The organism is Coriobacteriia bacterium (assembly GCA_034370385.1).
In the GTDB taxonomy this organism is placed as follows: domain Bacteria; phylum Actinomycetota; class Coriobacteriia; order Anaerosomatales; family PHET01; genus JAXMKZ01.
On record JAXMKZ010000019.1, the window covers coordinates 1 to 113,002 of the forward strand.

The following is a 113,002-nucleotide window of genomic DNA, read 5'->3' on the forward strand; positions in this document are numbered from 1 at the left end:
GGCCCGGCTAGCGCTTGCGCTCACGCAGTCGGATCTCGCACGCTTGCTGGGAGTCACCACGAAGGCCGTCGGCCGCTGGGAGTCGGGGCTCGTGCGCCAGAACCGCACCGCCGACACGCTGCTCCGGCTCCTCGCCGCGCACCCCGAACTCGTCGCCGAGACCGGCTTCATCGCCGCCGAGGGCCGCGGGCCGTATGGGCGCAAGGTAGGCGAGGAGTAGAGCGCCTCGCGACCTGCGCTTGACACCGAAAAGGTACGTGCAATACCATTTCGTTGCGGGCCCCCTCTCGCAATCAGCGTGAGGGGGTCGGTATGTCCGAGGCAGAACAACAAGAGAAGTCAGTACCGCACTATGACCTTGGGGTCGTGAGGGACGCCTTCCGCCGTCGATGGGCAAGCCCATTAGGAGGCGATTGCCGTGGCCCTATCCATAGAGACCAACTGCCCCGTGTGTGGGAGGGCGGCAGTCGTGAGAACGGATGCGGCGGTAGAAGTTGAGACGCCTGAACATGCGGTGACGGTGACCGGGTTTATGCACGATCGGTGTGAGGCGTGCGGCGAGGAGTTCTTTGCCGCAGCTCAACTCGACCAGATGCTGCAGACTGCTGCGGACACGGTTCGGCTGGATCAGCAGCTGCTGACGGGTGCGGAAGTCCGCGAGATCAGGCTCGCGCTCGGCCTGACACAGCGTGATTTGGAGCGGCTTCTTGGCGTGGGGCCCAAGAGCGTGGGGCGCTGGGAACGTGGAATGTACGCACAGGGCAAGCCCTGCGATGTCCTCCTCCGGCTCCTCGCCGCGCATCCCGAGCTCGTCGCCGAGACCGGCTTCATCGCCGCCGAGGGCCGCGGGCCGTACGGGCGCGCTCGCGGGGCAGAGTGACTCAGCCCTGACCCGCCCATCGCGTTGGCGCGGCGTGTGAAGTCTTGGTGGAGTGCCGTCAGCGTTGCCGGGTTCACCGAGTACACTGGTAGCTAACCTCCACGCCCCGTGGCATGAGACTCTCGGAAGGGTCCGTATGATCGCCAGAAAGCACGTCCGGGCCATCGCTCTTGTGCTGGCGTTTCTGTTGATCGCATCGCTGCTGATTGCCTGTGAGCCGCGCAGCGCCGACCCGGGCACGGATTCCGCGGCGCGCAGCGAGGAGCTCACGCCCGGCGAGTTCCCGGACAAAGAACCGCCGGCACCGGTCGAGCCCCCACCACCTATGCTGCGCAACCCCGAGACGGCCGTCTTCTCGTACCTGCTGTGGATCACCTTCGCGTACCGCGTTCTCAACTCCGACGTCGCCACGCACGCGTTCGACGAGTGGGAAGAGGTGCGGGTCAATTCGTACGTCGAACTGAACCGCCAGGAAAGCCGCGCCATCGACCAGCGCTTGCTGAAGTTCGAGCCCCGCGCCGTCGAGACCAAGGGTGACACCGCCACGGTGTCGGCACGCGAAGAGTGGGTGTACCGCTACATCAGCACCGGCGACGGAACCTACTCGACGCCGCGCCACGAGGCCACCTACGACACCACGTATACCGTGGTCAACGTCCAAGACAAGGGGTGGCTTGTGCACAAGGTCGAAGCCACGCCCATCGGCGACACGCCGAAGTAGCCCCTCGCCCGTCCCTGCAGGGGAGCCGCCGTCCCCGCGGCGCAATCGACCGTACCATCGCGCCTTCGGCTGGCCCTCGGATACCCCGGGGGCCATTTCTTAACCATAAAGAAAACTTGCGCCATTCTGAATGACAGTTAGTAAGGTTTAATGAGGCTTCTTTATACTCACCTGTCAAGTACGGACCCCCTTCAGCCGATGATATAGTTAGATTCAGCTCACGGTGCGACTGCTGCCGGGCGGTCGTCATGAGGGGCTGGAAAAGGTGGGGTTTGTTATGCGGAAGAGAGTCTGCACTGCGGGGGCGGTGCTCGCGCTCGCGTCAATCCTGATTGTCGCAGTACCGATGGCAGCGTCCGCTGCGCGCTCTAACGCTGAGTGCGCGGTCTGTCACGGTGCCGGGTCGATCATGGACAACGCGGTATTCGACGTGGGTGCTGTCGACAAAGACACCGCGTGCCGCAAGTGCCACCTCGACAGCCTCGTGAACACGCACCCTAACCACTACGCGGGCGGCAACTGCAGCTCCGTGTGTCACCGCGGGTGGGGCAGCTCGCTTGCGGCCCGGGTGCCGTCGGTCCTGACTCCGGCCGGCGCGTTTGCGTCGTGGGAATCGCCCAACATGTCCTCCGACGCCCTTCATCAGATCCACGCCACCCCGCGGTGGGCCTCTGACATCAGGTACGAGTTCAGCAAGTGCGGCAGCTGCCACGCCACGGCGGCGTGCACCGCTTGCCACAACGGCACCCCGGTCATCGACAACTCGCACGGCGTGCACGGCACGGAGCCCACGACCACACCCATCACGCCGTGGGTCGGCGACGTCTCCCCGGGCGTCATCTCCGGGCAGGCAGACGACACGCTGGTCACGGACAGCGAGGTGCGGTGCGGCGCTGGAGGATGCCACGACATCGAGGGCCGCTCGCAGAGCGCGCCGCTCCAGATAGACTGCTATGACCACCCGGCCTATCCCGACAAGAACTACGTCTCGAGCATCGGTGCGCTCACCAAGGTCGGCTCGTGGAGCTACCTGTCGCAGACCACGCTCTCGCTCATGCGTGAGATCCACTCAAATTCGACCGCTGCCTCGGTGACGATTCGCTTCACCGGCCAGCGAGTGACCGTCGTGGGAACGGCTGACTCGTATCGCGGCATCGGTGAGGTTCTCATCAACGGTGTCTCCCAGGGAACCTTCGACCAGTTCCGCGCGATCACGAAGCGCCAGGTCCCCGTCTGGACGAGCGCGACGCTTCCCCTGGGTGAGCACACGATAACCATCCGGCCCACCGGCACGAAGAACCCGCTCTCGCGCGGCACGTGGATATCCTTCGACCACATCGCCTTCGACCCGGTCGTCGGTGGCACCGCGGTGCCGCAATGCGTCTCGTGTCACGCCGCTCAAGGCGAGGATTCACACTATGGCTCAGGGGGCCCCGGCTTCTCGCATGAGGTCAGCCAGACCATCAGCGCCACTAACCTGTGGAACACCGGCTATGGCTCCTACTCGTGCGACAAGTGTCACGTCGCGCCGCTCATCACCGAGCACCGGCGCCCGACGTCATCGGGCGTGACGGCCTCGTCATCGTGCGTCATCTGCCACACCGACTACGCCGGCACTTCGTGGACGGGCACGTACCCGCTCGCGTCCAGCTGCGATTTCGGCGAATGCCACTCGCTTGCCTCGGGCCGCCAGCGCCACCTGTACACCGTCTCCAAGCACGAGATCGCGCCGGTGGGCGAGAGCCGTGCATGCACGGGCTGCCACGGTGTCGACATGCGTGCGGCGCACGCGAACTCGGTGCCCGGCAACGGCTTCGTCGAGACGAACGGCTGTCTCGCATGCCACAGCACGACGTCGCACGCGTCCGCAACCGCGTGCACCGCCTCCGGCTGCCACCCGAGCACCTTCAACGCGATGGCCGACCACTCCATCGCCAGCGCGTCTTCGCACGTCGCCTCTGAGGCCGGCAAGCCGTTCACCCGCGCGTATCAGACGGTGGCCGGGCTCGATGACGGTGGCCGCGAGTGCGCCGAGTGCCACAGCAGCCACCTGTTCTTCGCCCACTCAGATGCGCCGGCCGTGAGTTGCGCGACCGGTGGCGCGGGCGGGGTCGGCTGCCACCTTGACACGCGGCTGGGATCCGTCGGCACGGCATCGAGCGGCTGGGCGTCGCGCAAGTGCGCCGACTGCCACGAGTACGGTCCAGCCAGGACGCACGACTCGACCGCCACGGCACATCTGTCCGCACCAAACGGGTGCGCGGGGTCGGGGACGTACTGTCACTCGTCAAGCGACCTGTGGCAGATCCACCTGCGCGCCCAGAACGGCGGACCGGCTGAGGGCGAGAGCTGTGCCAACATCGGATGCCACGACACGCTCGATTCGCGCCCGTCCGTGAACCCGGCCAACCCGTGCGGCTCCACGTCCACCGGATGCCACACGTCGTACACGATGACGCACGCGACCAACTTCCAGCACGCATTCTCCACGGCGAGCTACTACAGCACCGCCACCAACTCGGGCTGCACCAACCGCACGGGCTGCCACAATGCCGGCGTCGGCTCCACCGCTGACTTCGGCGTCGTCCACCATCCGGACGCAGGCTGCTTCCAGAGCGCGTGCCACCAGAGTGCGAGCAAGCCCGGCTTCTCGGGTCTGCTTCCCACCGACTGCCAGGAATGCCACACGGCCTCGGCGTTCGCCGGGGCGCCCGCACGCGCCAATCTGGCCGCGTCCCCTGCGGCGGGCGGCCACTACTCCGAGACCACACACACCGCCGGTGGGATGACGGCGGCGGTGACCGCGGGAGGCACGGCCAGCGCGACGTGCTCGCAGTGCCACAGCGCCACGATCGGCGGCACCGGCAACGGGCTTGCGAACCAGCACACGAACCTGACCATCGCTGGCAGCCCGTACGGCAGCGCGCTTGCCTGTGGCGAGTGCCATGCCGATACGCGCACCTTCGGCTACGCCCAGGTGGATACGGACTGGCCCGCGCGCACGTGCGCGGCCTGTCACCTGCCGGGCGGTTCCTCGCCGCTGGATCATGCAACGACGGCTCCGGCGGTGGCCGAAGTCACCACGACGTGCGGGTCGACGGGCATCAACTGCCACAACTCCACGGACCTGCACGTGCTTCACAATGACGCCGCCGGCTGCGACCTCACCGGTTGCCACGTCTACACGCTGCAGGCGGCCAAGCCGACTGCCAAGTCGTGCGGCACCGGCGGCGCATGCCACACCGCGTACACGAAGAACTCGCACCTCCACAACGGAGACGCGGCGAAGCATCAGCCGACCGCGCTGACGCAGGCCAACGTCACCACCTTCTACGGAACCCCGTGCGGCTCATGCCACGACATCCGCAACAGCAACTCTTCGCTCACGCTCGAGCACTCGCTCAGCACCTCTGCGAAGAGCACGAACGGCACGAACGTGTGCCTGAACTGCCACAACAACGCCGCGTCGACGACCGCGGTCGGCAACAGCTGGAGCGCGAAGGACTCGACGTCCGCCTGCTCCGCGTGCCACACCGGCTCTCTTGCGATCCACGCCGACGCGAACTCGGCGGCCCATACCACGGCAAACGCCGGGTGCGCCTCGACGGGTATCGGCTGTCACAACAGCGCCGATCTGAGCTCGGTCGGCACGACCGCGACCGCAGCCAACACCGTCATCCACAACAGCTGCCTGCGGTGCCACTCGCGCACCGGCTCGGCCAGCTGGTCTTCCGCGATGATCGGTACCGCGACCAACCTTCGCTACAACCCGACCGTGAAGACCTGCGGCGGGGCGACCGGATGCCACACCTCGGCGTCGTACAGCACGGCGAGCGGCTTCCACCGCATCGGCCGCGGCGACGTGGTCAACGGTAACGACGCGAAGCACACCGACACGGTGATGACCGGGACGATCACGTCCGGTGTCGCGAGCGCCACCTGCGCCAGCTGCCACAGCGGCCAGCTCAACACCGCGCATGCCACGGCGCTCACGGGCTGGGCCAACACCTGCACGGGCTGCCACAACTCGACCATCTCGGGCAGCGTGGCCGCCAACCAGGTCAAGGCGAACTGGACCAACGACGATTGCGGCGACTGCCACACCGCGGGAGCCTCCGCCGTCAAGATCCCGAACATGCACTCGAAGTACGGCACGGCCAGCCACTCCGGCACCTCGCCGCTCGGGTGCGGCGCCAGCGGCACCAACTGCCATACCACCTACGATCTCGCCGTGCTCCACGGCAAGACGCTCACCAACGGCTGCCAGGTAGCCGGCTGCCATGACGCGGTGAACAAGGTCATGACGTCGGCGCCGAAGTCGTGTGGTGTGGGCGGCACCTGCCACAGCACCTACACGATGGACACGCACACGCACCTGATTGGTGGCGGTGACGCGGCGAAGCACCAGCCGACCACGCTCACGCAGGCCAATACGACACAGTTCGGCGTCGCGTGCGGTTCGTGCCACGACATCCGCAACAGCGGCTCCAGCCTCACGCTCGAGCACACGCTCGCGACCTCGGCGAAGAGCACGAACGGCACGAACGTGTGCCTGAACTGCCACAACAACGCCGCGTCGACGACCGCGGTCGGCAACAGCTGGAGCGCGAAGGACACGACATCCGCATGCGCGGCCTGCCACACCGGCGGGCTGGCAATCCACGCCAACGAGAACGTCGCAGCTCACAGCACCCAGGCGAACACCGGATGTGCCAGCACCGGCGTAGGCTGCCACAACGGCGTCGACCTCAGTCGTGTGGGCCCGACCAACGTCGTCAACACCAACATCCACACCAGCTGCCTGCGTTGCCACGACCGCACCGGTTCCGCAACGTGGACCAGCGCGATGATCGGCACCGCGACCAACCTTCGCTACAACCCGACCGAGAAGCGCTGCGGCCAGGCGAGCGGCTGCCACACCTCGGATCTGTACAGCCCGGTCAGCGGGTTCCACCGCATCGGTCGTGGCGACGTGGTGAACGGTAACGACGCGAAGCACACCGGGACCAGCATGACCACCACGGTGGGTTCGGGCGCCAACAACACGTGCGCTGCCTGCCACTCACCGGGTCTCGCCAACGCGCACCCGACGACGATGACCGGCTGGGCGAACATCTGCACCAGCTGCCACAACTCGACCCTCGCGACGAACGTCTCGCCGGCGCAGGTCAAGGCCGGCTGGACGAACAACCTGTGCACCGACTGCCACACGACCGGTGCCTCGGCCAGCAAGATCCCCAACATGCACTCGAAGTACGGCACGGCCAGCCACAACGGTGTCCCGGCGGCCGGCAACACCTGCGACCCCGCCTGTCACCCCAGCTACACGACACTGGATCTGGGCGACATCCACGACGCGCGACCCGCGGGTTGCGCAATCACCGGCTGCCATGCCATTGACAAGCAGATGCCCACCGCCGTCACCGCGCGTTCTTGCGGTGGCACCAACAGCTGCCACAACGGCTACCTCGACGGTAACCACGGCTTCAACGCGGCGTCTCATACGACGACCGACGAGAACAGCTGGAAGAACTGCGGCCGCTGCCACCTCGGCTACCGCGCCGATTACACACGCACCGGTACCTTCAACGGCAATCTGAGCATCGACGCCGAGACACCGTCCGGTCCTGACCGTGCGCACCGCAACGCCGCCAACGGTGGCACGGGCTGCAGCACCTGTCACGATCCCGCCTCGCGCGTCTACGACCCGAAGGGCGTGAAGACCGCTAACTGCTCGCAGTGCCACGTGGACCACTACAGCCACGATGTCAACGTAACGCCGTACACGACGACGTCGACGTCGAACACCAACCTGGCCAAGACGATCACGCTCGACTTCACCGGCATGGCGACGGCGGATGTCTTCTTCGACCTCGCCACGACCGACAACGCAGTCACCGCGAACGCGCGCCTCGAGATCGGTCCGGTGGGCACGCCGTTCTACACGCAGACGGTGAACACCACGTCGATGGATCCGAACCGCAAGAAGTTCTCGTTCCGTGGGATCAACGCGGCCGGCCGCACCGGCAACCAGCAGATCCGCCTGTACGTGTGGAAGGGCGCGGGTACCGCGACCATCATCAACGACGTCTTCGATGCATCGGTCAGCCGCAGTACCCACGAAGCGATCCATACCGCCGACGTCAGCGGGTTCTCCTGCAGCTTCGGTGACTGCCACTCGGCCAACATCATCGCCGAGCACGACAAGTACGAGATCCCGGGAGCGTGGACCGGTGGCTATGTCTGGCCGGCCAACCCGACCCGCGAGAACCTCTCGGCGGTACAAGCGGTCTCGACCGCGCCCCGCAAGGTGAAGAGCCTGACGCTGGATCTGGACGAGATCGACAAGATCGGCGTGCGTCTCAACCTGTACCACGGAGACAGGTGGAGCCGGACCATATCCTTCGAGGTGCGTATCGGTGCCAATGTGCTCGCCAGCGGCAGCTACTTCGGGAACCAGACTCAGCGCTGGTGGGACTACCGCCAGGGGGGCACCAATCCTAGCGGCGGCGCGCTGGACTACATCGATACAACCGGCTACTCGGGCTTCCAGGCGATCGAGCTGTGGATCGCGACCGACTCCGCCACGACCAGGGGCGCTGCACAAAACAGCACCTTCCAGGTCTGGAGCGGCGAGCGTGAGTACCTGCCCAGCACGCCTACTGACCCCTGTGACGTGTGCCACCTCAACACGGGTCGCATCGACAATCACGGTGCTCCCCAGCCGGGTGATCTGAACCTGACGCCCTCTACGCCGAAGCTCACCGGTATCGGTCCGCAGTGCGACACCTGCCACCCGGACTGGGCGGTCGGGCATCCTGAGTTCGGCCACAGGGCCTCCAAGGCCAGCGACACCTGCATACTGGGCTGCCACCAGTACAAGCCCGCGATCGACGGCGCTGCGCTCGCCGACCCGTACGATCTGACACAGAAGCACGACTGGGGCGACAACACGGGCGCAGGCATGACCTACACCCCGGGTACCGTCCTTGGGACCGAGAACTTCGGCACCACCACGACGTGGCCCGGCACGTGGACGCGCTCTGACGCGACCTACGTCACCAACCAAACGGGCAGCGCACGTAGCGGTGCGGCACCGCAGATCGGCGTGAACACGACGCGTACCGAGTACAACTTCTATCGGAACGCGGCGTTCAACACCCAGAACTACAGCGGCGGCGGACTGCTCCGCTTCTGGTACCAGGTAAACGTCGGCACCATAGAGGACTTCTTGGTCGCCGAGTACTCCACGGTATCCGCCGCCGGTCCCTACACCGAGCTGTGGAGACGGGACACCGACGCCCTCACATGGACTCAGACCCCGTGGCTCCACGTGCCCAGGTCCAGCAACGTGTGGATCCGCTTCCGCGGTACGTTCAACACCGCCGGCGAGTACGGTCGTGTCGACGACCTCGAGATGACCGGTTCGAACCGTTCGTTCTCAGGCACCATGGAAGGCGGCTGCGCCACCGGTTCGACGGGGGCCTGTCACAACCAGGGTTACCCGGCGCGCGGCGAGTGCCAGGACTGCCACACCGCCGTCAACCACCACGACACCATCCACGACCTGTCGGTGGGAGGCACCCGCACACAAGCGCTGGCTACCGGCTTCTCGTTCGACTCCTGCGTGGGCACCTGCCACACGAAGAACCTGCACTGGAACCACGGTGTGGGACTTGCCGAGACCGACCCGCGTCCGTATCGCGCTCCCGGCATGGGCTCCGACGGCATCATGACGTGCGCCACCTGCCATGCATCAGCCAACGCGACCATCAGGAACCTCTCCAACGATGCCAGCACGCCCATCGCGAGCGGGACGCTCATGTGCGCTCAGTGCCACACGGGCTCCGCCGGCATGGCGAGCCTTGGGCATGCTGGTGTCTCGACCTCGTGGAGGCCGGTGCAGCCGCTGAAGGGTGCGAACCTAGCGACGGAGTTCAGCAACGCCACGAGCGTCTCGGGTCACCGCGTGGCGCCGTTCACGACGGCGATGCCTTCCACGAACCAGTATCGTTGGGATACTAATCGCTGGTACATCGGTGGCACCATCGGCACGGTGTTCACCTTTGACAACTTCACCGCTGCTCCCGGTCAGACAAACGCGAAGGCGCTCCTGCGGGCCACAGTCGTCGGTCCCGACGGTACTGCCGGCACTGCGGTTCCGCTCAAGGCCGGAGGCACGGCTCTGTCAACGACCATGAGCGTCCACTGTTCTGACTGCCACGGGGAGTCGACCGGCAACATGCAAGGTCCGCAGGGTGCCGCGACCAGCATAGCGATGCTTGACGACTTCACGTTCCCCTGGGTCACTCAGCCCAACAACCTGATCGTGGAGAACACCCTCATCTGCAACAGGTGCCACGACATCAACCTTGGTACCAATACGAGGTCCGCGCACCGCAGCAACAACGGTCACGTCGGGAGCGGACGACCGCACAGGTGTATCGCATGTCACGTCGCTATCCCGCATGCGTGGAAGCGACCGAAGCTGCTTGTGAACTACAACCGTGATGCTGGCACGCCCTACGTCATCAACCCGGGCACTGCAACCGGATCGTCTCTCCGCGGCTGGAGTCCGGAGAGCCCTGGCCTCGCGTCGACAACGTTTGACAACTCCGCCAACTGCGCTTCGACGGGTTGCAGAAGCCACAGTGGCGCGGACACGGTGCCCTAGGTCCGCACGGTAGTCCTGACAAGGCAAGAGGGGGCCCGGTCACCGTGAGGCGGCCGGGTCCCGCTATCGCATCTACCTGCACCTCCGGCGCTCGTGGGGCCTGAAGGGACGTGCGGCTGCCGCGTTGCTCATCGCGAGCTTCGTCATCGCCGTCGTCGCGCTGTTCTTCACGTCGTTGGTGGGCGGCTCGCTCCACTCGGAGTACTTCAGCTGATCTGTGGACGTGCGTTCTCGCTCCGGTGACGTGCGCGTGCGCGGGCACGTTGACGCAGCAGCTGTAGCGCCTTCAAGGGATGCCGAATACCCCTACCGGTAGTACCGTGTGACCTTCGTCACCAAGTAGGCCGCCGTTCGTCACATAATCATCGTTCAGCGGCTTACAATTCCTAAAAATTCATCTTGAACAATCCCGGCAACCTGCCGATACTGCAATTGGAGGCCTCCATCCGGGGGTCGCCTCGCGCATAGGTGCGCGGGTATCGCACGGCGCTGGGCAGCGCTTGGCGACACCGAACGAAGTCCTGTACGTGCGTGTGACTATCGGTTGCCGGACCGAGGTGGGGTTGGTAGGTATGTCTCGACGGACGTGGGTCCTGGTGGCGGTACTGGCCGCTGCGATGGCGTGGGCGTTGGTGGTGCCGCTTGGTGCCTCAGCAATCCATACCAACGCGGAGTGCGCGTTGTGCCACGGTGAGGACTCCCTGGTTAACGATGCCCGGTTCAGGGTCGGGCCCGTGAACCGAGAGACCGCATGCCAGAAGTGCCACCTCGATTCGTTGGTAGGCACACACCCGAATCACTACGCCACCGGCAACTGCTCAGCGATGTGCCACCCCGGTTGGGGCGCATCGCTTGCAGCGCACATTCCCACCTACCTCGATTCGGCTGGCGCGTTCGCCTCCGCCGACTCCAAGCTCTTGCCCTCGTTCGTCCTGCATGCCATCCACTCCAACCCCCGATGGCCAGCAGGTGTCTCAACAGAGAACAGCAAGTGCGGCAGCTGCCACGCCACGGCGGCGTGTACCGCGTGTCACAACGGGACCCCCGCTCCCGACGCCACTCATGCCAACCATGGCGACGTACCCACCAGCACGCCGATCGTCCCGTGGGTGGGCGACGTCTCGATCGGCGTCACGGCGGCGCAGGGCGAGGACACGATGCTTTCCGACTACCCCGTGACCTGCGGTGCGGTGGGCTGCCACGACACGAATGCCGTGCGCACGTCGAGCCCGGACTATATGGATGTCTACTCGGTCGCCAATGCTGAACTCCGCTTCATCACGCCGGCGCTCTCCGCATCGGGCACGTGGAGCTTCCTCACCGGCACCGTCCACACGATGCAGCGCGAGCGCAACTCCAACGCTCCCGGTGCCCAGCTCACGTGGACATTCAGCGGGGAGCGCGTGAGCATCTACGGCACGAAGGACCAGTACCGTGGTGTCGGCGAAGTCCTCATCAACGGCTCGTCGGTAGCGACCTTCACCGCGTACAACGGCACCACGCAGCGCCAGCGTCCTCTGTGGACGAGCGCTGACCTCGGACCGGGAACGCATACCGTCACCGTGCGCGTGACCGGAACGAAGGAGCCCTTGTCGCGCGGCACGTTCGTGTCGGTCGACCATATCGCCATCTACGGCGATGTGACCGATACAGCAGTCCCCGACTGCGCCTCGTGCCACCCGCCCCAGGGCGACGACGGCCATGGCGGCGAGCATCCGGTCGATCTCACCTTCTCGCATGACCTCACCCAGACCATCAGCGCCAGCAACACGTGGAACACTGGCTACGGCACCTACTCGTGTAACCAGTGCCACCAGTCCTCCATGCGCCTCGAGCACCGCCGCCCGACCAATGCGAATGTCGGGACCTTCCCGGACTCCTGCAGCGTGTGCCACCCGCACTCCAACCCCGGCACCGAGGCCACGCTCATTACCCTTCGCACGCCGTATCCGACGGTTTGGACGGGCACCTATGACGTTGCGAACGGGTGTAGCGACCCTGAGTTCAACACCTACTGCCACTCGGTTTCGTCGTCTCCGGTGGCCCGCCCTGTGCACAACCTCGTCGTGCCGTCACACGCGGCCAACGCCAGTGGCCAGAGCCCGGCGTGCTCCGGTTGCCACGGCACCGACCTGCGCGCCGTGCACAACAACTCGATCCCGGGCAACGGCAAGGTGGACACCAACGGGTGTCTGGTCTGCCACACCCCCGCCAAGCTCGAGACGAACCGCACGTGTTCGCAGGGTCCGACCTCATGTCACTCCGGCGGCTACGCAGCCATTGACACCCACGCGATCAAGGATGCCGGTTCGCATCTCGCCTCCGACACCGGCAAGCCGTTCACGCGCGCATACCAAGCTTCTGCCGGTACCGATGACGGCGGCGTCGAGTGCGCCCTGTGCCACAGTAGCCAGCTGATTCCGGCCCACGCCGACTCGCCCGCTGTGGGGTGCGCTACCGGCGGTGCCGGCGGTCTCGGCTGCCACATGGACACGGCGTACAACTCGATCGCCGTAGCCAGCAGCGGTTGGACCAGCCGCAAGTGCGCCGACTGCCATGACTACAGCGCCCAGCAGAGCCACGACAGCACCATGACGCCGCACCTCGTCGCCAACAACGGGTGTGCCGGAACGGGCTCGGGTTGCCACAACTCGAACGACCTGTGGCAGCTTCACCTTGCGAGCCAGGGCGGCACGCCGCGGCCAGACAAGGGCTGCAACGTCATCGGATGCCACGACACACTCGACAGGCGTCCTACCAAGAACTACGCGAACTCGTGCGGCTCGACGTCACCGAGCGGTTGTCACGCCAGTTACACGTCGTCTCATACGTCTACCTTCAGCCACTCGTTCTCATCCGTCAGCTACTACAACGGCGCCACCGAGACCGGCTGCACGAACCAGACCGGTTGCCACAACGCCGGCGCGAACTCTACCGCCGACTTCGGTGACGACCACCATCCGGTGACCGGTGCCTCGTGCTTCGGGGGGACGTGCCACAACAGCCCGAGCAAGGCCGCGTTCACCGGGATCCTGCCCACCGACTGCCAAGAGTGCCACCGCTCGTCCGGAGGCTTCACCGGCGCGGCCGCTCGGACGAACCTCACCGCCGCGCCTGCATCCGGCGGGCACTACTCTGAAACCACACACACCGCTGTCGGCATGACCACCCCCATCAACGCGGGCGGTAGCGCGAGCGCTACCTGCACCAACTGCCACGCTCCGACCGTCGGCGGATCCTCGAACGGCCTGAAGAATCAGCACTCGAGCATCACGATCGCGGGTAGCCCGTACGGCTCTGCGTTGGCGTGCGGTGAGTGCCACGGGGATACGCGCTCGTTCGGCTACGCACAGGTCGTCGCGAACTGGACGAACAACACCTGCGCCGACTGCCACAGCGCACTCAGCTCCTCGCCCCATGATCACGCGGCGACGCCTGTCGCCGTGGCCGAAGTCGGCTCGACCTGCGGGTCGACCGGTTCTGGGTGCCACAACTCAACCGACCTTCACGCGCTGCATAAGGATGCCGCCGGCTGCAACCTGACCGGCTGCCACAACTACGCCATCCAGGCTCATCGCCCGACCGCGAAGGGCTGTGGCGGCGCGACAAGCTGCCACACCGGCTACACGAACACGAGTCACGGCGCTGGCATCACCGGTAACGAGGCCACGCACACGGCCGCTGCGATGACGACGGTGCTCGACGCCACCTACAACGCGGGCGGCGCCAACACCTGCGCCGACTGCCACAGCGCGGGCCTCGAAGCTGCCCACGCGCCGGCGATCACCGGCAATCTGGGCTGGACGGCACCGACTTGTCTTTCCTGCCACAACTCCACGACGCCGGTGAACTCGGTCAACGTCGTCAAGACGACCGGTTGGCCGGCCAAGAGCTGTGAGGAGTGCCACGGCGCACCAAACGGCCCGGCGAAGCATACGGAGTACACCACGGGCCACACGGGCGCAGAGGCGTCTGGCTGCACATGGAGTGCTGCGTGTCACGGCAACACGCGCGACCTGCGTGCCCTGCACAACAACTCCGTGACGAGCAACGGTTCGACAGCCGGCTGCGACGCTGCGGGTTGCCACGACGCCGTCAACAAGGAGATGCAGTCTGCATCTAAGACCTGCGGTAGCGGGGGAACAGGCTGTCACCAGGACAAGACCCACGACAACCACGGGGCGGCATCTGCCCACGGCTACACCGCGGTGAGCGACTACACGCAGACTACGAGCGAGACCGTCGGCGGCGAGTCCGGTTGTGCCGGTTCCGGCGCCGGCTGCCACGGCACCATCGGCACGCGTAACGGCGTGGACGAGTTCCATTCGACCAGGACCGCAGGCTGCACCGCGACGGACATCTGCCACGGAAACGCAGCGTTCAACCAGTCGTTCCGTGACGCGGGTTCGGGCACGGACTGTGTCCGCTGCCACGATTCGACCGCCTTCGGGCCGACAGTCGACGACATGCCCCTATCCGGCCTGACGCCCGCGGGGCACTACCCCGGCGCGCTGCATACGGCCACATCGGGACTGACCACCGTCACCGCCGGCGGCACCGCCGGGGCCCCGTGCTCCTCTTGCCACAGCCTGAGCCTGAAGGACGCTCACGGCGCCGCCCGTACGGGCTTCTCATCGACCACCAAGGGCACCTACGTCACCTGCCAGGAGTGCCACGAGTACAACATCAACGTGATCTCCCAGGTCAAGACGGCCAACTGGTCGACCAATGCGTGCGCGGACTGCCACGCCGTCGGCGTGCTGGGCGCCTCAAGGGTCCAGCATGGCAACGCGCCTGTCGTCGCGGAGGTCACCACGACCTGCGGGTCGACGGGCATCAACTGCCACAACTCCACGGACCTGCACGCGCTTCACAAGGACGCCGCGGGCGGCTGCAACCTGACTGGTTGCCACGTCTACACGACGCAGGCGGCTCTGCCGACGCTCAAGTCGTGCGGCACCGGTGGCGCATGCCACACCGCGTACACGAAGAACTCGCACCTCCACAACGGAGACGCTGCGAAGCATCAGCCGACCGCGCTGACGCAGGCCAACGCCACCACCTACTACGGAACCGCGTGCGGCTCCTGCCACGACATCCGCAACAGCAACTCTTCGCTCACGCTCGAGCACTCGCTCAGCACCTCTGCGAAGAGCACGAACCCCACGAACGTCTGCATGAACTGCCACAACAACGCGGCCGCTACCACGGCCGTCGGCAACAGCTGGAGCGCGAAGGACACGACGTCCGCTTGCTCCGCGTGTCATACCGGCGGGCTTGCAATCCACGCCGACGCGAACTCGGCGGCCCACACCACGGCAAACGCCGGCTGCGCCTCAACCGGTATCGGCTGCCATAACAGCGCCGATCTGAGCTCGGTCGGCACGACCGCGACCGCGGCCAACACCGTCATCCACAACAGCTGCCTGCGGTGCCACTCGCGCACCGGTTCGGCCAGCTGGTCGACCGCGATGATCGGTACCGCTGGCAACATGGCGTACAACCCGACCGTGAAGACCTGCGGTGGGGCGACCGGCTGCCACACCTCGGCGTCCTACAGCCCGGCGAGCGGCTTCCACCGCATCGGCCGCGGTGACGTGGTCAACGGTAACGACGCCAAGCACACCGACACGGTGATGACCGGGACGATGACGTCCGGTGTCGCGAGCGCCACCTGCGCCAACTGCCACAGCGGTCAGCTCAACACCGCGCACGCCACGGCGCTCACGGGCTGGGCCAATACCTGCACGGGCTGCCACAACTCGACCATCTCGGGCAGCGTGGCCGCCAACCAGGTCAAGGGCAACTGGACCACCGACGATTGCGGCGACTGCCACACCACGGGAGCCTCAGCCGTCAAGATCCCGAACATGCACTCACGCTACGCTGCGGGCACCCACGACGGCACCTCGCCGCTCGGGTGCGGCGCCAGCGGCACGAACTGCCACACCACCTACGATCTCGCCGTGCTCCACGGCAAGACGCTCACCAACGGCTGCCAGGTCACCGGCTGCCATGACGCGGTGAACAAGGTCATGACGTCAGCGCCGAAGTCGTGCGGCGTGGGCGGCACCTGCCACAACACCTACACGATGGATACGCACACGCACCTGCTTGGTGGCGGTGACGCGGCGAAGCACCAGCCGACCACGCTCACGCAGGCCAACGCAACGCAGTTCAGCGTCGCGTGCGGCTCGTGCCACGACATCCGTACCAGCGGCTCCAGCCTCACGCTCGAGCACAGCCTGAGCACCTCGGCGAAGAGCACGAACGCGACCAACGTCTGCCGCAACTGCCACAACAATGCAGCTGCGACCACCGCGGTCGGCAACAGCTGGAGCGCAAAGGACACGACATCCGCATGCGCTGCCTGCCACACCGGCGGACTGGCCATTCACGCCAACGAGAACGTCACTGCTCACAGCACCGAGGCGAACGCCGGATGCGCCGCATCGGGTGTTGGCTGTCACAACGGGACGGACCTTAGCCGTGTCGGCGTCGTCAATGCGATCAACACCAATATCCACACAAGCTGCCTGCGCTGCCACGATCGCGCCGGTGCGGCTTCTTGGACGAGTGCCATGATCGGCACGGCGACCAACGTCCGCTATGCACCAGGCGAGAAGCGCTGTGGTCAGGCCAGCGGTTGCCACACCTCGGATCTGTACAGCCCGGCAAGCGGTTTCCACCGCATAGGCCGCGGCGACGTGGTCAACGGTAACGATGCCAAGCACGTGGCGACAGGCATGACCGGAACGGTGGGCACCGCGGCGAAGAACACCTGCGCCGACTGCCACTCGGCCGGCCTGACGAACTCTCACCCGACGGCGATGACCGGCTGGACGAACACGTGCACGAGCTGCCACAACTCGGCGCTCGCCACCAACGTGTCCCCGACACAGGTCAAGGTCGGCTGGACGTCTGACTTGTGCACCGATTGCCACACCTCCGGTGCATCGGCGGTCAAGATCCCGAACATGCACTCGCGCTACTCGACCAACCACCTCGGCGTGCCGATCGCGGGCAACACATGCGACCCCGCCTGTCACCCGACGATGACCACGCTTGAACTGGGCGACATCCACTCGGAGCGTCCGAACGGCTGCCAGATCACGGGCTGCCATGCGCTGAACACGCAGATGCCGACGGCCGTGTCCGCTCGCTCATGCGGTGGTACGAACAGCTGCCACAACGGCTACCTCGACGGCAATCACGGCTTCAACGCCGCAAAGCACCAGACCACCGACGAGAACAGCTGGAAGAACTGTGGCCGCTGCCACCTGGCCTACCGTGCTGACTACACGCGGACCGGCACGTTCAACACGACCCCGAGCATCGACGCCGAGAGCCCGTCCGGTCCCGACCAGCTTCACCGCAACGCCACGAACGGCGGCGTGGGCTGCAACACGTGCCACGACTCGGGCTCACGTGTATTCGATCCCAAGGGCACCAAGACCGCGAACTGCTCGCAGTGCCACGTGGACCACTACGGTCACACCGACAACAAGACGCCGTACACGACGACCTCGACGTCGAACACCAACCTGGCTAAGACGCTCACGCTCAACTTCACCGGCATGGCGACAGCGGACGTGTTCTTCGACCTGGCCACCACTGACAACGCGGTCACCGCGAATGCGCGCCTCGAGATCGGTACGCTGGGCTCGCCGTTCTACACGCAGACGGTGAATACGACGGCGATGGACCCGAACCGCAAGAAGTTTGAGTTCCGCAACATCCCGGTAGCGGGTCTGACCGGTAACCAGCCCGTACGCCTGTACGTGTGGAAGGGCGCGGGTACCGCGACGATCATCAACGACGTGTTCGACGCCTCGGTGGCGCGCGGAAACCTTGAGACACTGCACACGGCCGATGTGAGCGGGTTCACGTGCAGCTTCGGTGACTGCCACTCGGCCAACATCATCGCCGAGCACGACAAGTACGAGATTCCGGGTGCGTTCACCGGCAACTACGTGTGGCCGACGAACCCCACCCGCGAGAACCTCTCGACGGTCCAGGGTGGAACGACGGCTGGCACCTTCTACAAGGTCAAGAGCCTGACGCTCAACCTCGATGAGATCGACAAGATGCGTGTCCGGCTCAACCTGTACTGCGCGGACTCGACGGCGCGGACCCTGAGCTTCCGTGTTCAGATCGGCGCTGCCGTGATCGCGAGCGGCAGCTACAGTACGACCTCTGTCCAGCGCTGGTGGGACTACAGCCAAGGTGGAACCGATCCGGCCGGCGTCGCACTGAACTATCTGGACACCACCGCGTACTCCGGGACCCAGGTCGTCGACCTCTACATAAGCAGCAACCGCGGCACGACCACGGGTGCGGCCCGCAACAACACGTTCCAGATATGGGCTGGCGAGCGCGAGTACGCCGCCAGCACCCCCACCGATCCGTGCGACGTCTGTCACCTCAACACAGGTCGCGTCGATGTCCATGGGGCTCCGGACCCCGGCGACCTGAGCCTGACAGCCTCGACGCCGAAGCTTGCGGGCATCGGTGCTCAGTGCGACACCTGTCACCCGAACTGGGCGGTCGGGCATCCTCAGTTCGGTCACAGGGCCTCCAAGACCAGCGACACCTGCATACTGGGCTGCCACCAGTACAAGCCCGCGATCGACGGCACTGCGCTCGTCGACCCGTACGACCTGACGCAGAAGCACAACTGGGGCGACAGCACGGGCGCAGGCATGACCTACACGCCGGGTACCGTGCTGGGAACGGAGACCTTCGGCACCACCACGACGTGGCCCGGCACGTGGACGCGCTCTGACGCGACCTACGTCACCAACCAGACCGGCTCCGCACAGGGCGGTACCGGTGCCGCACCGCAGATCGGCGTGAACACCACGCGTACCGAGTACAACTTCTACCGGACGGCGGCGTTCAACACCCAGAACTACAGCGGCGGCGGACTGTTCCGCTTCTGGTACCAGGTCAACGTCGGCGACACCAGTGACTTCTTGGTCGCCGAGTACTCCACGGTGTCGGCCGCCGGTCCCTACACCGAGCTCTGGAGACGGAACACCGACGCCCTCACGTGGACTCAGACCCCGTGGCTCAACGTGCCCAGGTCCAGCAACGTGTGGATCCGCTTCCGCGGTACGTTCAACACCACCGGCGAGTACGGTCGTGTCGACACTCTCGAGATGAACGGTTCGAACCGCACGTTCTCAGGCACGATGGAAGGCGGCTGCGCCACTGGTGCGACCGGAGCCTGCCACAACCAGGGCTTCCCGACACGGGGCGAGTGCCAGGACTGCCACACCTCCGTCAACCACCACAACACCGTCCACGACCTGTCCGTAGGCGGAACGCGCACGGAGGTACTGCTCACGGGCTTCTCGTTCGACTCGTGCGTGGGCACGTGCCACTCGAAGAACCTGCACTGGAACCACGGTGTGGGTCTGAGTGAGACCGAGCCGCGTCCGTACCGCGCTCCCGGCATGGCCTCCGACGGCATCATGACGTGCGCCACCTGCCATGCGTCTGCCAACACGACAATCAAGAATCTGGCGAACGACGCCAGCACGCCCATCGCGAGCAGAACGCTGACATGCGGCCAGTGCCACACGGGCACCGCCGGCATGGCGAGCCTTGGGCACGCCGGCGTCTCGACCTCATGGAGGACGGGGCAGCCGCTCAGGGGTGCGAACGTTGCGACCGAGTTCAGCAATACGACGAGCGTCTCGGGTCACCGTTCCGGCTCCTACACGAACGTGTTCGACCCAGACTCCGGCACAGCTGGGCAACAGCGCTGGTGGGACGCTACGAGGTGGTACATGGCCAGCGGTGCGGGACGCACGCAGTTCAACTTCAACAACTTCACTGCCGCACCTGGGCAAACGAACGCCGCAGGTCTGCTCAGGGCGACAATCGTCGGACCGGATGGTACGGCCGGCACCGCGATTCCGCTGAAGGCGGGCGGGACGGCGCTCACCACTACGATGAACGTCCACTGCTCGGACTGCCACGGCGAGTCGACCGCAAGCCTTGAGGGTCCACAGGGCGCGGCCACCAACATCAGCATGCTTGACGGCTTCACGACCCGTTGGGTCGACCAGACCAACAACCTGATCGTGAACAACACGCTCATCTGTAACAGGTGCCACGACATCAACCTGGGCACTGCGACCGCCTCCGCGCATCGCAGCAACAGCGGACACGTCGGGAGCGGCAGGACGAACAGGTGTATCGCGTGTCACGTCGCTATCCCGCACGCATGGAAGCGCCCGAAGCTGCTTGTGAACTACACCCGTGATGCCGGCACGCCCTACGTCATCAACCCGGGCACGGCAACCGGATCATCTCTCCGTGGCTGGACCGCGGGTACGGGCGGAAACGCCTCAGCCACATTCAACAGTAGCGGCAACTGCGCCTCGACGGGTTGCAGAAGCCACAGTGGCGCGGACACGGTGCCCTAGGTCCGCACGGTAGTCCTGACCAAGCAGAAGGGGGCCCGGTCACCGTGAGGCGGCCGGGCCCCGCTATCGCACGCGACGTGTGCAGGGGCTGATGCGTTACGCTGGCGATGCATTCTGCGGAAGAGAGGCTCGATGCAGCGATCTGATGGAGGGCCCGTGACTGTGCGACTACTGATACTGACCTTCACCGTCACGCTCGCCCTAGCACTCCTTACCGGCTGCTCAAGCGACCCTGGTGTAACGGTCAGCGACGCTGCGATTCCGCCCGTCGTGCCTTCCGAGCCGATCCTCACGAACCCGGAAGCGGCGGTACGCAGCTACGCCGACTGGATAGGCTACGCGTACCGTGTGCTCGACTCAGATGTCGCCACACGGACCTTCACCCCCAACGAGGAGGTGCGGGTCGACTCCTATGTGCAGTACAACCTCATGGAAGGCCGGGCGATCGAGCAGCACTTGCAGCGCTCCGACTATGAACGGGTGAAGCCCAGCAGCGAAGGCACCGTCACGCTCGCTGGATCGGAGTACTGGCTGTATCGCTACATCGATCCTCAGAAGCAGAGCTATCTCACGGCGCCCCTTGAGGCGTCGTACGAGATAACGTACACCGTGGTGCGGCAAGACGACGGACGTTGGCTCGTAGACAAGGTAAGGGCGAAACTGCTCGACGAACCGGTGTCACCGGAGGCGGAGTGATTCGCCAGATTCTTGGCCGCCTGCGCTCTCCGCGGCTTGCTGCGGGGCTCATGGCATACCTTGTCGCCTACGTCGCCGTGTTGACGGTCGTACCGCAGCGCGGGGCCCTCACCGACGCCGAGGTTGATGTCTGGTTGGCGGCGCGCCCCGTTCTGGGCGGCCTGGTGAGCATGCTCGGCCTCGACAACGCGTATTGGTCGCCCCTGTTCGTGCTTCCCGCCGCCGTTCTTCTCCTGTCGACTGCCGTGTGTGCAGGGGATCGGACGGCTTCCACCGCGAGGCTCGTCGCACTCACGCGCGCTATCCCCGCGCCGCTGGCGCGCAGAGTGGAGGCGTCACCGCAGTTCACGGTGGCATCCGCCGACGGACACCTCGCCATGGATCGCGTGGCGTCGGTCGCCCGTGAACTGAAGCTGCGGGTGGTCGCAGATGAGGATGGGCTGCGCGGCACGCGTCGGCTCTGGGCGGCGTGGGGCAGTCCGGTGTTCCACTGGGCGCTCGTGGGCCTGTTCGTCGTAGCGGCGGTGGGTCAGGCGGTCAAGTGGGAAGGTGTCGTCGGGATACCGGTCGGGCACTCTGTGACGGACGGCGTGGGCTCCTATGGACGCATCGATCGCGGTCCGCTGGGGCCTGCCGAGCCTGCCAGCGGCTACACCATCTCGGTACCCGAGATGGCTATCGGGTCAGTGGAAGACGGCGTCGATCTCGGACACACACCGCTGGTCCGACTGTCTGAGGGACAGAGCGTCGTCGCTCAGGGGCTCGTCTTCCCCAACAGCCCGCTCGTACACGGGGGTCTGTACGTCCATCGTGAGCAGTGGGGGCTGGCCGTCGTCGCGGCGCTTGAGTCGACGAGTGGCGCCGAGATCGGTCGCCGCAACTTCCTGATCGACATCGCATCGACCGGGGGCACGGGACGGCTGGGCATCGAGGAAGGCATGCCGCCGGAGTCCGGCATCGCGCGCATTCGTTTCGCTGTTCCGCTCGATCCGGCGGGCGACGAGTTCGTTGCCGATGTGCCCGCCGACCCTCGGGTCGAGGTGAGCGTGCCGGGCTCGGCCACGGCACCCGTCAAGGTGATGCGGGCCGGGGATGTCGTAGCGTTTCCCGATGCTGAACTCTCGCTGCGTGTCGTTGACGTCACGCGATACGTCAGGCTGCTTGTGGTCCATGACCCGACCATTCCGTTCGTGTACGTGTTCTTCGTTATCGCGGCACTGGGCGCAGCGGTTGCGCTCCTTGTGCAACCCAGGGCTCTTGTCGCCGTACACCGCACTACCGGCGACGGTGAGTTGGTCGCCGATGTCGTGGTGCTCGCGAAGCGGGTCGACCCGCTGTTCAACGCGACCGCGCGCGATGCGCTTCAGTCGCTCAGCTCGCCGGAGGGAGACGCATGATCGCCGTAGAGACCGCTTGTGTCTGGATTGCGCTGTTCCTGTACGCGGCGTCCACCGTGGGCTTCGTGATCGCGGTTACGTTTGGAAACGAGCGCTTCGAGCGCGTGGCGCTGCATGCGGCACAGGCAGGGCTTATCGCGCACGCCATCGCGATAGGAGCGCGGTGGGTGCGGGTCGGACACGGTCCCTATCTGGGCTTCTACGAGGTCGCCTCGCTCATGGCGTTTCTGACGGTGGCGTTTCTCGTGTGGCTCGTCTGGCGCTACCCGGGATTCCTGCCTGTCGGCGTGGTTGTCATGCCGGTTGCGATGCTCATCTTGGGTGGCTCGATGCTCGTGTCGCGTGAGGCTGAGGCCGTGACCGGTGCGCTCGCCAGCCTGTGGCTCATCATCCACGTCATCTTCGCGAACCTCGCCTACGGGGCGTATGTGGCAGCATTCGCCCTCTCCGCGGCTTTTCTGATGCGCGACTACGGACGCGATGGTGGCCGCCTCGCCAGCTTGCTCGAACGCCTGCCCTCGCAGCCGGTCATCGACGACCTCACCTATCGGTTCGTGGGAGCCGGATTCGTCTTCCAGGGCGTCATGATCGCCTCGGGCGCGATCTGGGCGAACGAGGCCTGGGGGCGCTACTGGGGTTGGGATGCCATCGAGATCTGGTCTCTCATCGCCTGGGCTGTGTATGCCATCTACCTGCATCTGCGCCTGACGCTGGGATGGAAGGGTCGGCGAGCAGCTTGGGTCGCGGTCATCTCGCTGCCGGTCATCGTGTTCTCCTTGCTTGGCGTCCCCCTGGTCTACGACTCGATTCATGGTGCATACCTCTACACGTGGGACGTCGGTCCGAGCGTCAGGACGCCGTGCTAGCCTTGTACGATTGCGCGGGCCGGGGTGAGCATGGCGTTTGCTTCGGGAACAGCGTGCGCAAGTCCCGAATGCCCGCCGAAGGTGAGAGATGATGGACAGTACGACAAAGCAGCAGCCGGATACGGGCCCGCTGAGTCGCGCCGCTGACGCCGGGGCCGACGAGCCCGTATGGGCCGACGATGAAGCGGGCCAGCCCGATGATGTGTGGGCCGCTGACGACGGCGAGGGCGCCGAGCGACCCAACGACCCCCTCGTACACGCACTACTCGTATTCGCCATGGCGCTGGTTGTCACGCTGGTGGCCACGACGGGCGTGCTGTACTTCTACCTGTCGTCGCTGAACAAGGCCCCACGTACGATGGCGGAACGTGATGTGGCTACCGCGGAGTCGGTGGTAGCCGAGGATCGAACGAGCGCGACGGCATGGGCACGTCTGGCGTACGCGTACGCGGGAGCTGATCGCTACGAGGAGGCACTCGAGGCGCTCGAGCGCGCGAAGACCGCTGATGACGCCGATGCGCTCGTCGTGGTCAAAGCCGACGTATTGCGGCTTTCGGGGCGTTCCCGGGAGGCTGTCACGGAGTACGACCGCGCGCTGACGGAGGCACTCAAGATCCGTGAGCGCATTCGTGTGGAGCGCTCTAAGGTCGGTATCACCGGCGACATCGGTGACGATGGTCTGCTGCTCGTCTACTGGGGGCGCGGCCTTGCCAAGAAGGACATCGGAGAGATCAATGGTGCAATCGCCGATCTCGAACTCGCGAGCAAGGAGAACTCCCGGCAGGTCGACATCTGGGTGGAGCTTGGGGACCTGTACGCAGAGAAGGGTGACGCGGTGCAAGCCGAGCAGGCCTACCGCGCGGCGCTCATGTTCGTGCCCGACTTCGCGGGGGCGATCCAAGGGCTTCGCGATCTGGGGAAGGAGTGACCGTGGCTGCAGATGCCATCGAAGCGGCCGCGCCGTCACGCGCCCGCATCATCCTCATCGTCGCGATTCTGCTGCTGCTGGCGCTGCTTGCAGGCCTTCTCGTCGTCTTCTACAACCTCGTCAAACCAGGCGGAACCCCCCAGGGGGAGCAGGCCGCAGACGAGCTCCGCTGGGAGCGTTCGATGTACGGCTTCGGTCCCTCGCCTGACGAGCAGCTCCAGCTGCCGTCGTCGGTTGCGATCGCCCCGAACGGCGACGTATACGCCACGGACCCCATGCGCGCACGCATCATGATCTTCCGCTCTGACGGGACGTTCCGGCGCCTGCTCCACACCGGGGCGGGTGGCACCGGGCCCCGTCAGTTCATCCGGCCTGAGGCCATCGACATCGACGCTGAAGGCGACCTCTACATCGCCGATAGCTGGGCCAACAAGATCATCGTCTTCGATGCACAAGGCCTCTACGTGCGCGAGTGGCCCGTTGAAGTGCAGGCGCGCGGCGTCGGTGTCACCGACGATCGGGTCTACGTCCTCGACACCGGGCGGGTGCTCGTCTTCGACAAGCAGGGGACGAAACTGGCTGGGTTCGGGGAGCGAGGCCCGCAGCCCGGGCAGATCGACGCCTATCAGGGCATCACGGGCAAAGACGGGTTCATCTACGTGGCAGAGCCCTTCAACAAGAGGATCTCGGCCTTCACCCAGGATGGCGACATCAAGTGGGTGGTGCCCGGCGGCCTCGCCTCTCGGGGCGGGCCCAGCCGCGATGCGACCGGCACCGACGGCTCCGCGTCAGACGCCGTGCCGGGGCATCGCTGGGACCTCCCGCAGGACCTGGTCTTTGATGCGGCGGGCCGGCTGATCGTGGTCGACGCGTTTCTCTTCGAGGTGGCCGTGGTCGACCCCAAGACCGGCAAGGTCACGGCCGTCTACGGTGATTTCGGCCGCAATGAAGGCGAGTTCTTCTACCCGACATCGATTGACTACGATCCCCAACGCGATTGGTTCGCGATCGCCGACACGAACAACAACCGCGTGCAGATCGTGCGCATCCCGGGCTCAGCCAACCCGGGTGCTGCAGCGCTGTGGAGAGCGACATCGAGCCCGTTTCGCTACCTTGCGGTGCCCTTGGGGCTGCTGCTGCTTGCCATCGGGCTTGGACTGTGGTCGGGGCGGGCACTACTGCGCCGCCGTGCACCGCTCACCGATTCGGTCTAACGCTGTACGCGCTCGGCGCCGATGAAATGCTTGTACAGTGGCATTCAGGTTGCTAAAGTGTTGTGTGTGGAGGTTTCGTGTTCTGCCGTTCGACCGTACACTGAAGCGTGCAGACGCGTGACCTCGACACTGAGATTAATCAACGGGCGTGGAGGAACAATGGGTATCTCTCGCAAGACGTGGGCTCTTTTCGCGGTGGCAGCGATCGCGGCACTTGCGTTCGCGCTGCCGGCTTTCGCAAGCGTGGGCGACTCCGGCTACCTGACCTGGGACAGCATGGGCGGTGCGAACGGCACCTCTCCGCACGGTGGCTACTCGACCACCACACAGAAGTGCGTGGTCTGCCATGCGGTCCACAACGCCGATGGGTTCGGCGAGCTGCTTCTTCGCGGCTCGGTGGCCGACGCGTGTACGTACTGTCACGTCGGTGGCGGCGGAGGTTACACCCAGGTGTACGAAGGCGTGGTCACGAACTACAGCGGTACTGACTACGATAACGCCCACAACACGTTTCAGGTGGCCAGTGTCGACTACGGTGTGAAGTGCACCACGTGCCACTCTGTGCACGCAGCCGCCACCAAGATGACGAACAATGCCTATCTCACGTCCCGCCTGCTCGTGGGCAGCAAGACGTTCACGGGCAACGAGTACGATTCCTTCGCGCAGGCTCCGCTCTCCACGGATTCGTCGGACACGGCGCTCACCAAGTGGTGTACGGCGTGCCACGACGCTGGTCTCGGCACGGGCAACCAGTACTACAACGGTGCCGACTGGGCCGGGGGCACCCCCGACATGAGCGGCGTACCGAACTTGGCCACGGCGCACGTCATGACGAGCGACACGGCCTCGTATGACTTCCCCGACGGCACCACCGGGCAGGTTGCGTGGCTCGGCTCCGAGCAGTGCGCGTCGTGCCACGCCAGCGGGTATCGCACGTCGGCCTGGCCGCACTTCACGCCGGGTGCTCGCTTCCTCGTGAGCGCCGCATCGGCCGCCTCGGTGACCCCGACGGCCGCCGTGGACGCTCAGGCTGACGGTGTCTGCCTGCGCTGCCACGTCAGCGGCGGCGGCGCCGGTGTGGGTCTGAACTGGTAGAGCCGATCATCCAAGTAAGACGTGATGGGGCGTCGCCTTCGGGCGGCGCCCCTCTTTTGTGGTGCAGCGGCATGGGCGCAGCGGATCGCGCGAGCCATCGCGCGCGGGCTACGGTCTGTGGGGCTCGTGGCCCTGCGGGCCATGGCAGCGGGTGCAGCCCGGATCCTCAGTGAGGACTTCACCGTGCAGGAATATCTCGCCGTTACGGGCCTCAAGCGGCTTCTCGATGACGTTGGCATGGCATGACATGCAGTTGTCGGGAGGGACCCGATCGCCTCGCGGCGGCGCCCCGGTGAGCTCTAGGTAGAGGCTGTGTGTCCGCATCGTCAGGCCGCGCCCGAAGCTCTCCCATGGCCGTCCCTCGTGGCAGCGCACGCAGCTCACCTCGGAGTGCGCCGAGAGCATCCACGTCTCGGCGGGAACGGCCATGGCGTGGCATGTCTGCGTGCAGTACTCGTTGGCGGAGGTCCCGTGGTACCACAGCGCCACTGACCCTGCCGCGCCCGCAAGGGCGAGCCCGGCGACGATACTCAAGGTCAGCCAGCGCGGGAGGCGCAAACGCGCAGCTAGCCGGCTGTGCGCGTGGGGCCTGGCTGATGACCTGGGTAGCGCGAAGGCGATGAGCACAAGTACGAGGACGATCACGAACAGCACGACGATCGTCACTGCGGCGGCAACCGCTCCGGGGTTTCGTGCAGGGTCCTGAGCAAGGCGTGATAGCGAGTCGAGAAGCTGGCTCAAGGGGCCTCACGCACTCCTTCACTCTCCGAGGGAGCCCAATTCTACGTCATGCGGGCTATGTCGGTCTCGTGGAGTGGGTGCGGCGGCGGGTCGGGGGGCGTATCATCTGTGCAGAAGCGCGGCGCCGGCGGAGTGTATCGCACGCCCGGTCCGTGATTGGCGCCGCCGAGACACTCGAGGAGTCCGCACTCTATGGGCAAGATCATGTTCGTTATTCCGCCCTACGCATGCTGGGGCGTGCAGGTCATCGGTACGTGGCCGCCGCTGCATATCGCCTACCTTGCGCAGGCCGCACAAGACGCCGGGCACGAGGCGCTCATCTTCGACGCGATGAACACCGGTCGAACGTTTGAGGATATCCGTGAGAAGCTCAGCGAGTACCGCCCGGACTTCGTGATGACGCTTGACTATCTCCCGGTGACGGGCGCCATCAGCACGGCGACGGTGCCAGCTGCCCTCGAGGCTCTGCGGATTGCCAAAGAGGTCGACCCCGGCATCATCACGCTCATCGGCGGTCCTCACCCCACCTTCCTCTTCGAGGAGATCCTCCTCGACGAGGCCAACCGCGTGGATTTCGTGTTGCGCGGCGAGGCTGAGGTGACTCTGCCCGAGCTCATGGCCACCGCGCTCGATGGAGACGCCTCATTTGTGCAGGGCATAGCGTTCGCTCGGGGCTCCGAGATCATCACGACGCCCCTGCGCCCGCACATCGAAGATCTCAACCCGATAGTACCGGCGTGGCACCTGCTTGACTGGGATGTCTATCACTACAACATCGAGCCATGGGGCCGGATGGCCTCGATGCTCACGTCGCGCGGATGCATGATGGGATGCTCGTTTTGCAGCCATCGCCAGTTCTGGCGTGGCACGTGGCGGGCGCGTGACCCGAAGTTCGTCATCGAAGAGATGCGCGAGCTCGTCGATGTGTACAAGGTCGAGTTCATCACGCTCATCGACCCGTTCCCCACCAAGGACCGCGAGCGCTGGGAACAGTTGCTTGACCTCATCATCGCCGAGCAGATGCCCGTGAAGCTCCTCATGGAGACGCGCGTCGAGGACATCGTTCGCGATGCCGACATCCTGCACAAGTATCACGACGCGGGGATCATCCACCTCTACCTCGGAGCTGAGGCCAGCACCGACGAGATGCTTGAGAGCCTCAACAAGGGCACGGATATCCACACGAACAAGCTCGCGCTCGACCTTGCGCGCGAGCACGACATCATGACCGAGGCATCGTTCATGATCGGTGCGCCGACCGAGACGTGGGACTCGATCGAGAAGACCATCGAGGTGGCTATCCAGCTCAACCCCGACATCGCGGTATTCCCGGTGCTCACGCCGATGCCGTTCACGCCGATCTTCGAGGAGTTCAAGGACCGCATTCGCGTGTGGGACTACTCCAAGTACAACCTTGCCACCCCGATCGTGGAACCGTACGCGATGACGCTTGACGAGGTGACGCGCGCGCTCGGCAAATGCTACATGAGCTTCTACGCCAAGAAGATGAAGGACGTGCTCGCGCTGCCTGATGGCTTCAAGCGTCGCTACATGCTCTCGGCGTTCCAGCAGATGATGAAGGACTACGGCGAGCACTTCGACTTCCTCGGAGTGGGCATGCCGCATCCCGTCCCCGGCCTGAAGTTCTTCGACCGCTCGTAGTCTGGCGACCGACCTGGTACGGCAAGGCGCTTGCTTCGCAGTCGACCAGGGCCGCCGATGGTACCATGCAGTCGCGTGGGGTCGGTCACCGCCCTGTCATGTTTGAGACGTGTCGACTGGAGGCATCACGTGTTCCCTCGCATCAAGCATCGCACCCGTGCCGTCGCCGGGCTCATGGCGCTCCTCCTCGTGCTCGCTCTTGCGGGATGCGGGAAGAAGGAAGCGGACGCTCCCGAGCTGGGACTGCAGCCCGGCGCATCCCAGGGCTCTACCGCAACCGGGGACACGGGAGCAAGCGCGACGGGTACCGCTAACCCCAAGACGCCCTCTGATCCCGGCGCCGGCGGGCAAGCCGAGGAGCCGGGCGGGCAGGGGACGGGCACCGCTGGTGGGTCGACAGGCGGCAACACCGGCGGGTCTACGGGCACCGGCGGCTCCGGCACCGCGCCGAGCACTGCGCCAAAGACCATCCGGATCAAGTGGTGGAATGACACGCAAGCCAACTCGCCGAAGAATGCGACCATCGAGTTCGGGGGCAAGAGCGTGAAGCCGAAGGCGGGGAAGGGCGACACGCTGGCCATCGGTCCGTGCGCGGTCGGCAAGGACCTCAAGCTCACGATCTACCCGGACGGTCCTTCCGGCTCGAAGTTGGTGGCAACGTTTCGGGTGGACGCCTCGATGGTCGCGGACTCTGAGCAAGACGCCATCCATATCGAGGTGCGCGATGACCGCGTCCGCGTGCTGGGCAATCCGGTACCGAACTTCGAGCAGTCGTTCGCGCGGCGCTAGTGGTGTGACGCGCGTCGGCGGCGGAAACCCGGCGCCCGCGCGCGTCCCGTGAAGGTAGGGGAGAGGGGCTAGGGGCATGAGGTCAGACATCCGCTTCGGCACTGACGGTTGGCGCGCGGTCATAGGCGCCGACTTCACCTACGACAACCTCAGGCGGGCAGCCGATGCGGCGGGCCGCGTGTTTGCAGCCGATGCCCCGGGCGGGCTCGTGCTCGTGGGTTACGACACACGCTTCGAGGCCGCGAGCTTCGCCGCGGCGGCCGCCGAGGTCCTCGCCGCACACGGGCTGCGCGTCAAGGTGTCCGACCGCTACCTGCCCACGCCCGCCCTGTGCTGGTCGGTCGCGCATGACGACGAGGCGGTCGGCGGCGTCATGCTGACCGCGAGTCACAACCCCAGCGAGTATCTCGGCTTCAAGTTGCGCATGGCGGACGGCGGCGCCTCTCCGGTGACGTTCACTGATCGCGTGGAGGCGGAACTCGTGCCCGAGCCCCCTGCGGAGCGCGGCGGCTACGACGTCGTCGATCTGGTCGAGCCCTACCTCGACGCATTGCGCGCCGCGGTCGATGCCGACGCCATCCGGGCAGCGGACCTGCGCGTCGTCGTCGACCCGCTCTATGGTGCCGGGCAGTCGTACCTGGCCGACGTGCTTCGGGACATGGGCGCCGAGGTGCTCGAACTGCACAGCGAGCGTAACCCGGGATTCGGAGGGCTCCACCCTGAGCCGATCCCGCCGTGGACCGACGCTGCGCGCGACGCGGTGGTCAGCGGGGGGTATGACGGCGCGTTCGTGACCGATGGGGATGCGGACCGCATCGGGGCCATCGACGGTCAGGGCGCGTTCGTGAGCCCGCACCGCATCATCGCGCTCATCGCCCGGCACCTCGTCGAGGACAAGGGCCGCACCGGGCGCATCGTCAAGACGCTGTCCACCTCGGTGGTCGTTGACCGTCTCGCCGCGCGTCTCGGTCTTGAGACTGTCACGACGCCGGTCGGCTTCAAGTGGATCTACGAGGAGATGGTCGCCGGAGACGTGCTCATCGGCGGCGAGGAGTCAGGCGGCATCGGGATCCCGTCACACGTTCGCGAGCGCGACGGGCTGCTGATGGCGCTCTTGCTCGCCGAGATGATGGCGCAGCGGGGGACGGGTCTGTCCGGGCTCGTGGAGGATCTGTTCGCGTTGACGGGGCCCATGGAGTACCGCCGCATCGACCTCAAGCTCGACCCCGACGTGATGGACGCATTCGTCGCGTCGATGCCGACGCTTGCACCCGAGGAGCTGGCCGGGCTGGTGGTGCGCGAGGTGATACGTGTCGACGGCGTGAAGTTCCTCCTGCCCGACGACGCGTGGCTGCTCATGCGCACGTCCGGTACGGAGCCGTTGGTGCGCATCTACGCAGAGGCGTCGTCAGCCGGCGTCGTTGACGATCTGCTCGCGGCCGGCCGGGCGCTCGTGGAGCCGCGCGGATGACAGCGGGGTCCCCGATGCGCGTCAGCATGGTGAACAAGTACTACCCGCCGCACCTCGGGGGCATCGAGTTCCACCTGCGCGATCTAGCGGAGGGCCTCGTCACGCATGCGGGCGCGCAGGTGCGTGCGATCGTGTGCAACGGCGAGAACTCCCGTGTGGAGGAACGTGTCGATGGGGTCGACGTGGTGCGCCTACCGCGCGCGACGGAGTTCTCCTCAACACCCCTCTGTTGGGGCTTCGCACGGGAGATCACCGCTGAGGCCGCGCGGGTCCAGGCCCCGGACGTCTTCCACTTCCACTTCCCGTACCCGTGGGGCGAGCTCGCGTGGCTCGCCGCGCGTCCCCAGGTCCCCCTGGTGATCACGTACCACAGCGACATCGTGCGCCAGAAGGCCGCGCTCGTGGCATACCGGCCGTTTCTCGAGCGGTTCCTCGACAGCGCGGACCTGATCGTGGCCTCCTCGCCCAACATGATCGAGCACTCGCCGTACCTCGCCCCCCGGGCGCAGAAGTGCCGCCACGTGAACTTCGGGCTACACGTCGAGCGTTTCGCTGGCGACGAGACGACGCAGGCGCGCGCACAGGCGCTTCGGGCCGAACATGGCGGGCGGCGCGTCGTGCTGTTCGTCGGTCGGCTCATCTACTACAAGGGTGCCGACGTGCTCGTGCGCGCGATGCAGGGTGTCGACGCCGACCTCGTCATGATCGGGCGCGGGCCTCTTGAGGGCGAGCTCCGCGAGATCGCAACCGCTCACGGTATGTCCGAGCGTGTGCGCTTCCTCGACCCCGTCGACGAGCCGGAGCTCGCCGCCTGGTACGCGGCGGCCGATGTCTTCGCGCTGCCGAGCGTGGCGCGCAGCGAGGCGTTCGGGCTCGTGCAGATCGAGGCTCACGCCGCCGGCACCCCGGTCGTATCCACAAACCTCACCACCGGTGTACCCTACGCCAACTTGCACGAGGTCACGGGTCTCATCGTCCCCGTCGGGGACGCCGACGCGCTTGCCGACGCGCTGCGCCGCCTGCTGGCCGACGACGAGCTTCGCGAGCGGCTGGGTCGACAGGCCAAAGAGCGTGCGCTGACCGACTTCACGATTCCGCGCATGGTGGAGAACACCACCGCGGTCTATCGCGAGGCGATGGCGTTGCACGCCCAGGCTGCCGGGCGGAGGAGCTGATGCTGTCCCGCACTCGCTTCATCGCCATCTCGGTCCTGCTCGACGCCATCTTCGTGAACACCGGCGTGGTACTGGCGTTCCTCGTGCGTTTCGAAGGCGCGCTTCCCACATTCAACTTCGACGCCTACCTGGTGATCGCGCCGTTCGCCACCCTCATCTACGTGGCCAGCACGTGGGTCTACGGGCTCTACGACCCCGAGCGCGTCGAGACGGCGTGGGCCGTGGTGCGCTCGGTCACGGCGGCGGTGACGCTGGGGACCGTGCTCGTTGCCGCCGTGGCCTTCTTCGGCGGGCCGCGCACTGCGAGCTTCGCGCGTTCGACGATCCTGCTTGGCTGGGTGTTCGGCATCGTCCTGCTCGTGGGTTGGCGCCTTGTCTTCCTGCGCTTCGGACGCGTGCGTTGGCCGGAGCAGCGCGTGGTGCTCGTCGGAACGGGCCCCGTATCCGTTGAGCTCGCTGACGAGCTCACGCGACGCGCGACCTGGGGCTGGCGGGTGTGCGGCCTCGTTGACACCTGCGCTACCGCGGGCGCCGAGCCCGCCGGCGAGGTGGGCGGCTATCCGATTCTGGGCGCGGCGGCGGATGTGGCTACCATCGCGCGTGCGCAGAACGCGAACCGCGTGATCGTGGTGAGTCCGGTCGCGCTTCGTGAACTGGTCGAGTCGCTCGTGCTGGCCGACGAGCTCAAGGTGCGCGTCGACGTCGTGCCCGAACTCTACGAGATCTTCATCGGGCGCGTGGACGCGCTCATCGGCGACATCCCCCTCATGAAGATCACTGAGTCGTCGGTGCCGCGCTACTACCGTGCCGCGAAGCGCGCCATGGACCTGGTCGGCGCGGCGGTGGTGCTCGTCCTCGTGAGCCCGGTGCTGTTGATCGCCGCAGCCGCGATCGTGCTGTCCGACGGCTTTCCCATCATCTTCGCCCAGGAGCGTACGGGTCACGGCCTCAAGCCGTTCTCGGTCTACAAGCTACGTACCATGGTCAAGGACGCAGAGAAGCTCTCCGGACCGGTGCTCGCCGAGGAGGACGACCCTCGCATCACAAGAGTGGGACGCTTCCTTCGCAAGTTCCGTATCGACGAGCTTCCCCAGCTGGCTAACATCCTCAAGGGCGAGATGAGCTTCGTGGGGCCTCGTCCGGAACGCCCGTTCTTCGTGGAGCAGCACCTGAAGGAGATCCCCGGCTATCGCGAGCGCTTCCAGGTCAAGCCCGGCGTCACCGGATTGGCCCAGGTCAGCGGGGGATACGCCACTACGCCTGAGCGAAAGCTGAAGTACGACCTCATCTACATGTACCACCGCAACCTCGCCATGGACGCGCAGATCGTGGCGGAGACGCTGAAGGTGGTCCTGACGGGACATGGAGCGCGCTGACGCCCTCCCGCAAGTTCGTTCACGGCTGAACGATGCTTAACATTCGGTGAACGGTTATTGACCAGCGGTGCATATGTGACGATACTCACCCCAATGGCGCCCTTGGGCGTTGTGTGTGTATTGCGTGAAATCTGGAGGCTCGCGCTGCAGTCCTGGGGGCAGGACGGCTGCGACAAGGTTCCTTGACAGCCGTGGCGGCGAAACGTGGGGAAGTGGGAGGCCAGTGATGGTCAGGCATCAGAGCAGGATCGCGGTATTGGCAGTGGTCGTGGCGGCCGTTGCGATGGTATTCGCGTTCGCGAGCACCGCATCCGCAGTGCAGCAGAATCCGGAGTGTCTGTCGTGCCACCAGTCGATGGCCAACTGGACGGTGCCGGACGTTGACCGCTCGACCGCGTGCGCCAAGTGCCACACCGATGGCTTGGTGGGCACGCACCCGCGTCACTACGCGGGAGGCAACTGCGGTGCTGTCTGTCACCTGCCTAACGGCTGGGGCGATTCGCTGCGCTACGCGATTCCCGCCTACCTCGGCCCTGAGGGCTCGTTCGCCACGACGAGTTCGGTCGATACCTCCTCCACACTGATTCACATCATCCACATGAACCCCCGTTGGCCGGGAGCCGTCAACACCACGAGCGAGAAGTGCTCCTCGTGTCACGGCATCGCCAGCTGCTCTGCCTGCCACAACGAGGCCGCTGTGCCCGCAAGCCACGCCGTCCATAGCGCGTCGGGCAACGCTTCCTACACCGCTCAGGCGCCGTGGACCGGCGAGATGAGCCACGGCACCACGATCGACGGCGACATGAACTATGAGTCGCTGCTGCCAGTTGAGAACCAGTGTGCCACCGCCGGATGTCACGACGTCGATGGTGCTGGCGAGATGAAGCCGGTGCAGCGCGAGTCCCACACGCACCCGGCGTATCCGAACTTCCCGGCCGATACGGTGACGTACGCGCCCACCGCATGGCCGGCGCTGTCCTCCACCAACTACACGCTTCAGCGCGCCAACTGGGCGAATGCCGCAGGGCGCACGCTGACGAGCACCTTCCCGGGCAACATCATCGAGGTCATCACCGACGTCGACCCGTATCGCGGCCAGGCCGAGGTCTGGATCGACGACGTGAAGCGCGGCGAGATCGACTGCTACTCGCCGACGACCGGCTTCCAGAAGGTCGCCTTCCGCTCCAACGATCTGGGCCCCGGAAACCACAAGGTGCAGATTCGGGTCACGGGTACCAAGAACCCGCTGTCTCGCGGCACCTACGTCGTCATCGACGGCTTCCGCGCCTACCAGTCGGCGGTGGACTCCATCGCGCCGAAGTGCACGAGCTGCCACCCCGACAAGACCGCGAGCCACGGATTCACCTTCTCGCACGAGGCCACGGGCGCCGCATTCTCGGCCGCCACGTACTCCGGCTTCGCCTGCTCCAGCTGTCACACCGGTCTGATGACCAATGAGCACCGCAGGGACTCGTCAAAGACCAAGGCCGACTCCTGTGTCGCGTGCCACACGGTCTACGCGCCGTACACCGATCCGACGACATCGGTCCCGCCGTTCGACTACAGCTGTACGTGGAATGGCGTCTCCGGATCGCCCGGCTGCCACCAGGTGGCAAACAATCAGCAGCCCCATAGCTTCCTTGAGAACGACCACACGCCTGATACCTCGATCGCCTCCGAGGCCAAGTGCCGCAGCTGCCACGCGGGCAACCTCGACGTGATCCACAACGACTCGGTCCCGGCCAACGGCTTCACGCCGGACTGTCTCGATTGTCACTCGGCCACAAGCTACCCGGCGTCGAAGGGCTGCACGAGCGGCTGCCACAGCGCTTCCGGCGTCGACGGCATGGAGGCGCACCCGTACCTGTCGCCGGCCCACTTGGGCTCGGGCGCTGACGCTGGAGTCGCGAACACGGGCGGACTGGCGTGCACCGCGTGCCATGAGTCTGACCTGGAGCTCTTCCCCGAGCACAACCGCAGCACATCACGTCTGGTCGCTGACGGCAGCGCACTCAACTGCTCGACATGCCACGACCAGAGCTACCTCCCGCGTCCGTGGAACGACCAGTGTGTCCAGTGCCACACGACCGGCAAGGCTCCTGTTCCGCACAACGCGTTCGCCACGAAGCACGACTACTCGATCTACGCGGCCGCCAACCAGACCAGCTGCGGTGGGCTCAACTGCCACAACGTGGCGCAGGCGGACCTGATTCACGCGACCACAGGTCCGGGCAACGCATCCTGCCAGAGCTGCCACACGGCGCTTGAGGGCGTGCCTGCCAAGAAGCTGTGCACGAACTGCCACACGAACCACAACACGACGGCTGCACACAACGCGAGCCTCTACCCCAATGGGGTGGCGTGCGTGCGATGCCACGATGGCTTCTCGACGGTCGATACCGCACACCAGTCGTGCGTGACATGCCACAACACGGCCACGGGTCAGCTCGTTGACTACCTCAACGACAACTACACGGCCGAGTGCACGAGCTGCCACGCTACGGGCGCTGGCAAGCTGGGTACCGTGTACATGCCGTGGGACCCCGATCACTACGTTGGCACCGAGACGACGCACACCGCGTCCTCGCAGGCCGGAGTCGAATCGGGCTTCGCCTGCAACCAGTGCCACAACCTGGAGATGAAGCCCGAGCACATCACCAAGACGAAAACGAACTTCGTCGGCGTGCCGGGCGCCTATCCTGACAAGTGCGTCGCTTGCCACCAACAGCGCGTTGACTCCCTGCCGGGCGGGGTGTGGAACAAGACGTGCGACCAGTGCCACGCCACGAAGCACACGGCGAAGGCCACCCAGCACAACGCGACCAACACGAACCTGTCCGGCGTGCTGACGACGATCACCGTGTCGACCACGGACTTCGAGACCGGCGGCACATGGCCTGCGGCGTGGACGCGTTCGAATGCCACGCTGGTGGCAGCCTCCACGACCACGCCGCGTAGCGGTACCTACGCGGCACAGATTCGCAACAGCTCGACGACTGCTGCGACCTATAACTTCCGCCAGACCTTCGATCTGTCCGCGTACGAGAGCGCGCAGATCGAATTCTGGTACCGCGGCGATGCCATCGAGTCGGGCGACTTCTACAACGTTCGCTACTCGCTCAACGGCGGCACTAACTGGACCGAGATCGTGCCGCAGGGCTTCTCGGTGCTGACATGGACCCAGGTCACGGCCTCGTTGCCCTCATCCCCCTCGGTTCTTGTGAGTTTCGAAGGTCGCGTGAACACGAACAACACCGAGTGGATCCGCTACGACGACATCGTCATCACCGGTCGTCAGCGCGGCGCTTCACCCGGTACCGCCGGCGCGAACTGCGCGGGCTCCGGCTGCCACAACGTGGCCGATGTGTCGGTCATTCACAACAACTCGATCACCACGAACGCGATGATCCCGACGTGCCTGTCGTGTCACAACCCGTCGCCGGTGACGTCGGTCAAGGACTGCAATGCCGCAGGCTGCCACAATGGTGGGCACAATCCGGCCGCGCACACGGCACTGAACAGCGCGGAGTGCGTTCTGTGTCACGAGTCAAGCAACATCCAGGCGGTTCACCCGAACTGCGATATGTGCCACGCGAACCCGACCTATCCGGGTATCACGGCCACCAATGATGCGGAGTGCATCAGCTGCCACAACGCGAGCGAGGTCTACGCCAAGACGTACGCGCCGTCGGATCCGAACCACTATGTCGGCACGGTTGCCGCTCATACCTCCACCGGCAACGGCACCTACAACAGCTACCAGTGCACGCAGTGCCACCAGCTTGAGATGAAGCCGGAGCACAGCAAGGCCACGGCGAGCTTCGCGACAACGACGACGGTGATCGGCAAGTGCGTCGTGTGTCACGAGACGAAGGTCGACCCGTGGATCACCGCGTGGGACAAGCGGTGCGCTTCGTGCCATCCGAGCACTCACACCGAGCGTTCGACCAAGCACAACGCGACGGCTATCAGCCCCGGCTGCGGAGGCGTCGGCTGCCACGTGATCAACGATGTGGCCGTCATCCACAACAACTCGATCACGACGAACGCGATGACTCCGTCGTGCCTGACCTGTCACGACACGAACACTTCGATCCCGGATGTACTCAACTGCGAATCCGCCGGTTGCCACTTCGGGATGCAGCATGGGCACGCGCTGGATCTGGCTGGATCGAACTACAACAACACCACGGTCACCGGCTGCACGAACTCCGGTATCGGTTGCCACGGCTCCCAGCCGACGTCGCCGACTCCCGACTACGCGGGAGTCCAGTACCACCCGGATAATGGGTGCCAGAGTGGCGCATGCCACTTCAACAACGCTACACAGCCGAACGCTGCATTCAACAACCCGCAGACCTGCCAGAACTGCCATGGTGGGCGTGCGGTCGCACCACTGAACTACGTCAACGCGCCGGATGTCATCTCGCTCATGGCAACCAACACGGCGCCGACCGGTGGCCACTACAACGAGACGTCGCACACGATCGTGTCGGCGGTCCAGACCATGAGTGTTGGTGGCTATGCCGAGGCAACGTGCTACACCTGCCACCAGGGTACGAATCCGAACGGCCTTGACGGCATGTGGTATCAGCACCAGGTGCTTCAGGGCTACGGCAACACCACCTGCTACGACTGTCACTCCTTCGTGACGCCGGGTGATGTCGCCGGTACCTCACGCGTGGGCAGCGCCATCAAGAACGCAGTCGCGACCCAAACCGACCTCGACTGCATCGACTGTCACAACGCGCTCGTCATGGGTGCCACCTACGTGATGCACGAAACCACATCTTCGCCGCCGGCGACTGCCACAGTCATGAGCACGCCGCAGTTCCAGTGTGGGGATGCCGGCTGCCACGACACATCCGGACTTGAGATTCACGAGCTGCACAAGGGTGACGGTGACATTGTCCCCACATGGGAGGACGACGGCGTCACCCTGTACAACGCGGCCACGTGCAACACCCCTGCGTGCCATCCGGGACGCCCTGCTTCTTGGCTGCCGACGGGCACCGGCATCTGCGACCGCCGGCCTGAGCCGGAGTGCGTCGACTGCCATGACCCGCTGCTCCAGGGCTGGAAGCCTGACGAGCTGTCCTGCGGCGTCAACGGCGACTGCCACATCACGAGCCCACACACTTCGATCGGCCCGGCTCACTCCGTGACGGCCCTCAGCCAAGCCTGCGTGGACTGTCACGAGACCAATGACATGCGCTCCAATCACGGCTACGCCGACACGGAGAACTGCGCGTCTGCCAACATGTGCCACGACCTCGACGGCACGGTGTATACGTACAACACCGTGCAGTACACGTTCACACTCGCGGGGAAGAAGGAGTGTGCCGACTGCCACGCCTTGGGCAAGATGCCGAACGTGACGCGTAACCACGCGCCGCACGACCCCAACCACTACCTCGGGTCTGAGACCACGCACACGGCCATCAGCCAGACGGGTGGGTTCGGGGCCATCTACTCTGTGGTGGCTACCGAGGGCTTCAACTCCGCGACGTGGCCTGTCGCGTGGACGCGCAACTCGGCCACACTCGTGGTCCCGAACAACGCGGCGCCTCTCTACGAGGGCACCTACCACGCCCAGATCTACACGACATCGACGACGCGCTCGACGAACTACTTCCAGCGCACGTTTGATACAGCGGCTGTTGCCAGCCCGACCGTCGAGTTCTACTACACGACGACGAACTTCGTAGCGCCCGACTACGCGCGCCTCGAGTACTCGACGGACGGCACCAACTTCACCCAGCTGTGGAACACGGCAGCCTCACAGGCCGCGTGGACTAAGGTCGGGCCGCTGGCCGTTCCGCGCAGCGCGACGCTCACCCTGCGGTTCAGCGCGTCGACTAACGCGAACAACAGCGACCGGTTCCGCGTGGACGCCATCACCCTCAAGCCGGGCGATGCCATCGCGGTCGCGTGCAACTCGTGCCACTACATGGAGCTCAAGCCGGAGCACTTCAAGCCTACGGCGGAGGCCACGAGGGTGCCAGGCATCTATCCGGACAAGTGCGTCGACTGTCATGAGAACAAGGCTGACATCATCGATGTGACACGGAACTTCAACGACTGGGACCGCACGTGCAACGCCGGTGGCGTGTGTCACACCAGCCAGCACCTCGGTCAGACGGCGAAGCACGACGCGACGGCCGTCTCGCCCACATGTGGTGGCTCTGGTTGCCACTACATCAAGGACGTCGCGGTCATCCATAACAACTCCTCGCTGTCGAACACTACCGTGACCACGTGTGCGAACACCTGCCATACGAGTCAGGCGACGCTGCCGACATCACTGGCGTGCGGGACGGCAGGCTGCCATGAGGGCATGGGAGCGCACAACCACGAGCTCGATCGCGATGGTTCTCTGTTCAACCCGACGACGGTCACCGGTTGCGTGGACTCAGGCGCCGGGTGCCACGGCAACAGTGCGACCACGAACTACCAGACCTATCACCCCAACAGCGGCTGCGTCTCTGGCGCGTGTCACGCGGCAGCCAACCACAATGAGCCGCAGTTCAACGACCCGAACACCTGCATGAACTGCCACGGTGGGGGAACGCTTCTCTACGGCGGCGCCACGGATCGCCTGCCGGTCACCGGCGTCTCGCCTGACGGCCATTACCCGGTTCCGCAGCACACCGCAGTTGCGTCCAGTCGTACCGCCAGTCTCACCGCAGGCGGTGCGGCAAGCGCCCGCTGCAACCAGTGCCACAACGACACCGGTACCGGTGGCGCAAGCGGCATCTATCCGCAGCACCAAGGTCTGCCGGTGCTCGGCAACACCTCGTGCGTCGACTGTCACAACTACAACGTCGGTGTGACCGCGCAGATTACCGGCAACTGGACTACCGACACCTGCACCGACTGCCACAACGCAACGGTGCTACCGGCCTACGTCGCGCACTCTGCAGTGACCGCGCCGGTGGCCACGGCCACTGAGGCACAGGGTGCGGGCTCCTGCCAGACTACAGGCTGCCATACCACCCTCGATCTGCACGCGCTGCACCGCAACAGGACCAATGCGACCGGCGGATGCAACCTGACCGGATGCCACGACTTCACCAAGCAGGCCACGAAGCCCACGGCCAAGTCGTGCGGCACCGGTGGAGCATGCCACACCACCGATTCGCACAACCCGCTGGCCCACGAGATCACGCTGGATACCGGCAACTGCCTGCGGTGCCATGAGGGCCAGGGCGGCGCGGCGACCACTGACGTGCGCAACCTCTACAAGACCAACGGATTCGGTCTGAACGTCAAGGCACACGGCAGCTGCTCGACGTGTCACAACGGCGGTCTGAACCTGGGTGGCCAGGTGGACAGCGTCACGAACTGCGTCTACTGCCACACCACCGGTAAGGCGGGCACGCACATCTACACGCCGTACGACCCGAACCACTACTACACGACGAGCCACGACAGTTCGCTCACGACGGGTGCAAACTACGGCACCACGACGCAGGGCAAGACACTCTCCGACTTCCACGGAACGTCGCTCAACTTCGAGCGTGCGTGCACCACCTGCCACACCATCGACCTCAAGACCGAGCACAACAAGACGAGCATCGCCTTCAACCTCGGTGGCAAGGCCGACAAGTGCGTGGCCTGCCACGATCTCAAGGTCGACAGCTGGTCAGGCCGATGGACCGGTAGTTGCGCCGGTGAGGCTAGCAGCTGCCACAGCATGGCCTCGCTCCACAGCGATTGGACGACGAAGCACAATGCCTCGACGCAGGTCATGAGCACGCCGGGCTCGAGCTTCGCGCTGGGCTCGACGGCGGGCGTGGCCACCGAGAACTTCGGGACCACCACGACCTTCCCGACTGCGTGGACGCGCTCCAGCACTACCTACATCACCAATCAGACAGGCAGCGCACGCAGTGGTGCGGCTGCACAGATCGGCGTGAACACCACCAGGACTGAGTACAGCTTCTATCGGACAACGGCCTTCAGTCTTGCGTCCTACGGTGCCGGGACCGTCCGGTTCTGGTATCAGGTCAACGTCAGTGACACGGCGGACTTCCTGGTCTGCGAGTACTCGACCACGAGTGGCACAAGCGGCTACACCGAACTCTTCAGGGTGAACACGGATGCTCTGACGTGGACGCAGAGTCCTGCACTTTCGGTCCCCGGCGGCGGGAACGTGTGGATTCGCTTCCGTGGTACTTTCAACGCCACTGGTGAGTATGGACGTGTCGATGACTTCGAGATCAACGGGGTCAACAGCGCGGCCTTCGGAGCGGCGCTGCCAGCGGGCAGCACCGCAGCCGCCAGCTGCCAGAACAACCCGAACGGCACCGAGTGCCACAACGTGGCCGATGTGGCGAACGTCCACAGCCGCACGCCCAACAACGGCTGCCCGATCTGTCACACGGGCACCGCACAGCACGCCACGCAGCTCAACTGCCAGGCCACCGGCTGTCACGTAGGCGTCAATGCGAGCACACACAACACCGCGTGGCACGAGTCGACGTTCAGCAACACCACGCTCTTCGGTACCGGGTTCGCTGCGAGCTGGTGCAACGGCTGCCATGACGACAGCATCGACAACGAGCACTTCGTCTTGGGTGCGTACGCTTCGCAACCCTGCTCGATGTGCCATAAGAAGTCGACGAACAGCGCCGCACCGATCAGCGTGACGTCGGTTAACACGTCAGCGACCATCCACGGCAATACGACCCCGAACAACCAGCTGTGCACGGACTGCCACACGACGGTCACGCAGACCCGACCGCACGTGCAGCGCTGGGGTTGGACCGGCACGCCAAACGGCGGCTCTGCGGCCGTGGGCAACCTGCAGTTCCAGACCACATGGTCCGGTCACCGCTCGCTCGACCCCATGCCGGGCCAGAAGACCTCGTTCACGAATGCCGTCGATGGTGTCGGAGCCAACCGCACGTGGTCACTGCCTTCGATCGCCAACTACGTCAGCAACTGGTCGCCCTTGACAGAGTCGTCCACGATGATGGTGACGTGCGTCGACTGTCACGGCACTGTCACGGGTGCGACGGGTCCGCATGGCGGCGCGATGACGGTCAGGATCGCCGCTGGCTACACCAATAACTACTCGACTGGCGGCACCTACATCAACGCCTCGGCTATCAGCGGCAACGGCATCTGCGCCAAGTGCCATAACGTCGCCAACCTCTTCAACGGCACCGCCAACGGCAACGTCCACAACCGCTCCGACCACAAGGGCACGACGGGTGGCAAGTGCATCAACTGCCACTCCAAGACGCCGCACGCATGGAAGCGTCCGCGCCTCATCGGATACCGCACCGACCCTGCACCGTATCAGTCGCTCACCCTCAACAGCATCACTGATCGTTCCTACACGCCCACCGGATGGAGCAAGGACTACTGTGGGTTGACGGGCTGCGGCTCGCATCCCACCAACGCGACCACCCCGCTCTGGCCGTAAGTACCACCTGCCTCGAAGCGTCTAAGAGGGGTGGGCCCGGATTCGGGTCCGCCCCTGCGCGTTGGTGGCAAACGCGTGGCACGGGCCGTGCAGTTGATAGAATGAACGAGCCCCAACGAAGGAGCCGTCGATGGCGGGAGCGTCCATGCACCGATTCGCGCGCGTCGCGCTGTTTCTAGCTGCCCTTGTCGCGGTCTCGCTTCCCAGCTCGGCATTTGCCGCCGGCTACTATCCGTCGAGCGGCTGGTCCACCGTCAAGACGCTCACCGAGCCGTCTGACGCCGTCCTCGCTTTGGATGGCGAGGTATTCGTCGCCGACGCCGTCGGCCGACGCATCGTGGTGTACTCGTCGTCAGGCAGCTTCTCGCGCGAGTTTGATGGACGTAGCGGCCCGGGAACCGAGCTCATTCGCCCGGCGGCCGTCGCGCTTGGTCCTGATGGCCTGCTCTACGTGGCCGACCGGGGCGCCGACCGCGTCGTCGTGTTCGAGCGCTCGGGCGCGCTCGTCCGCTGGTGGGGAAGCCGGGGCACGGGTCCCGGGCAGTTCATGAGCCCGTCAGACGTGACGCTCGACTCGGCCGGCCTGGTATACGTTGCCGACACGTTCAACAATCGCGTGCAGGTGTTCTCATCTGCCGGTGTGTGGCAACGGACCGTGGGCGCGGGTCTCATCTCGACCCCCGCCGGCGTGGTTGTCAGGGGCAGCGAGCTGTTCGTGGCTGAGACCAACACCCTGCGCGTCACCGTGCTTTCTCTGGCAGGCACGTGGTTGCGTGATTGGGGATGGACGACGACCGGTACGGGAGCCGGCTCCACGACAACGTCTCGCTACCTGAGGCCCTCGGGCATTGAGGTCGATGCTTCGGGCTCTATCTTGGTTATCGATGCCGGGCGTGGGCTGATCGAGAACTGCTCCACGGTGGGCGTCGTCAGCGCCACGTACGGCACGGGCTTACTTGCGCAGCCCGACGGCGTCTACTCGGGTAGCGGCGGCGTCCTCACCGTAGCCGACACTCTCAACCATCGGCTGGCACGGTTCACGACCGCCGCGCCGACCGTCATCTCCACGCTGGCCCCAACGGGAGCCGATGTCTTGGCGCCCGTGTCCCCTCGGGGGGTGGCCGTAGCGCCGGACGGATCAGCGATCGTCGTCGAGTCCGCCACGGGAAGGGTTCGACGCGTGGACGCCGCGGGAGCCACGCTGGTCACGTTCAGCGTCACGCCGGCGCTGTCAGCACCCACCGGGGCCGCCGTCTCTCTCGACGGTACCGAGGTGTTCGTCTGTGACACCGGTAATGATCGAGTTGTCGTCTACTCGATGGCAGGTGCCTACCTGAGGTCCATCGGCGGGCCCGGTACGGGGCCCGGCCAGTTCGATGGACCCACGGCCGTCGTGCAACGTCCGGACGGCCTTCTGCTCGTGACCGATCCGGGCAACCGGCGCGTGCAGATGATGACGTCAGGCGGCGACTACTGGTACGACTTCGGCTCAGACTACCTGCGGGTGCCGTCAGGCGTTGTGAGCGTTCCAGACGGCCGAATCCTCGTCACGGATGCCGGACTCCACCGCATCGTGATCTTCAACTCCGGGGGTACGCGCACCGGGACGATGTCTGGATTCGGTTCGGCGCCGGGGCAACTGCATACTCCCGCTGGTCTCGCGATGAACCCCGCCGGCGACCGGCTTCTTGTGGCGGACCACGGTAACCACCGCGTCCAGCTGCTTACGCTCACCGGCACGCCGATCACCGTCTTCGGCGCCAGAGGATCAGGACCCGGCGAGTTCAACGGCCCCACAGCCGCCGGTTTCGCCTCAGCTACCGGCATCGTTGTTACCGACTCCGGCAACCATCGGGTCGGCCGGGGTGAGTGGGACGAGACGCCGCCGGTTACCGTCCCCGCCGGCGATGTCACGGGTTGGGTCAACACGCCCGCAGGTGCCACCTTCACGCTCAATGCGTCCGATGCCGACGCCGGCGTCGCGGCAACGTACTACCGCATCGGAGCGGGGAGCGTCACACGCTATCTGAGCCCGGTCACGATCGGTGCGGAAGGCGAGACGTCGGTCGCGTACTGGTCGGTCGACCAGGTCGGCAACGTTGAGGCGGAGAAGGGCTTCGTAGCACGCGTCGACCGCATCGCGCCCACCGGATCCGCGGTCTTCGGCACGGCTGCGGCCACGATGCGCACCGGCACGATCCCGGTCGAGTCGTACGTGAGCGGCGCCACCGAGATGCGCCTCGGACGCACGAGCTCCATGGGTTCGTGGGTGCCCTTTGCGCAGTCAGCGTCGATGGTGGTGAGCACCGAAGGTCCGACTACGCTCGTAGCCGAGTACCGTGACGCCGCCAACAACGTGTTGTCGCGGAGCTTCTCGTGCACGCTCGACGGAAGCGGGCCGGTCACAACCATCTACCGGACGCCCGCCGCAGGAGTGAGCCTGGGTCCGGTGACGGTCGACATCGGAGCGGTTGATGCGCTGTCGAGCGTCGCTCGCATCCGTTATCGCCTGGACGGTGGCTTGGAGCGCGCGTACACCGGTCCCTTCACCGTGAGCGGGGACGGAGCGCACAGCGTCGAGGCGTTTGCGGTCGATAGCGTGGAGAACATCGGCCAGACGACCCGACTCGACCTCGGAATCTCACGTCTAGCCGCAGGCGGGCAGCTTGCGGTCGCAGGCGGGCTTGAGCACATCGGCTATCGAACCGTCGAGGTCTCTGCGACGGTTCAGAGCGCGACGCGCGTGCGCTGGGATGCGGGTAGCGGTTTCTCGCCGTGGATGCCCTTCTTGCCATCGTGGTTCGTCACCTTCCCGGGTGACGGGTTCCACACGCTGAGGGTTCAGTTCGAGGACGCCATCGGCCAGCAGATCGAGCTGACGAAGCCGGCGCACATCGACCTCGCAGCGCCCGTGACGACCGCGATCGGCGTGCCGCCGTCGGGCGTGAGTGCCGTGCCGGTCATGATCGGGCTCAGTGCTGCAGACGACTCGCCGTCCACGATCACCTTTCGTATCGATGGGGGACCGGTCAGGACATACTCCGTGCCCTTCACCGTCTCCGGTGACGGAGACCGGACCGTGACCTTCAGCGCCACTGACGCGGCGGGCAACGTCGAGAACGAGAAATCGGTTCGCTTCATCATCGCCGAGACACCGCCGACCGGGTCTATTCGCCCGGCGGGTGGCATAACGAGGCTGGCCACGCGCACGGTCGACCTTGAAGTCGAGGCCCCGGGGGCAGTCCAGATGCGCTTTGACACGGGAAGCGGCCCGCAGGCGTGGCTCCCCTACGGACGGACCGCCCGCGTGACGATGCCCGGTGAGGGGCTGCACTGGATCACGGCGACCTTCGCCAACATCGCCGGTGTGGAGTCTCAGGTGGCGGCTCAGGTGCTCGTGGACCTTACCCCGCCGACCACGGCGCTGGGGGGCATTCCGGTGGGCGTATCCTCCGGACCCATCAACCTATGGATTGTGGCCAACGACACGCTGAGCACGGTCGCCTCGATCAACTACCGCATCGACGGCGGGCCGGTTCAGACCTATCGGGGACCGTTCCTCGTGTCAGGCGATGGTATCCACACCGTGGAGCGCTGGGCCACAGACGAGTTGGGCAACGTCAGCAGCCGAGTGTCCGAAACGCTCAGCATCTCGAGCCTGCTTCGCGGGGGCTTGGTCGTGGCTGCGGGCGGGGCCTCCCGGGTCGGCACTCTGACGGTGCCCGTGACGGTGGACGTGTCAGGCGCCACTGAGATGCGTGTCGATACGGGTTCGGGATTCTCGGCGTGGCGGGCGTTTACGCGCGCGTTCGACGTCACGCTGCCGCGCGAAGGCACGGGGCTTGTTCGCGTGCAGCTGCGCGACGAGCTGGGTGTCGAGGTGGATCTCATGACAACCATCATCGTTGACCTGACTGCACCCGTCACCGACATCGCAGGATTGCCACCCAGCGGCGCCAGCGCCGGTCCGGTGATAGTCGCGCTGACGGCCTCCGACGTATCGCCGGTCACGTTGACGGAGTATGCGGTCGACGGTGCCGCGTGGCGTACCTACGCGGGCGTGTTCGTGGTCAGCGGCAACGGCGTGCACACGGTCGCCTACCGATCGCGCGATGCCGTGGGCAACCAGGAGCAAGCGCGCACAGCATCCTTCGTCATCGCCGGTGATCGGCCGGAAGGCTGGCTCAAGCCCGCGGGCGGGCGCTCGATCGTGAACACGACCGCGGTGAGCATCGAAGCGAGCGTCGCTGGGGCCGTGCAGATGCGCTTCGACACGGGCGGCGGCTTCGGCCCGTGGGCCGCATACGCCAAGACGTCGTCAGTCCGGGTGAACGGTTCTGGCCTCCACTGGGTTGTCGGAGCCTTCCGCAACATAGCGGGCGTGGAGTCCACGCTCGGTGTGCCCGTGCTGGTTGACCTGTCGCCTCCTTCCGTCACCAAGGTCGGGGCTGCGCTGCGATCGTTCACGATTCCGCGTGACCGCGTGCCGCGCTACAACGTCACCATCGTCGGCAGCGCTGAGGACAGCGGCTCGCCTGCGGCCGGTCTGGGCGCGTGGCAGTGGCGCCTGGGGACCCGCAGCAGCAGCTCGGGCACGTTCACGGGCACGAAAGCAGGGCGCTATACGTCGACCGCCACCGTCGCCGACAAGGCCGGCAACCGTGGTTCTCGGCAGGGCAGCGTCCGGCTGGGTGCCGCTGCAGCTCCTCGCGTGCCGAGCACGGCTCGGGTCAACCGTTCATTCACCGTGCGGGGCGCTGTCCCGTGGGCCGGATCGGGAGCCGTCGGGCGCATCTACGCGTACAAGCGTGCGGCGAATGGCACGTGGGTCCTTGCCAAGACGATCACCCCGTCGATGCGGGTCTCGGGTTGGAAAGCCACCCTGACGGGTCGCGTTGCGCTCGCCAGAGGGCAGTGGCGGCTCGTTCTCGTGACATCACGCGCCGGCTCGTTCGTTGCCGGTTCGCCGTCGGGGGTCATCACCGTCAAGTGACGATTCTTGATAATCCTATGGAGCAGGGTGGGTTCGGCGTACCACTCCTGCCCTGTTTGCGGCACAATGTGCGACGAGCGCGGCGTGTGGACACGCCCCCTCTGAAGCCGCGCCCGCGGCGCGTCGACTGAATCTGGGAGCGAACCACATGGCGAAACGCAAGAAGACGACCGCTGGCGCCAAGGCGGCTGCTGCAGCGGTCCGGCCCATTGCCGAGGACTGGAGCATCGCGCGCCATATCGCCTGGTGGTCGATTCTTGCGATGGTGTTCCTCACGCCTGTCGCCATCTCGAACCTGTCATTTCTTGGGGTGGCACTGCCTCTTTCCTATGACCAGTTCGACATCATCAAGGTATTCATCCAGCGGGTGCTGGGCCTCACCGCGCTGGCAGCGTGGTCGTGGGACATCCTGGTTCGCGGAGGCAAGGTGCGCCACACCCCTGTGGAGTGGTTGATGCTCGCCTTCTTCGCGTGGGTCGCTATCGGTGCGGTGTTCTCCATCCATCCGCCCACCGCCATCTTCGGCAAGTATCGTCGCTTCGAGGGGCTGCTCTCGTTCATCAACTATGGAGTCGCGTACTGGATCACCCTGCAGCTCACCGACAAAGCGGCTCGAATCAAGCAGCTCGCCCAGTCGGTGTTCTGGGCGGGACTCGTCGTCGGCGGTTACGGCCTCATGCAGGCGTTCGGTCAGGACATCCTCAAGTGGGGCACCCTGCCGTTTGAGGTGAACCGTTCGTTCTCCACCTACGGCAACCCGGACCTGCTGGGCGGCTTCCTCATGTTCGGTACGTTCGTCTCGCTCGGTCTGGCGCTGGCGGAGTCCAATCTGGTCTGGCGCGGCGTCTACTGGTTCGGCTTCCTCATCAACTCCGCCGTGATCGTCACGGCGTTCACACGCAGCGCCTGGGTGGGCGCGATCCCCGGATTCATCTTCATCGCGCTGTTCGCGTTCCGTCAGAAGATCGAGTGGAAGACTGAGGACTGGGTGTTCTCGGGGACCGCGCTGGCGGCGTCGCTGGCGTTCATCGTTCGAAGTCTCTCCGCGGATAACGAGATCATGAACTTCGCGAAGCGCTTCCAGTCGATCTTCGTGTTCGATCAGGGTTCTGCGAAGACCAGGTTCCAGATCTGGCAGGCGGCCATCGACGCCATCAAGGATCGCCCGATCTTCGGGTTCGGAGCCGATACGTTCAGGCTCGTATTCCCGCAGTACAAGCCGGTTGAGTACGTCAAGGACGCGGGCTATCTGTCGGTAGCCGATAACGTGCACAACTATCCGCTTCAGCTGGCCACCGGCGTCGGTGTGCCCGGAGTCGCCCTACTCTACGGAGTCTTCGGGTGGGCCGCCGTGCGTTCGTGGAAGACCGTGTGGGCTCGCGATACGGGCGTCAACAAGATGATTCTGGCCGGGTTCTGGGCCGCCTGTGCCGCGTACGTGACCCACCTCTTCTTCGGTCTGTCCGTGACCGGCTCGTCGTTCCTGCTGTGGGTGTCCATGGCCGCGGTGCTTTCACCCACGGCGAAGGTCATCCAAGTGCGACCGCTGGGCACCTGGGGCATCGTGGCGGCGGGCGTGGTGACGATGCTCGCGCTCTTCGGTATCGGCTATCAGTTCGTGTTCATGCAGGCCGACAAGGCGTACCTCATGGCGCGCATCGGCACCCAGGGCGCAGAGCGCACGCAGTACGCGGAGCAGGCGGTACGCCTCAACCCATGGAACGACATGTACCGCGCCGAAGTGGGGCTGGCGCTCACGGATGAGGCCATAGCGGCCATCAACGCCGCGGGAACGGACCCGGCGGGCCAGGAAGCCGCGCGCGCCACCGCCCTTCAGGCGTTCACGCGGGCCGAGAAGGCGTTGCTGGACACCATCGCGTTCGTTCCTCCCGAGTACGACAACTACGTATTCCTCGCTAACCTCTACAACATGGGCGGGCAGTTCTTCGACCCGGCCTACTACGACAAGGCGATTGCAATCGCCCTGAAGGGCGTGGAGGTTGAAGAGTTCGGTCCGGCGGTTCGCTTCCAGCTGGCGCGCGCGTACCTGTCCACCGATCAGCAGGACAAGGCGATCGAGCAGCTCGAGATCAACGTGGCGATGGACCCCGCCTACGTCGAGTCCGTGACGGCCCTTGCGCAGATCTATGAGATGCGGGGCGACCTGAAGAATGCCATCCGAGTGCTGCGAGTCGCGGAAGACTACCGACCCGGTCAGGCGGGGGTGGCGGACAAGCTCGCCCAAATTGAGGCGTCATCGACGGCGACGACCAGTGCACCCTGACGGCACCGTCCGCGGGTAGGCATCGCTGTTGCTCTGTTGCCGTGCAGGAATGCGACCGCAGAATCGGTCCTGACGGACGGAAGACATGACCGCGCCTGAGACACAGGTATCACCACCGCCCGATGAGCTTGAAGACGCTCAAGGCGAGGGGTTCGACGCGGAGCACACCGCGCCGGATGCCGCTGTCACCGAGGAGCCAGGGAATTTCGTACCCGCGTGGCTCGCCGCACTCGTGCTCGTGCTGCTGCTGGCCGTGATGGGCGTGGGCGGCTACGTGGTGCGGGGGGTGGTGGCAGGGGAGAGCCGCGTGGCGGATGTGGCGGATCAGGAGATCGTGCGGTGGCGTGCCGAGGTACGCGCCGACCCGAAGGACACGAACGCCCGGGTGTCTCTCGGCTACGCGTACCAGCAGGCCGGCCGCCTGGACAAGGCCGTGGACGAGTACGAGACCGTGCTCAAGACCGACGCGCGCAATACCGCGGCCCTGTACAACCTTGGCGTGGTGTATCTGCGTCTGGGTGTGGACGATCGCGCAGAGAAGGTTCTGTGGCAAACCCTTGATGTCGTGCCGGATCACGTGCTGGCCGCCCGAACCCTCGGCGAGCTCTATCTCGAGCGCGAACAGTACCGGTCGTTGCTCAAGGCCGTACGTCCCGTTGTCGAGACCCGACCCGAGATAGCCGATCTGCAGTACCTCACGGGGGTGGCGTACGAGTACACCGGCCACCCCGATTGGGCTATCGCCCGCTACCGTCTGGCCTTGCAGTATGCGCCGGACTACGCACGGGCCCGCGAGGGGCTCGAGCGCCTCGGAGAGACCCCGTGAGCCCTCCCGGCCCCCGCGGACTGTACCTGACGCCTCGTCAGGCGTTCCTGACGATGGCGGGCGTGCTCGCCGTGGTCCTGGTCAGCTTGGTCGTATACCTGTGGTGGCTTACTCGTCCGGCGGACTTCACGGTCGAAGCCGATGGCGAATCTCAAGGCGGCCTCGTGCCCAAGCTCACCATCTACGGTCCGGGGCGGGAGCCAGCGGCCGCATTCGACCAGCCCATGGGGGCGGCGTGGGGTCGCGACGGCACCACGCTGTTCGTGGCAGATGCACTCAACAACAGGATCTGCGTCTTCGATGCCCAAGGTCGCCCGGTGCGCGAGTTCGGTTCGCTCGGCGTCGCCAAGCCGCTTGCCGGCGCAGAGCGCACGTGGGATCCGGGTGAACTCAGCTATCCGGTGGACGTCGCCGTCGCTGAGGACGGGACCGTGTACGTGGCGGACTTCTACAACGACTCCATCTCCGCCTTCACCGAGCAGGGACGCTTCATTCGGCGTTTCCCCGATCCGTACGCGCCTACCGGCAAGGGGAGCTCCGGTGCTGAGGGTGGGGGCATCGCGGTGACGGCGGTTGCGGCGCAGGGCGGTCGAGTCTATGCCACCGACACCTATCAGGTACTCGTCTTCGATACAGAGGGCAAGCTGCTCAACCAGTTCGGCCAGCCGGGGATGGGGCCGGAGGGCCTGAACCACCCCGGTGGCATCGCGGTGGATCGCGATGGCCGCATCTATGTTTCCGACTCCAATCACAACCGGGTCAAGGCCTACTCGCCCGAAGGAGAACTGCTGTGGGTCTCGGGCAGACCGGTGTCAGGCCTCCAGTCCAAGACCGACAACCCGTTTGTCCTCCCGCGCGGCATGACCGTCCTTCGGGACGGATCGATACTGGTGGCCGATCCGCTCGCACACCAGCTTGTCAGATTGGACCGGGACGGCAAGGTTGTTGCTCAGTACGGGGTGCGTGGGACGCTCGACGGGCAGTTGAACTTCCCGAACGACGTCGCGGTACGGGACCAAGATGTCTTGGTCGCAGACCGTCAGAACCAGCGGATTCAGGTTGTCAACCTTAGCAGCCGATAAACGGTAGTAGGTTGATTGGGCAGGAAGGTGTCCTGTACCATGGTGCTTGAGGTTCGTCCTCATTTCATCAGCTCATGTCAAGACGGGTGGGCACGCGTGACCAGTCGTGTGGTGAAGGTACTCGCCGCAGTTGTTGTGGTGCTCGCGCTTGGCGCAGCGCCTGCCTTGGCGTACCAAGAGTCGTCAACGGCCACCGACCCGGCTCTCACGGCGGCGTATTCGTGCCCCACGTGTCACGGTTTGGAGGCCGGGGTCGCATCTCCCACGGTCGCCCCGCGCACCGTACCTGCAACCTGGACGTGGGACAGTGAAGCGGGATACGCCGTGGGCAGCCGAAAGGGCCCGCACGGCGGTTTCACCACCGGCACCCAGAAGTGCCAGGTCTGCCACTCGATTCACGATGGCAACTCTATGTCGTCCGCGTTGCTTCCCGAAGCGACTATTGCCGCCACCTGCTATACCTGCCATGACGGCACCGGCGGCGGCGGAGTCTACGGTGTCATCTACCAGCGCACGGGTATTCAGCCGGGTGGTACGCACCGCATCGGATATCTGAACGGCAACAACAAGGTGGACGTTCCGGGTGGCAACTCCAACGGCTCGTCGCGTGAGACGACCTTCACCGGCGAAGGTGGCTCCTTGACGTGCACCGACTGCCACAGCGCGCACAACTCCAACACCATCGCCCCCTTCGTGGGTGACCGCAAGCGCTCCTCGGCCGACGTGACCACCGCCACGGCCACGAACCGGCTCCTGCGCATCAGGCCCACGACGTCAGAGACCACCGTCACGGTGTACGGCGCCGGCTGGTGCGCTTCGTGTCACAAGGGAAGCCATACGGGCACGCCCCACAAGTTCAATCAGGCCGACTCGGTACGCAACTACTCAAGCGTCGCCGTTCTCAGTGGCGTCAACACGTCGATCAGCGTCGGGCTGGGTCCGCTGGGTGGCAACAACTTCGGCTACATCATGACCGATATGAACTCCGGACCGGGTGGCCATGGCGGCGAGCGGCCCATCTGCCAGCAGTGCCACGAGGACTCGCGGGTCGTTGGTGGCGACGTTGCTGGTGCACCCGACCAGTTCTGGGTCACTCCGGCACAGGTGTTCGACGCGCCACTTGACGGCAGCACGGCGGGTAACCCGCAGTTCCAGAACTTCCCCCACGAGACGGTCAACGGCACCCTGACGATAGAGCCCGATCCGGCACTCTGCCTCAACTGCCACAAGCCCTAAGCGGCGCACGTGGCGACGTTGGCGCGTCTGGTGCGCTCCCCGCGAGTAGCCGTCTGGCTGATTGTCGCGCTCAGTGTCTACGTCGGTCTGGTGACCGCGATCCCGCAGGAGTCGATGCTGCCTGACAGGCACGCCGCGTGGGTCGCCGAGGGCTCACCCCTCGTCTCGGTGGCACGCGCGGTCGGTGCTGACCGCGCTTACACGAACCCCCTGTTCTTGCTGATTGCGGCTGCGCTCACGCTGTCGACGGGCGTGTGTGCTTGGGATCGCTCGAGGCGCGCACTGCGCACGTGGCGTGAGCGAGGGATGGTCACGGAGGCGCTCCGGGCACGCCTCGACGCCCGACCGGATGCCGAAGCCACGGTCGACATGGACGTCGAGATGGCCCAGGAGAAGGCAGCACGCGCGCTCGAGGGGCTCCACCTCAAGGCGCGGCGCGGTCCCTCGCTGATGTATGCGGAGGCCGGCGCCTGGGGACTTCTCGGAAGCCCGCTGTTCCACTGGTCCATGGTCGTGCTGGTCGTCGTTGTCGGGCTGGGTCAACTCACCCGGTGGGAGGGCCTGCTCGGTGTGCCCTCGACCGGCACCGTCGTCGAAGAGGCGGGATCCTACCGGGAGTTTGACTCAGGGTCGCTCGCCCTCCCTCATACCGGGTGGTCCCTATCGATCGCATCGGTAGATGAAAGCAAGAGTATCGGCGACGTCTATTACGGGGTCACGCCTCGCATCACGCTCAGCGATGGCGAGCGGGTGCTCGCGGAACAGGAAGTCCATCCCAACCGTCCGCTGCGGTACGGACCGCTCCTGGTTCACCTTTCGGATTATGGTCTGGCAGTTCGAGTCAAGGCTATCGGGCCGGACGGCGAGTCGAGCGGGACAAGCAACCAGATCATCGACTTCGACGAGATGACTGAGTCCGGCACCGTGCCCTCGCAGTTCGCGGTGATCGATGACGCGGGAATCACCGTTGCCGAGGTCGCGGTTGCGGTCAGCGCGCGTGACCGCGCCGGTGCGTTGCCCAGGATGAAGCCCCCCGGCAAGGTCATCCTGATCGACAGCGTTCTATCCGATGGCTCGAAGACATCGGTGCGGGTTGCGGTGGGCGAGCCGGTGGAACTCGGCGGCGGATGGACGATCGTTGCGGAGGAGATGGGATACTACGCGCGTCTGAGTGTCGTGCGCGACTGGTCGGTCTACTGGATCTACGGGCTGCTCGGCCTGATCACCGTCGGTGTGATCATCGCGCTCGGGGTGCCGTACCGTTTCGTGTGGGTTCGGTCGGTTGCGGACCCGGACGGTGGCTCAAGAGTCGCGGTGGTGACAGGGCAGTCTCGCCGGGACCCGGTGTTCAGGTCCCGCGTGACCGACGCTCTGGCTGCGATGCCGGCAAGGCGGGCATCTCCAGCCGATCCGAAGCCCGAACGTGACGACGATGTGATGGAGGACGAATAGTGACCCAGTACGTCGAGATTCTGCTCATGTGGGTTGCCGTGAGCCTCTATGCGGCATCAGCCGTCGGATTCGTCACGGGCCTGGTCTTCTCCAAGAAGGGGATAGTGACCGCCGCCTTGTGGCTGGCGGCCGCGGGGCTCGTGCCGCATACGATCGCCATAGCCGGTCGATGGGAGCGCGTCGGCCACGGGCCGTATCTGGGCTTCTACGAGGTGGTCTCCTCGTACGCCTACGTCAGCGTGGTGGGGCTGCTCATACTCGTGCGACTCTATCCGGCGCTGCGCGTCGCAGGCGCCGTCGTCATGCCGATTGCGTTCCTGTTGCTGGGCGGTGCGATGCTCGCCCCGAAGAGCGGGCTGGAGATCACCCCGTATCTGGCATCGTGGTGGCTTGTCGTGCACGTGGCCTTCGCGAAGCTGTGCTACGGAGCCTTCGTGGTGGCCATGGTGCTTGGCGTCGTGTTCCTGTTCAGGGCCCGTCTGCGGGGCAAGATGGCCGAGTTCGCGGCGAAACTCCCCAGCGATGACGTGCTCGATGATCTGACGTTTCGGTTCCTGGCAGCCGGGTTCATCCTCCTCGGCATCATGATCGCGGCTGGCGCCATCTGGGCGAATGAGGCATGGGGACGGTACTGGGCTTGGGACCCCATCGAGACCTGGTCGCTGATCTCGTGGCTGGTGTACGCTGCGGTCCTCCATGCCAGGCTCACTCTTGGCTGGCGAGGACGCCGCTTCGCGTTGGCCGCCGTCTGGGCGCTTCCCCTCGTGCTGTTCGCGCTCATCGGGGTGCCGATCGTCTACGATTCGATACACGGCGCATACCTTACGGGCTACTAGGCGTCGGGTTCGCTTGAGCGTGCAGGAAACGCCGCCCCTCAGGCCGAATTCACGTTCATTAGTGTTTCTTGGCATGCTAGAATCTACGTGGTGCGCCGCGCCCATCTGACCCTTGAGAGCTCTCTCCCACGTGCGGCGCCTAGGAGGATCGTTGTCCGATCCCGAAGTCGTCACCGACGACGTCGACATCGACTCTGAAGAGCAGGAAGAAGGGCGCAGCCGGCGCTGGTCGTCGCTGCTCGTCGTCATCCTTCTGCTGCTCCTGCTGCTGTGCTGTCTGGCCACGTCCGCCCAGATCTGGATCACAGGCGGTTCTCAGCAGGCTCGGTTCATCGCACGCAACCTGGAGTGCCTGCAGTGCCACACCGAGCTGATTCCGGAGTTCAACAACGTCACGGTGCACAATCCCTTCGCGCTGAAGGAGTGCACCGCCTGCCACACCCGGCACGGCAAGAAGGTGTCGGTGACCGTGACGTCGAGCGCGCTGGAGACCTGGCGGCGCTACACGACAATGCTCGAGTGGCTCCCACTGAAGTGGTGGATCACGTTGTCGCAGGGCGCCGCCGGGCGAATCAGCTCTGAGGGCGGAGGGATAGTGCCGGGCGAGTCAAAGAGCGTCGAGGTCAAAGGCGCGGACTCCGAACTCGTGATGGCGGAACAGGACCTCTGCTGGCTGTGTCACGGCAGCATGGGGGCCAAGCTCGGTGACGAGTATCGCCACCAGCCCTTCGTGACGGGTAGGTGCACCAACTGCCACAACCCCCATGCCTCGCCGTACGTGGCCCTCATCAATCAGCCGCCGAACCGCATCTGCCTGACCTGTCACGCGATGGGCGCGGAACTGTCACGCGATCAGGCCCACTCGCCGGCGGAAGGGGGCTGGTGTCTGGACTGCCACGATCCTCACGCCTCCAACTTCAAGGGCATGATCGTGGCCGGTCAACGCGACCTGTGCTTCCGTTGCCATCCCACGGTCGCGGTGCTTGACTCGATGGCGGTCCAGCACGCGCCGTTTCTGAACGATGACTGCACGGGCTGCCACGAGCCGCATGGCTCGGACTACCGTCCGCTTCTCGACGCGGAGCAACCGCGCCTGTGCTACAAATGCCACCCGAGCATCTCGGACCAGTTCGCACAGGAAAGCCATCATCCCGTGGGCGTCACTCTGACCTGCGCCAGCTGCCACGACCCGCACGCCGCACAGTATCCGGGGCTCCTCAGTGCGCGCGACAACGACTTCTGCGACCAGTGCCACTCTCAGATCACGGTGAGCTACGAGGACTCGTTGCATGACCGAGTCCTGTGCATCAGCTGCCACACCCCTCATGGCTCTCCGTACGCGCCGATACTCGTTGAGGAGAATCCGGACGTCTGCCTCAGGTGCCATAACCCCGAGCACTACGATGACGACCGGCCCGGCATCGTGAGAAACAACCACCCGGTGCGGCCGATCTTCTACGACGTGAACAATCGGAAGAACCTCACGTGCACTTCTTCGTGCCACAACCCGCACGGTACCGAGTTGGGCGCGATGCTGAGGTACTTCCCTCGCGGATGGGACGGCAACTGCCTCATGTGCCATGCGGTCACCGAGGGCAACCGCGTTGGCATCGACTTCTAGCGGCGTCAGGTGGTTGAGCGGCTCGGGGTTCCACGGAACTGCGCACGCGCGGCCTGGAGTACACTGTGCTTTTCGAAGGCGTTTGCAGCGACGGAGAGAGATATGACTGACATTCAACGCGCGCCCGATGCTTCGGTGTATCGGTTGTCGCTCTACCACTGCTATCTGGGCGAGCTCATTCGTACCGGCGCCGATGCGAAGATCACCTCACCGCGCATAGCGGAGGCGCTGAACATCAAGGAGGAAACCGTCCGCCGCGACCTGTCGTTCGTCGGCGGCGTCGGAAGGCCTGGTTCAGGTTATGACGTGCAGACCCTGTTCTCGGCGCTGCAGAACTACCTGGGCCTGAGAGACGAGTACCCGATCTTGAAGGTTGGAACGGCGCAGATGCTGGAGTCTCTGTCGGTGGTCTTCCCTGCGCATACCTACGGGGTCGATCCCGTGGCGTACTATTCGGAGCTCCCCACCGATGTCGGTTCGCGGGTACACGGCATCGAAGTCAAGCAGCTCTCTGAGATCCCCAAGCTCGATCCGGAGCTTGGCATCACCGTGGCGCTCGTTGCCTGTTCGCCGGGATTCGTCCAGATCACGCTGGAACTGCTTCATCAGGCCGGCATCACCGGCGTGCTGCTTCTGACTCCGGCGCTCAGGCTCAATCGTCCCGAAGGCATGACGATCACGCACGTGCGCATGCCGTGTGACATCAAATCGCTCGCATGCCGGTGCTACGTTCCGGCCATGGCGGAGGCGTAGCACCGATTCGCGTCAGGGAGTCGCGGTCGGCTCGGCGGTCGCACTCGTCTCGCGTTCCTGCCGATGCCAGTACCATTCATCGAGTAACGCATCGACATCGTCGGAGTGGCCTTCCCAGTCAGCAGCGGGTGAGACGGCGAAGAGCAACACTTCGCTGCCGTTAGTGCGCACGAGTACGGCGCGACCGGCGAACTCGCGGTCCTTGGCGTCCGTGCCGGTGACGTCAACTGCCCAGGCCGGACGCTTGCCCACGGTGACTTCGCGCGGTGCGGTGAACGCTTGATCTTTCCACTCGCGGTCCTCCGCGCGCAGTTCGAGCAGCGAGGTGAGGCGGTCATCCACGGGCACGGTCGCCGCCTCAGTCGCGGTGTAGACTCCGACCGAGAGCGTATCGAACGCTGCGTCCTCGCCGTCGGGGAGCTCGTCTGCGGCGTAGAGTGCGATGAGCCCCGGCTGCACGAAGGACTGCCACGATTCGGGGTAGCGCAGGTGGAACAGTCCGTTCGTGTCGTTCTCGGTGGCGAGGTCTTCGCTAAACAGCGTGCAGCCAGACAGCGCGACGACCAGGACGACGCAGAGAGCTACCGAGGCGATTAGATTGCGAGTTCGGATGGTCATGGTGGATACCCTTCGGCTGACGGTCGGCCCGCGCGGGAGCGAGATTGACGCTCTCGAATCAGCGGCCGTAGACTGAGTTAGTTATGCGATTCACGATTCTAGACGACCGACGCTCGGTTGTCATGGTCGCGGCCCTTGTGGCGATAGCAGCGCTTCCCGTGCTTTCAGTCGACTCCGCCGACCCGCAGCAACCGATACGCGTGCTCGCCGTGGCAGCTGCGGCGGGCCTACTGTGCATTATCGGCGCTCCACGATGGGGTAGGTACCCCAAGCTCGCCACATCCGTCGCGGCGGTGCTCGTGGCGTGGGTGCTGCTGGCGTCGTTCGCGGGCGGGCTGCCAGCCGGCGTGTTCGGAGTCCATGGTCGATTCCAGGGGCTGGTCTCCGGTGCGACCATCGTACTGGCGGCCGCGGCAGGCCTCACGTTGCCCGGCAGGTACGGGAGGGTGTTGGGCTATGCGATTGCGGGCTTCGGTGTCGTGTTCTCCGGGTTCGTGCTCGTACAGGCGGCACTCGGCATGGATGCCGTGGGATTCTCTAACAACCGCGTGGTCGCCGGCGGGTGGCTGGCTATCTCGCTGGCCGTCACGCTCGCCTCATCCTACGTCGCTACCGGTCGTGATCGTCTGGTGCTGCCAGCGTCTGCGCTCTTCATCGCGCTCGGGCTGGGTGTCACCGGGACACGCGGTGCATGGATCGGCGCCCTGGCGGGCCTTGTCGTCGTCGTCTACGTGGCCCTACGCACGCGTACCCCCCGCACGCGCCTGGTGCTGATCATGTCACTCGTGTCGGTGCTGGCGATCATCGCCGGTGTCACGCTGTTCGGTGTGGCGGAATCCTCAGCCAAGCTCGACCCGCGAGCGCTGTCATCCGGGTCGGCGGCCAGTCGGTGGCAGATCTGGCGGGGCGCTGCGGCCATGACGGCCGCCAACCCTGTGATCGGGGTCGGCACGGGCCGCTTCATCTACGAGTTCCCCGCCTTCCAGCCGTTGGAGCACGCCGCCGCAGAGGCCCTCGACACTCGGCCCGACACCGCACACTCGGGGCCGCTGCATCTGGCTGCCGAGGCGGGGGTACCTGCGGCGTTGGCCGGCCTCGTGCTGGCGGGGCTCGCGGTGGTCGGTGGAGCGAGCGGCGTGAGACGACGCGACGCCGCTGCGCTGATAGCGCTGGCGGGTTTTGCGGCATACCTCGGACAGTCCCTGTTCGGGGTTGCGGCCGTGGAGGTCGACGCGCTGGGATGGCTGCTGGGCGGGCTCGCGGTGTCACGCGCCGGCAGCACCTCAGAAGAGACGCCGGCACGATCGCCTCAGGCATTCCGCATCCTTGCGGGCGTGGTTGCGCTCGGAGTGGTCGTCGCCTGCGTCTGGTACCTTCGCGCGGATAACGACTTCGCGGACTCATCACGCGCCCTTGCGGCGGGCGACACCCGGACAGCGGCGCGTGCCGCCGCCGCCGCGGTCGTCGGCAACCCGCTCGTCGATGTTCACCGGGTAGCGCAGGCTGACGCGGTCCTGTACGAGCCGGTACCAGCCGTCCGCGCGGTGGAGTTGCCCGACGCGCAGGCCGCCGTCGCGCGCGGGCTGGAGATGGAGCCAGACTCATATGACCTCATGTTGGCGCGGGCTCGGCTGATTGCCACGGCGGATTCGTCACCCGACGAGATCGCGGACGCATACCTGATGGCGGTGAAGCGCTACCCGCTCGGCGTCGAGGTGAGGGTCGCGGCGTCGAATGCGTTGCGCGATGCCGGGCGAACTGATGAGGCGGCGGCGATCGACGCCGCTCTTGCGGCACTCGAGTCTGCTCGGGAAGCACGATGATGAGGCCGAACGGCGCGCGCCGCGTGCTCTCCTCGATCCGCGCTATCGGCGTGCGGCGGTTCGCCGTCTGGTTCGCCGTTGTGGCCGTTGCCTGGACGGGACTCACGGTGGCCGTGGGCGTGCTCGTCGACGGACAAGCGGTGTGTGCCCGGGCGTGTCACGCGATGCGCATCTACGGCACTGAGTCGGCCAACACGGCCCACCGCGGTGTCGACTGCATCGAGTGTCACGGTACGCCGGGCGCCTTTGGTGGGCTGGCTGACGGGTACGCGCTCCAGCGTCGAGCCGGGGCGGCATTGCTCGGGAGAGTACCGGCCGCCTCAGTGGTCAATGACGCACCGTGTCGCGGATGCCATCCCGCGGTCGGCTCGGCAACCATCGTTTCGCGCGGCATCTCCGTGCGCCACGCCGACTTCATGGAGGAGCCGTGCACGGAGTGTCACGGGGGTACCGGACATCGGTTCGAGGACCGCATCTACGAGATCGCGCAGATGGATGACTGCATGCAGTGCCACTCGAGCTCGGCTCGCGAGCCGTCCGGCTGCGAGCTGTGTCACGTGCCGGACGCCAATCGCGACCGGCTCAAGCAGACGAGCACATGGCAGATCACGCATGGCAAGCAGTGGCGCACGACACATGGCATGGGCGATCTGAAGACGTGCGTGTCGTGTCACGTGCCCGCATACTGCGCGCGCTGCCACGGGGTGGGCCTGCCTCATCCGCTGGCATGGCAACGGCAGCATGGCGAAGGCGCGACGGCGATCGGGGTCTCTCCCTGTCACACGTGTCATGAAGAGTCGTGGTGCGCAGATTGCCACGGCGTTGAGATGCCTCACCCCACTGGGTTCTTGCCGCGCCACGGGCCGATTGCCGACAAGACCGGCGAGGATCGCTGCCACAGCTGCCACCCGAAAGCCGCGTGCACCGATTGTCACCTGAGGTCATCGCACCCTGACGCCCCTGGTGTAGACAGCATTCACACCGGCGATACCGAGGTGGGGCCCTGATGGATCTCACCACACTCGCTGAACGGTTCGCCCTCGGTCTGGCGGTTGTCAGAGACCGTTTGCCACGCATCCTGGAGGATCCGCGGGCCTACCCGCGCGAAACGATGATCTTGGCGCTCATCGTCTCGGTCACGGTGATCGTGGTCGTGTTGCTCATTCTGTGGCTGGCGGGCTGGCTCGCGGACAGCGCCACGCGCTCGCGCCTGCGCATTGTGCGACGTGGTTCGTTGCCGACCGGCGCACGCTGGCTGCTGGGTGTCGGTGCGTTCCTCGCGGTTGCGGGCGTCATGACGCTTGCGCCTGCATGGTCGGTCACGAGTCCGGTGTGCGGTGCGTGCCATGCCGCGCGCGTCGGCGTCGACTCGTGGCGGATGGATGTGCACAACGGCGTGGGCTGTTACGGGTGCCACGCGCAAGGCGGCCTCACCGGGCCATGGGAGGCAAGCGCACGGGGCGTGGCCGCGCTCGTCACGGGCACGAGGCGTCCGCCCGCACAGGATCGTTCGTGCGTGTCGTGCCATCCCGAGGTTCTCGAGCAGACGATGGAGGCGAAGGGCATCCGTGTGCGCCACACCGACATCATTGGCGCGGGGCTCACTTGCCTGATGTGTCATCAGCACGTGGGGCACGCAGTGAGCCAGCCGACTTCGGTGACACCCGTCGTGGATTCGGATGCCATCGAGCGGCCTACCATGGCGCGGTGCATGAACTGCCACGACGGGGACACCGCCCGTGCCGAATGCTCGGTATGTCATGTGGGTCGCAAACCGTCGGACTCGGCCGGCGTCGATGTTCCGCGCGGCGATACGCCCGCACCGGTCACCTGCATCGGATGCCACAAGAAGGCGACCGACAAGGCGTGCGTCGAATGCCACGGATTGGTGCTGCCGCATCCGCCGTCGTTCCGCGTCGGTCATGCAGGCAAGTCGCTCCGTGACCCCGCGTTGTGTGCGAAGTGCCACGAGTCGGCTGTGGCGGACACGGCCAACGCCTGCGCATGCCACGACGTGCCAAACGTGCACGGCACGTACTCAGCGTGGTTCCCGGTGCATAGTACGGCCGCCCGCACCAACGGGCCGGGCGGCTGTCGATGCCACGAGTCTTCCTTCTGCGGTCGATGCCACGAAGAGGACCCGTTTCGCTAGGCTCGCTTGTGACGCGGGCATCACGCTTGCTAGGATGCTCACGTACTTAACCGTTCATTCATGAACGAAGTCGTTGAACGTGCCGTTCACTCGGCAGTGAAGGAGTGATGTCGTGGCAGGTAGTCTGCCCAAAGCGCGGCGTGTATCGGGATCCAATAGGACGGTGCTGGTGGTACTTGCGGTCGCCGCGCTGGTGCTGGCCGGTGCGCTCGCCTGGCTGCTGTTGAACGGGTCGTTCTTCAGTGACGAGCCGCAGTCGGGGCTCGAGAGGGACTACGCGCTTCTGATACAGGGCCTGCAGTCCAACCCCAAGGATCCGGCCACGCTCATGTCGCTGGCCGAGGTCGAGTTCGATCTGGGGAAGAAGGCGGACGCGTTCGCTCACGCGAACGATGCGGTCAAGTACGCCGGCGAGCAGTCCTTCTACAACTTGCGCTACGCGACGCTGCTCGTGCGCAACAACCAGCTTGAAGAGGCTGAGAAGGCGATCATGGTCGAGATCAAGATCACGAAGACCACGAAGGCGGAGCCCCACTTCCTCTACGCGCAGATTCTCGCCGAGCGGGAGGCGTACCCGGATGCGATCAAGGCGATGCAGACCGGGTTGCGCATCGATCCGACAGCCGCAGACATGGGCATCGTCTACGCGCAGATCCTCGAGAAGGCCGGCAAGAAGGATGCGGCAATCGACAACTATGAGAAGGCGCTGAGGTTCCTTCCCGGCAACGAGGAGGCCATAGCCGGCCTCAAGCGCTTGGGCGTCAAGTACTCAGAGCCGACCGGCACGGTTGATCCGCACAGCGCACCTGAGGGGCAGTGAGGCCGACGTGAAGAGCAACAGAGTCCTACTCCTGGTCCTGGCGCTGCTGCTGGTGCTGCTGCTTGGTCTCGGTGCGCTGTTCCTGTGGCTCACGGGAGGGCTTGACGCCGTCACCGACGGTGAGGCTGCTGAGCCTGCGGGAATCGTGCACGTGCGCTCCATCTACACGGCCGATGGGGAGAGCCTGCGCCTACCTGTGGGCCTTGACGCCGACGATACCGGCGACTTCTACGTGACCCTGCGAGACGCGCAGCGCGTCGTGGCCTTCGAGCGCAACGGCGACTGGGTCAGGTCCTTCGGCGAGCGCGGTGTAGCTCAGGGGCAGATGCTCGTGGCCACCGGCGTGGGCGTGGATCGTCTGGCCGATCACGTCTACGTCACCGACCGCTCCCGGCTGAGGCTTCTGTGCTTCACGACCGAGGGTGAGTTCCTCTGGGAGGTGCCGATACTCAATCCGCTGGCTCCGGTGGTGACATCAGACGGCATCGCGGTGCTCACCTTCGGCCCGATCGGACTGTTCTCCAGCCAAGGCGAGGTACAGGGCGAGGTGGGAACGCGCGGCTTGGAGGAGGGCCAGTTCGACTATCCGCGCTCGGGAGCAGTGGCCGAGAACGGGGATCTTGTCATCGCCGACTCCAACAACAACCGTGTGCAGAGGGTCAAGCCGGAGGGCGAGACCACGGCAACGGTGGTCTGGGTGGACGGCAAGCCCGGCCGGTTCCAAGACGATCCGCAGGTGGCGTACGGGCTTCCGACCGGAGTGACGATCGACGATCAGGGCCGGGTCTACGCGCTCGACGGCTTCAAGCACGAGATTCAGGTCCTCGACGCACAGACCGGCGAGCGAATCCACTCGTTCGGCGACCTGCAAGGCAAGGGCGACGGTCGCTTCAACCTTCCCACGTCCATCGCGCATCTGGGTGGAGACACCTTTGCGATCACCGATACGTACAACGATCGAGTTCAGATCGTTCGCTTGCTGCTTCCCGGCGAAGACGGATTGGTAGTGCGCTTCCCGTGGTTGTGGTGGCTGATACCCGCTCTGCTGCTGGGGATTCTGGCATTTGTGCTTGGCCGCAAGCGTTGGTACGTGACAGAAGCCGCGCTTGAGCGCGCTGAGGCAGAGGGCCATCTGCGCCTGCTTGCTGCCGTCGGGCGAAGACTGCTCGTGCTTCCTGAAGTGCGGGCGCGCTTCGAGAGCGTGAACGAGGACGGGCTTGCCATCGGCGAGTACCTGTTCGAGACCGGCGAGTCTGACGGTTCGGACGCAACCCAGAGGCTCATCGCGCAGGCAACGCCGCAGGGCTGGGATCGCCTGCTGCTGCCCCGTGTACGCATCATCGTGCGCGATGCCGACGAGCTCGCGGCCTTCGAGCAGGCGGCGGGCAAGACCCTCACCGTCGACGAACTGGTCGAGACGTATCGCATCGACGACGTCAATCCGAGCGCGGCCGGCGGAGTGTCCGACTAGGAGCGAGAAGCCTCCAACAGGCTCAGATTAGCGAGTCCATGAACGGGTGAGTCGGTAAACGGCTCACCCGTTCTTCGCTGCACAGGGCCATGAGCTGCGATTATAGCTTCAGCCTATGCTGAACATCAGTGAATTCGATAACTAAACCCCTTGATTCTAGTTATTCAGTTCACTATTCTTCAGTCAGGACCACAGAGTCCGTCCGCAAGCTCCACGCGGGCGCGCGTCAGTCCGGCCCATCCGGGTCGGATCTTGTCGGCAGGAAGGAGGTGCAACGAAATGACAAGGCGCAACACCACGAACATCAACAAGGAGGCAACAGTGATCAAGAGGATCATGCTCGTCTCCGTCGCTTTGGTGGTTATGTTGGCGCTCGGCATCGCTCCGGCGTTTGCCGAGGGTTACAACAACCCCCTTGAGTACACCCGAGCGACCGGCTACTTCGCCGGCCCGCACGGCGGCTACACCACGACTACCAACAAGTGCAACGACTGTCACTCCACGCACTATGCTGAAGGTAGTTTCAAGCTGCTCCGTGCAAGCTCCCGTGAAGCCGCGTGTGACTTCTGTCACGGCGGCGGCGGCGGTTCGACGGTCAACATTCAGATGGACAACGACTACAACACCGGCGCATTCTCGAACTCCAAGGCGTCGGCTGCGTCAACGACCACGATGGGCTTCGGCACCGGCCACACGCTCGGCTACGCCGGCAACGCTCCCGGCGACATCAAGCCGGCGTACAGCGATCCCGCGGGCTTCGCGTGCTTCGGCTGCCACAGCCCGCACGGCAACTCCGCACGCATCATGACGACCTTCGCCAACCCCGGCCGCGCATTTGTGGGCCCGGGCCAGCAGGGTCGCCCGACGACCGCTCAAGTCAACAACCCGGCTTCCGGCGTGTTCTATCCGATCAAGGCCGGCTTCGGCAATGGTGACCAGGACGGTTCGCTCGAGTCGACCGCCCACGGTTCTGCGGTCAACGAGTGGGGTGTCGACGTTGACTACGGTAACTTCGTTTGGTTCGCCCCGAATCCGACCGGTGGTAATCCGGTGCTGCGCTATCGTCCGATCTGGCCCTCTGGCCGCTTCCTGCTGCTGAAGAACCCGCACGGGGATGTCCAGGAGACCAAGACGGACACGCAGGTAGCTGACTTCGGCGTCACCGCCACTGACGGTGTCAACAAGTTCGCCATCAACTGGGTCGAGCCCTTGGGCCCTGCGGACGGCACCTACGGCGGCTTCCAGGACAACGACAACGACAACGCCTTCCCGTTTGCTCCGGCTTCCGGCTCCTCGCCGACCGGCACGGGTGGTTTCCTGTCGGCGTTTGAGTTCTGCACCGACTGCCACGACGGTACTGCCGGTGCTTCCACTCAGCGCGCTGAGGTCTGGAAGCCCAACGCGAGCGATTCCACGACCGGCACCTATGTCACCGCGTACGCGCACGATGTACAGCCCCGCCATTGAGCACGCCAGATGCCCATCGGGACCGATGGGGACGGGCGTGACGATAACGAGGGCCCGCACTGCCGCAACTGCCATGTCGGCGCGAGCAACTGCGATGTGTGCCACTCGGATGACAGCACCAACTTCTCCGCCGCCTTCACCGCCACCGCCACCGCGTCGGTGGCTGGCAAGACCAACTACGCTTCACAGTCGTACCTGAAGCAGAGCGCCGTCAATGGCGTAGGCACAGCGTGCCTCGACGGCGGTTTCAGCTACCCGCACCGCACGTTGGGCGCGAACATGCTGAAGGACGAGCTCTATGGTGTCGACTTCGACGGTACCCCGGTCGCCTTTGGCGAGAGCCGCGGTACGAACGGCGGCAGCGCCACGGACACGGTCGACGTCTTCTCGCTTGGCGACCCTGCCAAGTTCGACGGCACCGACTTCGCCCTGTGGACCGGCGAGACTCGTAACGCCTCGTCGACGATTCCGGCTGTCCGCAATGACTCCGGTGCGCTTGAGAACACCGCTGTCGAGAATATGGACTCCGTGTGTATCGACTGCCACGGCGATGCCACCTACTGGAACGGCGACAACGCCGCCTTCTCGAAGGTGACCTCGGTCTCTCCGCTGCCTTTGGGCACCTACGGCTCCGGTACCCTCATGGGCTGGGAGCTCCTGCTCAAGGGTCTGCCTTAGGCCGCATAGCGTGACTGCGTGAATGCGTGACTCGGGAGGCCTCGCTGCTCGTCGGCGGGGCCTCCCTCCTTCTCGTGGACTCACGTGAGGCCAGGACCGGGCGCCCGTGGCAGGTTGCGTGCGCTTCGTGTCGAATACCCAACAGCAGGTCGCGAAGACGCAGGCCACTCTTGGACGCGTGATACACTGGGCTCTCGCGCGCGTCATGCCGTGTGACGCATGCGAGGGTGCGACGTTCACGTCGCTAGGGTCCGGTCATACCCTTCGCAAGAAAGGACCCCATTCAGCATGCCCAAAGTCGACGTCATGTTGCTTCACGCTCCGGCTGTCTATGACTTCCGCGAGCGTTCGATCATGTTCGGTCCGGTATCGGACATGGTCCCCTCCACGCCGATATTCGAGATGTACCCGCTGGGTTTCACCACCATGGCCGAGTATCTCGAGCGCCATGGTGTTCGCGTGCGCATCGTCAACCTCGCGGTACTGATGCTCAACAAGCCCGACTTCGACGTCGAGGCCTACGTCCGTTCGATGGACGCGACTCTGTTCGGCATCGACCTGCACTGGCTACCTCACGCTCACGGGTCGATCGAGATCGCCCGCATTGTGAAGAAGTACCACCCCGACACCCCCGTGGTGTTCGGCGGGCTCTCCTCGACGTTCTTCCACGAGGAGCTGTGCGCCTACGACGCCGTCGACTTCGTGCTGCGTGGCGACTCCACTGAGGAGCCTCTGCGCAGGCTCGTGGATGCCGTCAAGCGCAATGGGCGCCTCGACGAGATTCCGAACCTCACCTGGAAGGACTCGACGGGCACCGTCAACGTCAACCCGCTGTCGTGGGTCCCGTCGGATATGAACGCCATCTCGCTCGACTACTCGTTCAACATGAAGTCCGTGATCCGCTATCGCGACATGATGGGGGTCGTGCCGTTCAAGGATTGGCTCAAGTACCCCGTCTGCGCTTCGCTCACCTGTCGCGGATGTACCCACGACTGCGTGACCTGCGGAGGCTCGGCCTACTCGTTCCGCGAGCACTTCGGTCGCGACAAGACCGCCTTCCGCGATCCAGAGCTGCTGGTGCGCGACATCGAGCACATCCAGCGCTACATTCCGGGTCCGATGTTCGTCCTGAACGACTTCTTGCAGGCTGGTCGCGAGTACACCCGTGACTTCGTCAAGGGTTTGCAGCGCATCGATATGCGCAACCCGATCGGCTTCGAGTTCTTCAAGCCGCCGCATGAGGAGTTCTACGAGTTTCTGGGCGCCCATCTCAAAGACTGGTCGGTGGAGATCAGTGTCGAGAGCCACGACGACGCGGTGCGCTCGGCGTTCGGCAAGAGCCACTACACCATCGATCAGGTCGAGCAGACCGTCAAAGACGCCCTGAAGCATGGATGCAGCCGATTCGACCTGTACTTCATGAGCGGCATCCCCACGCAGACCGCAGAGTCGGTGCGCGAGACAGCCGAGTACATCGCCTATCTGTACGACGCCGTCGGCAACGACCCGCGCCTCCTGTGCTTCGTGAGCCCCATGGCGCCGTTCCTCGATCCGGGATCGCGGGTGTTCGACAACCCGGACGCCTATGGCTACACCCTGCGCGCGCGCACGCTCGAGGAGCACCGTGAGCGGCTCGTCTTGCCCTCATGGAAACACATCATGAACTACGAGAGCGACGCCATGACCCCCGACGAGATGGCCGACGCCACCTACGATGCCGGATTGGCCGTCAATCGCACCAAGGCGGCAGCAGGCATCATCGACCAAGCGACCGCTGACCGCACCGAGACCCGCATCCACGAGGCGCGCGTCGCCATGGCGCGCATCGACGAGATCATGGCCGGGCCGGCGGCGCTCCAACAGCCGGCCCTGTGGGCGCTCAAGCACGAGTCCGATCGGCTGTCGCAGTCGACCGTCTGCGAGAAGAGCGAGCTCAACTGGCCGCACTCGGTGGAGATTCGCCATGTGGCCGCCGCAGCAGGGCTGTGGCTGAGCGAGAACGTGAAGCACGCCGTCGGGCGAGTCAAGGGTATCGCTCCGCCCGCGATGTCGGATAATCACACGGGCACGACGACGCAGACAGCGTGTGATCCGACGGAAGCCTGAGGACGTATCCATGTCACAACAGCAGCCGGCGCCCGGTCAAGCCACCGAGGAGCGCGTGAAGGGCATCTTCTCGTCCATCGCGGGTCGTTACGACTCGTTCAACGCCGTCGCTTCGATGGGGATCGATCGCTCCTGGCGCAGGCAGCTTGTCAAGGCGTGTGCGATTCAGCCCACCGACCGCGTGCTTGACCTGTGCGCCGGGACAGGCGATGTCGCGCTGGCCATCGCCGCCCAAGCAGGCCCTGCGGAGGTCATAGTCACCGACTTCACGCCCGAGATGCTCGAGATAGCTCGCGAGAAGGGCAGCGCGTTCGACGGACGGACCAAGCTCACCTTCCAGCTGGCAGACGCGCAGGCGCTTCCCTTCGAGGACGAGTCGTTCGATGTGGTGACCGTCGCCTTCGGCGTGCGCAACCTGCCCGAGCGCGAGCGCAACTTCGCCGAGGTCAAGCGCGTGCTCAGGCCGGGTGGTCGCTACGTCATCCTGGAGTTCTCGCGCCCCCGGCTAGCGCCCTGGCGCGGCATCTACCACGTGTACCTTCGGCACGCCATTCCCGCCATCGGAGGTGCTCTGACCGGCGATCGTGAGGGCTTCGTCTACCTCAACGATTCTATTCGCCGTTTCCCCGCGCAAGCCGAACTCGCCGCGGAGCTGCGCGTCGCCGGGTTCTCGGCCATCAGCTGGCGCGATATGACCGGCGGCGTGGTCGCGCTCCATACCGCCGTCCGATAAGCGGACTCCGTTCGCTTTCGCTGCGGTAGAATCGGGTAAGCGCCCTAGCAACCGCTCCGAAGGGACGACGCGATGCTCCTCACCGCACGCTACGTGCTCCCCATCGCCACGCCGCACATCGAGTTCGGTGCGGTGCTCGTACGGGGCGACCACATCGTGGAGATCGGCGAATTCGAGCGCCTGAAGGAGCTGCACCCCGACGAGCCGGTCACCGACTTCGGGCTGGCCGCGCTCATGCCGGGCTTCGTCGATGCCCACACCCACCTTGAGTACACCGCGATGCGCGGGCTGGTTGACGATCTGCCCTACTCGAAGTGGAAGCTCCAACTGCTGCAAAAGGAGCGCCTCTTCGACCCTGAGGACTGGGAGGACTCCGCGCTCCTCGGCGCGCTTGAGGCGCTGCAGTCCGGCATCACGACCGTCGCGGACATCACGCAGAATGGTGCCTCCTTCCGCGCTGCTGTCGCGGCGGGGCTTCGCGGCGTGGTCTACCGCGAAGTGGCAACCATGGACAAGCGCCAGATAGCCTCAGTGATGGATCAGGCGAAGAGCGACATCGAGGCGTGGCGAGGCACCCCTGGTGCCGAACGCATCACGCCGGGCATTGCTCCCCACGCCCCGTACTCGTGTCACCCGCAGCTCTTCCGCTCGGTGGCCGAGTACGCTGCCGACGGGACGCCTGTTGCGATGCACTTGGCCGGCAGCCGCGAGGAGTACCAGTTCGTGAAGTACGGATCGTCGATGCTTGCCAACGACGTGCGTGATACGTTCGACCAGCACGCCCCCGCGTGGCTGCCCACCGGTGTGAGTCCCGTGCGCTACGTGCTGCAGTGGGGCATCTTCGATGTGCCGAACGTACTCGCCGTTCACTGCTCGCAGGTTGACGAGGCCGACATCGAGGTGCTGGCCTCGCACAATGTCGCCATAGCGTACTGCCCGCGCTGCAACGCCAAGCTCGGCATGGGCATCGCACCGGTCTGGCGCTTCCAGGCGGCCGGCATCAGGGTGGGTCTGGGCACGGATTCGCCCGCTGCCAGCAACTCCATGGATGAGTTCGAGGAGATGCGCATCGGGCTGCTCGTGCAGCGCGCGGTGCTCGGCGAGGAGCACTTCATTCCCGCCCGGCAGTTTGTGAAGATGGCCACGCTCGATGCCGCACGTGCCTTGGGCATTGACGACCGTGTCGGCTCACTCGAGCCCGGCAAGCAAGCCGACATCATCGCCGTGGACCTGTCCGAGTCGCATCAGGTGCCGACGCACTACCCGTACGGTACGCTCGTCCATACCGCCAACCAGGAGAACGTGCTGTGGACCATGGTGGCAGGAGAGGTGCTGTACCACGCGCACGAGTGGAGCCGCCTGGACCAAGAACGGCTGTTCGGGCGTGCCGAGGAGCTCCGTATGAAGCTTCGGCGCTGAACGCGCCCAACTCGTCCCGTTGGCTTAATCGTTGCTCATGATGGTGCGTCGCTCGGCGCCGAAAGCGTGTGGCGCCTCGCGAGCTCGATGCTCTATACTACGCGAGGTTCAGGCAAGCTAGGTGCGGGGGCGTGAAGCGTCACCCGTGAGACGAAAGAAGGGTGTGCGAACGTGAGCGATCAAGACTTCTTCTTCGACGAGGATGAGGCTACGCCCGAGAAGACCGCTGAGGCGCCGAAGAAGAGCGCGAGCTCGAAGCCGGCTGCGTCCAAAGAGCCCGCGGCGGCTGTGGCGGCGTCGGGTGAGCAGAGCGTGTCATTGACGGTGACGGTGCTCGTTGCTGTCGTGGCCGTGTTGGTTGGCGTGATCCTCGGTATCTTCATCGGACGCGGACTTGCGGCCCCGGCCCCCGTCGCGACCGGCATGCCCGGCTCGACTGCTCCGGCGAATCAGCCGGCCCCGCAGCTGACCCCCGAGCAGCTCCAGGGCGGCGAGATGCCTCCTGGACACCCGCCCGTCGGCGGTGACGCCGGAGCGGCTACCGGTACTGCTGAGCCCGGTGGGTCTACCGAGACCACCAAGAGCGAGTAGAGCCCGTACACAAGCGGGCCCGGCGAGCCCCTGCGAAGGGGTCCACCGGGCCCGTTTACTTGTCACCCCGGAATCACAAGGAGGTCGCCCGTGGCGATCAACAAGGCCAACACACCGCTGTGGATGAAGGCGACACTGATCCTTCTTGCCATCGTCTTCTTGTTCGGCTTCATCTCGATCGGTGCTTCGCCGTTCGTCGACAGCGGCACGGCGCCGCCCGCCGCGGGCACGACCGACGCCATCGCGCAGCAGTTCCAGCCGACGGTCGCGGCGCTCACAGCGGCGCTCCAGAGCGATCCGGAGAGCTACACCGCCCTGGTCAACCTGGGCAACACCTACTTCGACTGGGCGATCCAGACTCAGCAGGCGAGCCAGACCAATACCGCAACCATCGGCGCCGAGCAGCCGCTTTGGGTCGCTGCCAAGGACGCCTACGGTCGCGCGGTGGCGCTCAACCCTGATGAGCCGCCCGTGGTCGTGGACTACGCGATCACGGTCTTCTACACCGGCGATACCAACAAGGCGATCGCCGAGGTCGAGAGAATCGTCAAGGCAAACCCCGACTTCGCACCGGCATTCTTCAACATCGGGATCTTCTATGGCGCGCTCGGTGACACGGCGAACGCCGTCGCTTCGTTCAAGAAGTATCTCGAGCTCGACCCGAACGGCGAGCAAGGCAATGCCGATTTCGCCAAGCAGGAGATCGAGCGGCTGGAAGGACAGGCTGCCCCGCCGTCCGTGCCCGCCACGTCCGCGCCCTAGGGTACGGCCGGGGCCCTAGGCCTGATCCACCGCATGACAACGGGCGTCCTTCGGGGCGCCCGTTTCCCTTCAACCGTGCGCGCCACGGGCACTACGGAGTGGGGACTGCGATCTGTCTGGCCTCTTCGATCGTGCTTGCTGTGGCGAAGATGCCGTTGAGCCGCGTGAGCGACAAGATGTTGTCGACCGTCTCATTGGTGACCAACACCAGCCGCCCGCCCTGAGCGCCATACTCCTTGGATAGCGCCAGAAGGAGCCCCAGACCCGATGAGTCGAGGTACTCGAGCCCCGAGAGGTCTACAATCGTGGCTGATGGCGCCGAGCTGAGGATTCGGTCGATGTTCATCCTGAACCCGGAGCATTCGCCGTAGTCGAGATCGCCACGCAGCGTGAGCGTCCAACTGCTAGGGTCCTGCACAAGGTCTATGGTGAGCGCCATGTCGTCCTTCCTCGGGGTCGGGTGCACAATGATGGTACCCCTCTGGTGGGCAGTTTCTATCACCCCTTGTGTCTGAGTGGCGGTGGGCAGGGGCGAGCGGTACAATCGCTTATCACGGTTTGCCCCAACGGGTAGAGGAGCAGTCAGCCATGGAGTTGGACATTACGACCGATACTTCCGGTGGAGTGTGCACGATGCGCCTTGACGGGGAAGTGGATGTCTATACGGCTCCTCGGCTCAAGGAAGCCCTCGTGAGTGCTATCGAAGGCGGTTGCACTAATGTGGTGATCGACCTCGATCAGGTCGGCTTCATCGACAGCTCAGGCTTGGGAGTACTCGTGAGCGGGCTGCGCCGGGCGCGCGAGAAAGACGGCGTCGTACGCATCGTGTGCTCAAGAGACAACGTGTTGAAGATCTTCCGCATCACGGGTTTGGACAAGGTCTTTCCGATCTTCGCCGACGCGGCGGAGGCATCGCAGTTCTAGTCGCCGTTCGTTGACGGCGACGGCCGGCACCGTCGCGTGGCCTCGATGCATCATCAGTCGCGGGTCACCGCTCGTCGAGAAGGTGGGTACGTGTTCGGGATCAGCGGCTTTGAGCTGCTCATCATCTGTGCGTTGATCCTCATCATCTTCGGGCCGGATAAGCTGCCCGAGCTGGGGCGCACCGTCGGCCGTGCCATGGGCATGTTCAAGCGCGCCCAAGAGGACATGGAGCGCGTGATCCGCTCGGAGATGTACACGAGCGATACCAAAGCCGCTGCAGACAAGCGCGAGGCCCAGTCGGTCGCCGCGGACACCACGGGAACCGCGGCCAAGGCCACCCCGGCCGCCACGATCTGGGCTTCGACCGACGAGGGCGACGAGGAGGAAGACGAGGAGTAGTCCTCGCAGAACACCATGCCCATCGGACCCAAGCGCCTTCCATTCTTCGAGCACATCGCCGAGCTGCGTCAGCGGCTGGTCATCATCGTGCTCACGCTCTTTGTGGGCTCGACGGTTCTGTACTTCGACCCGTTCTTCACGGTCATCCTCGACTGGATCCTGGCCCCGATCATCGACATGATCCCCGAGGGGAAGCTCAACGTCTTCGGTCCGTTCGAGACGTTCACCTTCCGGTTCAAAGTCGCGTTCTTCGCATCGATCGTCATCTTCAGCCCGATCCTCATCTGGCAGATCATGGCGTTCTTCCTGCCCGCGCTCAGGCCCAAAGAGCGCAGGTGGTTCGTGCCGACGGTCTTCGCGGCCATCGCCCTGTTCCTTGCCGGTGCCGGGTTCGCGTACGGCGTGATCATGGAGCCGGCGTTCGAGTTCATGTTCACCCAGGGTGGCGACACCGTCGCAATCATCCCGTCTGCCGACCGGTTCCTGACGGGCATCGGGTTGCTGCTCATCGGTTTCGGGATGGCTTTCGAGATTCCGATCATCGTGTTCTACTCGATCGGTTTCGGCCTCATCCCGTACAAGAAGCTTCGTGAGAGCTGGCGCTACGCGTATGCGGGGCTGGCCGTGGTCGCGGCGGTGGCCACCCCTGACTGGTCGCCCGTCACCATGGGCATGCTCGGGGTCTCACTCGTTCTCCTGTACGAGGGAAGCCTGATGCTGGCTCGTGTCGTCTTCGCCAAGCGCATCAAGGAGCAAGCAGCGTTCGCAGCCGAGCTGGAGTAACGAGAGGTCTGGCGCCCGCATGCATGAGATGGGAATCACGGCAGGCATCTTGGACGCGTCGATCGAGGCGGCCGAGAACGCCGGAGCCACACGAATCGTCGAGATCAAGGTGAGCGTCGGCGAGCTCACTGAGATCGTCGAGTTCGCGCTGCAGTTTGCTTTCGAGGCCCTGACCCCGGGCACCATCGCCGAGGGTGCGATACTTGTCGTGAACCACGTCGGCGCCACCGCGCACTGCAATGAGTGCGGCATAGACTACGAGCACGATCGGTTCCAGATGCTGTGCCCGGAGTGCGACTCGCTCAACGTGACGCCTCTGACCGGGCGGGAGCTGCAGGTCGACTCCATAGAGACCGCTGACGAGCCAGACGACACCACCTCTGGCACCGCATAGGAGAACGACCCATGACGACTATCGATCTCTCCAAGCCCATCCTGGACCGCAACGAGAAGCTCGCCGCGCAGAACCGCGCACGCTTCGACGAGGCGGGCGTGTTCGTGCTCGACCTCATGGCATCCCCGGGGGCGGGGAAGACCTCGACGATACTTGCGACCATCGCTGCGCTGCGCGAGCGCTACGGAATCGCCGTCATCGAAGGGGACATCGCGAGCAAGGTCGACGCCGAGAAGGTCAAAGCCCACGGGATCCCCGCCGTGCAGATCAACACCGGTGGCGCATGCCACCTCGAGAGCGACATGATCCAGCGAGCGGTGTCCACGCTCGACCTCGACTCGCTCGATCTGATCATCATCGAGAACGTCGGCAACCTCGTGTGCCCGACCGAGTTCTATCTGGGCGAACACGCGAAGGTGATGATCCTGTCGGTGCCCGAGGGGCACGACAAGCCCTACAAGTACCCCGGTATCTTCCAGATCTCTGAAGCCGTGATCCTGAACAAGGTCGATACGATGTCCTTCTTCGACTTCGATGAGGCCGAGTTCGAAGGCGTCGTGCGCTCCCTGAATCCCCAGGCACCGATCTTTCGCATCGCGGCCACCAAAGGGGACGGCGTGCAGGAGTGGGCCGAGTGGCTCGCCGCGCGTATCGAGGTTGTGCGCACTGCCGCCGGCAAGGCAGCGAAATGATCTCGCGCGAGGAGGCCTACGCGCTCGTCGTCGAGCGCATACCGCAGCGAAACCTCGTGAGCCACTGCGTGGCGACCGAGCTCATCATGCGCGCGCTGGCCACGCGACTCGGGCTGCCGTCGGCTGACGTCGAGCGCTGGGGCCTAGCGGGGCTTCTGCACGACCTCGACTATGCCGAGACGGCCGAGGATCCCGCTCGCCACGGCCTGGTGTCTGCGGACGAACTGGCGGGCCTGATCGACGACGAGATGCTCCACGCCATTCTTGCGCACGCAGACAAGGCGCCGCGCGAGACGCCGATGGACCACGCGCTGTGGTGCGCGGATCCAACGACCGGGTTCATCGTGGCGGCGGCGCTGATCAGGCCGGAGAAGAAGCTTGCCGCGGTTGAGGTCGCAGCGCTCAAGAAGCGCTGGAAGGAGAAGGCCTTCGCTCGCGGCGCCAACCGAGAGCAGATGGCCGGACACGAGATGCTCGGGTTGGATCGCGACGAGTTCCTCGCCCTGTCACTGGCTGCGATGCAGGCTGACGCGGCGGCGCTTGGACTCTGAGCGCACCTGACTGGTGCAGCCTGCAGTTCTGCGCCTTCGGGTGCTCCAAACCTCGCCTTAGAAAACCGTGCGGCATATAGATGTATTGACAGCCGTGTGTATACTGCTCGGCACTGGCACCCAACACGTCGGAGGTTTCTGCCCCGTGAAGCTTGTCGTCACCGAAAAGAACATCGCCGCCAAGAAGCTCGCCGAGATTCTGGCCGTCGGCAAACCCAAGGCAGACAAGGTCTACAACACGCCCACGTACGCGTTTCGGCGCGACGGCGAGGACTGGATCGCCATCGGCCTGAAGGGTCACATCCTGGGCGTGGACTTCCCGCTGCAGCTGGTCCACGGCGACGGCTGGAAGGCCGTATGGGCCGAGGGTGACGACACCACCGTCGAGCTCCCCGCAGCGCTGCCGACGCCACCGTGGCCCAAGAAGAAGCCGTTCACCGTTGACGGGGTCGACCTGAAGACGTGGAAGCTTGCATCGCTGCCATTCCTCGTGTGGGCTCCCGTCGGCAAGACGCCGGCGGAGCGCGAGATCATCCGCGCACTGAAGTCGCTTGCCAAGAAGGCCGACGAAGTCGTCATCGCGACAGACTTCGACCGCGAGGGCGAGCTCATCGGCTCCGACGCCCAGAACCTGGTGCGTGCGGTCAACAAGAGCGTCCCGGTGCGCCGGGCGCGCTTCTCAGCCATCACCTCTGAGGAGATCGAGCGGGCGTTTGCCGAGATCACCGACGTGGATGACTGCCTCGCGCAGGCGGGGGAGTCGCGTCAGGACATCGACCTGGTCTGGGGTGCGGTGCTCACGCGCTACCTCACCATGGCGAAGTACTCAGGCTTCGGCAACGTGAAGTCCGCAGGGCGCGTTCAGACCCCGACGCTGGCACTCATCGTGGAGCGCGAACTGGAGCGCGAGGCGTTCGTTCCGACCACGTACTGGCAGGTCAAAGCGCGCTTCGCTTCAGGCGCTGACGAGTTCGGTGGCGGGCACGAGGGCAACAACTTCACCGTGGAGGAGCCCGCGACCAAGGCGATGGCGGCCATCGAAGGTGCCACGTCGGGCACGGTCGTCTCCGCAGAGAAGCAGCGTCGTAAGGTGGCGCCGCCGACGCCGTTCAACACCACCGCGCTTCAGGCTGCTGCGGCCGCCGAGGGCATCACGCCGGCGCGCACCATGCGCATCGCCGAGTCCCTCTACATGAACGGGCTCATCAGCTATCCGCGTGTGGACAACACCGTCTACCCGGATTCGCTCGACATCAAGGGGATCCTTGCCACGCTTGAGGAGGTTGCGACCTTCCGGCCCCACGCCAAGCGCATCGCTGCGGGGACGATCTCGCCGACGCGCGGCAAGAAGGAGACCACCGACCACCCGCCGATCCACCCCACCGGTGCCGGCGACTCCGAGAAGATGAAGCCGGAGGAGTACAAGCTCTATAACCTCGTGGCAAGGCGCTTCCTGGCCACCCTGTCGGGTCCGGCGATCGTCGAGGGCACCAAGGTCGGCATCGATGTGGCCGGGGAGCAGTTCGTGGTCAAGGGCGACGTCCTCGTGGAGCCGGGCTTTCGAGCGGTGTACCCGTACGGACTGAAGAAGGACGAGCAGCTGCCGGTCCTCGCGCAAGGCGACTCCGTCGACTTCCGTGACGCCGAGAAGCTGGAGAAGCAGACCGAACCTCCGAAGCGATTCAGCCAGGGCGGCCTCATTCAGGAGATGGAGAAGCGGGGTCTTGGCACGAAGGCCACTCGCCACGCGATCATCGAGCGGCTCTATGAGGTGCGCTACGCGGAGAACGACCCGGTCGAGCCCACGTGCCTTGGGCGCGCGGTCATCGATGCACTCACCGCATTCGCGCCGCGCATCACCACTCCGGACATGACCGCTGAGCTGGAAGCCGAGATGGACGACATCGCCAGCGGTCGAGTCACGCGCGAGGCGGTCGTCGGGCACTCGCGCGAGCTGCTCGCCCGCGTGATGGATGAGCTGATTCCGAAAGCCACCGAGGTGGGCGAGGCGCTCAAGGACGCGACCGCCGCGGACGCCAAGGTGGGCGTGTGTCCGAAGTCCGGTCATGACCTGCTCGTGAAGAGTTCGGCCAAGACCCGCGGCCAGTTCGTGGGCTGCTCCGGTTGGCCGGAGTGCGACGTGACCTTCCCCCTGCCGCAGGGCAAGATCGAGGCGGTTCCCGAGCTGTGCGAAGTCTGCTCAAGCCCGCAGATCAAGGTGATCCAGTTCCGCAGCAAGCCGTTCGTGCGCTGCCTTGACCCCAACTGCTCGACCAACTTCGAGCCGACGGTCGACATCGGTGCCTGCCAGACGTGCGAGCAAGACGGGCGCGCCGACGGCAGGATCATCGCCCAGCGCTCGCCCAAGACGCTCAAGCGCTTCGCCCGCTGCAAGAATCACGAGGAGTGCAAGACGTCGTACCCGCTGCCGGGGCGTGGCGAGATACAGGCCACTGGCGAGCGGTGTGAGGCGTGCAGCGCGCCGGTGGTGGTCGTGCAGACCGCGCGCGGGCCGTGGCGCATCTGCGTCGACCCCGAGTGTCCCGCCAAGGATGCCGACAAGGCGAAGAAGAAGCCCGCTCGTGGAAAGGCGCCTCGGAAGAGCGGTGGCAAGGCTTGATGCGATCCTAGGCCGATACGTGGAGCTTGAGTCCGAGGGACCGCACGACCTTCTGCACCGTGCCGAACTCGGGATTTCCCTCAGCGGACAGAGCTTTGTACAGACTTTCCCGTCCTAGCCCTGTCTCCCGTGCAATCTGCGTCATCCCCTTGGCACGCGCGATGTCTCCAAGGGCAGCGGCGAGAAGCGCCGGATCGTCCTCTTCGAGCGCGGCGTCGAGGTATGCAGCCATCGCCTCATCAGAGTCGAGGTAGCGGGTCACATCCCAAGGATGGGTCTTAGTCTTGGCCATTGCCGTCCTCCTCACAGTTCGCGAGCGAGTTCCTTCGCACGTTCAATGTCCCGCTTCTGGGTCGACTTGTCGCCGCCCGCCAGCAAAACGATCACGGTGTCGCCGTGCTGGATGAAGTAGACGCGATAGCCTGCACCATAGGTGATCCTGAGCTCATGGACGCCCTCTCCGACCGACTTGACGTCACCGAGGTTTCCCAGTGAGACCCGTCGAATGCGAGAGGCGACACGAAACTGCGCGTTAAGGTCACGCAGCGACTCGAACCACTTCTGGAATACGTCAGTCTCCCGAATCTGGTACATACCGCAATTGTATCCCCAAAGATACGCCACGGCAAGCGGGTGTAGTTATTCGGGCCAACAGGGGCTTCTGCTGACGCGCCGAACGCTGGCGCAATCGGGAAGCCGCGCGGCGCGCAGCTCAAGCCCTACGACCTTCGCCGCGCTCCCCGTGAGCGAACCGCTGCTCTCGGGGAAGTACTTGGCGAGACCCCGATCAGGAGGCCGCTATGCGAATCGCCGTCATTCAGCATCAGCTGCTCGAGGACCCGGCCGTTCGCGGTGATGCGCTGAGGGCCGCGATGGATGCGGCTGCCGCAAGCGGGGCTGAGCTCGTGGTCGTGCCTGCAGTCCCGGGATGGCCACCTGACGTGCTGGAAGCGCTCGCGGCGGCCCCTGGTAGCGGCCCGTCGTGTGTGTGGGCGACGCCGGGCGTGTGGCCCGAGGGGTGCGAGCTCGTACCGCGTGCCGAGTCTTTGGGCCGCGTCCTGAGCATCGCCGGCGATGCCTGTTTCGACCCGGCGCTGTGGGCGCGCGCACTCGAGTGGGAGCCCGATGCGCTGATTCTGTCCCCGGGCTCTGAGAGCGAGCTTCAGGCCGAGGCCGCGCTGGAGGTGGCCATCGCGCTGTCGGATGCCGTGTGCGGGTTGGTGATCGTCGCCGAGTGCGTGGGTGCCGAGCCGGGGGAGCCGGGGCACGGCGGCAGTGCCATCATCCATCTGGGCGACGTCGTGGCGGAGGCCATCGGCGAGGAAGACCTGCTTGTGGCCGACGTTCCGGTGCCGGTGCTGCCTCCTGAGCCGCGCGAGCCGCTTCCTGAGGTGCCGGTCATCTTGGCGCAACGCCTCGCTCATCACGCCGGCCGCAAGCCCGAGGTCGGCTACCTGGCAGACCTCTCGGATGGTTCGCTCAGGCGCTGAACCGCGCGCGTTCACGCCCGGGGCGCATGTTAGAATCCGCATGCTGTAGACGCGCGCGGTACACGGGTGTCCCGCGCATGCGAAAGAGGGGTATCGATGTCATTTCCCAAGGTCACGGTGGTAGGAGCCGGGCAGGTCGGCGCGACGGCGGCGCAACTGCTCCTGCTGCACGAAACCGCTGATGTCGTCATGATCGATGTGGCGGAAGGGCTGCCGCAGGGCAAGGCTCTCGACCTGATGCACCTGCGCTCGGTCGAGCGGTTCGCTCCGTCGATCAAGGGCACCAACGACTACGACGACACCGCTGGAAGCGATGTGGTCGTCATCACCGCAGGGCTGCCGCGCAAGCCGGGCATGACGCGCGACGACCTGCTCGCGGCCAACAGCGACATCATGCGCAGCGTGATCGTTCAGGCGGTCGAGGCGTCGCCCGACGCGGTCTTCGTGTGCGTCACGAACCCGCTCGACATCATGACGTACCTGGCGTGGCGCGAGTCCGGACTGCCCTACGAGCGCGTGCTGGGGATGGGGGGCGTTCTCGACTCCGCCCGCTTCGCTTACGCCGTTGCCGATCACACGGGAGCGCCGATCGATGAGATCGATGCGCTCGCCATGGGTGCGCACGGCGACGCGATGGTCCCGATGCCGCGCTTCACCACCATCAACGGGGTGCCGATCACCGAGCTGTTCCACGCACACGAGGTCGACGCGCTGGTCGAGCGCACCGTCTTTGGTGGTGCAGAGGTGGTCGCCCTGCTCAAGACCGGATCCGCCTACTACGCGCCGGCGGGCTCGATCGCCGCGATGGTCGATGCGATCCTCGGCGACTCGGGCGCCCTGCTCCCCAGCTGCGTGATGCTCACCGGCGAGTACGGCATCGACGACGTCTACCTGAGCGTGCCTGCACGCCTAGGTGCGGGCGGCGTCCAGGGAGTGCCCGAGCTGCCGTTGCACGCGGCCGAGCTGACCGCGCTGCAGGAGTCGGCGGCCACCGTCGCCGCGGCCGTTGACGCCCTCGGTCTGAGGGCGTGACGTGGCGGATGCCGCGCATATAGCTGAGGCGGTGCGTGAGGCGATCGCCTCTGCCGCGTGCGACCTGCGCCCCGACGCTATGGCGGCGCTGGCCACCGCACGGGACGCGGAGCGCTCGCCGCGCGGTCGAGTGGTGCTCGGTCAGCTGCTGGACAACGCCCGGGTCGCGACGGCGGATCGGGTGCCGGTGTGCCAGGACACGGGCAGCGTCTGGGTGCGTATCGAGCTGGGCGAGGACGAGTCGCTCACCGGCGACGTGCAGCACGAGATCGACCGGGCCGTCGCTGCGGCCTACCACGATGCATCGCTGCGCATGTCGCTCGTGCGTGACGCGCTCTTCGACCGTCAGAACACGGGCGACAACACGCCTGCGTTCGTCGAGGTGGCGTGGCGCGCCGGCAGCGGCACGACGGTCCATGTGATGCTCAAGGGAGGCGGCTCCGACAACGCGAGCCGCATCGAGATGCTCACGCCCGACGAGGGCATGGACGGCGTCGAGCGCGTGGTGCTCGAGACCGTGACGGCCAAGGCGACGGGCGCATGCCCACCGCTGCTCGTGGGCGTGGGCGTCGGGGCAACCTTCGACAAGGTCGGCAGCCTCGCGAAGAAGGCGCTTCTGCGACCGATCGGGACGCCCCCGGACGATCCGCGCGCGGCGGCCTTTGAGGCCAAGCTGCTGCAGGCCATCAACGCCACCGGCATTGGCCCGGCAGGGCTCGGCGGCGACACGACCGCGCTGGCCGTGCACGTTGCCACGGCACCGTGTCACATCGCCGCGCTGCCCGTTGCGGTCAACATGGGGTGTTGTGCCATTCGCAGCGCGACGGTGGTGCTTGACTCGTGACCGAGACCGCGAAGGCATCGGCGGGGCAACCGGGTAAAGGCGCATTCGGTCGCCTCCTGAGGGACCCGCGCTTCCGTAGGCTGTGGACCGCGCAGCTCGTCTCGGGCATCGGCGACTGGCTCGTGATCGGCCTGCTCATCCCGATGGTCAGCGCGCTCTCAGGCGGCTCCTCGTTCGCTGTGGCAGGCATCCTCATCGCCAAGATCATCCCGGCACTGGTGCTGTCGGGCGTGACCGGGGCGCTCGTGGACCGGTTCGACCGGCGCAAGACGATGATCGTGGCCGATGTCGTGCGTGCGCTGCTCGTCTTGGTGCTGCTGTCGACGAACTCGCTCTTCGCCATCTACGCGATCGTGCTCCTCATGGAGACGGCGTCGCTCTTCTTCTGGCCGGCCCGCAACGCGCTCATCCCGTACCTGGTCGAGGAGGGTGACGTCACCGTCGCGAACGGCGTGATGTACACGACCCAGCAGGCGTCGATGCTGATCGGGCTCACGGCATCGGGCGCGATACTGGCCGGCTTCGAGGCGGTCGTGCGCACGGTGATCGCCGCCGACATGCCGGTGGTCGACTACCTCGTCGGGCTCGCCTCACCGGCACTGCTCGGTCCTCGTGCCGGCTTCTTCCTCGACTTCATGACCTTCTCGATCTCGGCGCTCATCATCTCAAGCATCCGCGTTGACGCCAGGCCGCCCGGCAGCAAGGAGGCGTTTCGCCTGTCGCTTCTGGGCCGCGACGTCAGGGAGTCGTACACGTTTCTGCGCGACCATCGCGAACTGAAGGGGCTGCTCGTCACCCTCTTCTTCGCGATTCTGGGCGGCGGCGCCATCATCCCGGTAGGGCTCGACTATGTGAAGACGCTTGTGAGCGGGCCGGTCTTCGCCGAGGGGCTCGCGTGGCTCCAACAGCTCTCTGGCAGCCCGCAGACGTTCATGCTCGTGTTCATGGCGGCCGGCATGGTGGTGGGTGCGCTGATCGTGCCCCGGCTCGAGCGCGCTCTCTCGCTGCAGGTGCTGTTCGCCGGTAGTGTGGCCGGATTCGGCCTGGCGATGCTCGGGTTTGCCAGTGTGCCGGTGTACGGGTTGGCCGGGCTCTTCGCGATGGGGGCGGGCGCGTGTATCGCGACGCTCACCGTGGCGGGCAACAGCTACGTGGTCCAGACGACCTCCGATGAGATCCGCGGACGGGTCTTCACCGCGCTTGAGAGCGTGGTGCGTGTGGCGCTGCTGCTGTCGATGGTGGTCATGGCGCCCCTGAACGACATCATCGGCGGCTACGTCTTGGCGTTTGTCGAGGCGAACGGACTGGCGCCCGATATGCTGGCGCTGACCGGCCCGCGCATCACGCTGATGCTGTCGGCGACGATAGTGCTGGGCGCCGCGGTCTATGGCTTCACCGCGCTGCGTTGGCAGGAGTGCGATGACGAGGGCGAGCCGTGCGAGGAGGTGGCGACGTGAGGACCGCGAAGCGTATCGATCTGCCGGCCTCGCGTGAGGCGCTGGCGGCCCTCAGCGTCGGCGAGGAGGTGGCGCTGTTCGGCGACGTCTATACGGCGCGGGATGCCACTCATGCGCGCTTGCTGGCCGAACTCGAGGCCTCGGGGGAGCTGCCCTTCGGGCTGGCCGGGCAGACGCTCTTCTATGCGGGTCCTACGCCGGCGGCCGCAGGCAGGCCGGTCGGTGCCGTTGGTCCGACCACCGCCAAGCGCATGGATGCGGCCACGCCGGCGCTCATGGGGGCGGGCATCGTCGCCACCATCGGTAAGGGAGCGCGCTCCGGTGCCGTGCGCGACGCGTGTGTCGCGACGGGCGGCGTCTACTTCGCCGCAGTCGGGGGTGCCGCGGCGCTGCTGGCGACCCATGTGGACGACGTCGAGCCGGTCGCCTACGCCGAACTGGGCACCGAGGCGCTCGTGCGGATGCGCCTTGTCGGGCTTCCAGCGTTCGTGGCGCTCGACACGCGCGGCGGAGACCTGTACGCACAGGCGCCCGCCGACTGGCGTGCGCAGGTGCCCCGGTGAGCGGCGTCTTCATCACCTTCGAGGGCGGCGAGGGCACCGGCAAGTCCACGCAGATCGCGGCGCTGGCCCGGCGGCTTCAGTCAGCCGGCGTCGTCGTGCGGTTGCTCCGCGAGCCGGGCGGCACAGCGGCGGGAGAGGCCATTCGCCGGATACTGCTGGACCCGGACCACGACGGCCTCAGCGCGCGCGCTGAGCTGCTGCTGTACGAGGCCGCACGCGCACAGCTCGTGGCCGAGGTGATTCGTCCCGCGCTTGAAGCGGGCGAGGTCGTCATCTGCGATCGCTTCTTCGACTCCACCACGGCCTATCAGGGCTACGCACGCGGGCTGGATCTGGCCGAGGTGCGCGAGCTCCACGCCACGGCCACAGGCGGGCTGTCTCCGGACCGCACCATCGTGCTCGACATCGATCCGGCCGCCGGACTCGCGCGGGCCACCGCGCACGGAGCCGATCGGCTCGAGCGCGAGGACATCGAGTTCCACAAGCGGGTGCGCGAGGGCTTCCTGGCGATTGCGGCCGCTGAGCCGCAGCGCGTCCGGGTCATCGACGCCAGCGGGACGATCGAGGACGTGGCCGCGCGTATCGCAGCAGCGCTTCGGGACGTGCCCGCAGTGCGCGTGGCGCTGGGTGAGAGCTCATGACGCGCACGGTCTGGGACGACCTGGTCGGGCAGCCTCGCGCGGCGCGCTTCTTGAGAAACGCGGTGGAAAGCGGACGCGTCAGTCACGCGTACCTGTTCGTCGGCCCTCCCGGCGTGGGCAAGAAGAGCGCCGCCAAGGCGTTTGCCTGCGCACTGCTGTGCGACGACGGTGGGTGCGGCAACTGCTCGGCATGTAGCCGCGTGAGGCGCGGGTCGCATCCGGACGTGCACCTGATCGAGCCCGAAGGGGCGAAGGGGTTCGTGGTCGAGCAGACGCGCGATCTGGTCAGAGACGTCCAGCTGGCGCCCATCGACGGCTCGCGCAAGGTCTATCTTGTCGAGAGCGCTGACCTGTTCAACGACAGCTCCGGCAACGCGCTGCTCAAGACGCTCGAAGAGCCGCCCGCCGATACGGTGATCGTGCTCATGGCGCATACGCTCGAGGCCGTGCTTCCCACCATCGCCTCGCGCTGTCAGGTGGTGCGGTTTCGGCGCCTGGCGCCCTCCGAGGCCATCTCGGTGCTGCAGGCCAAGACCGGCGCTGACGCGCACGAGGCGGCCGCTGCGCTCGCCGCTGCGGGCGGGGTCGTGGCGCGCGCCCGCGACTTTCTCGCAAGCCCCGCACGGCAGCTGGCCCGTGGGACGATCCTGGCAACCCTCAAGGACCTGTCGGTCATGGACGACCTCGACGTGCTGGGGGCGGTCAAGACGCTCCTTGCTGCCGTGAAGGCGCCGCTTGAGGAGGTCAAGGCGGTTCACGCCGACGAGCTTCAGGAGCGGGCGGAGTTCGCCGGGCGCGGGGCACTGAAATCGCTTGAAGAGCGGCACAAGCGCGAGCTCACGTCGCGCGAGCGAGAGGGGGTCGGGGAGGTCCTGAACGTAGCGGAAGCGTGGATACGCGACTGCCTCGTCCTCTCCATCGATCTGCCCGATCTGGTCGTCAACGCTGATGCATCCGATGCTATGGTGGAGGTGGCTGACGTGGTCTCGCCGGCGGCCGCGACCCGGGCACTTTCGGCCGTCAACGTGGCCCGGCGCCGAATCTCGTATAATGTGAGCCCCCAGCTGGCCGTCGAGGCCATGCTGTTCGATATTCGAGAGGTACTCAAATGCCCACGGTAGTCGGAGTCCGACTCCGTTTCTCCAAGACGCTCTGGTTCGACCCCGCCGGTGCAACTCCGGCTGAGGGCGACGTCGTCGTGGTCGAGACTGAGCGTGGAACTGAACTTGGAACGGTCGTCCAGCCGCCGCATGACGTGGAGCGCTCGGCGCTGCCTGCGGCGCTCAAGCCCATGGCGCGCGTCGCCGACCAGAGCGATCTGGCTGTGGCGGCGCAGAACCACGAGCGCGAGGCCGAGGCGCTCAAGGTCTTCCGCGAGATGGTGGAGGAACGTCGGCTCGACATGAAGCCGGTGGACGTGGAGTACTCGTTCGGCGGCGACAAGATCGTCTTCTACTTCTCGGCCGAGGAGCGAATCGACTTTCGCGATCTGGTCAAGGAGCTTGCGAACCGGTTCCATGCACGCATCGACATGCGCCAGGTGGGAGTGCGCGATGAAGCGCGTGCGGTCGGTGGCGTCGGGCACTGCGGGCAGATGCTGTGTTGCGTGCGCTTCGGGGGCGATTTCCAGCCGGTCTCGATCCGGATGGCGAAGGAGCAAGATCTGCCGCTTAACCCCTTGAAAATCAGTGGTCTGTGCGGCAGACTCATGTGCTGTCTGCGCTACGAGTACGACGCGTACAAGGACTTCAAGGGTCGTGCTCCCAAGAAGGGCGCGATCATTGAGACCCCTGTGGGTCTGGCCAAGGTCGACGAGCTCAACACGCTTCGCGAGAAGGTCCGGATTCGCATGGAGGACGGCACTTCGGTTACCATCGCGCTTTCGGAGATGGAGTGTGCCAAGGGAAGCGGGTGCCCGTGTTCGGTCACTCGCGAGTCGCTGGAAGAGGCCTCGGCGGGCACGTTGCCCGCGCTGGTGGCGGAAGCCGCGGCCGCTGCTAAGCCGCCCGCTGCGGAACCCGTAGCGGCCAAGGACGAGCCGGCGAGAGAGTCGTCGGGTCGCAAGCGGAGGCGACGCAAGTCGTCGGGTGGCGGCGGGAGTGAGCAGGCGAGCGGATCACAAGGCGAGCAGCCCAAGCAGGCTGCGAAGCGAGCACCCCGCGAGCAGGCGAAGCCGGCACCGTCTCAGCCCACGGGCGAGGGCGGCGGCCAGAGTGACGCTCAGGGCGGTGCTGAGGGCGGCGACAAGCCGACGCGCAGCAGTCGCAGGCGTCGCAGGCGCAGGCCGTCTGGCGGCGGTGGCGGTGGCGGGGCAGAAGGCGCCTCGTAGGTTGACAGGTGTTATCAGGCCGACGTAGCTCAGCTGGTAGAGCAGCGCACTCGTAATGCGCAGGTCAGCGGTTCGAATCCGCTCGTCGGCTCCACGAACTACACGCGAGGACTTCGGTCCTCGCCTTTGTTTGGGGTGGCGAAGTTCGGATGCGCCTGGTTGACGCGACGCATTGGGCCGCCAGCTCCGAACAAGGCGCTTTGTGCATTTGGCATCGCGCTGGGGCGGGCAATGGTCGCGGCTCAGGCAATCTGCGAGACTCACGAAGAATGCCTTGGCAGCGCTGGGCTTCCCGGAAGTTGGATTCCGCGGGTCGCGCAAGCGTTACTAGGCGCATTGCTTTGGGGGCCTTCCGGGTTTCTGACACAGCATCCTTCGCACTGAAGTCGTAGGTTCAAATCCTACATCGCCCACCATTCACAACGAAACGCCCCTTCGGGTCCTTTTCGGAGGAACTCGAAGGGGTGTTTTAGCTGGTAGGACCCTATGTGACCGTCTTGGAGCGAGGCGTTCAAAAGTACGCCGTCGAGGATGCGCCGCTTGCCTTGGGTATCCGCACCGGCGAAGGCTAGTCGGGCACCAGCGGCGGTCTTTGCCAAGCGCTCCACCTGCGCCGTCTTGTCTTTGGTGCCACACGAAAGCGCATTGAGCCGCCGTTCGAAAGCTCGGCGCTGCTCGGCGATCTGGTCGCTCTTGGCACGGTACGCCTCCACCGGCACGACCCCTTCGAGGTAGCCGTCGAGCACCGCTCCAGATTCTTGCGATGGTCCAACCCAAGGTGTTGCAGTGCTACCATTGAGTCCCTGCCACCAGAGCCACACCGTGTGGCTGGGCACTCTTGATCACATTTCTTGTGCCACTGGGTGCGTGTTGCGGAACATGTATATGTCACATAACGAGGACACGGGGTGCGCACATGACAGACAGATCGAGACTTCAGGGTCGAATCAACTTCATGCCAGCAGTTGTCCCAGCTGTTCCATTGACCTACGCGACTCATCTGAATCTGTCGACGACGGGCCAAGAGGTCTTCCTCATGTTCTATGCTCCGGATCCCTCGCGCACCGCCGAGGAAGGAGACGTCCCTGCGGACTGCGTGGGGCGCATAGCCCTTACGACGGACAACTTTTTGCGTGTAGCTGCGTTGGTTGCGGCGGCCGCATCGGATTTGTCAGCTGAGACCGAGGACGAGAAATGACCTTTGGATCACAGGCTGCTTGTGTCAGCACTGCCCGGTATGTGGACACGGGAGACACACCCACATGGGATCGCGTGTTCATCGACGCGGTTTCTGTTTTGGCTCGTCACATCTCGGTCACAGGGACCGTCGTGGGGACTTTGGTGGCCCCTTTGGTAGAGCCCTTATTTGCCTCGGGCGTAGTGTATTCGGCTACCGAGATGTCCGCTGGGCCGCGTTTCACGACGGCTGACCCTGCAAGGGCGATGACCCCTTCGATTGCGTACTGCGACCTGCCTATTCTCGCGGGCTTCGCGTCGTCTGATTGGGCGGAGGTCAACCAGTTCTTGGCCATACATCCAGAGGTTCGAACGCGTCTGGAGTTGTTCCCTGCGCTCGCGACTGCGGTGGTGCCGGCGAGGATTGAGCGGATCCGGTTGGCAGCAATTGCAGACCCCGACGATGGCACGCTCTCACTGCTCATTCGGGTATTCGCGCCCGTCGCCGGTGAACACAAGCGCATCGCTGTCAAGCGGCTGCGCCGTTCATGGATTCGAGAGAGCCTGCCCGCATGCGCCCAGCGTTTCGTGGCGATATCAGTTCATTCGGAGACGAAGAAGTCATGTTCAACTGGAGCAAGTATCTAGACCTCGCCAGTGAGCTCGCTGTCACAGATGGCGCTAGTCCGCTTGCCGAGGCTTCATGGCGAACATCCGTGAGTCGAGCCTACTATGCGGCTTACTGTGTGACGGTTGAGTGGATGGAGAGTATGTTCATCCCCAAAAACGCAGACGAGCATATGGGCGAACACGAGCGGTGGTACACGAGTCTCGAACTGCGTAGCGACGACGCTTGTGACTTGGTTGATGCTCTGCGCGCGCTCAAGGCCGAGCGAGTCGCAGCGGACTACAAGTCGCATGAATCAATAACCGCTAGCACCGCCACCGAGGCGTGCGAAGAGGCGCGAGGAATTCTCCAGGATCTAAGCTTCCTTAGCTGACCAGCTTTATGCGGTTCGAAGCGCATCCAGTATCGCCCACCATTCATGAATGAAGGCCCGGAGGCATTCTTTTCGAGGAAGCCGAAGAGGCCTTTCCACTGGTAGGACCCTATGCGACCGTCCTCGACGGACAGGTTACAAAGTACGCCAGCCAGCACCTCGCGCTTGGTGGTCTCATCGGCGGCGTCGAAGTCGATGCGAGCACCCGCCCCGGTACGCGCCAGCGCTTCTACCTGCGCTGATAGGCCCTCGGGTGCTTCGGTCAGGCTCGAGATGCGGTTTTCCAAAGTGCGCCGCTCCTCGTCGAGCTCTGCTACCTTGGCGGCGTATGCCTCACGACTGACCACGCCGTCGAGCAGCTTGTCGAGCAACGCCGATGCACGCGCGGCATTCTGTGCTAGCGCGGCGTCGAAGGCCCCGCGATCGCGCGCCGCCGCCCTGCGGGCGTCGCCTTCGCGAAGGCGGGCCTCCTCGACGAGCGCCTCCACGATGTCGGGCGTGATGGCGATGGGGTCGAGCACGTCAGCGACCTCGGCCATGAGGAGCTCCTCGCGGGTGTAGGCCCGCTGGGAGCAGTCGCCCTTGTCGTGGGTGCAGCGGTAGTAGGTCAAACCCTTGTGGGCCCCGGCGGTTATCTTGGCTCCGCACTCGGCGCAGTACAGGAAGTCTCTGAGGACGCAGGAGCGCCTCTGGGCGTTGTTCGCGCGAGCTGTCTGTGGACGGGTGCCCGCTACTGCCAGATACTCTGACAACAGGTAGCGTCGAAAGAGGGGATATGCCGTGAGTGTCGGGGCAGCACCTATGGACGTGGCGACAGCGGCCCAAGTCCGCGACGCAGTTGCGCAACTTGCCGGGATTCGTTCCTCACTTCAGCCGAGTCTGATGGACTATTTGGCCATTGCGGCATCAATGCTTGGCGCCGTGTTCGCGGGTGCGGCGGCATTGGTCGCCGCAAGGAGCCTCAGACACACGGCCACTGCCCTCGCCGACTCACGCATTGCCGCTGATGCAGCTGTTGAGTCCACGGAAATTGCGCGGCGCGCGTCTGCAACCCAGCAGTTGGACCGCCTAGTCGCAGAGTTCGTGTCGAAGGAGTACCTCATACGCTTCTGGACTCTGGATGTGCTACTTCGCGAGATGTGGGGTGTCAGGGCCGACTACGGTACAGTCGTCTTTCGTGTGTTGCCGTTTCCGCCGAAACAGCAAGGCATCGCGGGAATGCTGGCACCAGAAGTAGCTCCCGACCGTGAGTTCTCGCTCGCCGACACAATCGCACCTGCATATTGTCGAAAGTGGGGGCACCTTGACGAGGTTGGCTTCATGCGGGATGCCTTGGGTCCACCGTGGTCGACATCACGTTCGGACCTGCCAGCGGCCTATGGCCTTGTGCTACGGCTCTGGTCTTGGGTCGTGGCTGGTGAGCCATCCGCAGTTGTAGATGGCGATGCTCGCTTCAGCGACGGCCCGCTCATCCGGGGCCTCATCGACGGCAAGCCGATTCCTGGCCGTATCGCCGAACTGAACGATGCATTTGGGGCCGATTTGGTGAATGCTTTAGTGTTTCACCGGGCAATCGCATGGCGCCTGTTTTCGAGCAAACACGACTTCCGCTACTACTGGAACGCGTATGGCCTGTGGGACATACGGTACAACGCCTTGGTCGACCTACTTCTCGAAGATGCCTCGAATCGCGAGCTCCTGAGTGATTCACAGCAGGAATACGCCGCAATTAGCGAAATGAATCTCGATTCGGAGCCTTGGGGCGAGGGCGCCAGCCCTCGCTACTGGAAGTTCCTTCATGAAGAATGGTTGGACGTCTCTTCGCCGATGTACAAACCTCCTAGTGACTCGGCGTGAGCTGGCTCTCTCCACGAACGCATCCACAATCGCCCACCGCCTGTATTGAAGACCTTTGAAGGCTCCCTGCTGAGGAGTTCGAATGGGCTCTTCCACCGCCAGGAGGGCTCTTGCCTCCTTCCGTGTAGCGGACGCCGTTCCCTTCGCGGGGATGGTGAGATACTCTGCGTTGAGGTAGGCGGGCTCAACCGAGGGGGTCTTGATGCGCGGACGTGCTGGCAAGATAGCCTTGACGGTTCTACTGTCCTTGGCAGTCGTGGGGATGACGTACGTCGTCATGCCCAATCCGGCGAAGGCGGCCACCACCAGCTACCTCTACAAGCAGGTCCTGTACTTGAAGTCGCAGATTGCGGCCATCAAGAAGACGAATGCTCAGCAGCAGAAGTCCATCGACGGTCTCAAGACATGGCAGAAGGCACAGATCGCGACCAATACCGCGCTGTCCGATCGTATCGACGCTATTCAGCCTACCCCTGGGCTCCAAGGGCCCGCAGGATCTAGAGGTGCAACCGGTCCCGCAGGACCTGCAGGTGCAACCGGTCCCGCAGGACCTGCAGGTGCAACCGGTCCCGCAGGACCTGCAGGTGCAATCGGTCCCGCAGGACCTGCAGGTGCAATCGGTCCCGCAGGACCTGCAGGTATAACTGGTCCCGCAGGACCTCAGGGCCCTCAGGGTTCGGCAGGGGTGGATGCGAGTACCGCGGCCGCGGCCTTCTGGCCGGGCGATGTTACTTTCACCGTTGGCGATAGCGTGAGTATCGGGGGCGGCGTTCTGGTCCATGCCTACGTGAATGGAATCGAAGTCGTGGAACCGCGCGCTTTCGGCCTCCTTCACTTCAATTCGGTCGATGTGCCGTGCCAAAGGCCCAATGGCGGCGGCCGACTTCTGTTTCCAACTACATCGTTCCCCAGGCCAATGCCGACCACGGCCTTGCTTGAGTACTGGGTCGAATGGGGTGGCGTCATGAAGCATGGGACAAGATCAGTGACCTTTCAGTAGCGTGCCGTGAACGCGGTCACAACCCCCGCCATAATCGTCCGCTAGACAAGACGGGTCTGGTACCTTCGGGTTTCAGACCCTTCTGGTTACAGGACCATCCACAATCGCCCACCAGTAAAACCGCAGTTCAGATGCGTGTAGCTTCTGGCCTGTTCGCTTTGAGGGGACTCGATCCATCTTCACGATCCGTCTATGACCGTGCGAGCTGAGCCGAATTGGCCGGAATCGCGGCAACGAGGACGCGCGAGATTGCCTCGCTTGGCACCACTCGCGAGCCCGATCTCGGCGTCCTGGGTCGAACTGCCGTGGAGGATCGCGCTGGCGTTCACCTGGTCCGAGCTCTCTGTTGGGGGCAGGGCTTCGGCCGCAATGCTGTCGCGGTGGTTGGCGCCGCCGGCCGGGGGTCGATAGGCTCAATGCGGGACAAGATCAGCCAAACGCCGTTTCATGTCGCACCCATAGGTTACGATGAAAAGAGCGCCATCCGAGGGGGTCGGCGCACCTCTTCCCCTGGGGGCAGTGTGGACGTTTTTGACCTTCGCGAGCGGCTTGTCGGCGACTTCTCGGAGTATGCCAAGAGCTTCATGAACATCGCGGATGCACGCATCCACGAGCTCGTCGACACCAAGCTCGAAGAGGGTCTCCTTTGGCCCGACCCAAAGGTCCAGTTGAACCCGGCATTCGAGCGTGGCGGCAGCGTCGATGATCTCGTGAACGAGGGCGTCCTGCACTCGGAGTGCTCGCGCATCTTCCGTCGCAGCAAGACCCCCGGTGCGGGACAGGGCTCGTTCGGCGAGCAGATGCACCTTCATCGGCACCAGGACGATGCGATTCGAGTCGCCCGCAGCGCAGAGAACTACGTTCTGACCACGGGCACCGGGTCCGGCAAGAGCCTCGCCTACATCATTCCGATCGTTGACCATGTGCTTCGTCGCGGGAGCGGCAAGGGCATCCAGGCGGTCATCGTTTACCCCATGAACGCACTGGCGAACAGCCAGTTCGGCGAGCTTGAGAAGTTCCTGAAGCATGGCTATCCACCAGGCGGCCAGCCGGTGACGTGGCGGCGATACACGGGCCAGGAGTCCGATGAGGAACGGCGCGAGATCATCGCGAATCCCCCCGACATACTGCTCACCAACTACGTCATGCTCGAACTCATCCTGACCCGTCCCGACGAAGGCAAGCTCGTCAAAGCTATGCGTGGACTGCAGTTTCTGGTCTTCGATGAACTCCATACCTATCGCGGGCGTCAGGGCTCCGATGTTGCCATGCTCATGCGCCGGGTGCGCGAGGCATGCGAATCACCCGCTCTTCAGCACGTCGGCACATCGGCAACACTTGCCGGCGAGGGCACGGTTGCGGCGCAGAAGATCGAGGTAGCGCGACTTGCGACGACGCTGTTCGGCGCCACCGTGAAGCCCGAGTGCGTCATCGGGGAGACGCTGCGGCGAGCAACATCGGGTTCCCCAACGGCGGTAGAACTCGGCACCCGTCTCGGCGTCGGCGTCACCGCACCAGAGACCTACGAGGCGTTCGCGGCGGACCCACTGGCGGCATGGATCGAGACGACGCTCGGCCTGGCGGAGGAGCCCGAGACCGGCGTCCTCATACGGCAGACTCCACGCAACGTCGGCGAGGCGGCCACGCTGCTCTCCGAGCAGAGCTCAGTGCCCGAGGAGCGCTGCGCAGAGGCGATTCGCGACTGCCTGATGACCGGCTACCACGTCCACGATCCCGATGCAGGCAGCCCCGTGTTCGCATTCCGCCTCCACCAGTTCATCAGCCGAGGCGACACGGTCTATGCGACACTCGAGCCGCCGGAATCGCGCGAGATTACCACCGAACCGCAGCGATTCGCACCGAGCTCACGCGACAAGGTTCTGATGCCGCTCGCGTTCTGCCGGGAATGTGGCCAGGAATACTACGTCGCGCAGCTCGAATCGCGTCCTGACGACCAGGACCGTCTCGTCAAACGAGAGATGCGGGATCGCGAAAAGACCGACTCCATCAAGCCGGGCTACCTTTATGTGAGCACAACCGCGCCCTGGCCTGATGACGACGAAGTGGAGCTGGTGAACCTCGTTCCGCAGACATGGACCGAGGAGCACAACGGGCTGACCCGTCTCAAACGCCACTATCGTGAGCAGCTGCCCACGCGGGTCTATGTGGGCGGAGACGGAACCATTGGTGGCGGTGGCAACGAGGCATGGTTCGTGCCGGCGCCTTTCAGGTTCTGCCTCAAGTGCGGTGTCGCGCACAGCTCCAACATCCGTTCGGACTTCGGCAAGCTGGCGACGCTCGGCACTGAGGCTCGAAGCACGGCGACCACTATTCTCGCCATCACAGCGCTTCGCAACTTGCGCGCTGACCTGTCCCTCAGCGAGAGGGCTCGTAAGCTTCTGAGCTTCTCGGACAACCGTCAGGACGCTGCGCTTCAAGCCGGCCACTTCAACGACTTCGTCGAGGTGGGACTGCTTCGCTCCGGCCTCTACCACGCCGCGATGAGTGCCGGCGAGCAAGGCCTCGGCCACCAGGAACTCACTACGAGCGTGATGGAGGCCATGGGCCTGGTACCGATGGACTACGCCGCCGCTCCCGAGGCCAAGTTCGCCGCCGAGCGACGAGCGCGTGAGGCGCTGCTCGATGTGGTCGGCTACCGCCTCTACCGCGACATGCAGCGCGGATGGCGACTGACTTCCCCAAACCTGGAGCAGTGCGGGCTCCTTCGCGTCGAGTACGAGGACCTGGCGGAACTGTGCGCCGACGAGGAATCCTGGAGGGGCTGCCATGAGGCGCTTCTCGAAGCGGAGCCCCAGCTGCGCGAAGAAGTCTCGAAAGCCTTGCTGGACCACATGCGTCGCGTTCTCGCCATCAAGGTTCAGTTCCTTGACCCCAATCGGCTTGAGCAGATGAAGTCGCAGTCGTACACGAACCTGCGTGACCCGTGGGACTTCAGCACTGAGAACCTCGAATACGCGACTGTCGTGTTCCCACGCACCCGGAGCAAGGCCGATGACCGTTCCTACACCTTCGTCTCAGGGCGATCCGGTTTTGCGCGCTACATCTCGCAGAACGGCAAACTCGGCGGCGGCGAGCCTATCTCCCGCGATGACTGCCAACTGATAATCGGCCAGATGTTGAATGTTCTCGCCAGCGCCGGTCTCGTTGAGCAGGTTATCGATGCCGAGCGCGACGAGGACGTTCCCGGCTATCAGCTTCAGTCGGCGGCTATGCGCTGGATTCCCGGCGATGGAACTACCCCCGCCCATGACCCGGTGCGCGTGCCGCGGCTGCCTGCAGAAGGCGCACGGGTCAACGCGTTCTTCGTGGACTACTACCGCACCAAGGCATCCACGCTCAAGGACATGCGTGCCGCCGAGCACACGGCGCAGGTCCTGAGCGAAGAGCGCGAGCGCCGCGAAGAGGCGTTTCGCGAGGCGAAGCTCCCACTGCTGTTCTGCTCGCCCACGATGGAACTGGGCGTCGACATCTCTGAACTCAACTGCGTCAACATGCGCAACGTGCCTCCGACGCCGGCGAACTACGCTCAACGAAGCGGACGCGCGGGACGCAGCGGGCAGCCGGCGCTGGTATTCACCTACTGCTCGGCTGGCAGCCCGCACGATCAGTACTTCTTCCGTCGGCCGGAGGAGATGGTGTCCGGACAGGTGACACCGCCTCGCCTGGACCTCTCGAACGAGGATCTTCTCAGGGCCCACGTCCACTCGATCTGGATACACGAGGCTGGCCTCGCACTGGGTCGCTCGCTCGGAAAGGTACTCGATGTCGAGGGCGATACGCCCTCGCTCGAACTGCTGCCGACAGTCCTGGAGAAGCTCGAGAACGCCACCGCGGCGACGCGAACCATCGAACGAGCTCGTCGCGTGCTCGATTCCATTCCCATGGAGATGCTGCCCGCGGACTGGAACGCCGAGCAGTGGCTGGGCGCGGTCGTTCGAGCGCTGCCGCGTGATTTCCAGGATGCGTGCGACCGGTGGCGCGAACTCTATCGCGCAGCGATGGCACAGCAGGCCCGGGCGAACCGCACCATGCTCGACGCATCGAGCTCGATGAAGGACAAGAACAGCGCCAAGGCCGCTCGTGCCGAGGCGGAGGCGCAGCTCGGGCTCTTGCTGGCCTCCAACGACCGCATCATGCAATCGGACTTCTACAGCTATCGCTACTTTGCGAGCGAGGGCTTCCTGCCGGGCTACAACTTCCCACGGCTGCCACTGTCCGCGTTCATTCCAGGCCGGCGAGGAGGCCGGGGGACCGACGAGTTCCTGTCGCGTCCGCGTTTCCTGGCTATCTCGGAGTTCGGCCCAAACGCCTACGTCTACCACGAGGGATTGCGCTACCAGATCGTGAAGGCGGTGCTGCCAGTCGAGGCCGAGGGCACGGGCACCGAGCGAATCCTGAAGCGGAGCATCAAGCTGTGCTCCGAATGCGGATACCTGCACCCCATCGAGCAGATTGCGCCCGACATCTGCGCCAGTTGCGGCGCTGAACTGCCGGCACCGGTGGACCAGCTCTTCCGGCTGACCAACGTGGGTACGCGTCGTCGCGACCGGATCAACAGCGACGAAGAGGAGCGCCAGCGCCAGGGGTTCGAGCTCACCACGGCGTTCCGCTTTGCCGAGCGCGAAGGCGAGCTCTCTAAGCGCACTGCAGTAGCCTCCTTCGACGGGGAGACCATCGCGGACCTTGCCTACGGCCATTCGGCAACACTCTGGCGCATGAATCTCGGACTGAAGCGGCGCAAGGACCAGGCCGTGAAGGGCTTCCTCATCGACGTCGATTCCGGGATGTGGGCCAAGTCAGAAGAGGTGGAGGACACGGCCGGCAAGAACGAGACCGAGCCGCAGGCCAAGCGGACCGAGCGGGTCGTGCCCTTCGTCGAGGATCGCCGGAACTGCCTCGTGTTCACGCCGACCGGCGAATGGGACTCGACGGTGATGGCGTCGCTTTCCGCCGCGCTCAAGAGCGCCATTCAGGTCACCTACCAGCTCGAGGACTCGGAGCTCGCCGTTGAGCCTCTGCCGGACCGTGCGGGCCGCCGGGCCCTGCTCTTCTACGAGGCGGCGGAAGGCGGCGCTGGCGTTCTCCGTCGTCTGGTGGAGGATCCAACCGCGCTGCCGAGGGTCGCAGCACGAGCGCTTGAGCTCTGCCATTTCGACCCGAGCGGTACCGACATGGGATACGCACGCGGAGCCAAGGAGCCTTGCACGGCGGCCTGCTACGACTGCCTGATGTCCTACTACAACCAGCCCGACCACGAGCTTCTTGACCGCTTCCAGATATCGGGCCTGCTTCTCCAGCTAGCCAAGTCCTCCGTTGAGGTCTCACCCAACGCGCTGCCGCGTGAAGAGCACTTCGAGCGCCTTATGCGACTCACGGATTCGGATCTCGAGCGGAAGTGGCTCACGACGCTGCGTGACGCCAGCCTACGGCTTCCCACCGATGCCCAGCCATTGGTCGAAGCGGCGGGGGCTCGTCCCGACTTCCTCTACCGCGATCACTCAGTCGCGATATTCATCGACGGCCCGGTTCACGATGATGAGGCCACCGCAGCAGACGATTCGGTCAAGCGCGAGGCCCTCGACGACCTTGGCTACACGATGATCGTGTTCCGCTACGACGATGACTGGCCCGCACTCCTCAAGCGATTCCCCGAAGTCTTCGGAGGTTCCAGGTGAGCTTCGCTGTCGGCGCTTTGGTGCGTGCCCGCAATCGGGAGTGGGTTGTCCTTCCGGACTCAACGGACGAACTCCTCCTGCTCAGGCCCCTCGGTGGCACAGATGAAGAGCGCGCTGGAGTCCTCACTGCCCTTGAGACTGTGGAGCCGGCCACCTTCGGGCTCCCGGACCCGGACAAGGCTGGCGATTTCCAATCAGCCAGGTTGTTGCGCGATGCCCTGCGTCTCGGGTTCCGTTCCGGCGCCGGGCCGTTCCGATCGCTTGGCCGCATCGCATGCGAGCCCCGGCCCTATCAGCTAGTGCCGCTGCTCATGGCGCTGCGCCAAGACCCCGTTCGTCTGCTCATCGCCGACGACGTCGGTATCGGCAAGACCATCGAGGCAGGACTCATCGCCCGAGAGATGCTGGACCAGGGCGAGACCACACGGCTCTCGGTCATCTGCCCTCCGCACCTCGCCGAGCAGTGGAAGCGCGAGCTGTCCGAGAAGTTCCACATCGATGCCGAGCTCGTGCTGGCCTCGACCGCGCGTCGCTTGGAGCGGGGTCTCGAACACGGCGAGTCGCTCTTCTCCCACTATCCCTTCACCGTGGTCTCCCTCGACTTCATCAAGACCGACCAGCACCGTGATTCCTTCCTGCGCGCGGCCCCGGAGCTCATCATCGTGGATGAGGCGCACACCTGTGCGTTCGGCGCTCAGGAGCGGGGCAGGATGCAGCGATTCGAGCTGCTTCAGGCCCTGGCAAAGGACCCAAAGCGCCACATTCTGCTCGTGACTGCCACCCCCCACAGCGGCAAACAGAATGCGTTTCGTTCGCTGCTTGAGCTGCTAGAACCGTCACTCGCGAACATGCCCGACGAACTCACGGGCGCCGAGAACTCCATCTATCGACGTGAGCTCGCCAAGTACCTCGTCCAGCGGCGTCGAGGTGACATCCAGCGGTATCTGGAGACCGACACTGCGTTTCCTAAGCGCAAGGATGCCGAGCTGACCTACGCTCTCTCCCCCGAGTACCACCAGCTCTTCGAGGACGCCGTTGCCTACGCGAAGAACAGCGCCAGCAAGGGCGGTGACGAGCGCACGAAACGCCTGCGCTGGTGGGCGCTCGTCAGTCTCCTGCGGTCAATCGGGTCCTCGCCGGCCGCTGCGGCCGAGACGCTGCGCAACCGTGCTCCCGGTCTCGACACGGAGAACGTCGACCAGCTCGATGAGCTGGGTCGCAGCATGGTGCTGGGCTTCGAGGAAGACGAGACCGAGTCCAGCGACGTAGTTCTGGGTGCGGAGCTCGACGAGAAGGTGGGCTTCAGCAGCTCCGAGCGCAAGCAACTCCGTGAGCTCGCAGACCGTGCCGAGCTGCTCAAGGGAGACAAGGACCCTAAGCTCACGGGCGTCGTGAAGATAGTGAAAGACCTGCTGAAGGATGGCTTCAACCCAATCGTGTTCTGCTACTACATCCCGACTGCGGAGTACGTGGCCGAGGAGCTGCGCTCGCGCTTGCCCAAGAAGGTCGCGGTCGAGGCCGTCACCGGAAGGCTCGCACCCGAGGGGCGTGAGGCCCGTATCGAGGAGCTCGCCGAGCACGAACAGCGCGTCCTGGTCGCCACCGACTGCCTGAGCGAGGGAGTGAACCTCCAGAACGTCTTCGACGCCGTCGTCCACTACGACATGTCGTGGAATCCCACCACCCACGAACAGCGCGAGGGCCGGGTAGACCGCTTTGGCCAGCTCAACCCCGAGGTTCGGGTGGTCACCTATTTCGGCAAGGACAACCCGATAGACGGAATCGTGTTGAACGTCCTGATTCGCAAGCACAAGGCGATCCGAAATGCGCTAGGAGTCTCGGTCCCGGTTCCCGCGGGGTCCGAGACGGTGGTCGAGGCGATCTTCGAGGGACTCGTCATCCGCGAGGCGAGTGGTGCGAGAGGCGAGCAGCTCCAGCTCGACATGGCGGAGTTCATCAAGCCCAAGCAGATGCAGCTCGATGCCGAGTGGGACGCAGCCGAAAACCGCGAGAAGCGCTCGCGCACCGTCTTCGCGCAGGAAACCATCAAGCCGGATGAGGTCGCGGCTAGGCTCGCAGAGGTGGTCGAGCAACTTGGCTCCCAAGTGGAGGTTCGCGAGTTTGTGATTGCTGCGCTCAAGGCAGCGGGCGCGCGAGTGAGTGGTGTGGGCGTGCTCGCGGTTGACCTTCGCGAAGCGAGAGTCGACCTCCGCGACCTCATCGGTCGCGAGAGGAAGAGCCTCGAGATCGCCTTCGAGCCCTCCGCGAAGCCGGAGCAGATCTACCTTCATCGCACGCACCCAATCGTCGAAGCCATCGCCACATGGGTGCTCGACACCGCGCTGGACGATATTGCGGTTGGGCCTGCGCAAAGGGCTGGCGTCATGCGCACGGATGCGGTCTCGGTGCGAACTACGCTTCTGCTCACGCGCTATAGATTCTCAGTCGATGCGAAGCGCGGTGATGCCGAGCGTCGCCTTCTTGCAGAAAGCTCAGGCATGCTCGCATTCCGAGGCTCACCGACATCTCCAGAATGGCTCGGCGCAGATGAGATCGCCGCACTACTGAAGGCACGGCCATCCGGCAACGTGGTTGGCGCGAGTGAGTCGATCCGCAAAGTGCTGGACGCCTACCCGGGACAGCTTGCCGCCTTCGTGGATTCCGACGCAGGGGTGCGGGCGACGGCGCTGGAGTCGGAATACCGCGAGATGCGTGAGGCCGCACGCCTGAAGGGCGTGAGCTATCGAGTGACCCATCTGCCACCAGACGTTCTAGGCGTCTACGTGTTCGTCCCGCAGACCGCCGGACAGGTGAGCTGACCATGGCCCGGACGCAGAGCACATTCAGCACTGTTCGCACTGAAGGCTCGCTCCTGCCGGCAGACTTCCTCCAGCGTCTGCTGACACCGAAGTCGGACATCGAAGGGCTTCGTTCCGAGGACTACCACCTTGTGGGGCGCGAACGGATTGATGACGCGGCCAGCCGTTCATGGCTCAGGCTTGTAGGGGCCTGGTCCGCATTCCGCGGCCAACTCCAGCGTCTGTCTACCGACGACACTGCAACCACTATTACGCGCGAGAAGTGGCTCTACGTGCTCTTTTCCGAACTCAACTACGGTCGTTTGGAGGCAGCCAGGGGCATCACCGCCGAGGGCAAGCCGTATCCTGTCTCTCATCTTTCCGGGAGCGTGCCGCTGCACCTCGTAGGCGCGAATATCGACCTCGACAAGCGCACGAAGGGGGCTGCTGGAGCTGCAACGATGAGCCCCCATGGTCTCGTCCAGGAGCTGCTCAATCGCTCTGATGGCTACCTCTGGGGCGTTGTCTCGAACGGTCGGATCCTGCGCGTCCTTCGGGACAACGCAGCCATGACGCGACAGGCGTTCGTGGAGTTCGATTTGGAGGCGATGCTCGAGGGCCAGGAGTATCACGACTTCGTGTTGCTCTGGATGCTGCTCCACCAGTCGCGCCTCGAGGGGGAGCGACCCGAAGAGTGTTGGCTTGAGAAGTGGGTTGCGACCAACCGCTCCCAGGGCACGCGCGCACTGGACGCATTGCGCGGCGGCGTGGAAGCCGCCATCACAGCGTTGGGCACTGGACTGGTCTCGCACCGAGGCAACAGCAACCTGAAGACCGCCCTGCGTGATGGCGATCTCGACAAACACGACCTCTACCGGCAAGTCCTCCGCGTCGTCTATCGCCTGATTTTCCTCTTTGCGACAGAGGACCGCGAGCTGGTCTTCTCCCCCGGGGCGACACGAGAAGCGAAAGACCGCTATCTCAAGTACTACTCAGTGTCTCGCCTTCGCCGACTCGCAGAACGCAGGCGAGGCGACGGACAGTCCGACCTATGGCAACAGCTCCTGCTCACATTCGAGCTGTTCGCCACGGGCGAGGGTGAAAGCTCGCTGGGCGTGCCCTTCGTCGGAGGGCTATTCCGAGACAACGATCCGCTGCTGGCGAATTCGCAAGTGTCGAACCTTCATCTACTGGAGGCCATCCGTGCCCTTACCTCGGTTCTCGACGGCAAGGCGCGGCGCCGTGTGGACTACCGGAATCTCGGGGCGGAGGAGCTTGGCAGCGTCTACGAATCGCTTCTTGAACAGCACCCGAACCTCAACCTAGAGACGGGCTCGTTTGAACTCGGGACTGCTGCCGGATCTGAGCGCAAGACCACGGGCAGCTACTACACGCCGAGCTCGCTTATCGGCTTGCTACTCGACTCCGCTCTGGAGCCCGTGCTCGAGGAGCGAATCGAGACAGCGCGCAAGGAAAAGCGTGACGTCGAGGAGGCCATTCTTGACCTTAAGGTGTGCGATCCAGCATGCGGCTCCGGGCATTTCCTCATCGCCGCCGCGCATCGAATCGCTCGGGAGCTCGCCAAGGTTCGGACCGGCGATGACGAGCCTTCACCCTCTGCCCAGCGCCATGCGCTGCGCGACGTAGTCTCGCGCTGCATCTACGGTGTGGACATTAACCCGATGGCGGTTGAGCTCGCCAAGGTGGGGCTCTGGCTTGAGGCTATCGAGCCCGGAAAACCGCTATCGTTTCTCGATCATCACCTCAAGCAGGGCAACTCGCTTCTAGGTGCTACACCGGCGTTGATTGATATGGGGATTCCGGACGAGGCCTTCGTGCCCATCGAAGGTGACGACAAGAAGATCGCTTCCTCGTACAAGGCACGCAACAAGTCGGCACGTGGCGGTCAGATGGATCTACTCGCGGCAGAGGAGCCGAGTGACTATGGAGCGCGGCTCGCTGACGATCTAGCACGCATCGATGCTATGTCCGACGAGACACCGGAGCGGCTAGCGGACAAGGAGTCGGCCTTCAGCGCATTCTCACGGTCCGCACTGTACTCGGACTCGAAGCTCGTGGCTGATGCCTACTGTGCCGCCTTCGTGTGGCCTGCTGCCACTGGCGCGCCGGCTCCGATTACGCAGGGCGTTCTTGAAGGACTCCGCGGCGGCACTAACCCGCTCAGCGCGGATTCGAGCACTACCGTGGCGGCGCTCGCCGACGTGTACGAGTGGTTCCACTGGCACCTGCAGTTTCCCGACGTATTCCTCACATCGGCACGCTATTCATCGGCTTTCCCTGATGGCTGGGCTGGAGGGTTTGACTGTGTTCTCAGCAACCCGCCATGGGAGCAGATGGAGGTTGACGAGAAGGAGTATTTCGCCGAGCGCGAGCCTCGGATCGCTGGAGCGCGTAACTCGCATGCCCGCAAGCAGCTGATAGCGAAGCTGTCGACGGAAGACCCATCGCTGATCGAGGCGTTCGTGGCGGAACGCCGGCGTGTGGCGGGGGCAGTTCATTTTGCGAGGGCTTCGGGGCGCTTTCCGCTTTCGGCAATGGGCAGACCCAACACGTATCGACTGTTTGCGGAGGCGATGACCTCGATAGCCGGCGGCGACGGCCGTATCGGCTGCGTACTGCCCACGAGCATTGCCACAGACGACATGACGAAGGTGTTCTTCGGAGCTCAGGTGGCGTTGGGAACTCTCGTGAGCCTCTATGACTTCGAGAACAAGCGACGAATCTTCCCTGCGGTGGGCACCGTCTTCCACTTCTGCCTTCTCACGATGACGGGTGGAGCACGACGAGACCAGCCCGCCGAGTTCGCATTCAACCTACTGGCGGTGCAGCAAGTCCGGGATAGCGACCGTGTGTATCGGCTGTCCGCCGGTGAAGTCGCTTTGGTGAATCCCCTGACGCGGACCGCCCCGATGTTCGCGAGTCGCGACGACGCCGACGTTGCGTTACGCATCTACTCGTCCGTCGACGCCCTCAATGCAAGCCCGCAAGAGCCCGGTGGCGCTTGGAGCATTCGTCTGCGCCAGGGTCTGTTCAACATGGCTACCGACTCGGGGCTGTTCAGAGTGCTGGAGGACCTCGAGGCAGCGGGCTACCAGCGGCACTCGAATCGCTTCGAACTCGAAGATGCCCTTCTGCTTCCACTCTATGAAGCGAAGCTGTTCACTCAGTATGATTATCGATTCGGGACCTTCGAAGGGATTCCGGCTAGCAAACGATTCGGCGTGAAGGCGGCGCCCGATCGCGTGGATGGGTGCCGTCACGGAGATGCATCGTTCGCGGTGATGCCCCGCTACTGGGTCTCAAGCGAGGCGGTGCAAGGGCGTGTGGGCGATGAATGGGAATACGAGTGGATGCTCGCCTGGAGGAACGTCACCCGGGGTCAGGCGAGCGCAAGGTCCCTAATTGTGGGGGTCATCCCCATGGTCGGAGTGGGCCATTCGGCGCCCGTCATTTTCCCTCGCCAGCCGCCGGCTCTGATTGCCGGGCTCGTGGCGATGCTGAACTCCTTCGTTGTGGACTACGCGGCGCGACTGAAGCTCGCTGGTCCCAATCTCACATTCGGGATCCTGAACCAGCTACCGGTGCTGCCTCCGCAGGCCTTGATCGATCGAGGTGATGCGCGTTTCGGGCCCAAGTGGTTCGCGGAGCGCGTTCTCGAGTTGGTCTACACCTCAGCAGAGATGGAGCCGTTCGCGCGCGACTTGGCCTATGAGGGAGAGCCCTTTGCCTGGGACGAGGCGCGCCGGTTCGAACTTCGATGTCAGATTGACGCTGCGGTGTTCCATCTCTACGGCGTAGCACTCGCGGATGTCGAGCACATCATGGACACCTTCACGGTCATCAGGGCTGCCGAAGCAGCGCGCTTCGGCGGCTACCGCACGAAGCACCGTATTCTCGAGTTGTTCGACGAGTACTCCAATTAGCGGAAGAGTGCAGCAGCGCCCCGGAGGCCATATGCCAGCAGTTTGGTGGGTCAATCAAACAGAGCCGCAGTACTCCATCGACTTGAAACGGGGCTACCGTTGGTCCCCATCGAAGACGAAGTCCGGTGGAGTCCGTGAGGCATGGCGCTGCCTCGAAGACATGGTCCCGGGCGACATTTGGATTAGCTGGGAACGACAGTCCATCGTCGCGCTAGGGGTGGTTACGGCGGAGCCTGAGTCAGCGCCGTGGCCGGCTGATCAGGATGACCGAAGCGACTGGCCCGGAGCAGGCGGTATCCGAGTTCATTCTGAGAATGTGCCGCTGGACAAACCCATTCGCGCCGACGAGATTCCCGCTGCCTGGAAGCGCGCGGCGGGACCGTTTCGCGCGAACCTCTGGGTGAAGCTGTCTTCGGTCGAAGCCGTCGTTCCAGAGGCTGCCGATGAGCTTCGTAAGATGTTCGTCGACCGATGGCCCGTGGGTTCCCCGTGGGGCGTCGACGCGCCGCCCGCCAGCTCGCCACGCGCCACGCGCTATTGGATAAACATCCATACGCCCGAGACTTGGGAGCGGTTCAGCGTGGGCGACATCGAGGTAGCCAGTTCACTGACCAAGGGAAGATCCATCGCCCGTGGTGACATCTTCATCAATTTCGTGACTGGCGATGGTGGGCGGTGGGTCTCCGCTGAGGAGATTGTCTCGGACGCTCGCCCGGCCCGTTCGAGGCCCTACGCGGGATATGACTCTCAGTGGGAATGGGCGGTGCGACCACTTACGGCTCGGCTGTCACTGCATGATGGCATTGTGACAAGGAAGACCGTCTCCAAACTCGAGATGTTCCGAGGGCACGAGGCGAACTGGGGAGTGCGCGTCCGACGCTCGGGAGTTGAAATACCCGAGTGCGACGCAGAGTTGATCATTGGGTGGATAGATGCCGTATCTGAGAGGATGAGCTAATGGCCAGACTCGCGCGAGATGGCGCTGACAAGGTCTACGCGGTTGCGGAGCGCTTTCGAGTGGGCGCGCTTGAGTCCGATGGGTCGGTGCTGACGCCGGGCAGGGCCGTTTGGACCGCAGCGTCGCTGGACGAGATACGTGAACGCTTCACGATCAACTGGGATGGCGGCGAGGACTCCTTCATGGAGAAGCTGAAGCGCCAGCTCGAGGGCGCCGATGATGATGTGATCCAGCTGATGGTCGAGGCGTTTCTCATGCACGTGCTCGTCACCGTGAGCATCGGCGGGGCGAAGAAGCGCGAGACTATCCATGAGATTCTGGGGTGGATGAAGGATCCGTGCGAATTGCCGCCAGAGGTCGATGCCGCACTCGACTACGGCTTGGCGGGCACTGGAACGTTCTTCAACAGGGGCCGCGACCGCCAGATCCGGTTCATTATCGAGGCGATGCGCGCATGGAAGGCGCTCCCCGAGGAGGCTCGCGCTGCCGCGTCGGAGGACCCTTGGGCGTTCAAAGACCAGGTCTGCTCGATAGAGGTGAACAGCGCCTGGATGCAGCGCAGCGCCCTGCTCCACCTTCTCTTCCCCGAGACCTTCGAGCGCTCGTTGTCGCGTGAAGACAAGGCGCAGATAGTCTCTGCATTCGCCGATCTCATCGGCGGCGCGGAGCGTGCGAAGGAGCTCGACGAGGACCAAGCACTTCTGGCCATTCGCGAGGTTCTCAGCACGCAGTACGGGCCGGACTTCGACTACTACGACACGCCCGAGGTGTTCGCGCGCTGGCACGAAGCTGAGCCGACGACCGAGGTGCCGTTCCTGGACAGGGTCCTCACCGCCTATCCGGGCTGGACTGGGTTCTCGGACCCGCGCTTCATCAAGGACGAGGTCAACTACAAGCGCGTTGCGTCGGAGAACGCGCAGGCACTGCTCGGCGCGGAACCGCTACGAGGGCTCATCGACGCGGGGCAATTCACGGAAGTCATCTCCCGCGTGGAGAAGGTCGGCCAGTCAACCAATCTGCTGTGGCTTCAGGTTCCCAAGGACGGTGACCTCTCGCTGCTCTATCGGCAGGGGCTTGACCAGTCTGAGTTCGCAGAGCAGCTCTATGACCTACTACATGGCGAGGGTGAAAGCCCCACCAGGCTCGGACGCTTCACCGACTACACCACTGCTCGGGGTCTGCCGACCAAGTGGGCCCTTCCCACCTATCTGCTGATGCTGCTCCACCCGGAGACTGACTTCTTCGTAAAACCACGAGCCACCAAGTGGTTCCTAGATGAGGTCGATGCTGGATTCGACTTGAGCTCCAAGGCATCGGGAGAGGTCTACGCGAGGATTCTCGAAGAGGTCGGCGCGCTGCGAGAGGCGCTTGCCGCTTATGAGCCGCAGTCGACGGTCGATGTGCAGGGATACATCTGGGTGGCGTTCCGCACTCCGCCAAACGCGGCCGCCGGAGTCGATGATCCCGATCCGCGCACTCTCGCAGCGCCGTTTTCCCGCTTCTTCCTGGACTGGGAGACCGCGTGGTGGGCCTTCGACATCGCGAGAGATGGGCTGGTGCGTGCTGGGGTCGCTGGCCCTGATGACGACCGCCTGGCCGCGACGATGCCCGAGGGCCGACGAATCCACATTGACGTTGGAAGCTGGCTCCTATTTGGTCTCGGCAACGAGCGCTCAAAGGATCAGCAGATCGTCTTCCCGCTCACGAAGGACTCCGACCTCTACCAGATTGCCGGCGGCGGGACCGGATTTGCCGCTGACTCGAATGTGACCCTCGGCTGTCTTCCCCTCGCCGACGCGCGCGAAAGCGTGGATGCGCTCCACGCGGCGATGGAGCCGGCGCTGGATTCCGCGAAGATACTCTTTGAAGGCCATGTGCGCTCGCCCTACCGCGTTTACAGTCGGCCTGAGCTTGCCGAAGCCATATTCGATGATGAGAAGCGAGTGAGACTCTTGAGCGAAGGAATCGCAGCGCCCGAGCAATCATCTGTCTATGACCACATCGCCGCGGAGGGCTTTCACTTCCCCGACTGGTTGGTTACCGACTATGTGTTGTCGCTTGCGACCAAGCCATTCGTGATCCTCTCTGGCATTTCGGGCACGGGAAAGACGAAGATGGCGCAGCTCGTGAGCGCGCACGTCGCCCCCGCGTCGGTTCAAGATGTCGTGATCGCCCCGGATGCCGCAGGAGCGGCGCCCGGAGCCGTGCGGGTCGAGGTTCAGCGCAGCGCCTTCGAATACCGGAGGCTGACGATTCCCTTCGCGTTGGTCGAGGGATTCACCGTCCCGGCTCCCAACACACCGCCGACCGACTTCGTGGTGCACGCCGGTGGCCAGCGTTGGGATGCGCGACTCTACGTTCATCCGTCCGGCAGGAACGTGCAGGTTCACATGAAGCCGGAACTCCACGACTGGTTCCAGGCCAACGCGAGGCGGGGCGACTACTTGGAACTTCGACTGCTACCCTCCGAGGGCATCCCCGACTTCGAGCTGGAGCTGGCCATCGTCGCGACGGAGCGTCGGAGTGAGCTCGTTCCTTCGCAGCGGATCGCGTTCCTGTCTGTCCGCCCGGACTGGACCGATAACCGGGCGCTTCTCGGCTACTACAATCCGCTCACGCAGAAGTACCAGACGACTGAACTACTGCGGCTCCTGCTTCGTGCGCAGGCGAATCCCGATGAGCCGCACTTCGTCATCCTCGACGAAATGAACCTCGCCAAGGTGGAGTACTACTTCTCGGACTTCCTCTCCGCGGTCGAGGCCGATTCGGAGCTGGTGCTTCATGACGCCGGAGAGGACCTGATTCTCGAGACCCTCGATGGAATCAGCGTTCCGCAAAGGCTGCGCGTGCCCACGAATGTAGTCTTCACCGGGACCGTCAACGTCGACGAGACAACCTACATGTTCAGCCCCAAGGTTCTGGACCGGGCGAACACGCTTGAGTTCAATGCGGTGGACTTGGTTTCGTATGGTTTGGGCGAGGGCTTCGAGACCGGCGACTTCCGGTTGCTCCCCGAGGTATCGGTCGAGGGTCTGCTCGCGTCCTACCGCAAGCCGATCCCGCAGGACTGGCAGTCCCTGCCGCAGGAGTACGCCGACCGCCTGCGTGTCCTTCACGGCCTCATGGCGCAGCACAATCTCCACTTCGGGTATCGCGTCGCTAATGAGATCGCTCGCTACCTCAATCTCGCAGCGGAGTTCGTTGGACCTGAGGCACTGGAAACCGCATACGACCTGCAGGTGCTTCAGAAGATCCTGCCCAAGCTCTCGGGAAGCCGCGCGAAGCTGGAAGGTCCACTGACGGATCTTCTCGAGCACCTCGCCAAGGAAGATCTACCGCTGTCGGCGGCCAAGGTTGGCCGAATGCTCAAGACAGTCCAGTCGGTCGGTTTCGTGAGCTTCGTCGAGTGATTCGACTCCGCACAGGAACCGGGTACGCGGAGGACGTCCCGACGGGCGCCGATGGCCGTATTCTGCTTTGGTGCTGGCAAGACTACCTTGTCGAGTCACCAGAGCAACCGGCGCTACCAGTCTCGTGTGTGACTCAGGAGCTGCCCTCGGAGGATGGATGGCGCGCGCTCGTCAACTTCGGCGACTATGTCGGGTTGCTCGATCTTGCCGGAAGCATCTGCGAGATTCGCTCGCACAAGCTCGATAGCAAGGGCTTCGACGATCTACTGCTGGAGATTTCTGCGCGTATCGCCAACCTGCCTTTCGACGTCAATTCGCCGACGTTCGTGCCGTTCTCACGCGACGTCACCGACGAGCGCGATCGGCTCTATCAGGCATTCGTCTACCTGCGCTGGGCGATGTGGTCGAGCAGCCCGTCGCTGTTCGAATCCTGGGCAACAATCAGCGCGGACCCGCATCGGGTGCTCGTCCGCGAGGAGCGCCGCGAAACACCTTGGGACGCACGCGGAGTCACTCCTCGCACGCTCGAGCGCATCGCCTCGCATCCGGAGAACTGGGTTGAGCTCGATTCCGATTCACTGTTGAGTTCGACAGCATTGGCTCGCGCTCTCACGGATGATGCCGGACGTGCCCACTTCCCGCGCGAGGTCGTCGAGGTCATCGCCGAGCCGACGCTCGACACCCCCGAGAATCGTTTCGCCCGCCACTTCCTCTCCACTGCGCACGAATTGGTTGAGCGGCTCCTGGTTGTTCTCGGCCAGCAATCCGCAGTCGATCTGGATCTGACCGCCGATGCCGACAAGCTGGCGCAGGAGCTCCGTGCCATGCAACAGGCCCCATTCCTGCGCGAAGTCGGCGACCTGCGTTCATTCCCTGCGCAGTCCCAAGTGCTACAGAAGCGCACGGGCTACCGAGAGCTGCTGCTCCATTTCCATGCGCTATCGCTCGCGTCTCGGTATCCCATCTCGGCTGCCGACCTGACCCGGATCATCGAGACGAAGAGTGCCAGCCTGCTCTACGAGTATTGGTGCTTCTTCGAGATGGCCGAGCAGATTCGGCGACTGGGATTGCGACCACTGCACGGCGTGCCGGTCGGTGGCGATGAGATGTCCGCGACGCTCAATGAGGGCATCAAGCTCGTGTTCGAGGATGGGGTGGAACTCCACTACAACCGGAGCTTCTCTCGTGCGAATACGCAGTGGCGGTCGTACTCCGTCACGCTGCGTCCCGACATCGTCCTCAAAGTCGGGGACACCCTCCACCTGTTCGACGCGAAGTTCCGTATCGACCGCTGGGCCGTAGAGGACTTCGACGCGGACGCTGCAGCCAAGGAGGCCGTCGAGAACGATGACCGTGCCGGCCGCGCTTCGGCGATCTGGTGGAAGAACGCCGACATCCACAAGATGCACGCCTACCGAGATGCGCTAGGACGCGACGGCGCCCATGTGGCGACCGTGCGGATGCTGTATCCGGGGACACAGGAGGTCTTCTACCCGGCCGAACCGGGTGGAGGCGAGGGCGTGGGAGCTGTGCCACTGACGCCTAGGTGCGGCGCTGACGAACTGAGAGCAGTACTCCATGGCGTGCTGATCGCCAAGCCTGAGCGGGTGGCCCCACGTGCTGCTGGACGCTTATGACCAGGCGCGTCAGCCCAGACAGAGCTTTCGATTGCCTCCACCTTGTCGCCCGCGGGATTTCCATCGGGAGACCCGGTCCTCGCACTATGCTAGCGGCTCGATCGCTGAGCCGCAGTGCTTGCACTTGATAGCGGCGGACTTCACCTCTTCGGCGCAGTAGGGGCACGTCCGGGTGTCTGTAGATGCGGCTGAAGGAACCGGTGATGCCGCGGAAGGAACTGGTTCGAGGTATTCGCCAGGCGCTAGACTGACTGAGTTTCCTGCGTATGTGCCGGATAATCCCGGCCTCTTCTGGTTGAAGTCGATTGACCCACACTGCGGGCAGCGGTTCCTAGATTCCACCCGCGCCTTCTGGGCCTCGAGACCCGCAAGATAGCCACCCGCCAGCCCGCCGCTCCCCAGCGCCTGCATCTTTGCGCCCGTAATCGAAAGGCCATTGGGCGCCGCTTCTCGTGCCTCTTTGGGCGTCAGGTACCATGTGGCGCCGCACTTTCGGCACGTGCGCATTAGCTCCTTCGCCATCGCAAGCCCCAATCCACTCCGTACTGACACAGGTTGCGACACCGAATATACCCGACCGCGTTGGCGCTCGTCGGCATGAGCCCACAGTCGCAAGGGCCACGCACGCGTCCGAAAGCTTGCGTGACCGCGTCGCGACCCTCGGCGCGTCCAGCTCGCCCGATGACGTACCCCGTGAGCCACAGACGGTCTACGATGGCCCGCCACCTGCGCTTGAGGGCCCCTGCGGGCTTCGTACCGAGGAGTTTCAGGGGTCTTACCGCTGGTAGAAGGCCGGTATCCCCACCAGGAGGCCCCGGTCCTCACATCATGCTAGCGGCTCGATTGCTGAGCCGCAGTGCTTGCACTTGATGGCGGCGGACTTCACCTCTTCGGCACAGTAGGGGCACGTCCGGGTGTCTGTAGATGCGGCTGAAGAAACTGGTGATGCCGCGCAAGGGACTGAGTCGTCGTATGCACCAGCCGCTAGACGCCGCTCGGCCTCCTTCTTGGCGTCTGCCCACCCCACACTGTCCTGGGCCATGTGCAGCCTCATCAGCTCGAACTTCTGCTGCGTGTGAGCCTGATTCTCTAGCGCCTCCAGGAGTTTGAGTGAATGGTAGGGCCTGCCTGTGTACTTGCCGAACAATCCCGGCCCCTTCATGTCGAAGTCGTTCGATTCACACTGCGGGCAGCGGTTCCTAGGATCAACACGCCACTTCTGGGCTTCAAGACGCGCAGGATGGTTGCCCGCCACACCGCCGCTCCCCAGTGCATGCATCCTTGCGCCCTGAATCGAAGCGATATCGGGTGCCGCTTCCCGTGCCTCCTCGTGCGTGAGGTACCACGTGGTACCGCAGTCACGGCACGTGCGCATTTGCTCCTTCGCCTGCGCATTCCGGTGAAGCCGATCACCTGTTCCACGGCAAGCCGGACAGCGTTCCGCCGCAAGCCGGACGGTCTTGCGCCAGGCGGCGCTTCGTACACTCAGAGTGACGCGGTGTCCGGCTTCAGGTCAACTTCCGCGGACG

Annotated in this window: 71 protein-coding genes and 1 tRNA gene; 64 read left to right on the plus strand and 8 right to left on the minus strand. The window is 64.9% G+C overall.

Annotated elements, in window-relative coordinates; genetic code table 11:
- The 11 genes from U1E26_04420 to U1E26_04470 form a co-directional block, all read left to right on the plus strand.
- Positions 1-220 (plus strand): type II toxin-antitoxin system MqsA family antitoxin (locus U1E26_04420; GenBank protein MDZ4168886.1); only part of this gene is annotated, 220 nt, incomplete at its 5' end.
- Between the two features lie 198 nt (positions 221-418).
- Complete coding sequence (locus U1E26_04425; protein MDZ4168887.1) at positions 419-880, plus strand: type II toxin-antitoxin system MqsA family antitoxin; 462 nt, start codon at positions 419-421, stop codon at positions 878-880.
- A gap of 136 nt (positions 881-1,016) precedes the next feature.
- The gene (locus U1E26_04430) at positions 1,017-1,601 is read left to right on the plus strand and encodes a hypothetical protein (GenBank protein MDZ4168888.1); all 585 of its coding nucleotides are present in this window, start codon (positions 1,017-1,019) and stop codon (positions 1,599-1,601) included.
- A gap of 277 nt (positions 1,602-1,878) precedes the next feature.
- Complete coding sequence (locus tag U1E26_04435; GenBank protein MDZ4168889.1) at positions 1,879-10,275, plus strand: hypothetical protein; 8,397 nt, start codon at positions 1,879-1,881, stop codon at positions 10,273-10,275.
- Between the two features lie 572 nt (positions 10,276-10,847).
- Positions 10,848-20,711 (plus strand): cytochrome c3 family protein, encoded by a 9,864-nt coding sequence (locus U1E26_04440; GenBank protein MDZ4168890.1) that lies wholly within the window; start codon positions 10,848-10,850, stop codon positions 20,709-20,711.
- Between the two features lie 156 nt (positions 20,712-20,867).
- Complete coding sequence (locus U1E26_04445; GenBank protein MDZ4168891.1) at positions 20,868-21,407, plus strand: hypothetical protein; 540 nt, start codon at positions 20,868-20,870, stop codon at positions 21,405-21,407.
- The gene (locus U1E26_04450; protein ID MDZ4168892.1) at positions 21,404-22,804 is read left to right on the plus strand and encodes a cytochrome c biogenesis protein ResB; all 1,401 of its coding nucleotides are present in this window, start codon (positions 21,404-21,406) and stop codon (positions 22,802-22,804) included. Before U1E26_04445 ends, U1E26_04450 begins: the two co-directional genes overlap by 4 nt.
- Positions 22,801-23,670, plus strand: a complete 870-nt coding sequence (gene ccsA, locus U1E26_04455) for a cytochrome c biogenesis protein CcsA (GenBank protein MDZ4168893.1) — start codon at positions 22,801-22,803, stop codon at positions 23,668-23,670. Before U1E26_04450 ends, ccsA (U1E26_04455) begins: the two co-directional genes overlap by 4 nt.
- Positions 23,671-23,761: 91 nt before the next feature.
- Positions 23,762-24,598: a hypothetical protein gene (locus U1E26_04460; GenBank protein ID MDZ4168894.1), complete on the plus strand. Its 837-nt coding sequence runs from the start codon at positions 23,762-23,764 to the stop codon at positions 24,596-24,598.
- A gap of 2 nt (positions 24,599-24,600) precedes the next feature.
- Positions 24,601-25,812, plus strand: a complete 1,212-nt coding sequence (locus tag U1E26_04465) for an NHL repeat-containing protein (GenBank protein MDZ4168895.1) — start codon at positions 24,601-24,603, stop codon at positions 25,810-25,812.
- 159 nt (positions 25,813-25,971) lie between these two features.
- Positions 25,972-26,907, plus strand: coding sequence for a hypothetical protein (locus U1E26_04470; protein MDZ4168896.1), 936 nt, complete (start codon positions 25,972-25,974; stop codon positions 26,905-26,907).
- Between the two features lie 108 nt (positions 26,908-27,015).
- Here U1E26_04470 and U1E26_04475 read toward each other — a convergent pair whose 3' ends face one another.
- Positions 27,016-27,648 (minus strand): hypothetical protein, encoded by a 633-nt coding sequence (locus U1E26_04475; GenBank protein MDZ4168897.1) that lies wholly within the window; start codon positions 27,646-27,648, stop codon positions 27,016-27,018.
- A 192-nt stretch (positions 27,649-27,840) separates the two neighbouring features.
- Here U1E26_04475 and U1E26_04480 point away from each other — a divergent pair, with 192 nt between their 5' ends.
- The 15 genes from U1E26_04480 to U1E26_04550 all read left to right on the plus strand — a co-directional run bounded on the left by U1E26_04480 (position 27,841) and on the right by U1E26_04550 (position 58,637).
- A complete protein-coding gene (locus U1E26_04480; GenBank protein MDZ4168898.1) occupies positions 27,841-29,310 on the plus strand; it encodes a cobalamin-dependent protein in 1,470 nt (489 codons plus the stop codon).
- Positions 29,311-29,439: 129 nt separating this feature from the next.
- Positions 29,440-30,099, plus strand: coding sequence for a hypothetical protein (locus U1E26_04485; protein ID MDZ4168899.1), 660 nt, complete (start codon positions 29,440-29,442; stop codon positions 30,097-30,099).
- 76 nt (positions 30,100-30,175) lie between these two features.
- On the plus strand, positions 30,176-31,570 hold the full coding sequence (locus U1E26_04490; protein MDZ4168900.1) for a phosphoglucosamine mutase: 1,395 nt from the start codon (positions 30,176-30,178) through the stop codon (positions 31,568-31,570).
- A 14-nt stretch (positions 31,571-31,584) separates the two neighbouring features.
- Positions 31,585-32,745: a glycosyltransferase gene (locus tag U1E26_04495; protein ID MDZ4168901.1), complete on the plus strand. Its 1,161-nt coding sequence runs from the start codon at positions 31,585-31,587 to the stop codon at positions 32,743-32,745.
- Complete coding sequence (locus U1E26_04500) at positions 32,745-34,121, plus strand: sugar transferase (GenBank protein ID MDZ4168902.1); 1,377 nt, start codon at positions 32,745-32,747, stop codon at positions 34,119-34,121. The genes U1E26_04495 and U1E26_04500 overlap by 1 nt, the downstream gene beginning before the upstream one ends.
- Positions 34,122-34,347: 226 nt before the next feature.
- Positions 34,348-43,554, plus strand: a complete 9,207-nt coding sequence (locus U1E26_04505; protein MDZ4168903.1) for a hypothetical protein — start codon at positions 34,348-34,350, stop codon at positions 43,552-43,554.
- 130 nt (positions 43,555-43,684) lie between these two features.
- Positions 43,685-48,547: a 6-bladed beta-propeller gene (locus U1E26_04510; GenBank protein MDZ4168904.1), complete on the plus strand. Its 4,863-nt coding sequence runs from the start codon at positions 43,685-43,687 to the stop codon at positions 48,545-48,547.
- 148 nt (positions 48,548-48,695) lie between these two features.
- Positions 48,696-50,831, plus strand: a complete 2,136-nt coding sequence (locus U1E26_04515) for an O-antigen ligase family protein (GenBank protein MDZ4168905.1) — start codon at positions 48,696-48,698, stop codon at positions 50,829-50,831.
- An 85-nt stretch (positions 50,832-50,916) separates the two neighbouring features.
- On the plus strand, positions 50,917-51,657 hold the full coding sequence (locus tag U1E26_04520) for a tetratricopeptide repeat protein (GenBank protein MDZ4168906.1): 741 nt from the start codon (positions 50,917-50,919) through the stop codon (positions 51,655-51,657).
- Entirely contained in the window at positions 51,654-52,739 is a 1,086-nt protein-coding gene (locus U1E26_04525) for a 6-bladed beta-propeller (GenBank protein ID MDZ4168907.1), read from the plus strand. Before U1E26_04520 ends, U1E26_04525 begins: the two co-directional genes overlap by 4 nt.
- A 96-nt stretch (positions 52,740-52,835) precedes the next feature.
- The gene (locus U1E26_04530) at positions 52,836-53,975 is read left to right on the plus strand and encodes a cytochrome c3 family protein (GenBank protein MDZ4168908.1); all 1,140 of its coding nucleotides are present in this window, start codon (positions 52,836-52,838) and stop codon (positions 53,973-53,975) included.
- 9 nt (positions 53,976-53,984) lie between these two features.
- Positions 53,985-55,427, plus strand: coding sequence for a cytochrome c biogenesis protein ResB (locus U1E26_04535; GenBank protein ID MDZ4168909.1), 1,443 nt, complete (start codon positions 53,985-53,987; stop codon positions 55,425-55,427).
- On the plus strand, positions 55,427-56,263 hold the full coding sequence (gene ccsA / locus U1E26_04540; protein ID MDZ4168910.1) for a cytochrome c biogenesis protein CcsA: 837 nt from the start codon (positions 55,427-55,429) through the stop codon (positions 56,261-56,263). Before U1E26_04535 ends, ccsA (U1E26_04540) begins: the two co-directional genes overlap by 1 nt.
- A 151-nt stretch (positions 56,264-56,414) precedes the next feature.
- Positions 56,415-57,884, plus strand: a complete 1,470-nt coding sequence (locus U1E26_04545; GenBank protein ID MDZ4168911.1) for a cytochrome c3 family protein — start codon at positions 56,415-56,417, stop codon at positions 57,882-57,884.
- A gap of 102 nt (positions 57,885-57,986) precedes the next feature.
- Positions 57,987-58,637 (plus strand): winged-helix domain-containing protein, encoded by a 651-nt coding sequence (locus U1E26_04550; protein MDZ4168912.1) that lies wholly within the window; start codon positions 57,987-57,989, stop codon positions 58,635-58,637.
- A gap of 12 nt (positions 58,638-58,649) precedes the next feature.
- Here the strand turns inward: U1E26_04550 and U1E26_04555 are convergent, their stop codons facing one another.
- A complete protein-coding gene (locus tag U1E26_04555; GenBank protein ID MDZ4168913.1) occupies positions 58,650-59,255 on the minus strand; it encodes a hypothetical protein in 606 nt (201 codons plus the stop codon).
- An 83-nt stretch (positions 59,256-59,338) separates the two neighbouring features.
- Here U1E26_04555 and U1E26_04560 point away from each other — a divergent pair, with 83 nt between their 5' ends.
- The 12 genes from U1E26_04560 (at position 59,339) to U1E26_04615 (ending at position 73,277) form a co-directional block, all read left to right on the plus strand.
- Entirely contained in the window at positions 59,339-61,078 is a 1,740-nt protein-coding gene (locus U1E26_04560) for an O-antigen ligase family protein (GenBank protein ID MDZ4168914.1), read from the plus strand.
- Entirely contained in the window at positions 61,078-62,085 is a 1,008-nt protein-coding gene (locus U1E26_04565) for a cytochrome c3 family protein (GenBank protein MDZ4168915.1), read from the plus strand. The genes U1E26_04560 and U1E26_04565 overlap by 1 nt, the downstream gene beginning before the upstream one ends.
- A complete protein-coding gene (locus U1E26_04570) occupies positions 62,085-63,230 on the plus strand; it encodes a hypothetical protein (protein MDZ4168916.1) in 1,146 nt (381 codons plus the stop codon). Before U1E26_04565 ends, U1E26_04570 begins: the two co-directional genes overlap by 1 nt.
- 112 nt (positions 63,231-63,342) lie before the next feature.
- Positions 63,343-64,050: a hypothetical protein gene (locus U1E26_04575; GenBank protein ID MDZ4168917.1), complete on the plus strand. Its 708-nt coding sequence runs from the start codon at positions 63,343-63,345 to the stop codon at positions 64,048-64,050.
- A gap of 7 nt (positions 64,051-64,057) precedes the next feature.
- Positions 64,058-65,521, plus strand: coding sequence for a hypothetical protein (locus U1E26_04580; protein ID MDZ4168918.1), 1,464 nt, complete (start codon positions 64,058-64,060; stop codon positions 65,519-65,521).
- Between the two features lie 279 nt (positions 65,522-65,800).
- Positions 65,801-66,988: a hypothetical protein gene (locus U1E26_04585; protein ID MDZ4168919.1), complete on the plus strand. Its 1,188-nt coding sequence runs from the start codon at positions 65,801-65,803 to the stop codon at positions 66,986-66,988.
- A gap of 9 nt (positions 66,989-66,997) precedes the next feature.
- Complete coding sequence (locus U1E26_04590; GenBank protein MDZ4168920.1) at positions 66,998-67,666, plus strand: hypothetical protein; 669 nt, start codon at positions 66,998-67,000, stop codon at positions 67,664-67,666.
- Between the two features lie 288 nt (positions 67,667-67,954).
- A complete protein-coding gene (locus tag U1E26_04595) occupies positions 67,955-69,772 on the plus strand; it encodes a TIGR04190 family B12-binding domain/radical SAM domain protein (protein ID MDZ4168921.1) in 1,818 nt (605 codons plus the stop codon).
- A gap of 10 nt (positions 69,773-69,782) precedes the next feature.
- On the plus strand, positions 69,783-70,505 hold the full coding sequence (gene ubiE / locus U1E26_04600) for a bifunctional demethylmenaquinone methyltransferase/2-methoxy-6-polyprenyl-1,4-benzoquinol methylase UbiE (protein MDZ4168922.1): 723 nt from the start codon (positions 69,783-69,785) through the stop codon (positions 70,503-70,505).
- A gap of 72 nt (positions 70,506-70,577) precedes the next feature.
- Positions 70,578-71,924 carry an amidohydrolase family protein gene (locus U1E26_04605; protein ID MDZ4168923.1) on the plus strand — a complete coding sequence of 449 codons (1,347 nt, stop codon included), beginning with the start codon at positions 70,578-70,580 and terminating at the stop codon, positions 71,922-71,924.
- A 171-nt stretch (positions 71,925-72,095) separates the two neighbouring features.
- The gene (locus U1E26_04610; GenBank protein MDZ4168924.1) at positions 72,096-72,515 is read left to right on the plus strand and encodes a hypothetical protein; all 420 of its coding nucleotides are present in this window, start codon (positions 72,096-72,098) and stop codon (positions 72,513-72,515) included.
- A 90-nt stretch (positions 72,516-72,605) separates the two neighbouring features.
- On the plus strand, positions 72,606-73,277 hold the full coding sequence (locus U1E26_04615) for a tetratricopeptide repeat protein (GenBank protein MDZ4168925.1): 672 nt from the start codon (positions 72,606-72,608) through the stop codon (positions 73,275-73,277).
- Between the two features lie 91 nt (positions 73,278-73,368).
- Here the strand turns inward: U1E26_04615 and U1E26_04620 are convergent, their stop codons facing one another.
- Positions 73,369-73,716: an STAS domain-containing protein gene (locus U1E26_04620; protein ID MDZ4168926.1), complete on the minus strand. Its 348-nt coding sequence runs from the start codon at positions 73,714-73,716 to the stop codon at positions 73,369-73,371.
- A gap of 149 nt (positions 73,717-73,865) precedes the next feature.
- Here U1E26_04620 and U1E26_04625 point away from each other — a divergent pair, with 149 nt between their 5' ends.
- The 7 genes from U1E26_04625 (at position 73,866) to U1E26_04655 (ending at position 79,640) form a co-directional block, all read left to right on the plus strand.
- Entirely contained in the window at positions 73,866-74,201 is a 336-nt protein-coding gene (locus U1E26_04625) for an STAS domain-containing protein (protein ID MDZ4168927.1), read from the plus strand.
- A 90-nt stretch (positions 74,202-74,291) separates the two neighbouring features.
- Complete coding sequence (tatA, locus tag U1E26_04630; GenBank protein ID MDZ4168928.1) at positions 74,292-74,600, plus strand: twin-arginine translocase TatA/TatE family subunit; 309 nt, start codon at positions 74,292-74,294, stop codon at positions 74,598-74,600.
- A gap of 15 nt (positions 74,601-74,615) precedes the next feature.
- A complete protein-coding gene (gene tatC, locus U1E26_04635) occupies positions 74,616-75,383 on the plus strand; it encodes a twin-arginine translocase subunit TatC (GenBank protein MDZ4168929.1) in 768 nt (255 codons plus the stop codon).
- Between the two features lie 19 nt (positions 75,384-75,402).
- Positions 75,403-75,777, plus strand: coding sequence for a hydrogenase maturation nickel metallochaperone HypA (gene hypA / locus U1E26_04640; GenBank protein ID MDZ4168930.1), 375 nt, complete (start codon positions 75,403-75,405; stop codon positions 75,775-75,777).
- An 11-nt stretch (positions 75,778-75,788) separates the two neighbouring features.
- Entirely contained in the window at positions 75,789-76,469 is a 681-nt protein-coding gene (hypB, locus tag U1E26_04645; GenBank protein ID MDZ4168931.1) for a hydrogenase nickel incorporation protein HypB, read from the plus strand.
- On the plus strand, positions 76,466-77,020 hold the full coding sequence (locus U1E26_04650; GenBank protein MDZ4168932.1) for an HDIG domain-containing protein: 555 nt from the start codon (positions 76,466-76,468) through the stop codon (positions 77,018-77,020). Before hypB ends, U1E26_04650 begins: the two co-directional genes overlap by 4 nt.
- A 145-nt stretch (positions 77,021-77,165) precedes the next feature.
- Positions 77,166-79,640: a DNA topoisomerase I gene (locus U1E26_04655; GenBank protein ID MDZ4168933.1), complete on the plus strand. Its 2,475-nt coding sequence runs from the start codon at positions 77,166-77,168 to the stop codon at positions 79,638-79,640.
- Between the two features lie 7 nt (positions 79,641-79,647).
- On the opposite strand, the gene U1E26_04660 is transcribed toward U1E26_04655, so the two are convergent.
- Entirely contained in the window at positions 79,648-79,932 is a 285-nt protein-coding gene (locus tag U1E26_04660) for an addiction module antidote protein (GenBank protein MDZ4168934.1), read from the minus strand.
- 11 nt (positions 79,933-79,943) lie between these two features.
- Entirely contained in the window at positions 79,944-80,234 is a 291-nt protein-coding gene (locus tag U1E26_04665) for a type II toxin-antitoxin system RelE/ParE family toxin (GenBank protein ID MDZ4168935.1), read from the minus strand.
- A gap of 206 nt (positions 80,235-80,440) precedes the next feature.
- Here U1E26_04665 and U1E26_04670 point away from each other — a divergent pair, with 206 nt between their 5' ends.
- From U1E26_04670 to U1E26_04710, 9 genes are all read left to right on the plus strand, one after another.
- On the plus strand, positions 80,441-81,130 hold the full coding sequence (locus U1E26_04670) for a hypothetical protein (protein MDZ4168936.1): 690 nt from the start codon (positions 80,441-80,443) through the stop codon (positions 81,128-81,130).
- A gap of 96 nt (positions 81,131-81,226) precedes the next feature.
- Positions 81,227-82,162, plus strand: a complete 936-nt coding sequence (gene mdh, locus U1E26_04675) for a malate dehydrogenase (GenBank protein ID MDZ4168937.1) — start codon at positions 81,227-81,229, stop codon at positions 82,160-82,162.
- 1 nt (position 82,163) lies between these two features.
- A complete protein-coding gene (locus tag U1E26_04680) occupies positions 82,164-83,006 on the plus strand; it encodes a fumarate hydratase (GenBank protein MDZ4168938.1) in 843 nt (280 codons plus the stop codon).
- Positions 83,003-84,463 carry an MFS transporter gene (locus tag U1E26_04685; GenBank protein MDZ4168939.1) on the plus strand — a complete coding sequence of 487 codons (1,461 nt, stop codon included), beginning with the start codon at positions 83,003-83,005 and terminating at the stop codon, positions 84,461-84,463. Before U1E26_04680 ends, U1E26_04685 begins: the two co-directional genes overlap by 4 nt.
- On the plus strand, positions 84,460-85,026 hold the full coding sequence (locus U1E26_04690) for a fumarate hydratase C-terminal domain-containing protein (protein ID MDZ4168940.1): 567 nt from the start codon (positions 84,460-84,462) through the stop codon (positions 85,024-85,026). The genes U1E26_04685 and U1E26_04690 overlap by 4 nt, the downstream gene beginning before the upstream one ends.
- Positions 85,023-85,667, plus strand: coding sequence for a dTMP kinase (tmk, locus tag U1E26_04695; protein MDZ4168941.1), 645 nt, complete (start codon positions 85,023-85,025; stop codon positions 85,665-85,667). The genes U1E26_04690 and tmk overlap by 4 nt, the downstream gene beginning before the upstream one ends.
- Positions 85,664-86,788: a DNA polymerase III subunit delta' gene (holB, locus tag U1E26_04700; protein MDZ4168942.1), complete on the plus strand. Its 1,125-nt coding sequence runs from the start codon at positions 85,664-85,666 to the stop codon at positions 86,786-86,788. The genes tmk and holB overlap by 4 nt, the downstream gene beginning before the upstream one ends.
- Entirely contained in the window at positions 86,776-87,996 is a 1,221-nt protein-coding gene (locus U1E26_04705) for a stage 0 sporulation family protein (protein MDZ4168943.1), read from the plus strand. Before holB ends, U1E26_04705 begins: the two co-directional genes overlap by 13 nt.
- An 18-nt stretch (positions 87,997-88,014) precedes the next feature.
- Positions 88,015-88,090, plus strand: a tRNA-Thr gene (locus tag U1E26_04710).
- 307 nt (positions 88,091-88,397) lie between these two features.
- Here U1E26_04710 and U1E26_04715 read toward each other — a convergent pair.
- Positions 88,398-88,742 carry a hypothetical protein gene (locus tag U1E26_04715; GenBank protein ID MDZ4168944.1) on the minus strand — a complete coding sequence of 115 codons (345 nt, stop codon included), beginning with the start codon at positions 88,740-88,742 and terminating at the stop codon, positions 88,398-88,400.
- Positions 88,743-88,912: 170 nt separating this feature from the next.
- Here U1E26_04715 and U1E26_04720 point away from each other — a divergent pair, with 170 nt between their 5' ends.
- Positions 88,913-89,194 carry a hypothetical protein gene (locus U1E26_04720; protein MDZ4168945.1) on the plus strand — a complete coding sequence of 94 codons (282 nt, stop codon included), beginning with the start codon at positions 88,913-88,915 and terminating at the stop codon, positions 89,192-89,194.
- A 245-nt stretch (positions 89,195-89,439) separates the two neighbouring features.
- Entirely contained in the window at positions 89,440-89,820 is a 381-nt protein-coding gene (locus U1E26_04725) for a hypothetical protein (protein ID MDZ4168946.1), read from the plus strand.
- A 259-nt stretch (positions 89,821-90,079) separates the two neighbouring features.
- On the opposite strand, the gene U1E26_04730 is transcribed toward U1E26_04725, so the two are convergent.
- On the minus strand, positions 90,080-90,925 hold the full coding sequence (locus U1E26_04730; protein ID MDZ4168947.1) for a zinc ribbon domain-containing protein: 846 nt from the start codon (positions 90,923-90,925) through the stop codon (positions 90,080-90,082).
- A gap of 28 nt (positions 90,926-90,953) precedes the next feature.
- Between U1E26_04730 and U1E26_04735 the strand changes: the two genes are divergently transcribed.
- The 8 genes from U1E26_04735 (at position 90,954) to U1E26_04770 (ending at position 111,473) form a co-directional block, all read left to right on the plus strand.
- Positions 90,954-92,030: a hypothetical protein gene (locus U1E26_04735; GenBank protein ID MDZ4168948.1), complete on the plus strand. Its 1,077-nt coding sequence runs from the start codon at positions 90,954-90,956 to the stop codon at positions 92,028-92,030.
- 202 nt (positions 92,031-92,232) lie between these two features.
- The gene (locus U1E26_04740; protein ID MDZ4168949.1) at positions 92,233-93,030 is read left to right on the plus strand and encodes a hypothetical protein; all 798 of its coding nucleotides are present in this window, start codon (positions 92,233-92,235) and stop codon (positions 93,028-93,030) included.
- Between the two features lie 521 nt (positions 93,031-93,551).
- Complete coding sequence (locus tag U1E26_04745) at positions 93,552-98,726, plus strand: DEAD/DEAH box helicase (GenBank protein ID MDZ4168950.1); 5,175 nt, start codon at positions 93,552-93,554, stop codon at positions 98,724-98,726.
- Positions 98,723-101,545, plus strand: coding sequence for a helicase-related protein (locus U1E26_04750; GenBank protein MDZ4168951.1), 2,823 nt, complete (start codon positions 98,723-98,725; stop codon positions 101,543-101,545). The genes U1E26_04745 and U1E26_04750 overlap by 4 nt, the downstream gene beginning before the upstream one ends.
- A 2-nt stretch (positions 101,546-101,547) precedes the next feature.
- Complete coding sequence (locus U1E26_04755; GenBank protein ID MDZ4168952.1) at positions 101,548-105,468, plus strand: N-6 DNA methylase; 3,921 nt, start codon at positions 101,548-101,550, stop codon at positions 105,466-105,468.
- Positions 105,469-105,499: 31 nt separating this feature from the next.
- Entirely contained in the window at positions 105,500-106,426 is a 927-nt protein-coding gene (locus tag U1E26_04760) for a hypothetical protein (GenBank protein ID MDZ4168953.1), read from the plus strand.
- A complete protein-coding gene (locus U1E26_04765; protein ID MDZ4168954.1) occupies positions 106,426-109,836 on the plus strand; it encodes a hypothetical protein in 3,411 nt (1,136 codons plus the stop codon). Before U1E26_04760 ends, U1E26_04765 begins: the two co-directional genes overlap by 1 nt.
- Positions 109,833-111,473 carry a DUF2357 domain-containing protein gene (locus U1E26_04770; protein ID MDZ4168955.1) on the plus strand — a complete coding sequence of 547 codons (1,641 nt, stop codon included), beginning with the start codon at positions 109,833-109,835 and terminating at the stop codon, positions 111,471-111,473. The genes U1E26_04765 and U1E26_04770 overlap by 4 nt, the downstream gene beginning before the upstream one ends.
- An 826-nt stretch (positions 111,474-112,299) precedes the next feature.
- On the opposite strand, the gene U1E26_04775 is transcribed toward U1E26_04770, so the two are convergent.
- Positions 112,300-112,848, minus strand: a complete 549-nt coding sequence (locus U1E26_04775) for a hypothetical protein (GenBank protein MDZ4168956.1) — start codon at positions 112,846-112,848, stop codon at positions 112,300-112,302.
- Positions 112,849-113,002: the final 154 nt, after the last annotated feature.

What these genes read in the sequence shown, in the direction of transcription:
- mdh (MDZ4168937.1), top strand. Translation starts at nt 81,227, where the DNA reads ATGTCATTTCCCAAGGTCACGGTGGTAGGAGCCGGGCAGGTCGGCGCG.
- hypA (MDZ4168930.1), top strand. Translation starts at nt 75,403, where the DNA reads ATGCATGAGATGGGAATCACGGCAGGCATCTTGGACGCGTCGATCGAG.
- U1E26_04500 (MDZ4168902.1), top strand. Translation starts at nt 32,745, where the DNA reads ATGCTGTCCCGCACTCGCTTCATCGCCATCTCGGTCCTGCTCGACGCC.
- U1E26_04765 (MDZ4168954.1), top strand. Translation starts at nt 106,426, where the DNA reads ATGGCCAGACTCGCGCGAGATGGCGCTGACAAGGTCTACGCGGTTGCG.
- U1E26_04585 (MDZ4168919.1), top strand. Translation starts at nt 65,801, where the DNA reads ATGACAAGGCGCAACACCACGAACATCAACAAGGAGGCAACAGTGATC.
- U1E26_04520 (MDZ4168906.1), top strand. Translation starts at nt 50,917, where the DNA reads ATGACCGCGCCTGAGACACAGGTATCACCACCGCCCGATGAGCTTGAA.
- U1E26_04760 (MDZ4168953.1), top strand. Translation starts at nt 105,500, where the DNA reads ATGCCAGCAGTTTGGTGGGTCAATCAAACAGAGCCGCAGTACTCCATC.
- U1E26_04660 (MDZ4168934.1), bottom strand. Translation starts at nt 79,932, where the DNA reads ATGGCCAAGACTAAGACCCATCCTTGGGATGTGACCCGCTACCTCGAC.
- U1E26_04560 (MDZ4168914.1), top strand. Translation starts at nt 59,339, where the DNA reads ATGCGATTCACGATTCTAGACGACCGACGCTCGGTTGTCATGGTCGCG.
- U1E26_04625 (MDZ4168927.1), top strand. Translation starts at nt 73,866, where the DNA reads ATGGAGTTGGACATTACGACCGATACTTCCGGTGGAGTGTGCACGATG.
- U1E26_04740 (MDZ4168949.1), top strand. Translation starts at nt 92,233, where the DNA reads ATGCGCGGACGTGCTGGCAAGATAGCCTTGACGGTTCTACTGTCCTTG.
- ubiE (MDZ4168922.1), top strand. Translation starts at nt 69,783, where the DNA reads ATGTCACAACAGCAGCCGGCGCCCGGTCAAGCCACCGAGGAGCGCGTG.
- U1E26_04490 (MDZ4168900.1), top strand. Translation starts at nt 30,176, where the DNA reads ATGAGGTCAGACATCCGCTTCGGCACTGACGGTTGGCGCGCGGTCATA.
- U1E26_04460 (MDZ4168894.1), top strand. Translation starts at nt 23,762, where the DNA reads ATGGACAGTACGACAAAGCAGCAGCCGGATACGGGCCCGCTGAGTCGC.
- U1E26_04670 (MDZ4168936.1), top strand. Translation starts at nt 80,441, where the DNA reads ATGCGAATCGCCGTCATTCAGCATCAGCTGCTCGAGGACCCGGCCGTT.
- U1E26_04495 (MDZ4168901.1), top strand. Translation starts at nt 31,585, where the DNA reads ATGCGCGTCAGCATGGTGAACAAGTACTACCCGCCGCACCTCGGGGGC.
- tatC (MDZ4168929.1), top strand. Translation starts at nt 74,616, where the DNA reads ATGCCCATCGGACCCAAGCGCCTTCCATTCTTCGAGCACATCGCCGAG.
- U1E26_04470 (MDZ4168896.1), top strand. Translation starts at nt 25,972, where the DNA reads ATGGGTATCTCTCGCAAGACGTGGGCTCTTTTCGCGGTGGCAGCGATC.
- U1E26_04435 (MDZ4168889.1), top strand. Translation starts at nt 1,879, where the DNA reads ATGCGGAAGAGAGTCTGCACTGCGGGGGCGGTGCTCGCGCTCGCGTCA.
- U1E26_04430 (MDZ4168888.1), top strand. Translation starts at nt 1,017, where the DNA reads ATGATCGCCAGAAAGCACGTCCGGGCCATCGCTCTTGTGCTGGCGTTT.
- U1E26_04505 (MDZ4168903.1), top strand. Translation starts at nt 34,348, where the DNA reads ATGGTCAGGCATCAGAGCAGGATCGCGGTATTGGCAGTGGTCGTGGCG.
- U1E26_04555 (MDZ4168913.1), bottom strand. Translation starts at nt 59,255, where the DNA reads ATGACCATCCGAACTCGCAATCTAATCGCCTCGGTAGCTCTCTGCGTC.
- U1E26_04720 (MDZ4168945.1), top strand. Translation starts at nt 88,913, where the DNA reads ATGACAGACAGATCGAGACTTCAGGGTCGAATCAACTTCATGCCAGCA.
- ccsA (MDZ4168893.1), top strand. Translation starts at nt 22,801, where the DNA reads ATGATCGCCGTAGAGACCGCTTGTGTCTGGATTGCGCTGTTCCTGTAC.
- U1E26_04725 (MDZ4168946.1), top strand. Translation starts at nt 89,440, where the DNA reads ATGACCCCTTCGATTGCGTACTGCGACCTGCCTATTCTCGCGGGCTTC.
- U1E26_04650 (MDZ4168932.1), top strand. Translation starts at nt 76,466, where the DNA reads ATGATCTCGCGCGAGGAGGCCTACGCGCTCGTCGTCGAGCGCATACCG.
- U1E26_04590 (MDZ4168920.1), top strand. Translation starts at nt 66,998, where the DNA reads ATGCCCATCGGGACCGATGGGGACGGGCGTGACGATAACGAGGGCCCG.
- U1E26_04550 (MDZ4168912.1), top strand. Translation starts at nt 57,987, where the DNA reads ATGACTGACATTCAACGCGCGCCCGATGCTTCGGTGTATCGGTTGTCG.
- U1E26_04595 (MDZ4168921.1), top strand. Translation starts at nt 67,955, where the DNA reads ATGCCCAAAGTCGACGTCATGTTGCTTCACGCTCCGGCTGTCTATGAC.
- U1E26_04565 (MDZ4168915.1), top strand. Translation starts at nt 61,078, where the DNA reads ATGAGGCCGAACGGCGCGCGCCGCGTGCTCTCCTCGATCCGCGCTATC.
- U1E26_04570 (MDZ4168916.1), top strand. Translation starts at nt 62,085, where the DNA reads ATGGATCTCACCACACTCGCTGAACGGTTCGCCCTCGGTCTGGCGGTT.
- U1E26_04705 (MDZ4168943.1), top strand. Translation starts at nt 86,776, where the DNA reads ATGCCCACGGTAGTCGGAGTCCGACTCCGTTTCTCCAAGACGCTCTGG.
- U1E26_04755 (MDZ4168952.1), top strand. Translation starts at nt 101,548, where the DNA reads ATGGCCCGGACGCAGAGCACATTCAGCACTGTTCGCACTGAAGGCTCG.
- U1E26_04665 (MDZ4168935.1), bottom strand. Translation starts at nt 80,234, where the DNA reads ATGTACCAGATTCGGGAGACTGACGTATTCCAGAAGTGGTTCGAGTCG.
- hypB (MDZ4168931.1), top strand. Translation starts at nt 75,789, where the DNA reads ATGACGACTATCGATCTCTCCAAGCCCATCCTGGACCGCAACGAGAAG.
- U1E26_04480 (MDZ4168898.1), top strand. Translation starts at nt 27,841, where the DNA reads ATGGGCAAGATCATGTTCGTTATTCCGCCCTACGCATGCTGGGGCGTG.
- U1E26_04605 (MDZ4168923.1), top strand. Translation starts at nt 70,578, where the DNA reads ATGCTCCTCACCGCACGCTACGTGCTCCCCATCGCCACGCCGCACATC.
- U1E26_04510 (MDZ4168904.1), top strand. Translation starts at nt 43,685, where the DNA reads ATGGCGGGAGCGTCCATGCACCGATTCGCGCGCGTCGCGCTGTTTCTA.
- U1E26_04620 (MDZ4168926.1), bottom strand. Translation starts at nt 73,716, where the DNA reads ATGGCGCTCACCATAGACCTTGTGCAGGACCCTAGCAGTTGGACGCTC.
- U1E26_04775 (MDZ4168956.1), bottom strand. Translation starts at nt 112,848, where the DNA reads ATGCGCACGTGCCGTGACTGCGGTACCACGTGGTACCTCACGCACGAG.
- holB (MDZ4168942.1), top strand. Translation starts at nt 85,664, where the DNA reads ATGACGCGCACGGTCTGGGACGACCTGGTCGGGCAGCCTCGCGCGGCG.
- U1E26_04440 (MDZ4168890.1), top strand. Translation starts at nt 10,848, where the DNA reads ATGTCTCGACGGACGTGGGTCCTGGTGGCGGTACTGGCCGCTGCGATG.
- U1E26_04515 (MDZ4168905.1), top strand. Translation starts at nt 48,696, where the DNA reads ATGGCGAAACGCAAGAAGACGACCGCTGGCGCCAAGGCGGCTGCTGCA.